Origin of the sequence: Haloplanus sp. C73, from assembly GCF_051195115.1 — an archaeon.
Taxonomy (GTDB): Archaea; Halobacteriota; Halobacteria; order Halobacteriales; family Haloferacaceae; genus Haloplanus.
This window is the reverse complement of the sequence record NZ_JBNTJZ010000006.1, coordinates 1-107,893: the sequence shown is the minus strand read 5'-3', so window position 1 is coordinate 107,893 and position 107,893 is coordinate 1. Positions and strand designations below refer to the sequence as shown.

Sequence of the window (107,893 nt, the reverse complement as noted above, 5' to 3'; positions counted from 1 at the left end):
CCACCTCGTAGCCAACGTCGTTGGCCGCCGACTGCGTGTGTTCGATGACGTCGCGACCGGTGGCGGTGACGGCGGCGCCCATCTCCCGGTCGTAGAGGCGGAAGCGGTCCCATCCCAAAACGCCGTAGAGAGAATTCATAATAACCTTGACAGCTTGCTGTTCCCGGTCGTACTGCTCGTACGTCTCGCTCCCCGGCTCGTGCTCGCTTCGCTCGGCCTTCTTCTGTTCGCGCTCCGCCAGCAACTCGTCGACCATCTCCCGGATGACGCCGTCGGGCTCCTTCCGGAAGTGGGTGCCATTCGGCGCGTGGTAGGTGTCGCCGTCGTAGTCGGCAGGGTCGACTTTCGTCTCCGGCGACGCGTTGATGGTCACCATACACATCGGGTACAGCGACTTCAGGTCGAGGACGCTCACGTTCTCCTTGATGCCCGTGATTGGGTCGAAGACGGCGCCGCCCTCGTAATCCTCGGCGTCGGCCCGACCCTTCGAGGGGAGCGCGAAGTCGCCGTGGACCTTGTGCAGGACGTAGACGTCGACGGCGTCGCCGGGCGTCGGGGCGTCCTCCAGTTTACAGCCGACGAACGTTCGCACCTCGTCCCAGAAGGAGATGATGTCGCGCTTGCGGTCGAGTTCGACACAGAGTTCGACGTCCCGAAGGTTGTACTCCAGCAGTCGCTGGGGGTCGTCCTCCCACAGGTCGCCGATATCGCCCGTGTACCGCTCCTTGCCCGCGCCGAGTTCCTGTTCGCCGACCGCGTCGAGGCGATAGGACTCCAGTTCGGTGAACTGCGTCCGCTTGTACGCGTAAAGCAGGTCGAAGACCACCCGGCCCTTGATTGTCGGGCCGCCCCAGTCGCTCCGCCAGACTTCCCCCACCCGCGAGAGACGGTCGGAGTTCAGATTCCGGTCCACGTCCGGACGCTTGCCGACCACCTGCAGGCGGTCGATGAAATACGGCGCGTCGAAGTCCTCGAAGTTCCAGCCCGTGAGCACGTCCGGGTCCGTCTTCTCGATGTACGTGAGGAATGCGTCGAGCATCGCCGCCTCGGAGTCGAAGACGCGCACGTCGGCATCGACCGCTCCCGAGAGTCCCTCGTAGTCGTCGAGGCGGTCCGGCGGGGTGGCGTCGCCCTCCGGCGCGTCGTAGAGCCACGTGATGTACTCGTCGCGATAGGAGTCGTGGCTGGTGAGACAGACGATTGCCTCCTCGCCCTCCTCGGGGAACCCCGAGCGGTCGTCGACCTCGATGTCGAAGGTGTTCACTCTGAGGTCGGCAGTCGCTTCGACCGCCCGAATCTCGTCGTGTGGAATCTGGATGGACCCACTCTCCAGTCGTCGCACAGGGACGCGAACGCCGCTCCCGATGTCCTTGTCGATGAGCAGGCGATTGGGAAAGAGGATGTCGGCCTCGAAGTGGTCGTACTCGTCGCGAATCTGGCCCACGTCACGCGGCGTCTGCGTGCAGATTTTCGTCAGTTCCTCGCCGCGGATACTCTCGTAGCCCGTCTCGGTGCGCGTAATCACGTCGCGGTCGAGGTCCTCGTCGTCGAGACTGGCCGTCGGCGCGTAGAAGTAGGGCTCGAACCCGAGGACGCGGACGTGTTCGGCGTCGCCGTCGTCGGTCCGGCCGAACAGGTGGACGACGGGGTACTCCTCGGCGCCCTGTCCCTCGACGGTGTAGTCGACTTGCGTGACTGCGAGGTCGACCGTCCCGTCGGGGTCGGGAAACTTCAGTTCCGAGGCGTCTATCACCTCACCGACCGCCTGCGAGGCGTCGCCCGCGACGGCGACCGCCTCCGCCTCGGGCCGTCCATCGTCCGTCCCCGAGAACTGGGAGAGGTCCGCCTGAGTCATGGCACCTCCTTCGGCACTCCCCGGTAAAAACCCAGCCACTCGCCCCCGGAAACCCTGCCACGACGACAAGACATATACCATGTCACCTTCTACCACGTTTCGTGACGATGTCCGACCACGTCGATGCAGGCCGGTGGGACAGCACGGACACGCAGCGTCCGGAGCACGACGGTATCGACACCGTCGAAGCGTACGAAATCGAGGATGGGACGGTACTGTATGACGCGGAGAACCCGCTCGCGTGGGTGGAGTCGTCGGCCGCCGTGTCGGTGTTCGACTTCGCCTGACAGCCCAAGACAACCCTTTTGCCGCCGCACTCGCTTGTCCAGAGCGTGCTTGGACCGGGGCCTGACGACCTCGAAGAACCGAATTCGGGGTCTCGCTGGGGTGACCCCGAACACGACCTGCCGCCACAGGCCCCGAGTATCGACGAGGCCGACGTCGACGACGAAATCCGCATGACGTTCTGGCGGAGCGTCCTCCTCGCCAACGTCGCCCTCTTTGCACTCACCGTCGGCCCCATGCTCGCGTACTTCCGCGGCCGGTGGACCGTCGGCGCCGTCGCCGTCGCCCTCGGCGTGGTCATGGTCCTCCGCATCTACCAGCATTACCGCGCCTTCGAGCGACGGCACGACGACGAACGGAACGCCTAACCGACCGGCGCGCCTCCGCTCAGTCATGCGAACCGTCCGCGACGAGGCAGGAGAGCGATACCTGCTCGTGAAACGCTCCTCGGAGTCGAGTCTCGTCCGCGACCCCGACACTGGAACCGAGCGCTACCTGCCGAACGCCGACCTCACCGTCGACGACGAGGCGGCGGCGCTCGAAACGTCGGCCAGCGCCGTCCCCGCGTCGGTCCGGCGCGTCCTCACGGCGACGCCGAACGACCGGGCGCTCGGCCTCCTCGTGGAACTCGTCGACCGCGGCCCGCTCGCCGTGCGGACCCTCCTCGACGCGTACGACCTCTGTGAGAGCGACCTCCACGGCCTGCTCGCGGAGTTCCGGGCCGCAGGCCTCATCGACGAGGCGCGGGTCGCCGGCGAGCGTGGGTACGAGGCGACGGCGACGACGCGGGACGCCGTCTCACATCTGCGGGCAGCGGACTAATCCCCGGCCTCGGCGCCGGGTTCGAGGGCGTCGAGCGCCGCGGACTCCGAGCGCGACACCGTCGAGCGGTTCGTCCGCGGATTCTTCTCGACGCGCACGAGGTCGTCCGCCGCGCCGACGAGTTCCTCGTCGTGACTGACGATGACTATCTGTGCCACGCCGAGTTCGCGCATCTCCGTGACCAAATCGACCAGCCGGGAGACGTGTCCCGAATCGAGGAAGACGGTCGGCTCGTCGAGGATGAGCGGCGGCATGGGGGCGGCGCCGTCGATACCCTCGGCCAGCAGGCGGTAGATGGCACACCGCAGACTCAGGTTGAACAGGGCACGCTCCCCGCCGGAGAGCTGTGTGGGGTCGAGTTCGCTCCCGTCTTTCTGCACGACCGAGAGTTCGTAGTCGCCGTTCAGCCGCAGGTGCGCGTAGGCGTCGTTGCCGTAGACGAGGTCGAACGTCTGGTTCAGCAGGCGTTCGAGCGTCTCGACGTTGCGCTGGCGGAGGTCGGCGCGCAGGTCGCCGTACATGGCCTCCAGTCGCGTCGCCTCGTCGTGAAGCGCGTCGAGCGCGTCCACCCGCTCTTCGAGGGCCTCGCGCTCCTCGCGGAGCGATTCGAGCGTGTCGATGTCGCTCCTGATACCTCCCAGCCGCGTCTGAATCTCGTCCCGTTTCTCGGCCAACGAGTCGAGTTTATCGCGGACGTTCGACAGGTACTCCTCGGCGTTTGCCTTGTTCTCTCTCGCCTGCTCGATGGCCTCCTCGTCGACTGCCGACGCGAGTTCGTCGCGCCGCGCCCGCTTCTCGGAGAGCCGCTCGCGGCGCTCGTCGTTCGTCTCCTCGATTCGCGACGCCCGCTCCGAGAGGCGCTCGATATCGTCCTCGCAGTCGTCGATGCGCTCTAACCGCTCCTCGACGGCGTCGACGCGCTCTCGCGTCGCCTCGATGGCGTCTAACTCCTCGGTCACGTCCTCGACCCGCGTCTCGGCCTCCGCAGCCTCGTCGCGTTTCGCCGCCGCGACGTCCCGTGTCTCGGCCGCCTGCTCGCGGTAGTCGTCCGCCTCGGTCTCGCAGTCCTCGGCCTCCTCGCGTTTCGACGACGCCTCGGCGCGTTTCTCCTCGGCGCGCTCCGCGAGACGTTCGCGCTCGGCGTCGAGTTCGTCCAGCCGGCGTTCGGCCTCCACGAGCGCGTCGAGCGCCTCGACCTGTTCGTCCAGTTCGCTCGCGCGCTCTCGGGCCGACGACAGTTCGGCGTTCAACTCGGCCACCCGCTCGCGGGCGTCCTCGGGGTCGGCGTGGGGGGCGTCGTCGACCGGCTGCCCGCACTCGGGGCAGTTCCCGGCTTCGAGGAGTTCCTCCGCCTCCGCGACTCGCTCCCGCGTCGCCTCCAGTCGCGTTTCGAGTTCCGTCACCCGCTCGCGCGCCTCGGCGCGACGCTCTCGGTAGTCGTCTCGGCGCGCCGCCGCCTCGCCGCGCTCGATGGGGGCGTCCTCGAAGCGAGCGGCGAGGTCGGCAATCTCCGCGTCCACCTCGTCGAGTCGCTCCTCGCATTCGGCGACGACGTCGTCCGCCGCGTCCGCCTCGTCGCGAAGGTCGGCGGCCCGGGATTCGGCCTCGTCGGCCCGGTCGGCCAAGTCCTCGGCCTTCTCCGCGAGGTTCTCAGCCTGATTCCGGAGCGCCTTCGCCGACGCCTTCGCGTCGGAGCGCTCCTCTCGGAGGCGTTCCTCGCGGGTGTCGAGGTCGGTACGCCGCGTGTCGATGGCCGCCGCCGTCGCGTCGTCCAGCCCCGCCGCGTCGAGGTAGTCGTCGAGTTCGGCCCGAATCTCGTCGATTCGGTCGCGCGTCTCGCCTATCTGCTCTCGAACCTCCTCACGTTCCGACTCGGCCTCGCGGATGGCCGCCTCCAACTCCTCGATGTCGGACTCGATTTCGTCGAGGTCGGCGCGTTTCTGTTCGTACTCCTCCAGCACCGACTCGGCCTCGGCCTTCGTCTGCTCGGCCGTCTCGCGCTGGTCCTCGTAATGGTCTATCTGCTCGTCGACCTCGGTCAGCGACGATTCGAGGTCGTCGAGGGTGGCATAGAGGTTCTGTTCCGCTTTCTGCTCGACCTGTGACGTCACCCGCTGGAGTTCGCCCTGCACCGTGGAGCGGACGTCCTCGATGCCGAGTCGGGCCTCGCCGGCCCGGTCGCGGTACTCCTCCAGCCGGCCGAGTTGCAGCAGGTCATCGATGACGTCCTGTCGCTGGCTCGGCGAGGCGTTGATGAGCTGGTTCACCTCGCCCTGCCGGACGTACGCGCAGTTGACGAACGCCTCGGCGTCCATCCGGAGCAGGTCGACGACGAAAGCCCGCACGTCGCGAGCGCCCTCGACCGTCACCTCCGGCCCCTCCAGCACGCAGTCGACCGTCGTCGTCCGCTCGCCCGTGGCACGGAGTCGGCGGTGGATGTGATACGACGTGCCCGCGTGGGTGAAGTCGAGGTCGATTTCTGTCTCCTCCTCGCCGTTGGTGACGATATCGTCCAGCGTGCCGTCGAGTGCCTTCGAACCGTACAGGGCGAAGAAACACGCCTCCAGCAGCGACGACTTCCCGCTCCCGTTGAGGCCGTGAATGACTGTCACGCCGTCTCGGAGGTCGAGGTCCGCGTCGGCGTAGGGCCGGAAGTTCCGCAGGCGGATACGGTCGAACTTCACAGAAAGTCCTCCATGGACACTTGGTCCTGCGCCGCATCGGCGTCGTCTCGCTCGGCATCCGAGGTGTCGTCCCGGTCGTCCGAGGCGTCGTCCGACGCGTCGACCGACAGGTCGTCGACCGCGTCACCGACCGCCGAGGCGACGCGGTCGCGGACGTTCGAGTCGGGAACGGCATCGTCGCGAACCGTCTCGTCGATGCGCCGCCCGAGCGAGGAGAGACCCATCTCCGCGACGCGTTCGCGAACGGCGGCGTCAGGGTCGGCGAAGTCGACGTCGGTGACGGGCGCGGCCGCGTCGCCGCCGACGGCCCGGTGGTCGGTGACGCGCGCGAGCAACGCTCCCGCGTCGAGCGCGGCGTCCTCTATCGCGGCGGGCGTGACGGGGTCGCCGTCGCCCGTAATCGACACCACCGCGACGGCGTCGGTCAGGTCGTGTTCGCGAACCCGGTCGAGAACCCGGTCGAGGCCCTCGCCCTCGGCAAGTTCCACGTCGACGAAGGCGAAGGGGCGCGTGTCGAGCGAGCGGCGCCTGATGTCGACGGCGTCGGTCTGGAACTCGACGATATTGTAGCCGCGGGGGTCGCGCTCGTCGGCGCTCGCCCGCTCGGTCGACCCGCAGTACGTGACCCACGTACCGTCGACCGTCGTCCTGTCGGGGACGTGGTTGTCGCCGAGCAACACGGCGTCGAAGTCGACGGTCGCGGCGTCGAGCATCGCCTCGGTGTCCCAGTCGGCGTGCGCGAAGGGCGTGAACAGCCCGTGACCGACGAGCGCGGTCGATTCGACGCCCTCCGGCGGGGCCGTGAAGTCGTAGTCGAGGTCGTCGCGACGCGACTTGGGGACGTGGTCCAGTCCGTAGAAGGCGGTGTCGCCGACTACGGTCGGGTCGGCATCGAGGCGCGTCGCCAGTCCGAGGTCCGAAAAGAGGTCGAGCCACTGACTGCCGCGGGTCGCCTCGTGATTGCCGACGATGGCGAGGAAGGGAACGTCGGCGGCGTCGAGGCGACGGAGCGCAGAGAGTACGCCGAGCAGGTCCGGAAGGTCGGGCCGCCGGTCGTGAAAGAGGTCGCCGGCGTGAACGACGGCGTCGACGTCGTCGTCGACAGCGTCGTCGACGACCGACTCGAAGGCGTCGAGGAAGTCCTGTCGGCGCTCCGGCGAGTGGTACTGTCGATACCCGACGTGGGTGTCGCCGGTGTGTATCACCCGTGTCATCGTGTCGACCGTAGCGCGTCACCACTCAAAACCGTTCCGCGAGCGGGGCGAAAGTGGTCTCGGGCGGCGTCGCGCCCGCGTTCGAGGGTGGCGAGCGCCCGTCGGCCGCGGCGAGCGAGGGCGTCGTCGCCGCGGCGCTCCGCCGCCTCGATGGCTCGGCGGAGGCGAGTGAGGCCGTCGTCGTCGACGAAGGCCGCGGCGTCTCGAACGTCGCGCGTGGCGGCCGTCGCGTCGGCGACGACGTCGCTGGGGTCGGTGGCGTCGGGCGTCGCGAGCGTACGGAGTACCTGTCGAACGTCGACGTCGTCGGTCACGGGACCGGGTGGCCGCGCCCTCTGATTTAAACTTTCAGCGAGTAGAGGCGCTTGCGCGCGTCCGAAAAGGAGAATCGTGATTCGACCACGCCAACCTCCTCCAGACGGGTCAGCGCGTAGCGGACCGTCCGCGGCGGGAGCAGCGTCTCCTCGGCCAACTGGCTCTGACTCAACGTGTCGTTGTAGTCGAGCACTTTCGCGACGAGTTTCGCACTCGGCGGCAGGTCACGCACGTCTGCCCACCGGTCCGATTCCTCGTCGTGCGGACGCACCTCAGTCGTACTCATCGTACCATACACTCGTGCATACAGGATAATAATATTTGTCATCGAATCTAATGTCCATTAGTAATACGAAAGGGCGAAGAGACGGCGAAGACCGCGCTCACCCGAAGCCTCTTATGAATCAGCGGCTTAAGTGGGCCAATGACCGACACTGTGGACGAGGTCGACCTCCCCTACGACGAGGAGGCGGCGTCGCAGCAGGAAAAAATCGAAGCCCTCCGCGAGCGCCTCGACGTGCTCGAGGGGCAGAACGACGAGATGCGCGACGAGTTGCTGGACGCTAACGCCGAGAACAACAAGTACCAGCAGAAGCTGGAGCGTCTCACTCACGAGAACAAGAAGCTCAAACAGTCGCCGCTGTTCGTCGCGACGGTACAGGAGATAACCGACGAGGGCGTCGTCATCAAACAGCACGGCAACAATCAGGAGGCCCTGACCGAGGTCACGGAAGAGATGCGCACGGACCTCGAACCCGACGCCCGAGTCGCGGTGAACAACTCCCTCTCGGTTGTCAAACGCCTCGACAAAGAGACGGACGTGCGGGCTCGCGTGATGCAGGTCGACCACAGCCCGGACGTGACCTACGAGGACATCGGCGGCCTCGAATCCCAGATGCAGGAGGTCCGCGAGACGGTCGAGATGCCGCTCGACCGCCCGGAGATGTTCGAACAGGTCGGCATCAGCCCGCCGTCGGGCGTGCTACTCCACGGCCCGCCGGGGACGGGGAAGACGATGCTCGCGAAGGCCGTCGCCAACCAGACCGACGCGACCTTCATCAAGATGGCCGGCTCCGAACTCGTTCACAAGTTCATCGGCGAGGGCGCGAAACTCGTCCGTGACCTGTTCGAGGTGGCCCGCGAGAACGAGCCCGCCGTCCTCTTCATCGACGAAATCGACGCCATCGCGTCGAAGCGGACGGACTCGAAGACGTCCGGCGACGCCGAGGTCCAGCGGACGATGATGCAACTGCTCTCGGAGATGGACGGCTTCGAGGAGCGCGGTGACATCCGCATCATCGCGGCGACGAACCGCTTCGACATGCTCGACCCGGCCATCCTGCGCCCCGGCCGGTTCGACCGCCTCATCGAGGTGCCCAAGCCCGACGAAGCGGGCCGCGAGATTATCTTCAAAATCCACACGCGCGACATGAACGTCGCCGACGACGTGGACTTCGACGAACTCGCTGAGATGGCCGACACCGCCTCCGGTGCCGACATCAAGGCTATCTGCACCGAAGCGGGGATGTTCGCCATCCGCGACGACCGCACCGAAATCTACATGCAGGACTTCGTCGAGGCGTGGGAGAAGATTACGTCCGAAACGACCGACACTACCGCCTCGCCAGCGTTCGCGTAAGGCGATACGCGGCTTTTTACAGGAGCAACGGACCGACAAACAGCAGCGCGAACAGCGCACCGAGCGCAACGAGATACGCGAGCCCCGTCACCGCGGCGGCGCGCCAAGTGGGCTGAGAGACGGACACGACCCACTAGAGACACGACGGGACCATAACGATATCCATCCGCACCGCGTGACGCGACGTTTTTGCCGTGGCGGACGCTACATCGAGTATGAGCATTCGTAGCGACGTGGCGCCGAGCACGCTTCCGGTCGAGTTACTCGAAGAAGGGGTACAGGTCGAGTATCTCGACGGCCGGACGACGCTGTATCGCGGCGTCCCCCGAAAAGCCGAGGAGACGCTCACCACCGGCCCGGGCAAGGAGGTGCACGTCCTCGTCACCGACCCCGACGGCACCGAGGGCGTGATGATGTACGTCAACGACCGCAAGACCCACGACGACATTCTGGAGTCGACGGGCGTGGGTCGAATCGTCCTCGACGAGGGCGAAGCCGAGGAAGTCTTCCCGGGCGTGACCGTCGCGACGCCCGACGGGATGCGGTGTCGCGTCGACGCCGACCTGTCGGTCGCCCGCGGGCGGGTGTTCGTGTTCGTCGAGGACGATTGGGGCGAGCAGTCGTACGAACTGGTCGACGAGGAGTAACGCTTACTGGAGATACGACGGGTCGGCGCTGTCGTCGTCGCAGTTGTCCTCGTGTTGTCCCGCGTCGTCGCGGTCATCGAACAACATGCCGCAGGTCTCGCACTCGTACCACGTCATGCCGTCTCGCTCGGTCGTGGTCACCATACGTGTATGTCCACGAGCAGAGACTAAAAGAGTACCCCGGCGATGGGCGGGGTCGTCAGTCGTCGGTAACCGGCGACACGTCCGCGACGGTCACAGCCATACCGAACAGGTACAGGCCGAGTCCGGTCACGCCGACCGGAACGGAAACCTGTAACAGCGTCGACCCCGCGAAGGCGCCGACGCCGCCCCCGAGCGCGCCGACTTTCCGCGACGAGGCCGACCGACTCGACAGGGTAGCCCAGTCGTCCCAGTGGGCGAGCACGAGAGTAGTTATGGCGCTGTAGACGAGGGCGATGGAGAGCAACGGAAGGAGGGACCCATCGGAGACGGTGGCGACGACGGCGGCGAGGCCGACGCCGACGAGGAGGGCAAGGGCGTAGCGGAGGGAGCGTCGCATATCGGGTGCTGTGTCTCGGACGGTCAAAAAACATCCCGCGTCGTCTCCGGGCAGGCTACGCGGTCCGCTCGAAGGGGTCGGCGAGTTCGATGGTTTCGGCGCGGTCGGGACCGACGCCGACGGCGTAGATGGGCGCGCCGACCTCGTCGCTCACGTAGTCGAGGTAGGTCTGTGCGCCGTCGGGGAGAGCGTCGTAGCCGTCGTCGGCGACGGCGGCCCAGTCGACTTCCGGCCACGGGTCGAACGACTTGAGAATCGGCTCACACTCGGCCCAGCGCTCGGTCGTCGCCGGCATCGTCTCCAGTCGCTCGCCGTCGAGTTCGTAGGCGTCGCCGACCTTCACCTCGTCCAGTCCGGCGAGGACGTCAAGGTGATTGACAGCGATGCCGGTGAAGCCGCTGACGCGGGCCGCGTGCCGGAGCATCGGAACGTCGAGCCAACCGATGCGGCGCGGGCGACCCGTGACGGTCCCGAACTCGCCACCTTTCTCGCGGATGTAGTCGGCGAGGTCCTCGTCCGCCCCGTCGAGTTCGGTCGGGAGCGGGCCGGTGCCGACCCGCGAGAGGTAGGCCTTCACGATGCCGACGACTTCGCCCTGCCCGACGACCGTCGGACCGACGCCGGTCCCCGTCGACGCGCCGCCGGCGGTCGGGTTCGAGGAAGTGACGTAGGGGTAGATACCGTGGTCGATGTCGATGGAGGTGCCCTGTGCACCCTCGAACAGCAGGTTCGACCCGTCGTCGAGTTCGTTTCCGAGGAAATCGCCCGCGTTCACGGTCATGTTCTCCTCCGCGAGGCGGCGCCCGACGGCGGCGAACTCCTCGTGGAGGGCGTCGATGTCGAACTCCTCACCGGCTTCGAGTCCGAAGACGTCCTCGACGATGGCGCGTTTCTGCGGGACGACGTACTCGAGTCGGTCGCGAAGCACGTCGGGATCGAGGAGGTCGCCGACGCGGATGCCGCGGCGACCGACCTTGTCCTCGTAGGTGGGACCGATGCCGCGGCCGGTCGTGCCGGCTTCGAGGTCGTCGTCGCTCTTGGCCTCCTCCTCGATGCCGTCGAGGACGCGGTGGTACGGCATGATGACGTGGGCGCGTCGAGCGACGCGTACGTCGGGGTCGAGACCACGCTCGCGGAGCGTGTCGAGTTCGTCGAACAGCGTACGCGGGTTGACGACACAGCCGTTGCCGAGAATCCCGACTTTCCCTCTGACGGCGCCGCTGGGCACCAGAGACAGCTTGTACTCTTCGCCTCCCTCGACGACGGTGTGGCCGGCGTTGTCCCCGCCCTGATACCGGACCACGATGTCGGCGTTCCCACCCCACAGGTCGACGAGGGCACCCTTGCCCTCGTCGCCGAGCTGGGACCCGACGATGGTGACAGTCATATCCGAACGGGGATTTCGGCCCACTCGCTAAACCGATTACGATACCGTCACGCACCCAACCCGAATCGAGAACGGGCCGAAAGTCGACGGCGTCGGCCGCTCGACCCCGCTGAAGCCGCCGCGACCCGAAGCGTTAACTACTCCCACCCCTCAGAAGCGGGTAGCGCGGGGCGGCACAGCAACTTTTAAAACCCGCAAAGACAAGTTAACAAGTGTCATGATAGACCGGCTCGAGAAAGAAGTCGATATGCTCGAACGACACCTTCAGGTGTTGAAGATGGTCATCGGTAACGAACCTATCGGAATCGTGAAGATGTCCAACGAGACGGGGTACCCGCATCACAAGGTCCGCTACTCGCTCCGTGTTCTGGAGGAGGAGAACCTCATCGAACCGTCGAGTCAGGGCGCAATCACCACCGAAGACACTGCAGATTTCGTCGACGAACTCGACGAGAAAATCGACTCCATCGTCGAGAAGCTCGACTCGATGAAAATCGAAGAGACCGCAGAGATTGAGAGCTAGAGCTCCGGAACGCTGAGGAAGAAGTCCCCATCTCGTGCCTCGACGAGACAGAGGTGAAAGCCCGCCTTCCGTGAGAGTTTGACGTAGCTTTTCCGCGAACTGCGACTGAACAGCCCGCCGCGAGTGGCGTCGACAGCCGTCTCCATCGCGTCGGCCTCGAAGAAACTCGTCGTCACCGCAAACGCCGCGGCGAAGGACGGCAGGGCGTCGCTCACCGACCGCGCACCCTCGACCAGCGACCGAATCGGCGCGGCCCGCGTGGGGTCCCGCGAGTCGTCGAAGGTGGCGACGAAAAGCGGGTCACCCATCTTGTCCCGGAACACGACGTCGAACGCCTCGGTCGTCGCCTCGCCACCTCCCTCGCCCTCGTCGTCGACGGTCACGTCGACTGCCCCGCGAAGGTCGATGCGGTCGACTCGCTCGATGGCGTCGTAGAGCTTGGTCATCTCGGGTTTGGCGTTGGCCTGCCGAATCTCGGTCGTGAGCGAGAGCAGGAGCCACGTCGCGAAGCGATGCTCCGGCGTCTCTCGGAGGAACGTTTCGAACGGCTGGTCGTCTACGTACACGCCCTCGTCCTCGAACTCCGTATGGTAGTCCAGCCGGAGGTTCTCCCGGAGTTCGTCCGGCGAGAGTCGCCCCTCTGCGGCACCTTCGAGCGTCCCGGCGGCCTTGTCCTCGTAGCGGACGAACAGGTTGGTTCCAGCGAGTGCCTCCTCGGGGTCGAGAGTGCGTTCCGGCTGGTCGCCGGCCTCCAACCGCTCGATTTCCGATTCGAGCCGCCCCACGCGCTCGCGGAGGCTTTCGACCTCCGCCTGCAACTCGTCGCGCTCGCTCGCGAGGCGGTCACGCTCCGCTTCGAGTTCCGCCTTCGCCTCGCGGGCGGTGTCGAGTTCGCGTCGGAGGTTGTCGATATCGGGGCTCTCGACCGCCGCTCCGCCCGGTTCGGATTCGGCGGCCGCGTCGTCGGCCGATTCGGAACCCGTCTCGTCGGCGGCCTCGGCGTCCGATTCGGCGGCCGCGTCTCCGGCTGTCGAGTCCGCGTCCCCGAAAGCGACATCAGGCGTCGACGCCGGAGCCGTCTCGTCTTCGGCCGCATCGCCCGTCTCGTCGTCCGCCTCGGCGTCCGCGGCCGCCTCCGACTCCATTTCGGCTTCCTCGGTCGCCGTCTCGGTGTCTCCGGCCTCGGTATCCGCCGATGAGTCGGCGTCGACGCCGCTCATCTCGCCCAGCGCCTCGAACTCGGAGTCCGTCGAATCGGGCGTCTCCTCGTCGGTCACGCCCTCCGCTTCCGAGTCCGCGTCGTCACTCGCCGAGTCGGTCGATTCCTCCCCGTCCGTCGCCTCCTCGTCCGCATCGACCGAGCCAGCGTCGCCCTCGGACGCGACGGCGACGGCGGTGTCCATCTCCGCCGGCCGCTCGGGCAGGTCGACCACCTCGATGTCGGCGTCGACGACGCTGTAGATGCCGACTTCGTCCGCGGCGAGGTCGAAGGCCTCGTCACCCGTGACCAGTCGGCGACTGTTGCCCACGTACGCCACGGGGAGCGACCGGCTACCGTAGTAGACGATGTAGTAATCCCCGGAGAGGACGTTCTCGGAGAGTTCGACGTAGCCGACGAAGTTGCCGGTCGAGAGCGTCTCGTGAATCTCGGAAAGCGGCGTGTCGTTCGAGTAGTACTGCCCGCGAACCTCGCCGCCGCGGGCCTGCATGGCATAGAGCAAGGGAAGGGAGACGTCAGGTGCGGCGTACGCCGTCAGCGACGCGTCCTCGAAGTCGTGAACGTCGCCGTCGAACACCCCGACGACGCGCCCGTTGAGGACGAACGCCCACGCCGTGCCGTCGGTGACGGCGCCGGAGAACTCGTCGTCCACCAGCTCGTACAGCCCGGCGACACCGTCCGAGACGGAGCGGGTGCTCCACTCGGTCACGACGTCGAGAATCTCGCCATCCATTTGTGCAGGTATGCACGAAACCGAGCCAAATACTTTCCGGCGGCTACTCCTCGACGGTTATCGATATCCGGCGTCGCTCGCCGTCGACGTACTTGTACAGTTCGTCGGGGTCCTCGTCTTCGGCCCGTTGGTGCGAGCCGTCACAGAACGGGTACGTCTCGCTCAGTCCACAGAGACAGACGGCGATATCGCCTTTCTCCTCGTCGATATCCTCGGGCGTGATAATCTTCGGCCCGGTCGCGGTGTGCGTGACTTCGCGCGCCATACCGTGGCGTCAGTGCGGAGCCTCTTACGTGCTGGGGGGTCAGTGCTTGTGCGTGAACAGAAGCGGGCTGTCGTCGTGGACGGTGACACAGATGTCGAGCGGCTCTATCTGTTCGAGGCTCGTCTCTTGGTTCTTACACACGACGAGGTCGTCGAACGGCTCCTCACAGACCGGACACGCGACGGAGACGGTGTTCTGGTAGAGTTTGATTTCGTCGTTCTCTTCGCGAGGCGTCAGCGACGACACGAGTTGTTCGAGGTCGTCCATACAACTCTCTGTCGCTGGAGGCCATATAAATCCACGGCGCAGTCGACGCGTGACGGGTGCGTACCGTCGTCAGGCGCCGACTTCCGCGCCGGCATAGAGGATGACGACGAGGAAAATCCAGACCACGTCGACGAAGTGCCAGTACATCGAGACGGTGGTCACCGAGACGTGTCGGTCGGCGGAGTACTGGCCGGCGAGCGCCCGAATGGTGACAATGGCGAGCAACACGCCACCGAGCGAGACGTGAAGTCCGTGCAGGCCGGTGAGGCCGTAGAAGGCCGAGCCGAAGAACCCGGATTCGAACGTGAAGTTCGAGTGGATGATGAACTCGTAGTACTCGTAAATCTGCCCACCGATGAACACCACACCGAGCAGGAGCGTCACGAGCAGTCCGAGGATGAACTTCCGGCGGTTGTTGTTCCGGATGGCGACGTGGGCCCAGTGAAGCGTCAGGCTGGACGCCACCAAGATGGCGGTGTTGATGAGGACGAGCGAACCCAGCAGGTGCGGAAGCTCACCCGGCGGCCACGTGCCCGCTCGGATGAAGAAGTAGTAGCCGAACCCGGCGCCGAAAGTGGCGAGTTCGGACCCGAGGAACGACACCATCCCCCAGCGAAGCGCCTTCGCGCTCGTCTCGTTACTGCCGCGCGACCAGAACGTCGAGACGAAGGCGTGATACAGCCAGCCGTAGAGGCCGAAGAGGAACGTCCCGACGCTCGCCGCCCCGAGCAGCGGCGCGAACAGCGGGTTAATAGTCGACTCGTCGCCGCCCGAGACGATGTACAGGCCGGCGGCGATGTACAGGCCACCGGCGCCCAGTGCCGTGATGAACGGCCACCAACTCGCCTCGCCGAGCCCTCGCGGCCAGTCTTCGACTGCCGGGAGGTGATGTCCGTGGTCGTCACCGTGATCGGTACTCATACCCCCCCGTTGCGATTCAACTACCAAAAATCCTCCCAACCATCGCGACGAGTCGCTTCCGGAAGCTACTCCACCGGCCCAATCCAACCCCCGATACGATGGTCACGACGCCGCGCTGGCGCCACGCCGGTCGAGTCGCACTCGCCGTCACGCTCTCACTGGGGGCCAGCGCGGGCGTCGCCACCGCCCACAGCGGCGGACTCGGCGGCACGGGACGCGACCCAATCGCCGTCCCCATGTGGCTCTTCCTTCTCACAGGCGGCGGCGTCGTCGGCGTCTCCTTCCTGCTCGCCAGTTTCGTCACCGACCGACGGCTCATCGACGCCATCCACGACTGGCGCCGACCGCTCCCGACGCCCGGACGCCTCCTGCGCGCCGCGGCGCGTCTCGGTGCGCTCGCTCTCCTCGTCGCCGCCGTCGTCGTCGGCTACGTCGGCCCGGGAACCGGCGTTCGGAGCCTCACCATCCTCGTCGTCTGGGTGGGCTGGTGGGGTGGCTACGTCGCCACGACGTATCTCGTCGGGAATACGTGGCCGACGCTCAACCCCTTCCGAACGCTCGCGGCGCCGCTCCCGTCGCTGAATCGCCCGTACCCCGACCGACTCGGCGCGTGGCCGAGCGTCGCCGGTCTCCTCCTCCTCGTCTGGATAGAAGTGATGACGCCGCTCGCCGACGACCCGCGGCTTCTCGCGACGGTGCTCGTGGCGTACACCGGCGTCACACTCGCCGGCACCGTCGTCGTCGGCGAAGAAGCGTGGTTCGACCGCGTCGACCCGCTTGCGCGGGCGTTCCGACTCTACGGATATCTCGCGCCCCTGACCGTCGAGTCGGGGCGGCTCCGCCTGCGCCTCCCCGGTGCCGACCTCCCCGAGACGGCGTTCGAGGGACAAGACGACGTGGCGTTCGTCGTCACGCTCCTTTTCGTCACGACGTACGACGGCTTCGTCGCGACGGGGCTGTGGGCCGGCGTCGCGCGCGCCGTCGTCGGCGTCGGCGCCCCCCCGACCGCACTCTATCTCGGCGCGTATCTCGCCGGCGCCGCCCTGTTCTATCTGGCCTACCGAGCCTCGGCCCGGTTCAGTCGACGCGGGGCCGACACCCACCTCACGGCGACGTATCTCGCGCGGCGGTTCGCGCCCGCGCTCCTGCCCATCGCCGCGGGCTACCACCTCGCGCACAACTTCAGTTCGGTGCTGGTGCTGGCGCCGACACTCAGCGTCGTCGCCGCCGCGCCCCTGTCGCCGCCGCCGTCGCCGCCCCAACTCGCCGGGTTGCCGACGTGGTTCGGCGGCCTCGAACTCGCCTGTGTCCTGCTGGGCCACCTCGTCGCCGTCTGGGTCGCCCACGCCACCGCCTACGACGTCTTCCCCTCGCGACTGCAAGCGGTGCGGAGTCAGTACGGCGTCACCGCCGTCATGGTCGGCTACACCATGCTCAGCCTCTGGATAGTCGCCGAACCGTACGTCGCCCCACCCTTTATCGCAACATGATAAATCCCGACCGCGACACCGACGTGCCGCCCGACGCGACGGCCCACGTCTGCGAGCGGTGTGGCCGCCCGTTCACTCGCGAGCAACACCTCGCGCTCCACCGCGGGCTGAACCACCCGGAGACGCTCTCGGATGCCGAACGCGAGGCGTTCGAGACGGCCCGAGACGAGGAGACAGAGGAGTTGCGGCGGTTCAGGTTACTGGCGCTCGCGGCGCTGGTCGGGCTCTACTTCGGCTTCCTGATGACGTACGCAGTCGTGACCTAACAAGAACAGTCAGTCCGCCTGTCCGCTCGCCCGATGGAACGGCTCGCCGGCGATGTCCTCCCGGAGGTCGCCGAGCGAATCCGACGGCGACCCGGTCATCTCCGTGACGACGGCGAACACTTCCTGCCGCGAAATCTTTACGCCGGTCGAAGAGAGCGCGTCCTCGGGCCGTTCGAGCAGTTCGCGGAGCGTGCCAACGGCGAGGAGGAAGGGGATGGCCCACGCCGCGACGGTGTTGCCGTCGGTGGTGGGCACCGCCTCCAGATAGGTCTGGGCGTCGTCGAGGAACGAACGCGCGTGGGTGGCCGTCCGCTTGACGACGGCCGCCGCCCCAGACTCGTGTTCGGGGGCGATGACCTCGTCCTGCGGGACGCCCTCCGCGGCCAGCCACTCCGCGGGCAGGTAGACGTTGTCCTCCTCGGTGTAGTCGTCGTAGACGTCCTTGGCGACGTTGACCAACTGGAGCAGGAGGCCGAACTCCTCGGCGGTGTCGTAGAGTCGGGCGCGGCGGTCGCCGCTCAGGTCGCCGCGAGCGAGCAGGTTGGTAACGAGGTTGCCGACGGTGCCGGCGGCGTAGTAACAGTACTCTTCGAGTTCCTCGCGCGACTCGATGCGGAGGCCACCCTCGTCGGCGTAGCGCTCGACGAACATGGCCATCCCCTGCACGAGTTCGCGCGCCGGCGGCGTGACTGCCTCGCACACGTCGTCCGGCAACCCACGGAAGGTGTCGACGATTCGTGGGGTGCTCGCGACGACCTCCCAGTCGTCGGTTCGGTCGGCGGCGTCCGGAAGCCACTCGTCGACGGAGTCGCGAAAGGCCTCGGGGTCGGTGTCGTCGTCCGGGTCGAGTACGCTGTCGTACTCGCGCAGAAGCCGGGTCTGTTCGGCCGGCGGGATGTGGTCTGCGTCCTCGACGGTGTCGGGCACGCGACAGAGGAGGTAGCCGATACAGATGTACGACGCCATCGGTTCGTCAAGCACGTCGACGGTCAACGCAAACGTTCGAGAGACGCCCTGTACCGCCTCGTGACACCACTCGAGGTCGGCCGAATCACCGGGAGGTCTGGCTGCGTGTCGAGACATTCGGAGCGCTTTCGCGTTACGACCGAGGGGATAAAAAGGCTCGTGGGCGATTTCGGCTCGTTCGAGAGCCGCAAGTAGTATCACCGCGGCGGTCCGTCGACTCGATATGTTTGCTCGGCTCCGCCGAACCCTGTCGACGACGCGCCGACTCGTCGCCGTCGCCGTCGTCGCCGTCGTCGTACTGGCCGGCGTCGCGTTTTTCGTGTTCAGCCAGCCGTCGGTGGCCGGCGTCGACAATCGCTTCGGAAACGTCACCGACGAGACGACGACCATCGAGAGCGAACTAATCGTCGAGAACCCGAACCCCATCGGCGCCCAACTCGGCGGCGTCACGGTCGATTACGCCATCGACATGAACGGCATTCGGATGGCCAACGGGACGAAAAACGGCGTCTCGATACCAAAGGGACAGTCGACCGTCCCCATGACGACCCGGCTCGACAACGAGCGCATCCCCGCGTGGTGGGTGAGCCACATCCGCAACGACGAGCAGACGACACTCGCCGTCAACGCCGACGTCCACTCCTCGGCGCTCGGCGCCTCATTCGGGGCACCGAAAGTCACTCGCTCCATCGAGACGGACATCATCTCCGCGTTCAACTCCACCGAATCCCGACCCGTCGGTGAGTCGCCGAGCGGCGGCCCCATCCTCGTCATCCGCGAAACCAGCGCGCAGTGGGGCGGCGTCGACACCGACGCGACCCGCATCGACATGGAGTTCGTCGTCCACAACCCCAACAGCTACCCCGTGCCCATCTCCGAACTCAGCTACGAGGCGACGATGAACGGGGTGGCGATGGGAAGCGGCGCCACCGAGGGACACGGCGTGATTGCGCCGGGCGAAACCCGAACCATCGAGGCGACGACGACGCTCAACAACGGCCGAATCGACGAGTGGTGGGTGAGCCACCTGCAGAACAACCAGACGACAGACCTCCGAATCGACTTCGCCGCGCGCGTCGAACTGCCGACGGGGACGATGGAGATACCGCTCGACCCGCTCACTTATACCCGAACCATCGAGACGGACATCTTCGGCAACAAGGCAGACGAGACGGCGAGCGAATCGGAGGAAAACACCACCGCGACGCCAACGCCAGACGGCGAATCGACCGCGACGCCGACCCCCACGCCGGACGGCGAGTCGACACCGACGCCCACGCCAACTCCGACCGACGACGGCCTCCTCGACGACGGGTCGACGACATCGACAGCGACCCCGACGCCGACCGCGGAGCCGACAGCGACCCCGACGCCGACCGCGGAGCCGACAGCGACCCCGACGCCGACCCCAACGCCCACCGACGACGGGGGCCTACTCTCTATCCAGCCAGTCCGATAATCACTCGATAGTGACGTGTTCGGACTCCTCGTTGAGCGCGAGGTTGGCCGCGATTTCGGCGTTTCGCATGGCGTACTGCGCGGTCTGTTGGAGGCTGACAAGCACCTCACGGGTTCGGAGGAGTTCGACTTTCGGCATATCCGGGAGGCTCCGGATGAGTTCCATCTCGCGGTCCGTAATCTCCTCGTACATCCGCCCGACGGCGATGGCCTTGTCGTAGTCGCGTTCGACGACGGCCTCGACGGCGGTGGCGGTGATTTCGTCCACTTGGTCGGTGAACTCGCGGATGCGTCGCATGGTCGAGCCGTCGACGTCGAGCGTGTTGTCCGTCGCGTCGAGGGCGATGTTGCCGATGTCCTCGGCGTTGTCCGCGGTCAGTTCGAGATTTTTCGCCACCGAGCGGTAGCCGATGAGCGGGAAGCCAGACTCCAAGCCGACCGCTCGCGCGAGGTTCGGGTTCTGGTACGCCATGAAGATGAGGCGAAGCAGAAGGACGAAAATCTTGTTCGCCTGTCGCTCCCGGTTCAGCGCCCGTTCGGCCAAGTCGGCGTTCCCGTGGGCGATGGCCTTGATTGACTCGCCGCGCATCGTACTCCCCGTGTTCTCCAGTCGTTCGAGGAGGTTGTCGAGCGTGAAGTCCTCGGGGTCGACTGAACACCGGATGGCGATGCGCTCGGGCGTCTCCTCGATGACGCCGAGGCCCATCAACTGCGTCTCGGCGCGGTAGACGGCGTTGATGTGCTCGCTGTCGAGGGCACCCTCCGATTTCTGGATGTGGATGACGCGCCGGCCGAGAACGTACTGCGCGACGATGGCGCGTTCGAGCGCCCGCGAATCGAGGTTGTCGGCGTGAATCGTCGCCATCGACCCCTCCGTACTGGCCGACTCCGGCAGAACCGTGAGCGTCCCCTTGCCGCCCATCCGCAGCGACACCTCGTCCCCCTTCTCCACGTTGTTCTCCTTGGCCCACTCCGCCGGGAGCGTCATCGCGAGCGTCGATGGCCCCAGACGCTGTACCTTGCGTGTTTCCATATCACAGGTATGTCTGCCAGAGACCTTAATCTTCACTATGCACCATTATACCTCATGAATGGTGTTGAAGTCGGGCGGTTTTAGCGGACTTCCATGAGTCGGGACTCGAAACGTCCCACGCGGACGCGGGTCCACCCCCGCAGTTCAGCGTCGAGTTCCGGGTCGTCGGTGTCGACCCGAAGCGTTCCGATGTCGTCGAGTTTCGCCCGCGAGGCGACCACCGCCACGTCACACCGCCGAATCACTGCCGGCGAGAGTTGCGGGTTCCCCCGGCCGAAGATGAACCCCTGTCCCCCGATGGGCGAGACGACGACGACGTTTCGCTCCCCCAGTGCGTCGAGAATCGCCGACTCGCTCGCGTCTTCGACCAACACCTCGCCGTCGCGCCACACGTCGACGCCGAGCGGCGACCCCTCGAACCCGAGTGCGTCCTTTATTGCACCGACCGTACTCCCCGGCCCGAGGACGTAGGTGACGCCGGACGACACCTCCTCGACGAACCCCTCGGCCACCGCCTCGACGTTCCCGCTCCCCGTCTGTTTCGACGACTGCAGGTCCTCGCCGACCGGGACGCGAGCGACGGCGCGGAGGTCCGGGTCGACCGACCCCTCGCGGTAGGCGTCCTCGTCGATATCCAGTATCTCGCGGCGCTCGGTCCGTTCGAACGACGCGAGGACGTCCGCGGCGTCCTCCGGCGAGACGGCAAAGACCGAGGAGTAGACTTTCACGCCGCCGGGAATCCCGAGCATCGGCACGTCCGTTCCGTCGAGGGCGTCGGCGACGTCCGCGGCGGTGCCGTCGCCGCCGACGAAACAAACCAAGTCCACGTCGGCGTCGAGAAACGCCGCCACGGCGGCGCGGGTGTCTTCCGCCGTCGTCTCCGCCGATTCCGGCGCGCCGACCACCTCGGGGTCGAACCCCACCTCGCGGGCGAGCGCCGCCCCCATCGGCTCCCCCCACGTCACCAGCGTCGCGTCCGGCAGTCGCTCGCGGATGGCGGTGAGGGCACGCCGCGCACGCTCGGGGGACCGTGGCTCGGCACCGCGGGCGCGGGCCTCCTCGACCTTGTCGTCCGTCCCTTTCAGACCGACGCGCCCCCCCATGCCGGCGATGGGGTTGACCACGAACCCGAGTCGCATTGGCGTACTCTACGGCGGCGACGGCAAAAGGGTCGCGACTCGCACTACTGTTCAGACTAGTTCGTTCGGACTGAAGACACCTCGAAAGCCCCGACTCGCTGGAGTCGGAGGGCTCGCTGCGCTCCTCGGCCTTCGGCCTGCGGTGCTTACGTCGCCCGCCTTCCTCCAGCGAGTCGCCCCTTTCAGTCCCATCCAACGGCGGCCGGTTGGCCAGCCGATGCGGGTGGGACTGAAAGGGGCCGGCGTCTCGGCGTACCCGGACGTTCACGAGAGCGGAGCTCTCGTGAGCCAACCAGAACGCTTTGCGTTCTGGTGACGGTCGTCAGACCGGAGGTCTGACGAGCCAGACGGATCGCAGAGCGATCCGTCGACGACGCAAGCACCGCAACGGAGTGAGGAGCGCAGCGAGTCCCGAGAGCCGAGACGCCGGGGGCTTTCGAGGTGCTCCCAACTCCACCTGCGTATCTGAACACGACCTACTCGCGGGACGAACACTTAAGCGACTGCCGTCGGAAGCCGTTGGCATGTTCCTCCTCCAGTCCGGGGAACCGCTCCCTATCGCCGCGACGGCCGCGGCCGTGTTGCTCGCCAGCCTACTCCTCACCGGACTCTGGCTCCGATATCTGACGCGTTAGTCCTCGACTCGGTCGCGGAGCCACGCCGCCGCGGCCGCCGCCGTCTCCGGGTCCGACGCCGTCACTTTCAACCGCACGTCGTCGCCGGGGTAGCTCCCGACTGTCACGTCGAACTCCTCGCGGACGGCGCGAAGCCGGTCGAGGAGCGCGCTCTCCGGTTCGCTCGTCCGCACCACTTCGACGTGTCGCGGCGTTCCCTCGAACTCCGCCGCGACGGACTCGAACATGGCCTCCATCTCCGCCGGCACGCCCGGAAACACGTAAACGCCGTCGACGACGGCGCCGGGCGCGACACCCTCGGGATTCGGGAGGTGGCGCGCACCTTCGGGGAGGTGGGTCGTCCCCTCCGTGAGGTCGGCGGCGGCGTAGTCCCCGTGGTCGTCCAGCCACGCCGCCGCGTCCGCGTTCGGGACGACCGACCGACCGAGCGCCGCCGCGACGCCGTCCATCGTCACGTCGTCGTGGGTCGGGCCGACGCCGCCGGTGACGATGACCGCGTCGTACGCCGCGCGATACTCGTTGACGACGCGGGCGATGTCGGCGATTCGGTCCGGGACGGTCGTGACGCGGTCGACCGAGACGCCACGCTCGTCGAGGCGGTCACACAGCCACGAGGCGTTCGTGTTGACCGTATCCCCAGACAGCAGTTCGTCGCCGACGGTGACGACCGCAACTCGCATGAATACGGGTAGGCGGCCGGGGTTGAAAACAGCCGTGACCCGAGGTTAGCCCATCCCCGGCGGCGGGTCGTCGCGGAACTCGTCGTCCTCGGTGTCGACGTCGAGGCCGAGTTCCTCGCGGCGCTTCCGAAGCGCCTCGATGCGGCGCTTGTAGTAGAACGCCCCGCCCAGCCCGACGGCCACGAGCACCGCCGCCGCGCCGCCGAAGATAGTCAGGTCACGTTGCAGGTAGAACTGGACCGAGATTGCGTCGGCCTCGACGCTCTCCCACCGGATGATTCGCTGGTCGCCCTCGCTAATAACCTCGTAGCCGCCGGGGTCGACCGTCCCGAACGGGAACACCTCGACGCGTCGGTTCGGCGGCAGGACGACGGCGTACGACCCGTTCACGAACGCCGGGAGCGCGAAGCGCTTGGGCGTGCTCGACGACGTAAAGGCGAGTTGGCCGCCGTCGGTGCCGTTGGGCGTCGTGACCGATACGCGCGAGCGCGAGCGGTCGATTTCGCCCCCGCGCTCTCGAATCTCAGTACCCGTAATCACCGTCCCGTTGGAGTAGCGATAGCGGACCGCCGAGACGGGGATGGCGTTGCGCCCGCCGAAGCCGTCGCGTCGGAACAGTTCCATCGACCCGTCGTCGAGTCGATACACCGCCTGAAAGCGGGCGTTCTCCGTAATCGTGATGTGGGCGTCGACGTCGTTGTCCCAGACGTAGGGCGACGGCGGCTCCTCGTCCAGCCGCTCGTCAGAGATGGGCTGGGAGCCGAGCAACCCCGCACAGCCGGCGGTGAGCGCAAGCGCCGCGAGCGCCAGCGGAATCAGATACCGACGATTCATCGGTCAGGGGATGACGCATTTCAGCTCCGCCGGCAGGTACTCGCCGACGGAAGCAAGGAGGCCCGGCGGGTCAGTGCCCGGCGTACAGATGACGCTCTGTTCGAGCAGTCCCAACCGCTCAACGGTGACGATGTCGCGGGCGTGGCCAGCGCGATTCAGCGTCGCGCGCACCTCGCCCCGCGTCGCGCTGTTGACGTTGAGACGACCGTTCTCACCACGCGTCCAGTCGTAGAGCCGGTCGCGCTCTTCGTCGGCCAGTCGCGGCGGGTCGCCCGCCACGAACCGAAGCGGGAGATGCTGGACGAGGCCGAACCGGTCTCGAATCTGAGACGGTGACCCTCTGCCGAGGCCCAACTCGTCGGCGGGAATGCGCACCCGCTCGCCCGCGTCGAGGACGAACCCGTCCTCGTCCCACGATTCGAGGGTGCCGACGTACGTCTCGCCGTCTTCGAAGCCGGTGCCGATTTCGCCCCACTCCTCGCGGAGCGCGTTCCGTGCCGCCACCTCGTCGTCGCCGCTGACCGTCACCGAGACGAAGTCGTCGTGACGGACGCCGGTCGTCCACGTCACGTCCAAGTCTCCGATGGCGTTCTCGACGAGCGAGTTCATACCGTCGAGCGCTCGTTCGCGTGCCGACCCTTCGACGTAGCACTTGGTTGCGAGAACGACCATCAGCGAGTGATTTCCACGTTAAGCTCGTTTCGGAGCGCTTCGATTCGGCGTTCGGTCGCCTCAATCATGTCGTCGTTGTCCATCGGTTCGAGCGGGGCGCCCGTCTCCGGACACTGGAAGTCGAACTCCATCGCCTCGCTGAACTCGAAGCGGATACCTGCGGGCTCGGAGAGATAGAACTCGTGGGTTCGCTCGTACTCCAGTCGCTCCTCCAGCGCCTCGAGCAACCGGTACATCTCCTCCTCCAAATTCTCCGGGATGTTCTCGTACTCGAACGTCCAAAGATACGTGAGCCACCCGGAGTCCTCGTCGCGGACGCGGCGGTAGCTGGCGAGGTCGTTCTCGTAGAGGATAAAGAGCGCTCGGCGAACGTCGTTGAGTTCGAGTCCGAGCTCCTCGGCGAGTTCCTCGTCCGTCACCTCCCCGTCCGGCGGCGCGGCGGCGACCGGCATCCCCGTCGGCCCGACGAGTTCGTGGAGGTACTTCTGAATTACCGGGTCGCTCAGCAGCTCCTCAAAAGCCATTATGTCCCGTTCGGAGCGGTGGCGATTTAAACGCCACGGTGCCAGCGCCGCCACCCTCGTCTCAGGCGCGTTCGGGTTCGCCCTCGCGGTCGTCGTCCTCGGACTCCGTCTCCGCGCGTGCCCGCGCAAGTTCGGCGTCGATGTCGTCTTCCATCTCTTCCATCGACGCGACCGTGAGGACGTTCCCGCCACCGGGGTCGACCACCAACACCTCGGTACCGACCGGTATCTCGCCGTCCATCGAGCGGGCGGCGTAGTTCGGGTTGAAGCCGCCGCGGTCGAGTTTGACCGTCCCCTCGCGGGGCGTGACGCGCTCGGTCACGGTTCCGGTCCGCCCGCGGAGCGAGTCGGAGTCGCTCGTCTGCCCGATGCTCCCGTCCCCGTAGAGGTCGAACTGCCGGTAGCCGACGAGCGCCAACCCGCCGAACACGAGAATCAGCACCGAGAGGACGAAGGGACCGGCCACCGGGCCGAGGAGCAGGCCGACGATGCCGGCGGCGAGCAGCGCCACGCCGAGGACCGCGAAGTGTGCCCCCGGCGCCATCGCCTCCGCTATCGAGAGGCCCAACCCGGCGACTATCAGTAGCAACGGGAGCGTCTCCGGCCCGAGTTCGAGCCCGAACTGGAGCGCGACCGTGGGTGTGACCATACCGACCGTTTGGCCTGCGGGTGTTTATACTACCGGCCAGTTAGAGACTGCCGAACGCGGCGACGAAGACGCCGACCGACAGCGCCACACCGAGCAACACGAACACGACGTTCTCCAGTTCGGGCGATTCGGGGGTGATGGCCGCGGTGTCCTCGGCCTCCTCACCGACATCGTCGAGGGCGAAACGCCACGGCGACTCGTCGTCGTCGCGGTCGTCGTCCGGAAGCGCGCTCATACCCTCACTACCGGGGTCAGCGTGAAATGGATACCGCTATCGCGGGCGCGGCGTCACGTCGCCCTCGTAGACGACGCCGCGGTCGGCGTGCAGCGTGACCGTCGTCCCCTCCGCCACGTCGTCGGGGAGGGGCGCGCCGCTTATCATCGGGATGCCGTGCTCGCGGGCGACCAGCGCCGCGTAACTCGTCATCCCCGGCCGGGCGTCGACGATGCCACCGATTTTTCCGGTGTCACCGCGGAACTCGCCGTCGAAGGTCGACGGGAGCGCGATGATGGCTCCCGCAGGTGCGTCCGAGAGGTCGCCGTCCGGACACCGGAACACCGGGCCGGCGACGCGGCCGCGGGCGACGCTCCGACCCGTCGCCACCGTCTCCGACGCGACGTGGACCTTCAGCGTGTTGGTGGTGTTCGTTCCCTCCAGTTCCGTCATCATCCCCGTGAGGACGACGACGGTGTCACCGCTCTCGGCGGCGCCGGCCTCGATGGCGGCGTCGACGGCGGCGTCGACCATCCCATCGATATCCTCCCGGTAGGGGGCGTACTGCGCGTCGACGCCCCACGAGAGCGCGAGTTGGCGGCGCACCTTGTCTTGGGGCGTCGTCGCGACGACGGGAACGCCCGGTCGGAACTTCGCCGTCGCACGCGCCGTGTAGCCCGACTCCGAGACGGCGACGATGGCCGCCGCACCGAGGTCACGAGCCAGATAGCGGGCGGCGCGAGCGAGCGCCTCCGTCTGTGACTCTTGGGCGGCCTTCGGGACACGCCCCTCGCGCGTCTCGACATACTCGTCGCTCCCCTCTACCTCGCGGACGATTCGGTTCATGGTCTCGACGACGCGAACGGGGTGGTCGCCGATGGCCGTCTCACCGGAGAGCATCACCGCGTCCGTGCCGTCGAGGACGGCGTTGGCCACGTCGGACGCCTCCGCTCGCGTCGGGCGCCGGGAGTGAACCATCGAGTCCAGCATCTCCGTCGCCGTGATGACGGGCACGCCCGCGTCCTGCGCGCTGTGGATAATCTCTTTTTGCACCATCGGGACGTGTTCGAGCGGGCACTCCACCCCGAGGTCACCGCGCGCGACCATCACGCCGTAGGACGCCTCGACGATTTCGTCGATGTTGTCGACCGCGCCCGCTCGCTCTATCTTCGAGATGACGGGAATGTCGCCGCCCGCACTCTCGATGGCGTCGGTGACCTCGTACACGTCGTCGGCGTCGCGGACGAAACTCGCCGCGACGAAGTCCGCATCGCCCTCGACCGCCACCTCGATGTCCCGGCGGTCGCTCTCGGTCACGACGTCGAGGTCGAGGTCGACGCCCGGGATGTTCACCCCCTTTCGACTCCCCAACTCGCCGCCGGAGACGACGCGGGCGGTCACCACCTCCCCGTCGATACCCTCGACTTCCGTCTCGATGCGTCCGTCGTCGAGGAGGACCCGGTCGCCGGGTTCGACCTCCGTGATGGCGTAGGAGAGACCGATTTCCTCGGGCGTCGCGGTGTCGCCCTCGACGAACCGGACCGTCGCGTCGCTCGGAACCTCGATGGGGTCGTCGATGGCGGCCGTCCTGATTTCCGGTCCCTGCAGGTCGAGCATCGACGCGAGAGGGTCGTCGATGGCGGCGTCGACGTCGCGGATGCGCTCGATGAGTTCCGCGCGGTCCTCGTGAGAGCCGTGACTCGCGTTGAGTCGAGCCACGGCCATGCCAGCGTCCGCGAGTTCGCGGATGGTCTGGCGGTCGTCGGACGCAGGACCAAGGGTACAGACGATTTTCGCTCGTCGCATACCGGCCCTTCTCCGGGGACGGTGAAAAATAACGGCCCTGTTTTCGGCGACCGCTACCGAACCCGCTCGCCCGGCACCGCGTCACCGAGCGTCGTCAGCAGGTCGGCCTCCTCGCCCGCGGCCAGCACCATGCCGTTCGACTCGACGCCGAACAGCTCCGCCGGTTCGAGGTTCGCGAGAACGACGACGCGGGTCCCCGGCAGCGAATCGAGGTCGTGAAGCTGTTTGATGCCCGCGACAATCTGGCGCTCCTCGACGCCGATGTCGACGACGAGACGGGCGAGGTCGTCCGCGCCCTCGATACCCTCGGCCTCCAGAATCTCGCCGACGCGGATGTCGAGGTCCTGAAACGTTTCGAAGTCGATGCGGTCGGATTCGATGGGGTCGAAGTCGATGTCCATGTCTTCGTCCTCGGTGTCTTCGCTCTCGGCCACGCGCTCGGCCAGTTTTTCGTTCAGTTCCTCGACGCGCTCTTCCGGAATCTTCTCGTAGAGTTCGGTCGGCTCCGGCAGGTCCGCCGCCGGCGGTTCGAGCGCGGCGTCGATGTCGGCGTCGTGGACCGAACCCTCGCCGCCGACTTGGTCCCACAGTCGGTCGCAGGTGCCGGGCGCGACGGGGGCAAAGAGGACGGCGACGGCCTTCGCAATCTGGACGCAGTCGCGAATCACCTGCGCCGCGCGCTCGGGGTCGTCGTCGACGAGGTTCCACGGCTCGTTGCGCTGGATGTACTCGTTGCCGAAGCCGGCGAGGGCAACGGCGGCGTCGCCCGCCTCGCGCACGGAGTAGTCGTTGACGGCGGCGGCGAAGTCGTCCATCGCCGTCTCGATGCGCTCGCGAACCTCGTCGGAGAGCGGCGCGTCCGGCGTCCCGCCGAACTCCCGATGGGCAAAGAGCAGGGCGCGGTAGGCGAAGTTGCCGACCGTGCCGACGAGTTCGTTGTTGACGCGTTCGCGGAAGCGCTCCCACGAGAAGTCGACGTCCTGCTGGAAGCCGCCGTTGGTGGCGAGATAGTACCGCAACAGGTCGGGGTGGAACCCTTCGTCGAGATACTCGTCGGCCCACACGGCCCGATTCCGGGAGGTGGAAAAGCCCTTGCCGTTGAGCGTGATGAACCCGCTCGCCATCACCGCGCGGGGCTCGGTGTAGTCGACGCCGTGGAGCATCGCGGGCCAGAACACCGTGTGGTGCTGGATGATGTCGCGGCCGATGACGTGGACGATGTCGCCCGATTCCTGCCACGCCTCCGCCCAGTCGAAGGTGTCGGGGCCGACGCGCTCGGTGTACTGCTTCGTCGAGGAGATGTACTCGATGGGGGCGTCGACCCAGACGTAGAGAACGAGGTCGTCGTCGCCCTCCTCGCTCTCCGGATAGTCGATACCCCAATCCATGTCGCGGGTGATACACCAGTCCCGAAGTTCGCCCTCAATCCACTCGCGGGGCTGGTTGCGGGCGTTCGAGGTTCCTTCGAGGCGGTCGAGGAAGTCCGAGAGGTAGTCCTGAAACGCCGAGACGCGGAAGAACTTGTGTGTCTGCTCGCGGTACTCGGCGGGGTTGCCCGTGATGGTGCTCTCGGGGTCCTCGATTTCGCCGGGTTCGAGGTGGCGACCACAGCCCTCGTCGCACTCGTCGCCGCGGGCGCGTTCGCCGCAGTAGGGACACGTGCCCTCGACGTAGCGGTCGGGGAGCGACTGCTCCTCCGTGGGGTCGTAGGCCACCATTATCTCTTTTTCGTAGACGTGGCCGTTTTCCTCCAGCGTGCGGACGATGTCGGTCGTCAGTTCGGTGTTCGTCTCGTCGTGCGTGTGGCCGTAGTTGTCAAAGTCGACGTCGAACTTCGGGAACGTCGACTCGTAGGTTTCGTGCCAGTCGAGGGCGAACGACTCGGGGGAGACACCCTCCTGTTCGGCGTTGACCGCGACGGGCGTCCCGTGCATGTCGGACCCCGAGACGAAGGCCGTGTCCTGACCGAGCGTGCGGAGCGCGCGGGCGTACACGTCGCCGCCGACGTACGTTCGGAGGTGGCCGATGTGCAGGTCGCCGTTGGCGTAGGGCAACCCGCAGGTCACCACCGCCGGACGGTCCGTGGGGAACTCCTCGTGGCTCATACGTGTTCACTGGTGGATGCGACCCTAAAGCCCGCCGATTCGGGCGGAGTCGTCGGAGACCGACTCCCGCTCAGGCCGTCGGCGTCGCCGCGATGGCGACGTACGGCTCGTCAGCGAAGCCTGCGCGCTCGACGCTCGTCACGCGCTCGACCGACAAGCCAGCATCCGCCAGACACCGCCGCCAGTACGCCTCGTGGTCGCTCACCCCCGCCGGCGTGACCGGCAGTTCGAGCAGTCCGACGGTGCCGTCCTCGGCACACACCCGCCGGAGTTCGTCGAAGACGGCGTCCCGACGCGCCTCGGGCACGTCGTGGGCGACCCGGCAGGCGGTGACGACGTCGAAGGCGTCATCCGAAAACGGAAGCCGAGAGGCGTCGCCCGCGACGGGCGAAACGTCGATACTCGCGCGAGCGCCGTTCTTCCGCGCCAACTGCGGCCCGTTGCCGAGGATGACGCGGTCGTCGAACACGTCGAGGCCGACGACGTGGGCCGACGACGGCAGATGCGGCGCGAGACCGACCAGCGAGCGCCCGGAACCACACCCCACGTCGAGCGCGCGGTCAACGTCGTCGAGTGGCAGGAGCGACGCGAGCGCGTCGTATTTTCCACGGTCGAGCGCCCACGGTAGGGGCGACAGGAGGCGCCGAGCCGTCTCGCCGGCACGAGCGAGCGCCGCGACGCCGACGAGGGCGGCGAGCAGTCGTCGCAGTCGCCCGCCGCGTCGGCCACCGACGACCGCCGCACCGAGCAGACAGAGCGAGATGCCGATTCGTCGCAGTCGCTCGCGCCAGTGATAGACGCCGAAGAAGTACGTCGGGCGCCGGTCGAACGGACTCATACCCACCGCGTCGATGCCCGAGAGTATGTAGATACCGCCGCCTACGACAGGTCGCCCGACCGAATCGCTCGCTCGGCGTCCGCGAGCGCCTCGGCGGCGTCGAAGTCGTCGACGATTCGCCGGAGCGTCTCCCGGTCCGCGTCGGCCAGTTCGCGAGCGTGGGCGGTGACGGTCGGAATCGCGCGCAGGATGTTGTCGACGATGGGCACGTCAGCGACCTGTGCCGACCGCGAGAGAGGATTCAGGTCGACGACGAGTTCCACCTTGCCGAGGTCGGCGAGCGCCGCGGCGCGGTCACCGTCCTCCAGCGGCACGAGCACCACGTCCGCGTCGGCGATGCCGTCGGCGTCCACCTTCGCGCGTTCGTGGTCGAGGCCGGGGATGCGCGCGTCGGCGTCCAGCCCCTTCACCTCGCTCGCACCGTGTTCGCGGAGGTGGTCGGCGATGGCCCGCATCCGCTCGTCGGTCCGGTTGAACAGATTCACCTCCAAGTCGGCGCCCACCGCGCCCGCGAGTTCGACGAGTTCGTCGGGGACCAGCGCCGCCGCGTTGCCGTTGACGGAGATGACGGGGTGGCGCGCGAGCAACAGGTGCGCGGCGGCGGTGCGGGCCGCCGCGTCCGCCGAGGGGAGCGTCCGCTCGCCGAGCAGGTAGTCGAAAGCCTCGCCCCGCCCCTCGGCGATGAGGCCCTGTTTGCTGGTGATGCCGGCGTCGACGCCGGCCTCGATTCGATGCCGCGTCACCAGCGAGTCGTGGCGGGGGTGGTCCGCCGGAATGTCGTCGCCCTCGGCCATGCACGTCGCTGGCGCCGTCGGAGTAAAAACGCCGCGATGAGCGGTCCGGTCAGTCGACGAGATGGGCGCCCGGCGCACACGTTCGACACGCACGGGCGTCGTAGCCGGCGTCGCTGAGTCCCCGGTCGAGCGCGAACACCGTCTCGCCGAGCATCACCATCGACGCCTCGCCGCCGGCGGCAGTAACGGCGTCGATGGCCGCCGCGACCCGCTCGGTGCGCAGGCCAACCTCGCGGGAGAACCGCCGCGACGCCGTGACCAGATTCGACAGCGTGGGCCGGTCGAGCAGGGTATCGAGCGCCGCGTCGCCCGCGCTGACCAGCGGGTCGATGTCGTCCGCGAGCACGTCCGCCGTCGAGAGGTCGCCGAAGGAGAGATACTCGATTCGGCGCGTCGCGGGCACGCCGTCGAGCCGTCCGTAGGCTGGGGCACCGGGGTCGAGCCGAATCGGGACGCCGCCCCGCGCCTGCGCCACCACGTCGCCGAGGCCGGTCCCCGCCTCGACCTCCGCGCGGTGGGCGAGCGTCACGAGGTCGTTCGCCGAGCGCTCGCGGTCGAAACGGGCGTTCGCGGCCAGCGCCGTCCCGAGCGCCATCGCCCCCGAGACGCCGAATCCAGTTCCGAGCGGAAGGTCGCTCTCCGCGACGACGCGGGCGCGGTCACGAACCCCAAGCCCGTCGAGGACCGTCTCGACCGGCGGCATCGACAGCGGGTTGCCGTCGAGCGTGAGCGTCGGGTCCGCAGTCGACTCGGCGGCGCGGACCGTCACCCGGACGCCGTCGGTGAGCGTCAGGCCGGCGCCGCGCGAACCGGCACGCTCCGGGTCGTCGTCCGGACACGGGCTGAAAAATCCCGTCACGTGACCGGGGACGAACGCGGTCGGCGGTCCGTCCCGCGACTCCTCGCGCATATCTCGACGAGGGGCGGGGAGTCGTTAAGCCCTGTCGGAACGCAGTCGGTGGCTACGGGCTCAGTCGCTGTCGGTCCCGCGAAACGCGAGCGTCTCGCTAGCTCACAGAGACTTCGTCCTACGGACTCAGTCGCTGTCTATCCCGCGGGAAGAGCACGGCCTCGCGGATGTTGCCGAGGTCGAGCATCGTCATCACGAGGCGCTCGACGCCGTAGGCCCACCCGGCGTGGGGGGGCATCCCGTACTTGAACATCCGGGTGTAGTAGTCGAACTGCGCGGGGTCGAGCCCCTGCTGTTCGAAGCCCTCGACGAGCGCGTCGTAGCGGTGTTCGCGCTGCCCGCCCGAGACGAGTTCCATCCGCGGGTGCATCAGGTCGAAGCCCTTGGAGAGCTGGGGGTCGTCGTCGTAGTCCTGAATGTAGAACGGCTTGATTTCCGACGGCCAGTCGGTGATGAAGTAGTGCCCGCCCACGTCGTCGCCGAGCGCCTTCTCGGCCTCCGTCGGCAGGTCGTCGCCCCACACCAACTGCTCGTCAAGTTCGCCGGTGGCGTTGATGCGCTCGATGGCCTCCTCGTAGGTGAGCCGCGGGAAGTCGGCCTCCGGCACCTCGAAGTCGTCGTAGCCGAGGAGTTCGAGTTCCTCGGCGCAGTTCTCCGCGACACCCTCGTAGGCGGCCTTGAGCGTCCCCTCACAGACGTCCATCGCCTCGTGGTGGTCGACGAAGGCCGACTCGAAGTCAATCATCGTCGCCTCGTTGAGGTGGCGGGGCGTGTTGTGCTCCTCAGCGCGGAAGATGGGGCCAATCTCGAAGACACGCTCCAGCCCGCTCCCGACCATCAGCTGTTTGAACAGCTGTGGCGACTGGTTCATGAACGCCTCCTGTCCGAAGTAGGTTATCGGGAACAGCTCAGTGCCGCCTTCCGTCCCCGTGGCGACGATTTTCGGCGTGTTGATTTCCGTGCTGCCGACCGAGCGGAAGTACTCCCGAACCGAGCGCAGAATCTCGCTCCGAATCTCGAAGATGGCCTTCACTTCGGGCTTGCGGAGGTCGAGGGTTCGGTTGTTCAGGCGGGTGGGGAGTTCGGCGTCGACCTTCCCCGAGGGGTCGAGGGGGAGTTCGGGGTCGGCCTCGGCCAGCACCTCGATGGAGTCGGGGACGAGTTCGAGTCCCGTCGGCGCGCGTGGCTCCTCCTCGACGGGGCCGGTGACGGCGACGACGCTCTCGCGGTGGACGCCCAGCCCCGTCTCGACGAGGTCGTCGTCCATCTCGTCTTTCTCGAATTTGACCTGTAGCTTGCCGGTCTTGTCCCGGATGATGAGGAAGGCGATGCCACCGAGGTCCCGAATCTCGTGGACCCAGCCGGCGACCGTCGCCGTCTCGCCGGCGTCGACGTCGGCTGCGTGGGTTCGGTTATCCATATCAGCCTGTATCGGACCGCGCGCCTTAAACGCGACCGTTTCCGGTCGGGTGAGGCCCGGTACTCGTCCAAGGTGTCGTCGAGCGTGACCCACCAGTCCGACACCCTCCCGAAGCACTGGGGCGAACAGACCGCGTTCGACGAGGGTTTATATCCGATACCGCGGCCACCCCGTCGCAGACGTGACACCAGACATCGACACGTTGGCACGCTGGCCGTTCGACACCGACGCGTGGCCACGGACCGGTCTCGTCGGCGCACTACTCGTCGCGACGCTCCCGCTCGTCGTCCCCGGCGTCCTCCTCGCGGGGTACGCCGTCCGCGTCCTGCGAATAGACGCCGGCAACGACCCGCTCCCGCGATTCGCCGACCTCCGGGCGCTGGCCCGAACGGGCGTGCGCGCCACCGGAATCATCGCCGCGTACCACCTCCCGGCGGTGGCGCTCGTCGTCGTCGGCACGCACGGTGCGGCGTCGGCGTCGATGCTCCTCCGGTGGGAGACGCTCCTGCGTTTCGGCCCGAGCGCGGTCGGTCGCCTCCCCGGTCTCACCGCCCTCGCGGGCGCCGTCGGCATCGGCCTCCTCGGCGCGGCGCTTCTCCCGCTCTGTGGATACGTCTCGACCGTCGCGGTGACCGCCTACGCCGACTCCGACGACGTGGCCGACGCGTTCGCAGTCGGTCGGCTACGCCAACGAGCGTGCTCGCTCGCGACGCTCCGGGCGTGGCTCCTCGCGTCGCTCGCCGTACTCGGAACGGGCGTCGTCGCCTCCCTCGTGACCATCGCCACGGCACCGGTGCCGGGCGTGGGGCGTGTCGTCACCGCGGCAATCCGGTTCTACGGTCTCGTCGTCGGACTCGCCGTCTGGAACGAGGCGCGACCGACCGAGAGGGGTAGCGACGAGGACGTGACCGATGTCGGAAGTGGCGAGAAAGCGGGGGTACGGTCGGCGTCGACCTGACTACTCGTGGGCGTCGGCGACGCCCTCGACTGTCTCGCGGACGGCGTCACACCCCTCGTCGTGGAGGAGGTCACCGACGACCACCACGTCGGCGTGTTGCCCCATCTGATGAGCGGTGTCGTAGTCGTGGACGCCGCCACCGTAGAACAGCGTCGCGTCGTCCAGCGCGTCCGCCGCGGCCTGCACCGTCTCCGTGTCGCCGAGGGTGCCCGAATACTCGATGTAGACGATGTCCTGCCCGAACAGTTTCTCGGCGACAGAGGCGTAGGCGGCCACGTCGTCCGGCGACTGGTCGCAGTCGGCGTCGGTGTACTCCGCGACCGACGAGTCGGGGTTGAGGACGATGTAGGCCTCGGTGTGGGTTCGGTCCCAGTCGAGGCCGTTCTCGATACGAACCCACTCCTTGTGCGCGCCCGTCACCCAGAAACTGTCGCCGGCGTTGAACACCGTCGGAATCAGGTAGCCGTCGAGAGCGTCGTCGTCGATGACGACCGCCGGATTCGACGGCTCCTGATACAAGGGGACGCCGTACTTGCTACAGGCCTCGACCACCGTCTCCATCTTCTCTTTGGTCATGCCCGTCGTCCCGCCAATCTCGATGGCGTCGGTCCCGGTGGCACAGACGTCCTCGAACGTCTCCCCCGCGACGAGGTCCTTGTCGGGGTCCACCTTCAGGACGTGACTCCACTCGTCCCACGGCGTACTCATGAAGACAGTCTACTCCGGGGAAGTATGAAAAAGGGTCCGAATTAGTCGGCGTCGGCCTGCCAGTTCCGCACCGTGTCGACGCCGACGCCGTCTATCTGGTCTGCTAGCGCGTCCGGCTCGGCGTCTTTCAGGCTGGACACGTCCTCGACGCCCGCGTCTTTCAGCTTCTCGGCCGTCTTCTCGCCGATGCCGTCGACCGTCTCCAGTTCCGTCCCCGCCTGCCGGGCCTGATACTCGCGGTAGTTGCAGATGGGACAGCCGAGGTCCCACGGCTCGCGATCCGCGTCCTCGTACGTGATGCGGATGCCGGGCAGGTCGTGTTCCTCACACGTCTCGTCGGTGAGTTCGGCGTCGCCGCGGCGGGGCATCGGCAGGGAGTAGTCGCAGTCGGGGTAGCGCGTACACCCGACGAGTCGGCCGCCCGAGCGGAGGCGCTTGATGGCGAGTTCGCCGCCCTCCTCGTCGCCACACTCGGGGCAGGGGCCGACGACGAGGTCGGGTTCTTCGTCCGCCGCCTCCGCCGCACACAGCGGACAGCCGTGAACGAACGTTTTGCGCCCGGCGAGCATCTTCACGTCGCTGAGGCCGTGGTCGGGACACGTCTCGTCGAGCAGGATGGGCTTGCCCGTCGAGGGAAGCGGGAGCGTGTACTCGCAGTCGGGGTAGCCGTCACAGCCGACGAAGTAGGACCCGTTCCGACTGCGCCGGATGACGAGGTCCTCGCCACATTCGGGGCAGGGGCCGACGGTCTTGTCGGCTTTCAGCGACTCGCGGAGGTGGTCTCCGAGCGCCTCGCGCGACTCCATGAGACCCTCGAAGACGCGTTCGAGCATCTCGCGGGACTCGTCGGTGACCTCCTCCAGTGTCGCTTCGCCGCGAGCGATAGCGGCCATGTCCGACTCCAACTGGGCGGTCATCTCCTCGCTGACGATGCGGTCGGCGAACTCCTCGGACGCCTCGACGACGCCACGGGCGAGCCGCGTTGGTCGGGGCGGGTCGCCCTCGATGTAGCCCCGGTCGTACAGTTTCTGAATCACGTCGTGCCGGGTCGCCTTCGTCCCGATGCCCATGTCCTCCATCGTCTCGATGAGGCGGGACTGGCCGTAGCGCCGAGGGGGCTGGGTCTGTTTGGCCTCCAAGCGCGCGTCGGTCAGCGCGAGCGACTCACCCTCCGTCACGTCGGGGACGTAGTTCTCGCTGGTCGAACGGTAGGGGTAGACCGCGTGGTAGCCGGGGTCGACCAGTCGCTTGCCGTTTGCCTTCAGCGAGGGGTCCATGTCGTCGCCGTGGACCGTCGCCACCACGCGCAGATGCTCCCACGTCGCCGCGTCGGCGACGGTGGCGAGGAAGCGTCGAACGACGAGTTCGTACACCTCCCACTCGTCCTCCGAGAGGTCGGAGGGCGAGGGGAGTTCGTCGGTCGGGTGAATCGGCGGGTGGTCGGTCGTCTCCTCGTCGCCGGCGGTCGGCTCTATCTCGTCGGCCTCCAGCAGCGACGCCGCGTCGTCGCCGAAGCGCGGTCCCGAGGAGAGGGCATCGAGCAAGTCTCGCGGTTCCAAGTCCTCCGGATATACCGTGTTGTCCGTCCGCGGGTACGTGATGTAGCCCGCGGTGTAGAGGTCCTCGGCGATGCTCATCGCGCGCTGGGCGGAGTAGCCGACGCCGCTGGCGGCGCGGATGAACTGCGTCGTGTTGAACGGGGCGGGCGGGTCGTCGGTCCGGGTGCGGCGGCGCACCTCGTCGACCGTTGCCTCGCCGGCGGCGTCAAGGACGTCGTGGACGGCCTCGGCGCGGTCCTCGTCCCAGACGCGGTTCGCTTCGGTGTCGTCTTCGTCCAGATAGAAGTACTGCGACTCGAACGTCTCGTCGTCCTTGGTCAGGTCGGCGAACAGTTCCCAGTAGTCCTCGGGGTCGAAGGCGTCGATTTCGCGCTCCCGGTCGACGATGAGTTTGAGCGTCGGCCCCTGAACTCGCCCGACGGAGATGAAGTCCTCACCGAGTTGGCGCGCGGAGAGCGAGAGAAACCGTGTGAGCGACGCGCCCCACATCAGGTCGACGATTTGGCGCGCCTCGCCCGCGGCCGCGAGGTCGAAATCCAGGTCGTCGGGGTCGGCGAAGGCGTCGGTCACCTCGCGTTCGGTAATCGAGGAGAAGCGAACCCGGTCGACCGGCGCCTCGTCGTTCACCTCGCGAACGAGTTCGTAGGCTTCCTTCCCGATGAGTTCGCCCTCGCGGTCGTAGTCCGTCGCGATGACGACGCGAGAGGCGTTGCGGGCGAGACGGCGCAGTGCCGCGACGATGTTCTCCTGCGTCGGCTGTTTCTCGATGTCGGCGCTGATGAGTTCGACGGGTTCGACGTCGCGCCAGTCGCTGTACTCGGGCGGGAAGTCGACGCCCACGACGTGGCCCGAGAGGCCGATACACCGCTTCCCACCCCACTTGTAGACGTTGACCCCGTTGATGCGCTCGGCGTCCGCGCTCCCGCCGCTCAGAATGTCGGCGATGCGGCGAGCCGCGTTGTCCTTCTCCGTGATGATAAGTTCGGGGCCGCGTTTCATCGCGGTGTCGTACGCCGACCACCCGCCTAAACCTTTCGCGGCCCCAATCGCACGACGTGAGTGGTGTGAACGGGACCCACGGAGAGACACTCCGGCACGACTGACGGGAACGATACCGCTTATGTTCTCGGAAAGACTGCCGACGGTATGGCGTCCGGAATCCACGTCCAACTCGAACTACGTGGGGTGGCCGACTGCCCGGCGGCGTCGCTGAGCGAGGACGTCACCATCGACTCGGTGACGGTCGACCGACACGGGTCGTCGCCGAGCGTCGTCGGCGAAGTGACCGTCGACCACGAGGGCGAAACGCCGTCTATCGACAACGCCGAGGCGGTGTTCGAAGACGAGTCGCAGTCGGTGTATCGCTACGACCACGACCACGACTGCCCGTGTACGCGCGTCCCGGAACAGGGGTGTCCCGTCCGCGACGTGCGCGCGGAGGACGGCCGCCTCGAACTCACGTTCGTCGTCCCGGACCTCGAAACGCTCCGGGGCATCGCGAGCGAACTCGACGCCTGCTGTGACGACGTGACGGTGCAACGACTGGTCCGGTCGGGCGCCACCGACGGCGACCGGTCGCTACTCGTCGCCGACCGCAACGCGTTCACCGACCGGCAGTACGAAGTGCTCAAGACGGCCCACAAGATGGGCTATTTCGACTCGCCGAAGGAGGCAAACTCCCGCACCGTCGCCGAGGAACTCGGCGTCTCCGTCTCCACCTTCGTCGAACACCTCTCCGTCGCCCAGACCAAACTGTTCGACCAGATAATCACCAGCTGAACCCTTGGTATCACACCACACGGGCTTAAATAAACCCGAACAGGCTAGAGACAGGGGGTATCCGGGTAGCGCGTTCAGGAAGACACGACGCAATGTCGCAGACGATATATAACGAAATCGGTGGCCGAGACGCAGTCGAAGCAGTCGTCGACGACTTCTACGACCAGGTGCTCGACGACGAACAGTTGCTGCCTTACTTCGAAGACACGGACATGAGCGAACTCCGCGCCCACCAGGTGCAGTTCATCAGCGCCGTCACGGGCGGGCCGGTGGAGTACACGGGCGAGGAGATGCGCGCGGCCCACGACCACCTCGACATCGCGGAGGAGGACTTCGACACCGTCGGCCGCTACCTTCAGACGGCGTTGGAAGAAAACGGCGTCGACGAGGAGGACGTCGAGGCCATCATGGCCGAAGTCGTCGCCCTCAAGGAACCGGTTCTCGGTCGGTAATCAGTCTTCGAGACGCTCGCGAAGCAGTCCGTTGACGGTGCCGGGGTCGGCGCTCCCGCCCGTCTTGCTCATCACCTGCCCGACGAGGAAGTTGAGCGCCCCGCCCTCGCCGGCGTGGTAATCCTCGACGGCGTCGGGGTTCTCCTCGATGGCTTCCTCGACGGCGGCGACGACAGCCTCGTCGCCCGCCTTGCCGAGTCCCTCGCGGTCGACCACGGTATCGGGGTCGACCCCCTCGTCGAGCATCGTCCGCAGCACCACCTCGCGGGCGTTTTTCTCGGTTATCTCGTCGCTGTCGACGAGTTCTATCAGGCGGGCGAACTCGTCGAGTCGGTCCTCGACGTCCGCAATCGCCATATCGCGGTAGTTGAGTTCGCCGAGGAGGTCGTCGGCCACCCACGTCGCCGCGAGGTCGGCGTCGAAGCGGTCGGCGACATCCTCGAAGAAGTCGGCCACCTCCTTCGTGGAGGTGAGTTTCGACGCCGCCTCCGCGTCGAGACCGTACTCCTCGCGGAACCGCTCGCGGCGCGCGTCCGGGAGTTCGGGGATGGATATCTCGTCTTTCCAGTCGGCGACCTGTAGCGGCGGGAGGTCGGCCTCGCGGAAGTAGCGGTAGTCTTTCTCCTCTTCCTTCGAGCGCATCGAGACGGTGATGCCACGGCTCTCGTCCCAGTGGCGCGTCTCCTGTGCGATTTCGCGCCCGCGCTTGACGGCGTTTTTCTGGCGGGTCACTTCGTAGGCCAGTGCCTGCTCGGCCCCCTTGTGACTCGAGATGTTTTTCACCTCGGTCCGATTGGCGTCGGCGAGCGTTGCCTCGTCGATGGCGCCGTCCTCGCCCACCTCGTCGGCGGGGACGAGCGAGATGTTGGCGTCGATGCGGAGACTGCCGTCCCGCGACGCGTCGAAGACGCCGAGATATTCGAGGACCTCCTCGAGTTTGGCGAGGAAGGCTCGCACCTCGCCCGGCCCGCGGAAGTCCGGTTCGGTGACGATTTCCATCAGCGGCGTTCCCGCGCGGTTGTAGTTGACGAGCGAGTAGTCGGCCGTCTCGATGTTCCCGCCCTCGTGCTGGAGGCTTCCCGGGTCCTCTTCGAGGTGGGCGCGGCCGATGCCGACGACGCGGCGCTCACCCTCGACGCTCACTTCGAGGGCGCCGTCGGCACAGATGGGAGCGTCGTACTGCGTAATCTGGAAGTTCTTCGGGAGGTCGGGGTAGTAGTAGTTCTTGCGGTGGAAACGCGTCTCCTCGGCCACGTCGGCGTCGAGGGCCTTCCCTATCTTCACCGCGGCCTCGACAGCCCCCTCGTTGAGGACGGGCAGGGCACCCGGCAGCCCGAGACAGACGGGGCAGGTCCGGGTGTTCGGTTCCTCATCTTCGGCCGCTTCGGTCGAGCAACTACAGAATATCTTCGTGTCGGTTTCGAGCTGAACGTGAACCTCCAGCCCGATGACGACCGCAAGATCACGCTGGAGCGCCTGCGCAGTCATTGCGCGGGCTTACACCGCCGGTGGCTAAAGGCTAACGGGACTCGTCGTCCCGCCACGACACCTCCGCCACCTGCTCCGTCTCTCGGAGGATGAAGGGGCCGATGGAGAGGGTGTGTTTCGTCACCGTCGCAATCCGGAGGATGTAGGCGAGCAAGACCAGAAACGGCAGGAGCGCTATCGTGGCCGCGACGGCGACGATGGGCACCAGAGCGACGTAGCGACTCGGGTCGAAGAACGCGACCATGCCGATGGAGACGAGCAGCGCCGGGAGCGCAGCGGTGAGAATCGCCCGCGAGAGCTCGATAAGCTCCCACTGGAAGTAGAGCGTCTTGAAGTGTTCGCGCGCGGGCCCGAACAGTTCGAGCGTGTCGACGAGGTCGGAAAGCGCCGCAGCCGCGTTCGGCGGCAAGTCGTGTCGCTCGCCGATGCGCCGGGCGGCGAAAATCTTCCACGAGTAGTTGAAGTTGAGCGCCGCCGACAGCACGTCGAAATCGCCGAACTGGGCGCCGTCGAGGTCGGAAGTAACCCGGTCGGCGTTCTCGGTCAGGCTCTCGGTAAGGTCGACGACTGCGTCGTAGCTCTCGTCGGCCTCGTCGACGGCCTCGCGAAGCTGTGTCGCCCGCTGGCCGGCCACCTGCACCAGCGCCCGGAGGAACTGCGAGGGGCGCGCGGGACTGACCGAAGCGCCGATGGCGTCGGCGGCGTCCTCGCGAAACTCCATCGCGCCGGCCATGCGTTCGCGCTGGTCGCCGACGGCGCCGAGTTCCTGCGAGAGGACGAGCTGGTTGAGCGTCAGGACGAGCGTCACGCCGGTAATGGTGGCGGTGAGCAACCCCTGAAACAGGGTGTCGACCGAGTCGCTCTGCCGTAGCGTCTCGGCGGCCGCCGGGAGCAACAGCCCGGCCGCGAGCAACGCGAGGCCGACGACGGCCACCAGCCCCGCGACGACGAATCGCCGGTCCGCTTCGAGGAGGAGCCAGAGCTTCACTCGGCTCTCGGCGGCGCGGGCGCGCAACTGGTCGCTCGGACGCCCGTCAGTCTCCTCGGCCATGTAGCAGCCGAGACCGGCGAGCATGAAAAGTGCGGGGGCGACTCGGCAGTTAGGCTGGCCGCTCTTGCCCCGTCGTGACGACGTATTAGTATGGACGAGCGGGCCATCTCTCCCGTCATCGGCGTGACGCTCATGGTCGTCGTCACGCTCCTCTTGGCGTCGATGTTCGCCGTCGGCGCAGTCAACCTTGCCGACTTCGGTATGGAGCGCGAGATGGTGGGCGACCTCACCGACGAGTCGGCTGACGGGGCGGAAGACGTCCCCGACGCACACGCCTCGGCCCTCATCTGGGCCGTCGATGACGGGGCCGGTGCGACCACCACGCACGTCGTCAACTACACCATCGCCTCGGACTCGGACACCGCCGGCAACTCCCTGAACTCGATTACGATAGCATACGCGGACGGCTCGGCGGACATGAGCGGCGTCGACGAGCGCTCCGACGTGGTTCTGGCCGGGGTCGACAGCGACCGTGACGGGACAATCGAGGCCGACGCGACGAGCGACGTCGAGTGCTGCCCGCCCGGCGACGGGGTCATCGTCTCCGACGGCGGCAACACCCTCCGCATCGAGTTCTCGGGGAACTACAATCTGGAGGCCGGCGACGCCCTCGTGGTGAAATACCAGTCGGCCACGAACCCCAGCGCCGGCGACTACGGCGTCACCGTCACCGTCAACGGCGACGTCGACGACACGGGAACGCTCGAAATCGAGGCCTGAGTGGCGCGAAGCGGCACGCTCTTGCGGCCGCGCGACGAACGCCCGACGACTCGATGGCCGGACGAACGTCGGGCGCCATTGGCTGGCAGTCGCCGAGCAACGCGCTCTGGGTGCTGATTGCGTCGGGCACGCTGACCGTGATGGCCGGGGCAGTCCTCGGCCCCGTCGTCAATCAAGTGGGGACGAGTCTGGGCGTCTCCCAGTCGCTCGCCGGCCTCGTCATCACCACTCACGGTCTGTTTATCGTCCTCACCAGCCCCGTCGCGGGCGCGCTCGTCGACCGCTACGGACCGCGGCGGCCGTACGTCCTCGGCCTCGGACTCTACGGCGTCGCGGGCGGGGCCGGCCTCGTCGTGGAGACGTTTCCGGCGCTCCTCGTCACGCGGGCCGTCCTCGGCGTCGCCGTCGCCTTTGTCTACACCTCGATTACGGTCCTCATCTACTCGCTGTACGAGGGCGAGCGCAAGAACCGCGTGATGGGACTCCGGGGCAGCGCCAATAGCCTCGGCGCGGCGGTGTGGCCGCTGGTCGGCGGCGCCCTCGGGACGCTCTCGTGGCACGGCCCCTTCGGCGTCTACCTCCTCGCACTCCCCCTCGGCGTCGTGGCGGCGGTGACGGTGCCGGACCTCGCCCGCTCCGACGGGGATTCGGGCGAGAGCGGCGTCGCCGTCCTTCGACGGACCCTCCGTGCGCGCCCGCTACTCGCGCTCGTGTACGGCCTCTTTTTCGCGGCGAACCTGCTTCTCTACGGCATCGTCGTCTACTATCCGCGGGTTCTCGCGACGGTGGGCGTCGACTCGTCGCTCGCCATCAGCCTCTATCTGGCGGCGATGGGCGCGGCCGGCGCCGTCAGCGCGTACCACTACGACCGAATCAAGCGCCGCTTCGACTACCGCCGACTCGTCCTCGCCGCCCTCTCGCTGTGGACGATAGGGTTCGGCGTGGCGACGGTGGCCGCCTCCCGCGTCGTCGCCCTCGTCCCCGTCGTGCTGTTCGGCCTCGGACAGGGACTCGTCTTTCCGACTGTCCTCCTCTGGGTGGAGGAATTGGTGCCCGCGGACAGGCAGGGACAGTTCAGTTCCTACGTCGCGATGGTCGGCTACGTCGGGCAGTTCCTCGCCCCCGTAGCCTTCGGCCCCGTCGCGGGCGCGTTCGGCGTCCGCGCCGTCTTCGCCACCGCCGCCGTCGGCGCGGGCGCGGCCCTCGTCGGCGTCGGGTGGCGTCGCTATATAGCCAATCGTTGACGTGGGGGCCGATTCCGAGGCTATCGTCGGCCCCGTACCCCACATAGCAGGCACTAAACGTCTCGGTACCCGAGTCGACGATGGGTCATGTCGAACACCTCCACGCCCGACGACGCCCCGGCCAGTTCCGACGTGGACACGGACGACGGCGGTGACGCCAACCGCCTTCACTCCGTCGTGGTCACGTACGAGGGAACGCCGAATCGGCAGACGCTGTACCCTTCCGACGCGGGCGAAATCGAGCGTCTCACTCACTGGCTGACCGCCGACGCCGACGCCTTCGAGCGCCTCGACGAGAGGCGCTAACGCCATCCCCGCTTTCGTCCGAACGTGCGTTGCCACCTCCGGTAGTCACAACCCCCCGGCGATACAGGGACCCGTATGGCCGACGACTTCGAGTACGAGACGGAGTTACAGGTTCGATTCCGCGACATCGACGCGATGGGTCACGTCAACAACGCCGTCTACGCCACCTATCTCGAACAGGCGCGGGTCGACTACTACGCCGACGTCATCGGCGTCGGCCTCGACGACATCGACACCGTCCTCGTGAACCTGCAGATAGACTACCGTCACGAGATTACGCTCGACGACGAGACGGTGACCGTGGCGATGGGCGTCCGCGACATCGGCGAGTCGAGTGTCACCGTCGCCTACGAACTCCGGGTCGGTGACCGCGTGGCGGCGACGGCGGAGACGACGCAGGTGTACGTCGACCCCGAGGACGGCGGGTCGCGACCGCTTCCCGAGGCGTGGGTCGAACGGATGGAGACGCGGCGCTAACCCTCTTCGTCCCGGAGTTCGAGTTCCGCCACGAGGTCGTAGGGGTCTAACCCCCGCCGGATGCAGTCGAGGATGGCGAAGGCGTCGTCGGGCGCGAGGAAGTGTCGGGTCACGGCGCGGCCGAGCGGCGTCGGCTCAAGTCCGTCGATGAAGTCCCACTCGAGGAGTTTGCCGATGGCCTGTGTCGTCGGCACGTCGCCGAGCATCCGGTCGTTGAGGCGCTTTGCGGACTTGCCCGCGACGGTGATGTTCGCGAGCGTCTCCTCCGCCGCCGCCGAGAGGTCGTAGAGGGTGCGAACGTCCTCCATCTCCCCCTTCAGCAGTTTAAAGGCCACCTCGTCTTCGGTCATCTCCATGCTGTTGTGGTAGGCACAATCCGGTTCGACCAGCAGGTACACCGTCCCTTGGTCGTGGTAGTCTGGGCGGCCGGCCCGGCCGAGCATCTGCTCGAACTCCTGCACCGAGAGCCACTCGATGCCCATGGCGAGCGTGTCGAAGACGACCTGTGAGGCGGGGAAGTCGACGCCGGCGGCGAGGGCGGCGGTGGTGACGACGGCGGCGAGGTCCTGATTCCCGAACTGGCGCTCGACCCGCTTGCGTCGCCCGTAGTCCAACCCGGCGTGATAGGGTGCGGAGTCGTACTCCAGTTTCCGAGAGATTTCGTGACAGCGTCGCCGGGAGTTGGTGAAGATGATGGTCTGGCCGCGATACCCCTTCGAGGACTTGCTGTCGAACTCCCGGCGGACGAGGCGGTTCTCGATGCGCGTCTTCTCTTGGGCGTCCGCGAAGGTGAGATGTCGCTCGATAGGTATCGGGCGCTCCTCGAACTCGATGAGCGTCGCGCGCAGGCGCTTGGCCAACCACTCGGGGTTGCCGACGGTGGCCGAGAGATATATCCACTGGGCGCCGTCGTAGCTTCCGGACTCCTCGGCCCGGTGCTCGCAGTAGTGTTTGAGCCGGGAAATCATGCCGTCGAGGCGGTGGCCGCGCTCCCCCTCTTTCAGCGTGTGCACCTCGTCGATGACGACGGTCCCCACGTCGCCGAGGTCCTTGCCCGTCCGGAGCGCGTGGTCGATGCCCTCGTAGGTGCCGACGACGACGTCGGCGGAGGGGTCGAATCGGGCGCCGCTGTCGCTGACGCGGCTCCCGCCGACGCGGATAGTTACGTCGACGAGGTCACCGTAGCGCTCCTCGAAGTTCTCCTGTTTCTGGTTGGCCAGCGCGACCAAGGGGACGAGAAAGAGGAGCTTTCCTTTCCCTTTCAGCGCACGGTCGACGCCCGCGAGTTCGCCCACGAGCGTCTTCCCCGTCGCCGTCGCGCTCACGACGAGTTGGTCGTCGCCGTCTAGCAGTCCGTTGCGGACGGAGAGACTCTGGACGGGGAGGAGGCTGTCGAACCGGCCGGTGAGTTGGCGTTTCAGGTCGGGGTGGAGATCGAGTTCGTCGGTCGGCACGGGGTCGACGTCGTCGACGGTCGCCCCGATTTCGTCGAACTTCGTGAGGTCGGGGTCGAGTTCGCCCTGCAGGAGGTTGGTGATGCGGTCGAGGTCCTGAACCTCCAGCAGGAGGTCTTCGAGGCGGTCCTCGGCGGCGCCGGTCAGCCCGCCGGCGTACGCGAGTTCGGAGTCGAGTTCGCGGCGCGCACAGTCCGGGCAGATGTAGTCGCGGTCTGACTTGATGGCCGTATCTTCCGTGATGGGCGAGTAGCGCCCTTCGGCGGCGCAGTAGCGGCAGGTTCGGACGGTGAGCGCGTCGAGTTGGTAGCCGTCGAGCATCTCGGTGAGTCGCTCGCGGCCGTCGGTCGACGTCTGCTGAGAGATGCGGATGCGCTCGGCGCGACGCGCGAGTTCGACGAACTGACTCGGGTCGCGTGGCTCCTCGCTGGACCCGCGCTGGACCCGAAAGCGGGCGGGCCGCGGGCCGGCATCTGTCTCCTTCAGTTCGAGGACGGCCGTAAACACTCGGTCACCGTCGCGAACGACGGTCGCGAGGAAGTCGTCGTCGCGTTCGTGAAGGAAGAGCGTCTCGACCCGTCCGACCTGCCGTGACACGATTCCCGATACGGGAACCGAGTATTTCAGCCGTTCGACTCGGGCGCAATCAGTCCACGAGTTCGATGGTGTCGTCGCCGTTGGGCACGGCACAGATGAACGCCCCCGGCCGCTCGCTCTCGTTGCGGTACCAGTGGACGACCCCCGCCGGAATGAGCAGGGAGTCGCCAGCCGAGACGACGTGTTCCTCGTCGCCGACGCCGACGACGTACTCCCCCTCCAGTACGTACTGCTGGTGTTCGACTGCGTTGGTGTGACGCGGCACCTCGGCGCCGGCGTCGAGCGTGAATCGTCGCATTGCGAAGGTTGGTGCACCGTCCGACTCGTCCAGCAACACGCCCTTCGACAACCCGGCGGCGGCGTCGACGGACTCGTACTCGATGTCGGTGTCGCGTTTGAGAACCGTCGGAGACTGCTCGCTCATGCAAGCCGAAAAGAAGTCGGGCGCCAAAGCGTTTGCGTCGCCGCTCAGCCCTGCGTGTGGAATCGGGTGTTGGCGTCGGAGATGATGCTCTGGGCCGCCTCGCTATCGTCGAACCCGTCGACGACGATGTTGCCGCCGGGTTCGAGGTTCTTGTACGTCTCGAAGAACTCCGAGACTTCCTCTCTGGTCTGTTCCGGGAGGTCGTTCACACCCGAAATGTGGTCGAATCGGGGGTCGTCGGCAGGGACGCCGAGGATTTTGTCGTCGTTCTCGCCCTCGTCGGTCATCCGGAGAACACCGACCGGACGGACATCGAGGACACAGCCGGGGAACAGCGACGATTCGAGCATGACCAGCACGTCCAGCGGGTCGCCGTCGCCCATCGCCGTCTGCGGGATGAACCCGTAGTCACCGGGGTAGCGGACCTCGCTGTGGAGCATCCGGTCGAGGATGATTCGCGGTGGGTTCTGTCGGTACTCGTACTTTTCGCGGGAGTTCATCTGTGCGACCGAAACGCCGGCGATTCGGCTGGGGAAGTCGTCGGGCTGGTCGATGTCTGTGACGTAGTTCATGGATGGTGAGGTCGAATCTGTATCGAGTTGTGACGTTCGCTGCTCGTCGTCGCTGGTCGCTCGGGCCGAGCCAGTGACCGACAGTCCGGCGATGGCACCGGTTCCGGCCAGAAACGAGCGACGCGACGCCGACGGAGGCAGTTCGTCCATATCGTCGAACATCGAGTACACACGAGCGCCGTCGTTGAATTAGAGTTTATATTATTGATATATACAGGACGGAGCGACGGAACGAGTATGGTACTCATGGTGAGCGCTCGGCGTCGATACACAGCGGTCGGCACGCCGATGACGGGGGCGTCGCTTACAAGAGTTAAGTCGGCGCCGCCGCAAGGTCCGGTATGCGCGGCATTCGCATTGGAAGCGCGTTTGGCATTCCAATCAAACTCGACCTGACTTTCTTGCTCGTTCTTCCCCTCTTCGCGTGGCTCATCGGGGCGGACGTTGGAAACCTCGTATCCGTCCTCAACGGGACGTTCAACGTCTCGATGCCGGTCGAAACGCTCACCGCGGGGTCGACGCCATGGCTACTCGGCGCGGCGGCCGCGACCGGACTCTTCGTCTGTGTCCTCATCCACGAGTTCGGCCACTCGCTCGTCGCGATGCATTTCGGCTACGAAATCGACTCCATCACCCTCTGGCTGTTCGGCGGCGTCGCCCGCTTCACCGAGATGCCGGAGGACTGGAAACAGGAGTTCACCATCGCCGTCGCCGGGCCTATCGTCAGCATCGCCCTCGGTATCCTCTCGTATCTCGGCTTCCTCGCTCTCGGGGGTGGCAGCCTCCCGACGGTGCAGTTCGTCCTCGCCTACCTCGCCATGACGAACATCGTCCTCGCGGTGTTCAACATGCTTCCGGGCTTCCCGATGGACGGCGGGCGCGTCCTCCGGGCGCTGCTGGCACGACGGCGACCCCACGCCCGAGCGACCCAGATTGCCGCGGAGGTGGGCAAGGCCTTTGCCGTCCTCCTCGCCATCGTCGGCCTCTTTGCCAACCTGTTTCTGGTGGCGCTCGCCTTCTTCATCTACATCGGCGCGTCGAGCGAGGCCCAGCAGACGGTGCTGAAGGCGGCGTTCCAAGACGTCACCGTCAGCGACGTCATGACGCCGGTTACGGACCTGAAAACCGTCACCGCCGATACGTCGCTCACGACGCTCACGGACCGGATGTTCCGCGAGCGCCACACGGGCTATCCCGTTCTCCGACAGGGCAGCCTCGTCGGGATGGTGACCCTCGACGACACCCGCGAAGTGCGCGACGTGGAGCGCGACGCCTACCGCGTCGAAGACGTGATGGAGACGGACTTGGTGACGATTTCGCCGGGTGCGGACGCGATGGACGCCATCTCGCTGATGCAACAGGAGAACGTGGGACGGCTCCCCGTCGTCGACGAGACGGGTGACCTCGTCGGCCTCATCTCACGGTCCGACCTGGTTACGGCGTTCAACATCATCCAGACGCGGGGGGCGAAAGCGGGTTCCGACGCCGGCTTCGACCGCCTCGCGTCCGACCCCGACATCGCCCGGCGCTGAGGCGGTTCGCGTACCGAGGCTTCTTTTATCAGCCGTGGTTCAGGTAGCGTATGCGTATCGACGACCCGGCAGACGTGCCAGCCACCGCTCGTAGCCGGGGGTCGATTACCGTGCTTCACGTCGACGACGACGTCGATTTGGCCGACCTGGTCTCGACCTTTCTCGAACGGGTGAACGAGCGGCTGGTCGTCGAGACGGTGACGGACGCGGACGCCGCGCTGAACCGACTCGACGACGGCGGCGTCGACTGTGTCGTCAGCGACTACGATATGCCCGGCCGAAACGGGCTGGAACTCCTGCGGGCTGTCCGCGAGCGATACCCCGACCTGCCGTTCATCCTCTTTACCGGCAAGGGAAGCGAGGAGATAGCGAGCGAGGCCATCTCGGCCGGCGTCACCGACTACCTCCAGAAGGGGTCGGGGACGGACCAGTACACCCTCCTCGCCAACCGCATCGAGAACGCGGTGACGAAACACGACGCGGAGCGGATGGTCGTCCGCGCGTATCAGGCGATGGACACCGCGCGCGAGGGTATCGCCCTTATCGACGAGAGCGGCCAGTTCCGATACGTCAATCAGGCGTACGCGAACGTGACGGGCTACGAGCGGTCGGAACTCGTGGGCGAACACTGGGAACTGCTCTACCCGGAGTCACACGTCGACCGGGTGTACGACGAAATCCTGCCCTCGGTGCCCAAAGAGGGTCGCTGGACGGGACGGACCGTGTACGAACGCGCGGACGGCGAGCAGTTCGTCGCCAATCACGCCCTCGCGTACACGGACGACGAGACGCTCATCTGCCTGATACAGGAACTCGACGGCGACGCCGACCCAGTCGCGGGCACCACGCCGGACGAACTACTCGTCGACGCACTCGACGCACTCGAGGACGTGTTCTACATCCTCGACGACGAGGGGACCATCCAGTACGTGAACCGGTCGGTGATTGGCGGTGTCGAGCGGTCGAATCTCGACTCGATGGCGACGCCAGCACTCTTTCACCCCGACGACCGCGACGACGTCGAAGCGAGCATCGACCGAGCGCTCGCGACGGGCAACGACCGTCGCGAACTCCGGCTTCGAGTCGGCGAGGACGAGTACTGTCCCTACGAGTTCCGCAGTTGGACGCTCGACGACGCGACGGGCGAGCCACGGCACGTCGTCGGCATCGGTCGCGACGTCTCCGAGCAGAAAGACCGCGAACTGGCGCTGAACGAACTCCATCAGACGACGCGGGACCTGATGCGCGCCGAGTCCGTCGACGAAATCGCGGAGGTGACCGTGGCGGCGCTCGGAGACATCCTGACGCTCACGCACGCCGGCATCCACCGCAAGGTGGGGTCGGAGGCGGCGCTCGAACCCGTCGCGTGGACCAGCGAGATGGAAGACGTCATCGGCTCGCCGCCGACGCTGGGGCCGGACACGCTCGCTTGGCGCGTCTTCGAGAGCGGCGAACTCGAACACCACGACGACCTGCAGACGGCAGACCGGCTCCACAACGACTCGACGTCGCTCCGGAGCGAACTCATCGTCCCGCTCGGCGAGTACGGCGTCGCGCTGGTCGCGTCGACGGAGCCGGGCGCGTTCGACTCGAACGACTGCCAGTTGGTCCAGTTGCTCTGTGAGAACGTCACCGCCGCCATCGAACGCGTCGAGCGCGAGGCCATGCTCCGGCAGCGCGAGGCCGAACTCCAGCGCGAAAACGAGCGCCTCGACGAGTTCGCGAGTCTCGTCAGTCACGACCTCAGAAACCCGCTCAACGTCGCAAGCGGCCACCTCGAACTCGCGAGCAAGGGCGAGGAGACCGTCCACATCGAGCACGCGAAACAGGCGATAGACCGCATGGAGACGCTCATCGAGGACGTGCTCACGCTCGCCCGCGAGGGTGAGTGCGTCGACGACACGGAGCCGGTCGCACTGTCGGCCATCGTCGGGCAAAGCTGGGCCAACGTCGAGACGAACACCGCCGAGTACCGCCTCGTCGACGACGCCGTCATCGTCGCCGACCGGAGTCGACTCGGACAGGTATTCGAGAATCTGTTTCGGAATAGTGTGGAGCATGGCTCCACAGACAATCGGCGCGCTGAACGCGCCGATGATAGCGTCGAACATGGCTCCACGAACAGCCAGCGCGACGACACGCTCACCGTCACTATCGGCACCATCACGAACGCCGAGGGCGACCCCCACGGGTTCTACGTCGAGGACGACGGCGTCGGGATTCCGGCCGACGTGCGCGACCGGGTGTTCGAGGCCGGCTACTCCACCGACGGGTCCGGCACCGGCTTCGGACTCCGCATCGTGCGGGACATCGTCGAGGCTCACGGCTGGAGCGTCTCGTGTACGGCCGGCGAGTCGGGGGGCGCCCGCTTCGAAATCACGGGCGTCGAGGTCCGGTGACGCCGGTCAGAACTCGTCGAGTCGCCGCTGGTCCGGGGCGATTCCCGCGTCGGTGTCGACGCTCTCAGCGCCGAGCAGCCGCGGCAGGGCCGTGTGCGCGAACGTGATACCCAGCGCGAGGACGATGGGCGCGAAAAACAGCCCGTAGAAACCGAAGACGACCGGGCCGAAGATATAGGCCAGCATCAACAGGCCGACGTGCGTCCGCTCACCGCTGAGGTAGGGTCGGAGGACGATGTCCGGAATCGTGTCGACGACGACCACCGCGACCAACAGGAAGAGCACGAGGTAGCCGACCAGCGAGGTGTCACCGCTGACCGCGATGGGCGCCGCCATCGCCGCGGCGACGGGGAGGTAGACGATTTTCATCCCCACGACGGGGACGAGGCTCGCGACGCCCGTCAGGACGCCGGCGAGAGCGGGGTACGGGACTTCGACTGCCGCGGGCGCGACGGCGTTGTACCCCTTGAACGCGCCGACGCCGATGAGCGCGATGGCGATGACGTTCAGAAGGTTGCCAAAGAGGATGGCCTCGAGTTCGTCGTCGGCTGCCTCCAAGTATTCGCGGACGATGGCGTCGTCGTCGAATCGGAGGAGCCACTCGTGGAACCGGTGGCCGTCGATGAGGAGATAGTACGTGACGACGACGACGATGAAGAGGTTGAGGAAGAACCCGGTGATGGCGCTCGTCAGCACCGCCGCGTTCTCGACGAGGAAATCGATTATCGCGTCGAACTGCCCGGCCTGATACGCCTCGATGACCCCCTCGAAGGTTAGCTGGGGGAGTTCGTCGACACCTTGCAACCACGGCACGTTCGTCGCCGCCGTCTCGAGGACTGGATACGTCTCCAAGAACTCCTGTGTCTCCGTCACCAGCAACACGAGCGTGTAGCTGAGCAACAGAAGCAACGGGATAGCGAGGAGCAGCAACACCGTCGCGGCGCGAACGCGCTTCGGGAGTTTGAGGCGTCCCAGCGCCTTGTAAAACCGCCGCGTCGAGTAGTAGAGGAAGATAGCGACGGTGAGGGCGGCGATGAAGCGGTACGCGATGTACCCGGTTATCAGGGCGACGACCAATCCGAAGAGGGCGACGACTGCACGGCGTTCGTCCATTGCGAGCGAGTGTGCTCGGTGGAGGGTGAAAAAACCGGGTGCGAGAATCGAACCACGGTCGTTCCGCTCGCTACGCTCGCGTCACTCCCTGATTCGATTCTCGGGAGACGTTCGTCTACTCACGTTCGTTCGCAGACAGAAAGTCCGGGTGCGAGAATCGAACCCGCGTCTCAGCCTCCACAAGGCTGAAGGATAACCACTACCCTAACCCGGACACACGCTACGATACTGTGCTGTGAGTCAAGTAGGTTACGACTCACGGTCGGCGTGTGCCGCCGCCGCATGGCGAAGCCGAGGGGCTTTAGTTGAGCCGTCGCCTACGGGGCGCCAGTGGCCATCACCGACAAAATCTATCTGAAGAACCACCGCCAAATCGTCTCCCAGTTAGACACGTCCATCCCCAAGGGCGCGTTCAAGGGGGCGACGATGGAGGTGCTCTACAGCGGCGACGGCCTCTCCAAACTCGACGACGCCACCAGAGACCGCCTGCTGGATTTCGCGACCGACTTTCTGGACTGTGAGGACCCCGACGACCTCTACACCGGCTACCCCGAACGGCAGTTCGTCCGCTATCTCTTGGAGCTACGGGCCGAAGGCCTCGGCCCCGACGCCATCGTCGACGTGATGACCGACGACTACATGCTGTATGCCTACCCCGGCGACGTGCTCTCGTTCCTCGACCAAGCGGTGCGGCGGCTGGAGGCGGTGGAGTCGCTTGCGGCAGTAGAAGGCGATAGCGAGATGGAGCGTCGGGCCGCCGAAGCGCGGCGCGCCCTCTCAGCCTAGGTGGTACGGCTCCTCGCGTTCGCCGTCCAACTCTTCGAGGTTGATGACCTCCTCGTCCTGCGACAGTTGCTCGCGAAGCTGGTCGACGTAGCGTTTGTGCTCGTCGAGTTGCTCGCGCAGATGTTCGGCTTCGAGTTCGAGGCGTTCGTGTTCGCGGACGAAGCTCTTGGGCACTTCGACGGTCGGCGGGAAACTGGGGTCGTCGTCCGACTCCTCGGGGAGTTCGTGTTCGGGGACGACCGCTACCTGACCGTCGTGGGCAACGAGCATATCGACGTAGTCGCGAAACACCGCCGAGAGCGACAGGTCGCGCTCCTCGGCGATTTCTCGGAGCGTCTCGAAGGCGTCCTCATTGACGCGAAACGAGACGGTCTTGTTCTTGTTGCCCATGTCGGTCCGCCAATCGGTGCTCGATTCACTTAACGGTTCGTCAGACGCCGACTACTCCGCGGGCGCGTCGAGGTCCGGTTCGGCGTCTAACTCGTCCGTCTCGTCGAGGCCTTCGAGCGCCGAGAGCGCCGTCTGTCGGTACTCGTCGACCGACAGGTCGGGGTATTCCTCGCGGGCCATGCGGGCGTACTCGTTGCTCTCGTCCTCGAACGCGGCGACGCGTTCGAGCGTTCGGTTGGCCGCCTCGACGACCCAGCGGTCGCGGGTCGCGCTGTCGACGGCGGTAATCGACTCCGGACGGACCGAGACGTTGACCGAGCCGTCGTCGGTTTCGTAGGTCCGGGGCTTGCCGACGACGGCGACGTAGGCCGGGGGTTCGAGGTCCCGGAGCGTCGACGCGGCGTCGGGCTGGTACTGGCCGGCGTAGACGAAAAACGTCCCCGTCGGGTCGACGATGCGGCCGCGCCAGTACTCGTCGTCCTCGCCGACGTCCTCCTTCTCGGTGAGGGTGCCGACGAGGAACACGCGGTTCGCGCGCTCGCCCGTCGGGAGGAGGAGATACACCGGAGCGCGTTCGTCCTCCGACTCTTTGAACGTGTGACTCGCGTCGTTGAACTCGCGGGCGAAGACGCGGCGGGCGACTTCGCGGGTGGGTGCCTGACTCATGTTAAATCGACCTCGCTTCGATGAGGGCCGCCTCGGCATCGACCGGGTCGGAGAGCTGTTCGAACTCGTCGACCAGCACGTACCGGCCGAACTGCGGGCCACTCACCCGGTAGTACCGGCCGAGCGTCCCCGTCTGCATCTCGTCGGCGACGACGGTGGTGTCCAGCGCGTCCATCGCCATGTCCTTCGCCTCTTCGAGAGACATTCCGGTGAGCGCCTCCGTCTGCTCCCGGTCGAAGATGACTTCGTGAACCGCTTCGCCGTCGTCGAGGACGGCCTTGATTCGGAGGTCGAACTCGCCTTCGACGCTCCCGTGTTCGGAACACCGGCCGTTCTGGAGGACACGCGTGCAGTCCTCTTCGGGACAGCGCTTGATGAGGCCGCTCCCGCTCTGGATGTCGACCAGCGCGCCTTCGACGGTTTCGGCGTCGTCACCGACCTCTATCTCCTCGTCCACCTCGGTGATGGTCGTCGTCCGGTTGAGCTTCACCGAGAAGTTGCCCTGATACTCGTCGGTGACGAGGTTCTCCAGCCGGTACACCGCCCCTTCTTCGAGTTCGGGGAGTTCGGAGCTCTCGAAGGCGACGAACTTGGTCGTGCCCGACTCGTCGCCGAGGAGGCCCACCTGTGCGACGGAGTCGCTTCGGGCCTCCCAGAGTTCGACGACTTTCGCAGTCACGTCCAGCCACTGTTCGTCCTGTTCGATTTCGGCGAGGCCGACGGAGGCGTTGCCGCCGCTCCCGAGGGCTTCGCGCTCCAGTCCGGCCTCGTCGAGATAGCTGTTCACGACGCTCCGCCGCGCCTCGTCCACCGGCACCCGGTACTCGTTGACGAGGTTGTCGAGTCGCTCCTCCACCTCGTCGACGGTCAGGTCCAGATGGTCGGAAAACTGCTCGACGATATCCTCCGCGTGGGTATGCAAATCTGTCATGGTCTCAATCGCCTCCGTGTTGTTCTCGTGGGGAGGCACACGACGGTTGGGGCGCGATAGTATAAAAGCTTCCGCGACCGGGGTGGAAGTGTAATCGGCCGGCTGAGCCGGAATAGGCGTCGGTCGGGTCGCGGGCCGACGAACCTTTGAGCCTGCCGGACCGAGTGGGCGTATGGACCGACTGGAACAGTTCGTGCGGACGACGTTCCGGACGGCCGGCCGGCGCTACGCCGAGGCGCAACGAGCGTACCGCGAGGGAGAGGCGACTGCCGACGCGTCCGGCGACGAAGTCCGCATCGTCTGCCGGCGCTACGCCGAGCGTCGCACCGTCGAACTCGACGACGCCGGCCGACCCGAGTGTTTCGAGGCCGGCCACCCCGACTGCGAGGGCTGTGCCGAAGACGTCCGCGAGGGCGTCGTCGAGACGTGGTAGCCCGTGTGTTTTTGACCGGTCGCCGCGCACTCGGGGCATGGACCGCCCACTCGTCGCGACGGTGCTCGCGGGCGGCGTCGGCTCCCGTCTCTACCCCGCGAGCCGTCGCCACCGCCCGAAGCAGTTGCTCTCGCTCGGTGGCACGGACACCCTGCTCGAACGCACCGTCGCCCGCGTCGACTTCGCCGACGAGGTAGTCGTCTCGACGCGACCCGACTTCGCCGACGCCGTCCGCGAGACGGTGCCCGAGGCGTCGGTACTCGTCGAACCCGCGGGCAAGGACACCGGCCCGGCCCTCGCCTACGCCACGCACTACGCCGCCGACGCCTTCGACGACCCCGTCGTCCTCGCGCTCCCCAGCGACCACCACGTCGCCGGCGACTTCGAGTCGGCCGCACGCCGCGGCGCCCGCGTCGCGAGCGAGACAGAGGCCCTCGTCACGTTCGGCGTCGAACCGACCCGCCCCGACACGGGCTACGGGTACATCGAACCGGGCGCCGACCACGGCGACTACGCGGACGTGGCCGCGTTCCACGAGAAACCCGACGCCGAGACGGCCGAATCCTACGTCGAGACGGGCCACTACTGGAACGCCGGCATCTTCGCGTGGACGCCGACGGCGTTCCGGCGGGCGGCGCGGGCGACGCCGCTCGGCCCGCTACTCGACGCCCTCGATGCGGGCGAGCCGAGCGCGGCCTTCGACGCCGTCGACCCCGTGAGCATCGACCGCGCGGTGTTCGAACGCGCCGACGACGTGGTGACCGTCCCGCTCGATATCGAGTGGGACGACATCGGGTCGTGGGACGCCCTCCAACGGCTCCTGCCGGCGAACGAGAACGGAACGGTCGTCGCGGGCGACGCCGAGGTGGTGAGTCTCGACGCAGAAGACAACGTCGTCGCCGGCGACGGCGTCCACGTGTCGCTGGTGGGCGTCGACGGACTTGCAGTCGTCGCGTGGGAGGACCGCGTGCTGGTGGTGCCGACGGCGGCGGCCCAGCGAGTCAAGGAACTGGTCGCGCGACTGGAGCAACGGGGCGAGTTCTGACTCAGTCGGCGCCGGTGCGGGGCTCGGCGGACTGCCGAACGCGAACGGTGCCGTCGGTGGTGACGCCAATCAGGAGCGGTGCCTGAATCTCGCGCCCTCGCACCGCGTCACCGGCCTCGTCGCTGACGAGTTTCATCAGGTCCGGCGCGGTGTGGTTCACCTTCACGCCCGCGGAGTCGCAGGCGTCGTAGACGAGTTTCGGGACGTTGTAGAGGTCGGTGTCCTCGTCGACTTCGATACGAACCGGCGCCGTCAGCGCCTCCGCGAAGGCGACGGTTTCGCGAGCCTTCGAGACGTTGTCCCGGGCGCTCGATTCGATACTCGATACGTTCGCGCGAGACGTCCCGAGAATGTCGGCGATGGTCGACTGGCGGACGTCTCGCTCACGAAGTGCGAGCACCTCGGCCTGTCGACGCGTCAGGACGCTCTTCTCGGGGTCGAAGCCGGCGCGTTCGAGCAGTGCCTGCGCGTCCAGGTCGTCTTCCATACCGTGGGGATACGCTCTCGGCCCCTAAAAACTACACTTCGTCTGCGTCGAACTGTCCACGTTCGGTGGGACTACCCGCCCCAGAAGTTGTCGCGACTGCCCAGTTGCTCCGGGCGCCCCGACCCGGAGTCCGAGTCGTGGTCGTCGGATTCGTCTTCCTCGTCGGCCGCCGCGTCCTCTTCCTCGTCCGTGTCCTCCTCCTCCATCGGCAGCCGCTCGACTTCGCCCGCAGTCGCGTGATTCGCCTTCACGCGGTCGATGCGGACGCGCGCTCGGGCCGGGGGGAGCGTGCCGTCGACGAGGACGATGAAGCCGTCCTCGGTGCGCCCGACGCCGGCGCCGCTCTCGTGGATGTCGGTCACTTCGACGACGAGTTCCTCGCCGGGTTTCACCGGCTGCTGTTTCAGGTCGGAGATGGGCATGTCGTAGTGGTTGCACCACTCGGCACCCCCGCGGTCGCCGTAATGTTGACACCCCATTCCCTGAATGCGCTCGGAGAAGCTGGGGCAGTCGTCGGCGAGTGGACAGTCCGCCATAGCTTCGACTACTCAACCACACGTCTAAACGCTTGCGTTGTGGGAGGGTGACGCGACGGATACTCGCAAGCGTTATGCCCGTCGACCGGGAATCGGGTCGTATGGCTACCTTCGAGGAAGCGGCAAAGCGGATGCTCGACAAACAGATTTGCATGCGATGCAACGCGCGCAACTCCCCACGGGCCGAGAGCTGTCGCAAGTGCGGCTACAAGAAGCTCCGCCCGAAGGCCAAAGAGCGCCGGAGCGCCTAGTATTTCGGTTCGCGCCGTTCCGCCCGCGACAGCGCGCGCTCGATGACGTCGCGAACACTCTCCTCGTCCGCGTAGAACGGGTCACCGTGACCCGCGTACATCGCCTCGACCGACGCCGGGAGCCGCGCCAACAGCGTCTCCAGACTCTCGATGAGTCGCTCGCGTGACTGCCCGGGCATGTCGGTCCGCCCGAAACTCCCGTCCTCGAACGCGCCGTCGTTGTAGACGACCACGTCGCCGCTGAAGAGCGTGGTGTCGCTCACGAACGAGACGTGGTCGTCCGCGTGCCCGGGCGTGTAGACGACGTCGAACGCCTCGTCGCCCATCGTGACCGTGTCGCCATCGGCGAGTTCGTGTGTCCGGTCGGGATGGTCGGCATAGGCGTACAGGTCGGCGTCGAACGCGTCCAACACGGCGTCGAGTTCGCCGACGTGGTCGCTGTGCTGGTGGGTGAGCACCACTCGCTCCACGTCGTCGACGAACTCTGACACGACCGTTTCGACGCCGGGCATCGCCCCGGCGTCGACCAGCGTCGGCGACTCGCCCGTGACCAGATAGGCGTTGCACGTGAACCCCTCGGCGTCCGCAGTGATGTTGTGTACGGCCATACCCGATTCTGGGGTGCCCGGGAGATATAGGCGGCGGACACCCCCCTGAAACCTTTTTTGGCCTGCACCTGCAATATTATCCTGTATGGGCTTTGGGAGCTACGACGAATCCGAACAGGAGAACCAGGAGTTAAACGCCGACCTCGACGACAACGAGGGCGTCGAAACGTCCGAAAACGACCACCGGGGGTCGGTCGAATTCGAGATCGGCGCGTCGAACGACGAGTTGCTCGACCGCCTCGAAGACATCAAAGAGGACTGAGCGTCTCGCGATGAAAGCGGGCGCTCGGGCGCTCGGCGTCGCCGAATCGTTCGCCGACGCCGACGACCGGAGCGTCCTCTGTGGGGCCGTCGTCCGGGCCGACCGGACCGCCGACGGGTTCGTCTTTGGCTCGTGTGCGGTCGGTGGCACCGACGCCACCGACGCCATCGAGTCGCTGTACGCCGACTTGGGTCGCGAAGACGTCCAGCACCTGCTTCTCGCCGGTATCGCGCCCGCGTGGTTCAACGTCGTCGACCTCCGAAGCCTCGCGACTGCCGTCGGCCGCCCCGTCCTCTCGGTGTCCTTCGAATCGAGCCCCGGACTCGAACCGGCGCTTCGCGAGCAGTTCTCGGGCGCGGCTCTCGACCGACGACTCCGAACCTACCGCGCACAGCCACCGCGTCGCCGCCTCTCGGTCGGCGGCGACGACGTGTTCGTCCGCGCCGTCGGCGTCGACGACGAGCGTGCCGAGTCTATCGTCCGGGCGCACACGGCCGAGGGCGGACGCCCCGAACCGGTTCGGGTGGCACGACTGGCCGCGCGGGCGGCGCGCCGGTTCCGGGCCGACGCGGGCTTTTAAGCCGTCGGCAGTCGGCCTTCGGGCATGGTCGAAACCGACGGCCCGGACGTCTGTGCCTGCGAGCGGTGTCCGGCCCTCGTGGAGTCGCGAAGCCGCATCGTCAACGGCGTCGGCCCCGACGACGCCGCCCTCGTCTTCGTGGGCGAGGCGCCCGGCGCCAACGAGGACGCGGAGGGCGAACCCTTCGTCGGGCGGTCGGGGTCGGTGCTGGACGACGCCCTCCGCGACGCCGGGCTGGCGCGGGCGGACGTCCGCATCACCAACTGCGTCCGCTGTCGCCCGCCGGAGAACCGCGACCCGAGCGCCGACGAACTGGACAACTGCGCCGACTTTCTGGACCGCGAACTCGACTACGTCGACCCCGACCTAGTCGTCACGCTGGGGAAGGTACCGGGCCAGCGAGTGCTGGACCGCGACGTGGCAGTTACGAAGGAAGTCGGGTCGGTCGTCGACGCCCGCCTCGGCGGCGAGAGCCGGCGCGTCCTCGTCTGTCTCCATCCGGCGGCGACGCTGTACGACCGGAGCCAGCGCGAGGCGTTCGAGGACGCGATTCAGCAGGCCGCGGCGCTCGTCGGCGCCGGCGAGAGCGACCAGTCCCGACTCGGGGATTACTGAAGCCCGATGGCCGCAACGGAAAGTAACTTGCACCCCGCCGCCCGAGTGGGAGTATGAGCCTGTCCGAACCGCCGGCGGAGGCACTCGCGGACGTGGTCATCGTCGACTACGGCCTCGGCAACCTCCGGTCGGCCACGCGTGGGCTGGAGCGTGCCGGCGCCGCCGTGACTATCACCGACGACCCCGACGACTTCGCCGACGCCGACGGCATCGTCCTGCCCGGTGTCGGCGCGTTCCGCGAGGGAATGGAGAACGCCGGCCCGTATCGCGACGCGCTCGCCGACGCCGTCGCCCGCGGCCAGCCCGTCTTCGGCATCTGTCTCGGGATGCAGATGCTACTCACGTCGAGCGAGGAGGCAGACCACGCGGGCGAGGGCGAGGTGGTCGGCCTCGATTTCATCCCCGGACGGAACGTCCGCTTCGACGAGGGGCAGAAGGTCCCGCACATGGGCTGGAACGAACTCTCCATCGAGCGCGACCACCCCATCGTCTCGGGTATCGACGAGGCAGTCGCCCCCGACCGCGACGGGCCGACCGGTGGCTCCGTCGACGGCGAGTACGCCTACTTCGTCCACTCGTACTACGCGGTCCCGGACGACGAGGAAGCGGTCATCGCGACGACGGACCACGGGCGCACCTTCCCCGCCGTCGTCGCGAACGAGGAGGGAACGGTGTTCGGGACGCAGTTCCACCCGGAGAAAAGCGGCGAGACGGGCCTGACGATTCTGCGCAACTTCGTCGACATCTGTTCAACGCGGTGAGGTGCTGCGGCGGGGACGACGGCCGGACCCGACGCGTTTTTCCGCCGCTCCCCACAATCGAGACGCATGGAAGCCATCACGCTCGGCCCCGCGGGGACGTACTCGCACCGCGCGGCGCGGGCCGTCGCCGACGACGTGACCTTCAGCGAGTCCGTGACCAGCATCGTCGAGGCTGTCGCGGACGGCACGTACCACCGTGGCGTCGTCCCCATCGAGAACAGCATCGAGGGGAGCGTCACGGAGACGCTGGACGCCCTCTCGAACTACGACGTGGGCGTCGTCGAGGAAGTCGTCACCCCGATTCGCCACGCCCTCATCGCGCAGTCGGAGACGTTCGACGTGGTCGCCAGCCACTCCCAAGCCCTCGCCCAGTGTCGCTCCTTCCTCGAAGCCGAGTACCCCGATGTGACGCTCGAAGCCGTCGCCAGCACGGCCCGCGGCGTCGAACACGCCCGCGAGGACGCCTCCGTCGCCGCCATCGCCCACCCCGACAACGCCGGCGACGACCTGCAGGTGCTCGCGGAGGACATTCAGGACCGCGATTCGAACGCCACCCGGTTTTTCGTCATCGCGCCCGCCGAGGAGTGTTCCGATGCCGGCGGCAAGTCGACGATAATCGTCAACCCGAACGCGAACTACCCCGGCCTCCTGCTGGAACTGCTGGAGGCGTTTGCGGACCGCGACATCAACCTCTCGCGGGTCGAGTCCCGGCCCACGGGCGACCGACTGGGCGACTACCTGTTCCACATCGACTTCGAGGCCGGGCTCTACGAGCGCCACGCCCGCGAAGCCGTCGAGGACGTCGAAGGCATCGCGGAGAAGGGCTGGGTCCGACGCCTCGGCTCCTACGACACGCGCCACGTCGTCTGACGGGTGCTATCGCTGGTCCAGCGTGCTTTATCTCCTCAGCGCACCTCTCTATGGACGAGTACCGATGCAGCCAAACAACTACTTCAGCGACTTCGACGACTTGTTCGAGCGGATGACCCACGCCGGCGCGCTCGGCCGACGCGATGACGTCGACTTCGCCGTCGACATCGCCCACCACGACGACGAACTCGTCGTGACGGCTGACGTCCCCGGCTTCGAGAAGGCCGACTTCGATATCGCCGTGGACGGCGACCGGCTGACCATCCACGCCGAGTCGGAGGCCGAAACCGGCGTCGACGAGGAGACGTACGTCCGGCGCGAACGCCACCACCACGCGATGCGCCGCACCGTCCATCTCCCCGTAGCGGCCGACTGCGAGGGCGCGAGCGCCACCTACCGCAACGGCGTCCTGACGGTGACGATTCCCGTCAAATCCGACGCCGACGTGCGCCACATCGACATCGAATAGGCGCGGTCGGCGCTACCCCGAGGCCAACGGGAGTTCGACGACGGCGACTGCTCCGCGCGGGTCGTTGTCCTCGAACCACACGTCGCCGCCGTACTGCTCGACCAGCGCCCCCACGAGATACAGTCCGAGTCCGGTCCCGTCGCTGTCGAGCCCCCGTTTCCCTTTTCCGAACACCGCGCGGTCGGCGTCGATGCCCGGCCCGTCGTCGGCGATACGGACGATAGCCGTGTCGTCGGTCACGTCGACGGACACCGCGACGGTCGGGGCGTCGCGGTCGTTGTGCTGGACGGCGTTGTTCAGCAGGTTGCGAAACACGGAGGACAGGAGGTCGTTCGCGCGGACGGTCACGTGGGGAACGTCGCCGTCGAGCGAGATGGTCGCGTGCGGGAACGCCTGCCGCCGGCGGTCGAGTTCCGACCGCAGGACTGCCGGGAGCGACACGGGGTCGACCGGGAGTTCGTCGTCGCCGGCGACGGTCCGAGCGAGGTGGCGCGACCGCCGAGTGAGTTCGACGACGTGCTTCCCGGTGTCGAGGATGGTCTGGAGGCGCGTCGCCCCCGCGTCGTCGACGTGAGTTTCGAGGGCTTGCGCCTGTCCGAGAACTATCTGCATGTCGTTTCTGATGTCGTGTCTGAGAACGCGATTGAGCGCTCGAAGCTGGTCGCGCTTGCGGGCCACCTCGCGCTCGGACGCGCGGCGGCGACTGACGTCGCGAGCGACCGAGAGCACCGCCGGCGACCCGGCGTAGCGGACGACGCTGGCGCTCACCTCGACCGGGAGACAGTCGCCGTCGGCGGTCGTGTGTATCGCCTCGTAGACGAGGCGCTCGTCCGGGTCGGGTCGGTCGGCGGCCGCGTCGTCCTCGACGACGTCGATGCGATGGCCGACGAGGCGGCTGTGGTCGTACCCCAACTGGTCGAGCGCGGTATCGTTGGCGGCGATGATGCGCCCGCGAGTATCGTGGACGAGAACGGTGTCGCCGATGCCGTCGAAGAGGTCGAGATACTCGTCGCGAGACTGTCGAAGGTCGGCTTCGCGAGCGCGTAGCGTTCGGATGGTCGTCGCCTGCTGGGCGGCAAAGAGACCGACGAGGACGCCGACGGCGCTCCCGGCGCTGACGAAGTGCAACACGACGAGCGTCGCCTGACTGCCGGCCATCGACAGGAAATCCACCGCGACGACGACGCCGAACGAGCCGAATCCGAGCATCCCGACGCCAGTCGTGAGCGGGACGCGGAGCGCAACCCCATCGTCGAGGTCACAGCGGAGGAGCCACCCGCCCACGAGAAGGAGGAGAGCGGCCGCGACGCCGATCGGTGCGACGGCGGCGGTCGGCCACCGCCACCCACCGAGAGAGACACAGCCGACGGTGAGGACGACGGCGAACGCGACTACGAGCGCGGCACTGGCGGCGCGGTCGAACGAGGGGACCGTCACGATGTGTTCACCGAGACCCCTCGCTGCGGGGACGGTTAGATAATGGCGCCTTACCGGGTTCGGCGCGGTCTTCAATGACTCGTTACGGTCGGTGACTGGCGCTATCGGCGGTGATATCGTGGCGCCGTCCGGGAGCCGTCGGGATAGGAGTTATTTTAGGCCGTGGGACCTTGAGCCGGGATATGGACTACGACCCGCAGGAAATCGAGGAGCGCTGGCGGGAGCGCTGGGCCGAGACGGGCCGGTACGAGGCCGACCCCGACGGCGATGGCGACGCGGAGGACGCGACGTTCATCACCGTCCCCTACCCCTACCCGAGCGGTGGGATGCACATCGGCCACGCCCGGACGTACACCGTCCCGGACGTCTACGCTCGCTATCGACGCCAGCAGGGCGACAACGTGCTCTTTCCCATCGCGTGGCACGTCACCGGCACGCCGATTATCGGCGCCGTCGAGCGCCTGAAAAAAGGCGAGGAAGAACAGCTGTCGGTCCTTCGCGACACGTACGACGTGCCGGAAGACACCCTGCAGGACCTCGAAACGCCGATGGGCTACGCCCGCTACTTCATCGAGGAACACTACAAGCGGGGGATGAAGTCGCTGGGGCTGTCGGTCGACTGGCGCCGCGAGTTCACCACCAACGACGAGCGCTACTCGAAGTTCATCACGTGGCAGTACGAGACGCTTCGTGACCGCGACCGGCTGGAGAAGGGTCTCCACCCGGTGAAATACTGCACGAACGAGGAGCAGCCGGTCACGACACACGACCTGCTCGAAGGCGAGGACGCGGAGTATCAGGAGTACACGCTGGTTCGCTTCGGCCTCGACGACGCGGTGGTGCCGATGGCGACGCTCCGCCCCGAGACGGTTCGGGGCGTGACGAACGCCTACGTGAACCCAGAGGCCACCTACGCCCGCGCCACCGTCGACGGCGAGACGTGGCTGGTCTCGGAGCCGGCGACGGAGAAACTCCGCCTGCAGGCCCACGACGTGACCGTCGAGGAGACGTTCCCCGGCGCCGACTTGGTCGGCGACTCCGTCACCAACCCCGTCACCGGTGACGAGGTGCCGATTCTGCCCGCGACGTTCGTCGACGCCCACAACGCGACGGGTGTCGTCATGTCCGTGCCCGCCCACTCTCCGGACGACTACCTCGCGCTGCAGGAGGCAAAGGCCGACGACGAGCGCATGGCGCGCTACGGCGTCGACCCCGCCGTCGTCGACGCAATCGAGCCCGTCCCCATCCTCGACGTGGAGGGGTACGGAGACGTGCCCGCCCGCGACGCCGTCGACTCGGCAGGGGTTGAGTCCTCGAACGACCCCGAACTCGAAGCGGTGACACAGGACCTGTACAACAGCGAGTTCCACACTGGCCGGCTTCACGACGAGTACGGCGAGTTCGCGGGCGAGGTCATCGAGGAGGTCCGTGACCGCTACCGGGACGAAGGGGTCGAGGCCGGCCACTTCGGGACGATGTACGAGTTCTCGGAGGAAGTCGTCTGTCGGTGCGGCGGCGACGTCGAGGTGGCCGAACAGGACACGTGGTTCCTCAGTTACAACGACGAGGACTGGAAGGAGACGACCCGACGGGTCGTCGAGAACATGGAGTGTATCCCCGAAAACACCCGTGACGAGTACGACCACACCATCGGGTGGCTCAACGAGTGGCCCTGCATCCGCAACTACGGGCTGGGGACGCGCCTGCCGTGGGACGACGACTTCGTCATCGAACCCCTCTCGGACTCGACGATTTACATGGCGTACTACACGCTCGCGCCACGTCTGCGCGAGATTCCGGCCGAGGACCTCGACCGCGAGTTCTTCGACGCGCTGTTCTACGGCGCCGACGCGGTGGAAGACCCCGACCCGCGCGCCCTCGACCTGCGCGAGGAGTGGCTGTACTGGTACCCCGTCGACTACCGCTTCTCCGCGAACGACCTCATCTCGAATCACCTCACGTTCTACCTGTTCCACCACGCGGAACTGTTCGACGAGGCCCAGTGGCCCGAAGGCATCGTCATCATGGGCATGGGCCTGCTGGAGGGCGAGAAGATGTCCTCCTCGAAGGGCCACGTCGTCCTGCCGGGCGAGGCCATCGAGCGTTACGGCGCCGACACGGTGCGCTTTTTCCTGCTCAACTCCGCCGAGCCGTGGCAGGACTACGACTGGCGCGCCGGACAGGTCGAGAGCGTTCGCGACCAGTTAGACCGCTTCTGGAACCGCGCGACCCAACTCATCCCCGAGGAGCCAGCGTCGACGTTCGACGACGAGGTGCCGGCCCTCGAACCCGTCGACCAGTGGCTTCTCTCGAAACTGCAGACGACGGTCCGCGAGGTGACCGAGGCCATGGAGAACTCGGAGACGCGGGCGGCGAGTCAGACCGCCTTCTACGGCTTCGAGGAGTCGCTGCGGTGGTATCGCCGCCGGACCGACCGCGACCGACCCGGCGCGCAGTGGACGCTCCGACACGCGCTGGAGACGCGCCTGCGCCTCCTCGCGCCCTTCGTCCCCTTCCTCGCGAACGAACTCCACGAGCGGCTGACGGGCGAGGCGGCGGAGGACGTCCCGTGGCCGGAGGTCGACCCCGAACTGGAGCGCCCGGCAGTCGAGGTCCGGGAGCGACAGATAGAGCGCCTCACGGAGGACGTCAACGACATCGTCGACGTGACGGGGACCGACCCCGACCGAATCATGGTCTATGTCGCCGCGGACTGGAAGCGAGAGGTGTTCGACGCCGTCGTCGAGGCCGGTCCCGACGTGGGCGCCGCGATGAGCGAGGCGATGAGCAACCCCGACCTCCGGGAGCGTGGCGACGCGGTCAACGACATCGTCGGCGACCTTGTCGAACTCGTCCGTGACTTGGACGAGGAGACGGTCGAGCGACTGCAGGCCCTCGACGAGGGCGACGCCTACGCGGCGGCGGTCGACTTCCTCGAGCGCGAGTTCGACGCCGACGTGGACGTCTACGCCGAGGACGCCGACCCGCCGGACCCCGGTGACCGCGCGAGCAGCGCCGTCCCCTTCCGCCCCGCCATCTATCTGGAGTAAGGCGTTATCCGTCGAGGCGGACGGTGAACGATTGCGAATCGCCGGGCACGACCACCTCGAACTGCAGTCTATCGACGCCGAAATCTTCCTCGACGTGATAGTCGACAGTCTCCTCGTACGTCTCGGAGGCGCCGGAACCGAGCGAGAGCGAGAAGGTGTCACCGCCGTACATCGGCCCGGTGTGGTTGATGGCGCCACGGCAGACGCCGGCCCCCTCGCCCGCGTTGGTCACGTCAACCCGGACGGGAACGGGGTCGTCGCCCCCGACTGCCTCGGGCACGTCGTACGAGACTGAAAACTCCGGGGGTGGCGAGCGAAGGGTGTCGAGTCGCGACGCTGGAATCGCCCAGCGCGCCCGCAGGTCGGTGTCCCGACCCCAAATGACCCCGACCGACTCGGCGTCGAGGGGTGCGGGCACGCGAAAGAGCAGATACCCCTGCGGGTTCGCTTCGGTGTAGCGACTCTCGCCGACGGGGGCGAGGTCACGTTCGGGGACGCCGGCGCGGTCCACGGGTGAGATGGAGTCGTCGTCGACGCGGAGCGCGAAGGCGTCGACCGGCGGCGGTCGCTCGCCCTCCGCGGAGACGCCGACGAACAGAAACTGTCCGTCACCGGCAGATTCGACGCCGAACGCGTCGGGCGCGCTGAGATACTGATACGAGTGGACGGCCGCCGTCTCCGCGACGGTGACCGTCGTCCCGTCGACGTCGACGGACTGGCCGAGCGTCGTCTCGGCCGTTGGCGTCGCCGTGGGCGATTCGCTCGACGTATCGAGACAGCCGGCGAGTCCCACGGCGGCGCCGAGGCTAGCCAACAACGTTCGTCGGGAGGGCATACGTCGGGAGACTCGCGGCGAAAATAAGGGTCTTGTGTCGGTGCGAGCGGAGCGTGGTGGGGTGTGCGCCTAGCTTACATCGCGCCGCCCATGCCACCCATGCCGCCCATGCCGCCAGCGCCGCCGGGGCCGCCCTCGTCTCCGTCACCGGAGGTCGAGAGGTCGCCGGCCGCGATGATGTCGTCGATTTTCAGGACGAGGTTCGCCGCCTCGGTGGCGGAGGACAGCGCCTGCTCTTTCGAGTGTGCGGGTTCGACGACGCCGGCCTCGAAGGTGTCGACGACGTCGCCGGTGAAGACGTTGAGCCCGGCGTGGGGGTCGCCGTCCTCGTGGGCCGCGCGGAGCGAGACCAGCGTGTCGATGCTGTCCAGACCCGCGTTGTTGGCGAGGACGCGCGGGACGACTTCGAGCGCGTCGGCGAAGGCGTTGATGGCGAGCTGTTCGCGCCCGCTGATGTCGTCGGCGTAGTCGCGCAGACGGCTGGCGACTTCCACCTCGATGGCGCCGCCGCCGGCGAGAACGCGGCCGTCGGAGGCCGTGGAGGAGACGACGTCGAGCGCGTCCTGAATGCCGCGTTCGAGTTCGTCGACGACGTGGTCGGTCGAGCCGCGAAGCAGGATGGTCACGCCGTGGGAGTTGTCGCCCTCGACGTAGAACAGGCCGGCGTCGGCGTCACGGGTAATCGACCCGCGGCCGAGGTGGGCGTCGGTCGCGGAGTCGAGGTCCGAGACGATTTCGGCGCCGACGATTTCCTGCAGGAAGGCCATGTCGGACTTCTTCGTCCGTCGCACGGCGAGGATGCCCTCCTTCGCGAGGAGATACTGGGCGAGGTCGTCGATGCCCTTCTGGCAGAAGACGACGTCAGCGCCGGTGGCGACAATCTGGTCGACCTTCTCCCGAAGCTGGCGTTCCTCGCTGTCGAGGAACTGCTGGAGCTGTTCGGGGTTGTCGATGTTGACCTGCGTGTCGGCGTCGGCTTCCTCGACCTCGATGGGGTCGTTGAGGAGGAGCACGTCTGCCGAGTCGAAGTTGACCGGCATGTCGTCGTTGACGGGGTCCTTGTCGATGACCGCGCCGTTGAGGAGTTCGGACTGCGAGACGGACTGCCCGGTCTGGGTTTCGATTTCGACGAATTCGAGGTCGACGACGTGGGAGCCGTCCTCGGCCTCGATGGTGACTGCGCGAACCGCCTCGACGACGAGGTCGGCGAGGAGGTCCTTGTCGAGTTCCGAGCTCTTGCCCGTCATCGACGTCTCGGCGACGTTGCGGAGCAGGTCCTCGTCCGTCGGGTCGACGTCGGTGGCGATGTTGTCGATTTCCGACCGGGCCTGCTCGGAGGCCATGTGGAAGCCCTTGATGATGGCCGTGGGGTGGATGTCCTGACCGAGGAGGTCCTCGGCGTTCTTGAGGAGTTCGCCCGCGATGGCGACGGCCGTCGTCGTGCCGTCACCGGCTTCGTCCTCCTGTGTCTCGGCGACTTCGACAATCATCTCGGCCGTCGGGTTGTCGATGTCCATCTCCTGCAGGATGGTCACACCGTCGTTGGTGATGGTGACGGTGCCCATCGAGTCGACGAGCATCTTGTCCATCCCCTTCGGGCCGAGCGTCGAGCGTACCGACTCGGCGACCGCTTTGGCCGCCGAGATGTTGTACTCCTGAGCGTCCTGGTCCTTGACGCGCTGGGCGTCCTCGCCCATAATAATCATCGGCTGCCCCTGTTGCATTCGCTGACTCATAGTTCATCGAATGATTGTTTGTCCTTCTATATAAAAATGAGTGTTCGGAGGTGCAGTCGCGCCGGCCGCTCGAATCAACTTGCGCGCGAGAAATCGGGCGACGTGGGGCGGATTTCGAGAATCTTGAGACACGTTATCACGACTCTCGACACAGCACCCACGTCGCGCTGATTGGGGGTTTATTAGAGCCGGGCGGTCGGTGTCGGACCAGTCGTATCTCAGCTACCGCTAGAAGGTGAATCGCCGGCCGCCGGGGTCGGAGTCAGCGGTCCAGCTCCTCTGCCGCGTCTTCGCCGAACTCGGGGAGGTCGGCGTCGTCGTCGAGCGACGCCAGTTCCTCCTCGTACAGCTGATTCCGGAGTTGCTCGCGCTTGTTCTTGCCGTTTCGCTCACGACCACTTTTCGTGTCAGGCATTGTCAGTCACACCCACGCTGCCCGACTATATGAAGGTTACTCCGTTTCCGACCCGTCGGGACCATCACCGACCGTCTCGGGGTTCAAATTTTCACAGAAACCTCCGTATTCTACCGTATACCAACAACCAAAATCGCCAGTCTCAGCCCAAATATTAAGTGAGTGGCGTGTGATGAGTTACCATGTCGCTCAGAGAGGGTCGAACCGACTCCGGCCCAGTCGAACCGTCTCCCGTCCAAAAACACGTCGCCGAATGGGTCTGTACGGACTGCGACTACGACGAGTTCCGCACGACGACGGGCGTGGCTGGGTCGCTGGACCGCTGTCCCGCCTGTGGCGGTGACCTGATACTACCTCGTGACGCGATGTCGTAGAAAAACGCCGGGACAGGGATTTGAACCCTGGATCCCAGAGGGAACACGCTTTCCAGGCGTGCGCCTTACCACTCGGCCATCCCGGCTCGCAGTTACGAATACCCGTTCGACCCTTTAACTCCTTCCGTTTTCGTGTATCCGCGGTTCGAGAACGTGGGTCAGACCCGCCGCCGTCGCGCCGACGAGGAGCGCGATACCGCCAATCGTCAGGGCACTCACCGTCAGCGGCGCCACGAGGAGGCGATAGCCCTGCACCAACACGAGGAAGGTGAGTCCTCCCACCAGCCCCCAGAGGAGGCTGGATTTGCGTCGCGCGTTCATCGGCGGGTCACGGCTCGATTACTCGACGTCGGCGATGGCTTCGATTTCGAGTGCGGCGCCTTTCGGGACGTTCCCGACTTCCACCGCGCTCCGGGCCGGCGGCTCCGCGTCGAAGTAGGTGCCGTACGTCTCGTTCATCTCGTCGAAGTCGTCGATGTCGTCGAGGAAGATTGTTACTTTCATAATGTCGCTCGCGTCCGCGCCCTCCTCGGCGAGGATGGCCATGACGTTGTCGAGCGACTGCTCGGTCTGGGTGGCGACGCTCTCGTCGTCGAGGAGTTCGCCGTCCGTCGTAAGCGGGAGCTGGCCCGCGGTAAAGAGCAGCGAGCCGTTGGTCGTCGCCTGACTGTACGCGCCCACCGCCGCGGGGGCATCGTCGGTGCTGATAGTTCGTTTCACGAACGAGGCGTCACGGTCGACGTGGTTAAAAGTACACGTCTGCGCGGTTCCTGCCGTCGCCGTCAGACCGACATCTGGTAGCCGTTGACGATTTCGACGTCGTAGCCCTCCGCCCGCAGCGCCGAGAGGAGTTCGTCGACGTGGTCCGGGCCACGCGTCTCGATTTCGAGTTCGACGCGCGCGTCGTTCATCGCCACGTCCCGCGAGGTGCGGTCGTGGTGGAAGGCGGTGATGTTCGCGCGGTGGTCGGCGATGATGGTGCCGAGGTCGACGAGCGCCCCCGGCTGGTCTTTCAGGATGGTACGGAAGCGGAGATAGCGCCCCGTCGCCACCAGCCCCCGCATCACGACGGTCGTCAACACGTTGAGGTCGATGTTCCCCCCACAGATTGCGGGGACGATGACCTCGTCGTCCTCGTACTCGATGGCGCCCGAGAGCAACGCGGCGAGGGAGATGGCGCCGGCGCCCTCCGCCAGCGCCTTCTCGCGTTCGAGCAGGTAGGTCAGCGCGATGGCGATGGACTCGTCGTCGACGGTCACGATGTCGTCGACCCGCTCTTTGATGACCTCGAAGGTCCGGTCACCGATGCGGCGGGTGGCGATGCCGTCGGCGATGGTGTCGACGCTCTCGCGCTCGTAAATCTCGCCTTTCTGGAGCGACTCGGCGGCGCTCGACGCCCCCTCGGCCTGCACGCCGATGACGCGCACGTCGGGGTCGTAGGCCTTCACCGCCGTCGCGATGCCCGAGATGAGTCCGCCGCCGCCGATGGGGACGATGACCGTCTCCACGTCCGGACAGTCCTCGACGATTTCGAGGCCAATCGTCCCCTGCCCGGCCATCACCATCTCGTCGTCGAAGGCGTGGACGTACGTCTTGCCCTCCTCGCGCTCGATTCGGTGGGCCTCCGCCTGCGCCTCGTTGTAGTCCGCCCCGTGGAGGATGACCTCGCCGCCGTAGCGCTCGGTCGCTTTCACCTTCGACACCGGCGCGTGTTCCGGCATCACGATGGTCGAGTCGACGCCCGCGCGCGTCGCCGCCAGCGCCACGCCCTGTGCGTGGTTGCCGGCGCTCGCGGTGACGACCCCCGCCTCCTGCTGGTCGGCCGAGAGCGTCTCGATGCGGTTGATTGCCCCGCGAATCTTGAACGCGCCCGTGCGCTGGAAGTTCTCGAGTTTGAGATGGACGTTCGCGCCCGTCATCTCGGAGAAGGCGAACGAGTATTCGAGCGGCGTGTGCCGCGCGACGCCCGCAACCCGGTCGCGGGCGTCGAGTACGTCCTCGTGAGAGAGCATACCACCCCTACCCGTCGGTGGCTGTTAACGGTTTATACCGAGCGGCGGCTCGGGAGAATGTGAAGGGGGAATGCACGCGTGTGACGTGCATCTAACTCCAGGTCGTGGAGGGATATAAACGTCATGAAGGCACGGTGAAAGTGAAAGTGGATGACGGAGGCAGGACGTCGCGAGACGTGAAACCCATCCATCAAGAGTGTTCTGGTCGGACGCGGGCGTTCGCGTCCAGATACGCCCTGACACGGTCCGCGAACGACCCCGACCCCGGCCACGTGACAGGCTCCGAGACGTCGAGCGCGTCGGGGTCGCCGACGTAGACGGCGGCCTCCCCGCCGTCGGTTCGGGGGACGGACGCCCGGACGTACAGCCCCTCGTCGACGCCCTCGTAGTCGTCGAGCGCCGCCACGTCGTCGATGCGGAGGAGACGGCCCGCCGTCTCGCCGCCGGGCGCGAGCGTCGGATAGCGGCCGGCGACGGGGTGACAGCCCTCCAGCACGGCGGCGCCGACGAACACGAACGAGTCGAGGACGCTAGCGACGCGGTCGGGTTCCGTGAGCGTTCCGTAGACGAAGACGTCCATCGCCGCCCGACTACCGCTCGTCGAGAGGGACGAACTCGCGGCCCCGGTCACCGATGTAGCGGGCACGGGGACGGATGAGACGGTTGTCTTCGTACTGTTCGAGCATGTGCGCAATCCAGCCGCCGACCCGCGAGAGCGCGAAGATGGGCGTGTAGATGTCCATCGGGATGCCCATCTGGTAGTACATCGACGCCGAGTAGAAGTCGACGTTTGGCGAGAACCGCGTCACTTCGGACATGTGCTCCTCGACGGCGACGGAGTAGTCGTACCACTTGCGGTCGCCCGACTGCTCGCCGAGGCGCTCGGAGTAGGAGGCGAGGATGCCCGCCCGCGGGTCGCGAACGCTGTAGACGCGGTGGCCGAAGCCGGGGATGCGCCGGCCCTCCTCGACGGCCTGCTCTATCCACTCGCCGGGGTCCGCGTCGCTCTCGTCGATTTCCTTCAGCATCCGCATGACGTTCTGGTTGGCGCCGCCGTGGAGGCTGCCGGCAAGCGTGCCGATGGCGCTCGTGACGCCGCTGTGGAGGTCAGAGAGCGTCGAGGTGGTCACCATGGATGCGAAGGTGGAGGCGTTGAGGCCGTGGTCCGCGTGCAACACCAGCGCGGTGTCGAAGGCGTCGGCCGCCACGTCGTCCGGCACCTCGTCGTTCAGCATGTAGAGGAAGTTCTCGGCGTGGCCGAGGTCCTCGCGCGGTTCGACGGGGTCTTTCCCATCGCGAAGCCGCGTGAACGCCGCCAGCACCGTCGGGAGTTTCGCCGTGATGCGACAGCCCTTCGCGATGTTCGCCTCGCGGTCGTCGGGTTCGGCGTCGATATCCGGGTCGTACGCCGAGAGGGAGGACGTGACCGTCCGCAGCATCGCCATCGGGTTCTCGTCGCGGGCCGCGAGCTCCTCGATGAGGTCGTAGACCGGCGGTTCCAAGTCCCGTTGTGCGGCCAGTCGGGCAGCGAACTCCTCGTGCTCTTCGCGAGTCGGCCACGCGCCGTTCCAGAGCAACGACAACACCTCCTCGAAGCTCGCCTCCTGTGCGAAGTCCTCGATGGCGTAGCCGAGATACTCCAACTCGCCGGCGTCGCCGTCGATATAGCTCAGTTGGGACTCGAACACGACGACACCGTCGAGTCCCCGCTTGACCTCATCAGACATACGGTACTGGTTTCGGACCGTCTCAAAAAAGCGTTGCCGTTCCCCACATATCACGTGGCCGGTCGGTCGACGATGAACGAACAGCGACTCGACACCGCCTCGTCGGGGCCAGCCCTGCATCGGGGGGATTTTACTCCTCGGCACCGGGGTCGTAGGTATGATACTGTCGGACACCGACATCCTCGCCCGCCTCGGCGAGGGTGACCTCGTCATCGACCCCCTCGACGACGTGGACCAACAGGTCCAACCCGCGAGCGTCGACCTCCGTCTCGGCTCCGAGTTCCTCGAGTTCCAGCGCACCAACATCTCCTGTATCCACCCGACGCGCGAACAGGAGGTGAGCGAGTACATCAGCGAAACCGTCGTCGAGGAGGGCGACGAGTTCATCCTCCACCCCGGCGACTTCGTCCTCGGCACCACGAAAGAGCGGGTCGAGATGCCCGCGGACCTCGTCGCCAACGTCGAGGGGCGGTCCTCGCTCGGCCGTCTCGCCGTCGTCGTCCACGCCACCGCCGGGTTCGTCGACCCCGGCTACCGCGGGCAGGTGACGCTCGAACTCTCGAATCTCGGCACCGCGCCCGTCGCACTCACGCCCGATATGCGCGTCTCCCAACTCGTCTTCACCGAACTCTCCTCGCCCTCCGAGCGGCCGTACGGAAGCGAGCGCGGCTCGAAGTATCAGGACCAGGACGGCCCGCAGGCCTCCCGAATCGGCTCCGACCCCGAGTTCGAATCATGAAGTTCGTCGAGGAACTGGTGGTCGAGGAGTTTCTCCCCACCGTCCGGTCGATGCTCGCCGCCGACCTCCGGGAGCGAGATTTCACCCAGCGCGAGGTTGCCGACGCCCTCGGCATCTCCCAGTCCGCCGTCTCGAAGTACGCCCACGGCGACGTGGCGACCAGCGACCGATTCAGCGAGGACGAACGCGTGCAGGCGCTCGTCGAGCGAATCGGTGACGGGCTGGCGACGGGCGACATGAGCCGCGTGCAGGCGCTCATCGAAATCGAGGTGTTGATTCGGCGGCTGGAAAACGGCGACAGCCTCGCCGAGCGCCACCGCGAGGTCATGCCCGAACTCCGACAGTACGACGCCTCCTTCGACGTTCACGACCCAGAAAGTGGCGCGCGGACGACCGAGCAGGTCCGCTCGTCGGTCCGGCGCGGCCTGCGCATCCTCCGGAACACCTCCGGCTTCGCGGGACTCGTCCCCAACGTCGGCTCGAACCTCGTGGAGTGTCTGCCCGAGGCGACAGACATCGAGGACGTCGCCGGCGTGCCCGGCCGCATCTTCGACGTGCGCGGGACGGCGACGGTTCCCTCCGACCCCGAGTTCGGCGTCAGCGAACACGTCGCCGCCGTGCTGTTGTCGGCCCGCGAGGCCGGCGCGCCCGTCCGCGGCGCCGTGAACGTCCGATACGACCCGGAACTGGTCGACGACCTTCGAGACGCCGGCTATCCGACCGTCGAGTTCGACGCCGAGCGCGAGGGGTCGGGCGGCGACGCCACCCGCCAGACCATCGTCGACGCCGTGCGCGCGGCGGCCCCGGACGCCCCCTTCGTTCTCTATCAGACCGGCGGCTTCGGCATCGAGCCGATTACTTACGTCCTCGCCGACGACGCCCCGTCGGCGGCCCGAATCGTCCGCGACCGGGCCTAACCGTAGCGTTCGCCGTGCGCCTCGCAGAAGGCCGGGTCGCGCAACTGCGCCCGCACGACGCCCGGCTGGCGGTGGGCGTCGTGGAGGCGGCATCGCTCGTCGTCGCAGAAGGCCGACCCGGTGTCGAGGAAGTCCACCGCGGCGAGCAGATACCCCTTCAGCGCGTCGGTCGTTCGGGGGTCGTCCGCGACGAGGAAGTCGCCGTCGACGTCGGCTTCGAGTACCTCGCGCGGCGGCGTGTCGCCCGTCATCAGGGCGTGTTTGCTCTTGGCCTCGTAGTAGGCTTCGGGCTTCGCGGGCGCCTCGTACAGCCCCGGCACCGAGAGGAGAGTCGGCTGGCCGAGGACGGCCACTCGCTTGTGCCAGCGGCCGTCGTGGTCGCCCCACGTCCCGACGACGCGGTCGAGGAGCGGGACGTGCAGGTGGTCGAGCGACTGCTCGGAGAGGCGAGCGTTCAGCGCTCGCTGGACCGCGCGGCCGTCGTAGACGATACCGCCGGCGCGCTCGGGGGACGCGAGCGCTCGCTCCTCGTAGCGGACGATGCCGGTCATCGTGTTGCCCGTCGACTGCTCGTGGGGGTCCGTGACGCGAGCGGCGGCGAACTCCTCGGCGAGCGTGTCGTCAACGGCGCCGAGCAAGCGGTCGCGCACCCGCACCTCGGCGTCGATTCGGTCGCGGAGCCAGTCGGCAAGGGCGTCCGCGTCCGCGACGGTGGTCGGCGCGCGATAGAGCGTGACCGTCTCGACCATGGACTCAGTTAGTCGTCAGCCGGCGCTCGGGACGTGAGTTCGACGTCGGCCGCGTCGACGCCGAGTTCGTCGATGGCGGCCTGTGCGGCGCGCTTGCCCGAGACGAGCATGGCGCCGAAGGTCGGACCCATGCGCGGCAGGCCGTAGGTGGTGGCGACGGCCATCCCCGTCGCAATCAGGCCGTCGTGGACGACGCCCGTGTGCTCGACGATGGCGTCCTCGCTCTGGCCGACCCACATGGAGTCGTGACCGGGCGAGTCGTGACCGGGGGCGCCGTAGGTGTCGTCGCCGGTGTTGTCCATGCCGGTGTTGTGCTCCTCGGCGTGTTCGATGCCCGGCGCGTCGAGGACGTTGCGCTCGTTGAGTTTGTTGACCGCGACGGCCTCGTGGCCCGTGGCGTCGATGACGAGGTCGGCCTCGACGGCGATGGGGTCGACGCAGGTGATTTCGCGCGGGAGCGCGTGGACCGGCGTCCAGTTCATGACGATGCCGCCGACGCGGTGGTCCTCCCGAATCACGATGTCGGTGAACTCCGTCATGTTCTGCATCTTCGCGCCCGCGTCGCAGGCGGCCTTGATGAGTCCGGAACACGCCTCCGGCCCGTTGGCGACGTACAGGCCCTCCGTATCCTTCGCGGGCTTGTAGTCGACGTCGAGGTCCTCCAGTACGTCCTGCGCGGGGTCACGGACCGTCACCTTGTTCATGAGGAAGCCGCCGAGCCAGAACCCGCCGCCGAGATAGTTGTTCTTCTCGACGACCATCGTCTTCACGCCGCGCTCGGAGAGTTCCTTGGCCGCCATCAGCCCCGACGGCCCACCGCCGATGATGAGCACGTCCGAGTCCGAGAAGTCCATGAACTCCTCGGTCCACTCCTGCCCGATTGCGCGTGTTACGTCTGCTTCTCCAACCTGACTGAACTCGTCGAACGAAGACATACCACTCAGTAGTATTACTAAGTGGTTAATATAGCTTGCGCCACGTCGCCGAGATAGTGTTCAGATAAGCGGGTGAAACTGGGATCACCTCGAAAGCCCCCAGCCGTCTCCTTTTCATCGGACCAGTATCGCCGCCGAAGGCTTTTCGCCGTTCACCACCAGAAACGCGTATGACCATCGAGGTGAGCGACCAGTGAGCCGACTCGTCGACGGCGAGTGGGTCGCCGAGAAGAACATCGAGACGGACGAAGAGGGCAATTTCACCCGACAGGAGTCGGCCTTTCGCGACCGCATCGGCCCGGACGAGGCGTTCCCCGTCGAGTCGGGGCGCTATCACCTCTACATCTCGCGGGCGTGTCCATGGGCACATCGCGTCGCCATGACGCGCGCGCTCAAGGGCCTCGACGATGCCATCTCGCTCTCGCTCGTCGAACCCGTTCGCTACGACGACGGCTGGGAGTTCTCGGATACCTACCCTGACCCGCATCACGACGTGGACTTCCTGCGCGAACTGTACGTCCACGCGGACGACGGGTTCACCGGGCGCCCGACCGTACCCGTCCTCTGGGACCTGAAGCGAGAAACCATCGTCAACAACGAGTCCGAGGAAATCATGCGGATGCTCGACGTCGCCGGGCACGAGTTGGCGACGCGGGACGTCGACCTCTACCCCGAGGGCTACCGGGACGAGGTGGACCGACTCATCGACGACATCTACGACCCCATCAACAACGGCGTCTATCGCGCTGGCTTCGCGGACTCGCAGGCCGCCTACGACGACGCCGTCGCCGACCTGTTCGACGCCCTCGACCGGTACGACGACCGACTCGCCGACCAGCGCTATCTCGCCGGTAACCGCCTCACCGAGGCCGACCTCGCCATGTTCGCGACGCTGGTCCGGTTCGACCACGTCTACCACACCCACTTCAAGTGCAACCGCCGCGCCATCCACGAGTACGACAACCTCTGGGGGTACACGAAAGACATCTACACCACGCCGGGCATCGGGCGAACTGTCAACATGGACCACATCACTCGGCACTACTACGTGAGTCACGGCGACGTGAACCCGAAGCGACTCGTGCCGACCGGCCCGGACATCGACTTCACCGAAGGCCACGACCGGGACCGACTGCCCGGCGGGCCGCCCGAGGCGCTACAACACCGCTAGCACGCCCGCGCTCAGCGCGAGCGTGACGAGCAAGCGGCCCATGCTCCCGACGAACGTCGCCGCGGCAAAACGCACGTAATCTTCTTCGAGGACGGCGAAGGCGTATATCGAGAGCGTGTCGGGGAAGAAGGGAACCGAGAGCGCGAGCGCGAGACCGGCGTACCCCCAGCGCCGCGCGATTTCGACCGTACGTCGCTGGGACCACTCGATGACGTCGAACCGCGACCGTTCGAGCGCCCGAATCACCGGGCCGGCCTCCTTTGCTTCCTGCCCGATGTGGAAGGCGAAGACGCTTCCGGCGGCCTTGCCCGTCGCCGAGACGAGGATGATGATTGCGAGTCGCGCCCACTGTGGCAGTCCCAAATCCAGCGGCGCCAGCAGGACGATTTCGCTCACGCCGGGGAGCGCGAAGGCAATCAGAAACGAGTAGACGAAGATGACGAGGAGTCCGCCCCACCCCGTGGCGGTTCGGACGAGTCGGGTCAGCCACTCGAAGCCGAACAGGTCGGTGACGAGGAGGGGGACCAACGTGTCCACACCCCACACTCACGAGGGGGTAACCTAAGTCTTTCAGATTCGCGCCCGGCACGCGTCGAGGTCACGCAAAAACGCCGACAGCATCTCCCGCGTGACGTGGGGCATACAGACCAGACGGAGTTCGCCACGCTCGGTGCGGGCGAGTCGCCACTCCCGTTCCTGTACCGCGTCGAACAGGGGTTCGGGCAGGTCGACGGCGACCAGCGGTAACACGGGGTCGACGACGTCGAACCCGCGGTCGGCGAGCGCCTCGGCCACCCACTCCGCATTCGCCTGCATGCGCTCGTACGCCTCGCGATACCCGTCGGGCCAGAGCGCGTCGAACGCGGCCGCCGCACTCGCCACGCCCGCCCCGCTCCGGGTGCCGGTGAGCGTCGCCTGCGACGTCGACTCCAGATACGGCGTCTCGACGGCCAGCGCGTCCATCGTCGCCGCGTCCCGCGCCAAAAATCCGCCCGCGGGGACGGCCGCCTGCCCCAACTTGTGCGGGTCGATTGTCATCGTGTCCACGGCGGCGTGCCCGAAGTGCCAGTCGTGGTCCGTGAACGGGAGCGCGAACCCTCCCCACGCGGCGTCGACGTGGAGAAATGCCGACGCGTCGGCCGCCAACTCGGCGAGCGCCGGGATGGGGTCGACCCGGCCGTACTCCGTCGTCCCCGCGACGCCGACGACGAGCGCCGTCTCCTCGTCGACCAGCGACGCCATGGCGTCGAGGTCAGCCCGTCGGTCCGGGCCGACCGGGGCGACGCGAAGGTCGACGTCGAGCACTTCGGCCGCCTTCTGAAAGCTGAAGTGGACGCTCGACGGGACGACGGCGTTCGGGTCGGCGGCGCTCGACCGGTTGCGCGCCGCCCGCATCGCCTGAATGTTGGCTTCGGTCCCCCCGCTCGCGACGTAGCCGTGTGGCTGGTCGAGCCCCGTCATCGTCCCCAGCGTCTCGACGACACGCGACTCCAGGTCGGCGACCGTGCGATACGTCTCCGGGTCGCCGGGGTTCGTCGCGAGAAATCGCTCCGCCGCCTCGCGCGCCGCCGGATGCGGCCGCGTACACATACTGGAGAGAACGCGGTCGAAGGTTTGGGGGACCGCCTGCTCCATGACTACACACTGCCGGCGGCGCCGTTTAGCCGTTGCGCTCCGCGAGTCAGCGCACCGAATCGAGGATGAGCTGCTCCTCGACCGTGTCCACTTCCTCGAACACGTCCGCGACGGCGTCGATGTTGGCGCTTATCGACGTGATGCCCTTGCGGACGAGGAACTCGACCATCTCGGGCTCGGACGCCGCCTGTCCGCAGATGCTGGTGTCGACGCCAGCCTCACGACACTCGTCGATGGTGTCGCCTATCATGTCGAGGACGGCGGGGTGGAGTTCGTCGAAGCGGTCCGAGACGTGCTCGTTGTTGCGGTCGACCGCCAGCACGTACTGCGTGAGGTCGTTCGTCCCGAAGGAGACGAAGTCGACCCCCTCCGCGATGATGTCGTCGACGCCACGGGCGCTCGCCGGCGTCTCTATCATGACGCCCCACTCGCGCTCCTCGGGGTCGATACCGACCGATTCCATGTGCCCGCGGGCCGCGGCCACGTCGTCGCCGTCGGTGACGAGCGGGAACATGATTTCGAGGTTCTCGTAGCCCTGATCGTAGAGCCGTTTGAACGCCTCGAGTTCGTGCTCGAACACGTCGGGCCGGTCGAGGCTCCGTCGAATACCCCGATAGCCGAGCATCGGGTTGTGCTCGTGTGGCTCCTCGTCGCCGCCTTCGAGCTGGCGGAACTCGTCGGTCGGCGCGTCGAGGGTGCGCACCCGAACCGGTCGGGGGTAGAACTCCTCGGCGACCGTCTCGACGCCCTCCATGAGTTCCTCGATATACGCCTCGGCGCCCTCGTCGCGGATGAACCGCTCGGGCGTCTTGCCGAGCGAGAGGACGAGGTGTTCGAGTCGAAGCAGGCCGACACCGTCCGCGCCGGTCTTTGCGGCGCGACTCGCCGCGTCCGGAATCGAGACGTTCACCTTCACCTCAGTCGCGGTGACTGGCTTCGGCTTCGTGCCGACAGCCGTCTCGTCGTCGCCGCTCGGACCCGCGGCCGGCTTGCCGCTCACGGCGCCCTCGCGGACCGTCCCCATCTCGCCGTCGACGGTGACGACCTGCCCGTCTTCGAGCGTGTGGGTCGCGCCGCCGGAGCCGACGACGGCCGGCACGCCGAGTTCGCGCGACACGATGGCCGCGTGGGAGGTCATCCCCCCCTCGTCGGTGACGATGGCGGCGGCGCGTTTCATCGCCGGCACCATGTCGGGCATCGTCATCTCGGTGACGATGACGTCGCCCTGCTGTACCTCGTCAAGGTGGTCGAGTTTGGTCACGACGCGGACGGTGCCCGAGGCGACGCCCGGACTCGCGCCGAGACCGGAGAGAAGGTGTTCGTCGCCGTCTTCGCTCTCCTCGCTCTCGTCGGCGCCGCTCGCGTCGTCGTCGATGGTCGTAATCGGGCGCGACTGGAGCATGAAGACCTCGCCGTCGACGATGGCCCACTCGACGTCCTGTGGCTCGCCGTAGTGGTCTTCGACCATCCGGCCGAGTTCGATGAGACGGTCGATTTCCGACTGGACGAGGACACGCTCGTCGCGTTTCTCCTCGGGGACCTCCGTCTCGATGGTTTCGCCCGTCGCCTCGTCTTTGACGTGCATCACCTTCTTCGTCGCGACGGTCTCCTGTTCGACCTCGCCAGTTTCGCGGTCGACGACGTAGTTGTCGGGAGAGACGGCGCCGGAGACGACGGCCTCACCGAGTCCCCACGCCGCCTCGATGATGATGCGCGGGTCGCCGGTCGACGGGTGGCTGGTGAACATCACGCCGCTCTTTTCGGCGTCGACCATCGTCTGGACGACGACGGCGATGTCGACTTCCTCGTGGGGGAAGCCCTTCTGGTTCCGGTAGTAGATAGCTCGCTGAGAGAACAGCGACGCCCAGCACTCCTGTACGCGGTCGACCAAGTCGTCTTCGGTGACGTTCAGGAACGTCTCCTGCTGCCCGGCGAACGAGGCGTCCGGCAGGTCCTCCGCCGTCGCCGAGGAGCGAACGGCGACGAACTCCTCGCCGTTGCCCATCGAGCGGTAGGCCTCGACGATTTCGTCGCGTACCTTGTCGGGGACCTCCGTCTCGACTATGAGTTCGTGGGCGCGGTCGTGGGCCGCTTCGAGCGCCTCGGAGTCCTCGGAGTCGACGTCGACCGCCGAGAACAGTTCCTCGTCAATGCCAGCCTCTTCGATGAACGTCCGATAGGTGCCAGCCGTCACGACGAATCCCGGCGGAACAGGCAGTCCTGCCCCCGTGAGTTCGCCGAGCGACGCCCCTTTGCCACCGACCGTCCCCAGATCGGCGGATCGCACGTCCTCCAGCCAAGCTACAGCCATTTCGTACGCAGGAATCCCACCAGAACGATAAAGAAGGTTTCGAACCGTGCAACTACGGCCAAATTTGCGGGCCGGACGACGCCCGTCTCAGGCTTCGAGAATGTCGTCCTCGTCGGCCGGCGGGACCACGAGCGACCCGTCGAGCGCCGTGACCGCCCGCCCGCCTACCCGAACCGCGTCGCCGTCGACCTCGACCCGGACCAGCCCCGGCCGGTCGACGAAGTGGCCCTGCTCGAACCGCATCGACTGCGGTGGGTCGTCGAAGGCGTCGACCGCGTGGAGATACGCCCCACACGCCCCGCTCGCTGTCCCCGTCACGGGGTCTTCGGGCACGCCTGCGCCCGGCGCCCACATCCGCGCGTGGAGCGTCGACGCCGCGTCCAGCGCGTCGAACGTGAAGGCGTAGACGCCCGTCGCGTCGTAGTCGTCTGCGAGCGCCGCCACCGCCCCCATGTCCGGGTCGGCCTCGCCCAACCGTTCGAGGAAGTTCACCGGCACGACGAGGAAGGGCAACCCGACGGACGCGACGGCGGCGGGCAGGTCGGCGCCCACGTCCTGCATGGCCGCGGGGTCGATACCCAGCGCCGACCCCACGCGCTCGTAGTCGACATCGACCACCTCGACCGACGGCGTGTCCGTCGCCATCCACGCCACGCCGCCGTCGGTCACTTCGACGTCGAGGACGCCCGCGTTCGTCCGAAGTCGACCCTCGCCCGCGTCGAGCGCGCCCTCGTCGTGGAGGTGGACGAGACTCGCAATCGTCGCGTGACCACAGAGGTCGACCTCCTGCTTGGGTGTGAAATACCGGACGCGTCGGTCCGCGTCGTCGGCGTCGGTGAGGAAGGCCGTCTCGCTCGCGCCGAGTTCGCGAGCGATGGCTAGCATCTGCTCGGCGTCGAGACCCGTCGCGTCGGGGACGATGCCCGCCGCGTTGCCCGCGAGCGGTTCGTCCGCGAACGCGTCAATCAACAGCGTTCGGCGCGTCTCCATGCACCCGACGTGGACGGGCGGCGACAAGACGTTGGGGGTTCGAGCGAGACGGACCCGTAAGCCCTTACCCGCCGGCCGCCGCAGTCGCGGGTATGAGCGACCTCCCGGACGATTTCACCTGCACGATCACCAACTGGGAGTACATCTACGGTCTCTGTCGAGACGTCGCCGACGACGTTCGGGCCGCGGAGTTCGACCCCGACGTCATCGTCGCACTCGCCCGCGGCGGCTGGTTCGCCGGCCGCTGTTGCTGTGACTTCCTCGGCCTCGACGACCTCACCAGTCTGAAGATGGAACACTACGTCGGCACGGCGGCGAAAGGCGCCGACCCCGAGGTTCGCTACCCCATGCCCGAGGGAAGCGTCGAGGACAAGGACGTCCTCATCGTCGACGACATCGCCGACACGGGCGGGTCGCTCAGCCACGCCCACGAGTACGTCACCAGTCGCAACCCCAACGCCGTCCGCACCGCGACCCTCCAACTCCTCGACACCAGCGAGTTCGAACCCGACTTCGTCGGCGAGCGCCTCGACGAGTGGGCGTGGATAGTCTACCCGTGGAACTTCATCGAGGACATGATAGACATCGTCGCCGGTGCGATGGAGCGAGCCGACGCCGACACGTTCGACACCGAGGACATCCGACGCCTGCTCGCGACCGAACACGACATCCAGCGCATCGAGATGGAAATCGCCCAACCCGACCGCCTCGACGAAGTCCTCACCGAGATGGTGCGTCGCGACGTACTCGAACCGGCGGGGACCGATAGCTGGCGGCTCGCGTAACGTGCGCCGCACTGGGCAGACGGAGGCGACGCTGTGAGTTCGCTCCTCTCCATCTTCGCGACGGCCATCCTCCCCATCATCACCCTCGCGGGCGTCGGCGTCGTCCTCGGGCGGACCCGACAAATCGACATCGGCCCGCTCAACACCGTCACGGTGTACGTCCTCGTCCCCGCGCTCATCTTCCACAGCATCGTCACCGCCGAGTTCGGGGGGTCGACGCTCGCCCGCATCGGCGTCGCCACCGCCGTGTACATGGTCGGGATGCTCGTCGTCAGCGAGGTTATCGGCCGCCTCTTCGACCTGAAAGAGCCCATCCTGAGCGCGCTGGTTCTCGTCAGCGCCTTCCCCAACTCCGGGAACTACGGCATCCCGCTCTCGGAGTTCGCCTTCGGCGCCGACGGCCGAAGCACCGCCGTCGTCTACCTGACCGTGCAGACGGTCTTCGTCTACACGATTGGCATCTACATCGCCCAGCGGAGCGGCGGCACCCACGGCCTGAGCGGCATGAAACGCGGTCTCAAGATACCGCTGGTCTACGCCATCGTCGCCGCCGTCCTCGTGCGGTGGCTCGGTATCGCACCCCCCGCAGACGGCACCGCGATGGCGACGCTCGGACTCGTCGGCAACGCCTCCATCCCCCTCATGCTCCTGATTCTGGGCATCCAACTCGCCGACACCAACTACGGCGCCGCCCTCCCGCAGGTGGGGCTCGCCTCGGTGCTGAAGATGGTCGTCGCGCCCGCCGTCGCCGTCGGCGTCGCTATCGCCATCGGCTTCGAGAACCCGACCGTCGCGCGGACGTTCGTCCTCGAATCCGCGACGCCCGCGGCAATCACCCCGCTCTTGCTCGTCGTCGAGTTCGGGAGCGAGGAGGTCGGTGACGGCCTCTCCGTCGCCGAGTACGTCAGCACCACCGTCCTCGTCACGACACTGTTGAGCGTGCCGATACTGACGCTTCTCATCGCGGCGCTCGAATCCGGCCTGCTCGTCTGACCGGAATCAGCGCTGATACCGGGGCCGCGACGCTTAAGCCGCCGGGCAACCCAGCGGGGACGAATGCGACAGAGAGACGGCCTCGACTACCTGCTCGTACTCGTCGTCGCCGTGTTGGCGGCGGTCCACGTTCCACCCTACGCCGTGGCCAAGCGCGAGACGATACGCCTCGCTCACGAGACTGGCGTCGCCGCCGTCATCGATTTCTTCGTCGACATCCGCGTCGCTATCGTCCTGCTCGCGCTCCTCGGTCTGTTCATCATCCTCGTCGTGACCGATAGCGTGCCGACGCGGAATTAGATAGTTTCGTCGCCTACAACATCAATCTGCGATGGCTTCGTCGCCTTCGCCGAGAACCCATCCACCGCATCACCTACCCCATCAATCCGCGATGGCTTCGTCGCCGACCCTCGGCGCCGACGGGTCCCGAATCCACAGGTCGCCGAACAGGTCGTCCTGACGCAGCCGAATCTCGCCCCGATTCGCCAGAAAGAGCAGGGCGAGGAAGGTGTCGACCGGGGCGCCGCCCGCCGTCCGCACCTCCGCGAACAGCACTTCGGCGCGCCCGGCGTCGTAGTGGGCCGAGACGTCCTCCCGGACGGCGTCGATTGTCGTCTCGATGTCCTCCGTGTGCGTGGTGCCGGTCACGTCGTCTTCGGTTGGCTCACCACCGTCGCGGAAGTCGTCGGCGGAGCGGTAGTCGAGGGTCTGGGTCCCGCGGTCGTACCCCTCCGGCGAGCGCGAAGTGTCGTAGGACCGCGACTCCTTCCACCACGAGTCGCGCTCCGCCTCGCGGAGTTCGCGAACCAACTCGTCGAGCGTCTCCGGCGAGCCGCGAGCGTGTTTGCGCTCCAGCCGCCGGTCGAGTTCTTGGTCCAGCGCGTCGATTGGGTCGTGGCCGTCCGGCGGCGGCGCATCCCCACCTTCCATCGCCGCTTCCCACGGCTCCATCTCCGGCTCCGGCTCCTCCGGGCCGTCGTCCAGCAACGCGTCGCTTTTCATCCGCAGGAGGACGCTCGCGTAGAAGAGCGCGCGACCCGACGTTCGGAGGTCCGTCTCGTCGAGATGGTCGAGGAAGGCGTCGGTCACGTCGACGATGTCGATGTCCCACGGGTCGATGTCGCCCTCCTCGGCCAACTGCACCAGCACCTCGACGGGTTCCACCTCGTCGTCGTCGCTCGCCGGCAGGGTCACGTCGTCCGGGACGTGCTCAGTCATCCGCCGTCACCTCCGGGTCGGAGCCGTCCAACTGGATGCCCGTCACGGCGCTCACGTTGTCGCCCTGCATCGTGACGCCGATGGCCCGCTCCGAGCGGTCGAGCAGGGCCGAGCGATGGGAGACGACGACGAACTGCGCCTCACCCGCCAAGTCGTCGACCATCTCGCCCACCCGCTCGGCGTTGGCGGCGTCGAGGAAAGCGTCCACCTCGTCCAGCGCGTAGAAGGGCGCGGGGTTGTGACGCTGGATGGCGAAGATGAAAGCGAGCGCCGTCAGCGACTTCTCGCCGCCGCTCATGGCATCCAGCCGCTGGACGGGCTTGTCGCCCGGCTGTGCCTTCATCGTCAGCCCACCCTCGAAGGGGTCGTCCTCGTTCTCAAGATGCAGTTCACCTGTCCCCGCCGACAGGCGCTCGAAGATGTCCTGAAAGTGGGCGTCGATGGCGTCGAACGCCTCCATGAACGTCTCTTTTTTCATCGCCTCGTACCCCTCGATGCGCTCCTCGATGGCGTCGCGCTCCGAGACGAGGGTGTCGCGACGCTCCTGCAGGTCGTCGAGGGCGTCCTGCACCTCGTCGTACTCGTCGATGGCGAGCATGTTCACCGGCTCCAGCGCCTCCATCTCGGATTCGAGGCGCTCGACGTTCGCCTCCACCTCGTCGTGGTCCGGAATCTCGTCGGCGTCGTAGTCGCCGACCTCTGTCTCGAGTTCGTCTATCTCCCACGACAGGCGTTCGACGTCCTCCTCTAGGTCCTCGATAGCGGATTCGACGTCGGCGACCCGCTCGCGGGCGGTGTCGCGCTCCTCGCGGGCGTCCCGGAGGTCTTCCTGCAGGTCGCTGCGCTCGGCTTTCAGGTCCGCGAGTTCGTCCTCCAACTCCTCGATAGCCGCGCGCTTCTCGTCGAGCGTCGCCTCGTGGTCCTCGATTTCGGCCTCGGCCTCCTCGATGCGCGTTTCGGCCTCTGCCTTCCGGTTCTGGGCGGCCTCGATGGTCGCCTCAAGCTCCTCGATGGACTCTTCGGCGTACTCGACTTCGAGCTGTCGCTCGTTCAACTGGGCGTCGAGGTCGTCCATCCGGTCTTCGAGGTCGGCGATATCGGCCTCGATGTCCTCCTTCTCCGCCGTGAGTTCCGGCACGCGCGAGTCGGCGAGTTCGTCCTCTAGCTCCTCGATGTCGCTCTCGATATCCGCAATCTCGTCGTCGAGGGCGGAAATCTGGTCTTCCAACTCGCCCATCTCCGCGTCCACCTCGTCGCGCTCCGCCCGAAGGTCGTCGAGTTCCGCCTCCAGTTCCTCGATTTCTGCCTCCGCCACGTCGATGTCCTCCTCGACGTCCTCGATGTCGCTTTCGAGGTCCCGAACCCGGTCGGTCGCGTCGCTCTTTCGGTCGCGCGCGTCGTCCAGTCGGGACTCGACGTCGCGCATCTCCTCGCGAACGCGCCGGCGGTCGTCCTCCAGCGACTCGATTTCTTCCGCGAGGCGTTCGAGCCGCCCCTTGCCGCTCTTGGTGAAAGAGTAGCGGGAGCCGCCGCCCGAGCCACCGGTCATGGCGCCGCTTTTCTCCACCAAATCGCCGTCCAGCGTCACCATGCGGTAGTCGCCCATCAGGTCCCGCGCGGTGTCCATGTCCTCGACGACCAGCGTCGAGCCGAGGACATAAGAGAAGATGCCGGCGTAGCGGTCGTCGTAGTCGACGAGGTTGCGCGCGAAGTCGACGACGCCCGAATGCGACGGCTTGTGAGGAAGCCCACGCCGGTCCATCTCCGTCAGCGGGAGGAAGGTTGCCCGGCCCGCGTTGCGGGATTTCAGGTAGTCGATACACGTCGACCCGACGCCGTCGTCGTCGACGACGACGTTGGCCAAGCGACCGCCGGCGGCGGTTTCACACGCGGTGGCGTACTCGGCGTCGACACTGCCCAACTGCCCGACTGCGCCGTGGACGCCGTCGATGCCGCCGTTGAGGACCGTCGTGACAGACCGGGGCCACGAGTCGTCGCCGTCGCGACTCGCCCGCGCTTCGAGTTCCGCGTACTCGTTCTGTTTCGAGCGCAGGTCGTCCTCGATTTCGTCCAGTTCGTCCTGACAGTCGGCTTTCTCCGCCCGCAACTCCTCGATGGCCGACTGAATCTTCTCGCGGTTCGTCTCCGCCCGGTCGAGTTCGCCGTGTAAGTCGGACAGTTCGGCTTTCAGGTCCGGAATCCGCTCGTGGGCCGCTTCGAGTTCCGCTTGGGCCTCGCTGATGCGGTTCGAGCGTCGGCGCGCCTCGTCGAGCAAGCGGTCTTTCTCGCGCTGGGCGTCGTTGCGCTCGGTCTTTTTCTCCTCCAGCGTCTCCTTGCGCGCCGCGAGTTCGTCTTTGAGTTCGTCAAAGGCCGTGTCGACGTTCTCGATTTCCGCCTCGACGGCCGCGAGTTCCTCCTCCTTGTCCGCGATATCGCCTTTGACCGACGCCTTCTCGACCTTGATGGAGCGAATCTCGTCCTCCAACTCGTCGCGTTCCTCGGTCTTACGGTCGAGGGTGACGAAAGCCTCGCGGCGCTCCTGCTCGGCGTCCTCGATTTTCTCCTCCTGATTCTCGATGGTCGCCTCCAACCGACCGATGTCGCCTTTGATTTCCTCGATTTCGCTCTTGATTTGGAGCTGTTCGTCCTCACCTTTCCGCTCGATTTCGCGGGTGAGGTCGTCCAACTCGCTCTCTAACTCGTCGACCGTCGCTTCGGCGTCGTCGAGGGTTGCCTGCCGGTCGGCGAGTTCCTGCTCTTTGGCCTCGATGCGCTTCTCGGTGCGTTCGAGCGCCGCCCGCTTCTCCTCCAGTTCGGCGGCCTTCAGATAGCCTTCGTACTCCGCTTTCTCCTCGCGGAGCGACTGGTATTCGAGCGCCGTCTCGCGCTCGTCTTCGAGTTGGTCGAGGCGGTCCTCTTTCTCCTCGATGCGGAGGTTCGCCTCCTCGATGCGCTCCTCGACGGTTTCGAGTTCGCCGTAGGCGTCTTCCTTCTTCGCGTCGAACTCCGCGACGCCGGCGATTTCGTCGATTATCGTCCGGCGTTGCCCTGCCGACATGTTGATAATCTCGGTCACGTCGCCCTGCATGACGACGTTGTACCCCTCGGGCGTCACGCCCGCCTGCGCCAGCAGGTCGCGGATGTCCGAGAGGTTCACCGAGCGACCGTTGAGGTAGTAGTAGGAGTAGTAGTTGTCCTCGGTCTCTTTGACCCGGCGCTTGATGGCGATTTCGTCGACATCGCCCACGTCCTCGGTGCCGGCGGCGTTGACCACCTGCGAGCGGTCGAGCGTGCCGTCCGAGTTGTCGAGAACGACGGTCACGCTCGCCTCGCGCGGCCCCGAGCGCTCGTCGTCGTCCTCGTGACCGGGGTTGTAGATGAGGTCCGTCAGTTTCTCGGCGCGGATGCCCCGGGTCCGGGCGAGGCCGAGTGCGAAGAGGACGCCGTCGATGATGTTGCTCTTGCCCGAGCCGTTCGGCCCGGTGATGACGGTGAAGTCCTCGTAAAACGGGATGCGCGTCTTTCGGCCGAAGCTCTTGAAATCGTCGAGTACCAGCTCGTTGATATGCATGGGGGGCAGTAACCCCGTTCAGGCGACGATGATGTCGTTCCCGTCGGAGCCGTCGTCGTCTTCGGTGTCTGCTTCTGTCTCCGACTCGGCGTCCGCCTCGGGGGTAGGCTCCGGTTCGGGCTCGGGGTCGGCGTCCGTTTCGGTTTCCGGCTCCGAGTGCTCGACCTCGACGCCGGTGGCCGATTCGCGGCGCTCGGGCGTCCGCGTGTTGTCGACGCCCTCGTCCGATTCGAGCTGTCGGAGGCGCTCTCGCGTCTCGACGAGTTCCTCGGTGAGGCCATCGACGGCGGCCTGCAGTTCCGCGACCTGCGATTCGAGCTCCTCCACCCTGTTGCTCATGCCCGTATCAGGCGCCGCCGGACGTATAAATGTACGTCAGACATCCACTCGGTCGGGGCGCCGAACCGCCGAGCCTTAGTGCGCTCGGCGACGACGACCACCTATGCGCCACCTTGGACTGAAAGCCCGAATGGCGGTCGTCGGCTCGATTCTATTCGCGTTTTACGCGGTCGCGGCGGTCGTCGTGATGGCGATGTTCGGAACCGACATATGGCCACTGGTCATCGTCGGCAGCATCGCCTTCGTCGGCGTCCAGTACAAGGTCGGCAAGTGGATGGCACTTCGGAGCGTCGGCGCCGAAGACCTGTCCGAAGAGCGCGCGCCCGACCTCCATCGCCGCGTCGAATCGCTCTCGCGCGACATGGGCATCGAGAAACCCCGGCTCATGATAGCCCGGATGGGCGTCCCCAACGCCTTCGCCGTCGGGCGCAAGGGCGCGGGCACCGTCGTCGTCAGCGAGGAACTCCTGCGAACGCTCGACGACGCGGAAGTCGAGGGCGTCCTCGCTCACGAACTCGCGCACATCCGCAACCGCGACGTGGTGATGATGGTGCTCGGGCAGGGCGTCGCCTCCATCGTCGCCATCGTCGCCCAGTGGGCCGTTCTCCTCACGGGCGACAACGACATCGCCGACTTCTTCCTCGCCATCATCGTCGGCCAACTCACGCAGATGCTGGTGATGGTCTTTGTCTTCGCCATCTCCCGCTACCGGGAGTACGTCGCCGACGGCGACGCCGCCGACGCCATCGGCAGCGGCGAACCCCTCGCCCGAGCGCTGGAGAAGATTAGCTCCGGCGCCGAGCGACGCGACACCGAGACCGACTCGCAGGTGAACGCGCTCTGTATCTTCGACGACCGCGGCGGCCTCGCGAACCTCCTCTCGACGCACCCGCCGGTCGAGAAACGCATCGAACGCCTCCGCCGATAGATGGCCGACGTTCGGACGCTCTTGGCTGTCGTCCTCGGCGCCCTCCTCGGCCTCGTCTGCATCCTCGCCCCCGGCGCCGTCGTGCGCACCCAGACCGCCGGTCGGCGCCCCAACGGCTCCGGCGGCGAGTACGGCAGTGATTCGGTGGCGACGCGGTGGCGACGGCTGGTGCAGGCGCTCGGCGTTGCCTGCCTCCTCGTCGCCGCCTATCTCGGCTCCACGATGCTTTAGTCGCGCACGACCCGGTCGAACAGGGGTTCGAGGCTGGCGACCACGTCCTCGGTGTGAGCGTCCGCGTGGAGGTGGAAATGTCCCGAGACATCGAACCGGTCGAGATGCCCGACGAGCGTGTGGAGAAACCGGTAGATGGCGTCGGAGTCCGAATACTGTAAGAGAACCGTCAGCGACCGCACACAGAGCGTCGTCGGCGGGTCGTGTTCGCCGTGCGTTTCGAGCAGTTGCGTCAGCGTGACGCCGAGGTCCGTGAGGTTCCGGGGGGAGTCGACGAGTTCGACGCGGACATCCGTCTCGTCGGTCGCCACCGGGTCGAGGCGGTCACGGGGGTGGCCGGCGAGCCACGCCGCGGCGTCGCCGGTGACGACCGTCGCCCGGCTGGGCCGGGCAGCCTCGTCTTGCCAGTCGTCGAGCCATCGGGCTGGCGACCCGGCGAACGAGACGGTGATGACATCCGACCGGTCCGGCTGCGACGCGACTCGAACACACCGCGTGGCCCCAACGGTCGTCGCCGACTCAGTCAGATGAAGCGTGCTCACCGGTCGGGTATCTGATGAAATGAAATCACCCCGTCGTAGGTAGCGGAGCCGGACAATTAACGCCTGTGGCAGAGCCCCCTCAGCGTACCCGCGCGAGGACGATCAGACCGCCCACGACGAGTGTCACGGCCGGCAGTATCGGGATGTCGAACGGCCCGACCACGGGGACCGGAAGGCCGACCGACGCCCCGAGCACCGGCGGGAGCGTCACGCCGAGAAGCGGCACCGTCAGCCCGGAGGTATCGTTAGACGGGGCCGGAGAGGCAGTCGGTGCGGGTGTCGCCGTCGACGTGGCTGTCGGCGTGGCCGTCGGCGTGGATGTCGCCGTCGCCGTCGACGCTGGCGTCTCGGCTTCTAAGGTCCGATTGAGCGAGGTGACGTGTTCGGTCCCGGCGGAGTCGATGACCCGGAGCCGGACCGTGGCCTGCCGACCGGAGGGTGCATCGAGACGCTTCTCGACCGTGATGTCGGTCGTTATCGAGCCGCTGTGGACCGACGCGATGTCGACCACCTCGCCCGTCTCGGGGTCGACCGTCTCGACGGTCGCAGAGGCGATTTCGCCGCCAGCGGCGCGGCCCCGAACGGCGACGGTCCCCTCGTCGACGAAGCGCGTGCCGGCGGGGTTGAGACGGAGTTCGGGCGCGATGGTCCGGGAGACGGTCACCGTTCGCTCGACGGTGTTGCCCGCGGTGTCGGTCGCCTCGATGACGACGGCGGTGCTTCCCGGGTACAGCGTGCGATTCGTCTCGAACGACACGCGCTGGCGGTCCGGGTCGGGGCGACCGAGTCCGGGTTCGACGAGATACGCGGTGCCCGAACTGTCTTCGGGGTGGACGGCGACGTGCTGAATCTGCCCGTTGTCGGTCGCGACACCGCGAATCCGGAGTGTCGTCGGGGAAGTCCGAACCACCGAAACGTCTGACAGCGTCGGCGGCGCCGTGTCCTCGACGACGATTTCGAACTCGTGGGTGCGAACGTAGCCGACGCGGTCGTAGTACCGGGCGGTGATGTTGTTCCGCCCGACGCCGAGGAAGATGGGCTGTGAGAACGAGTCGTCGAACGTCGACGCGGTGTAGGTGTCGCGGTCGGTCCGCGTCTCCGACCCGACGTCGTACTCCGCCTGCCGGACGATGCGGAGGTGGTCGACCCCGGTCACGTCGGTGAAGTTACCGGCGAGATCGATACGCGACCGGTTTACCGTCACCGAGTCCGGCGGCGAGGCGAAGGTGTCGGTCTCGAACGGCGACGAGTACTGGACGTACGGCCGCGCGGTGTCTTTGGTCACCGTCACCGCGTGACTGGTGACGGCGTCCGTCTTGACGACGACCGTGAGCGTGTGCTCGCCGCTCGACATCTCGACGTCGAACGTGTCGTCGAACGTCGTGGCGTTCGGCGTGGCGCGGCGGACGGTGGTGCCGTCGACGCGAATCGAGACGAACTCGATTGACTGCTCGGCGTCGACGGACACGCCGACGGAGGGGGTTCCGTCGACGAGCGTCGAGTCACCGGGCGCGAGCGTCGTCCCGTCGACCGTGACGGTGGTCGTCGGCGACGCCGCGTCGACGACGGCGGTGGCCGGGGCGAACCCGGCAACCACCACGACGACCACCACGAGGACGGCACGGGAAACGGGCGGCATTGGCTACCCGTCCGTGGCCACGGGGTTTCAAGATGTGGGCTACCTTCTCAGGTCTGAGAATCGCGCCGCCGCTACGGGTCGATGCGTCGGTAAAAATGCAGTATCGTATCGAAAACGATCGCCGGTTTAGAGGCGAACGACGTTCGTCGCGCGCGGACCCTTCGGCGAGTCCTCGATTTCGAATTCGAGTTCCTGTCCTTCTTCGAGGTCCGGGCCGCCCACGTCTTCCATGTGGAAGAACACGTCGTCGTCCGCGTCCTCAGTTTCGATAAAGCCGTAACCGCCAGTGTCGTTGAAGAAATCAACCGTACCAGTTGCCATTGCAATTCAACAGAGACCCCGTCAACGGATAAGGCTTCCGTGATGAGAACACACACGGCAACGAGCCGACATCCCGACCGAAGGATTCGTTACGAGACGGGACAGTGATAGACCGTGTCACTGGAAGTGTCGTCCATCGCGGTGTACGCGCTGGTATTTGCGCTGGCCGGTGTCATCTGTCTCGGCGGAATCTATCGGGCCCGCCAAGTAGAGGACGCCGACACACGCCGGGGACTGGTCGCTCTGCTGGCAACGAGCGGTGGGTGGGCAGTCACTCACGCCGCGCTTCTCCTAATACCCGGCAGCGTCGCCAAGACGCAGATGTATCTCGTCGGCCTGATTCTGGGGTTCAGCACCGTCTTCGCGTGGCTCTACTTCTGCTCGGCGTACACCGGGCGGCCGTACCACCGACAGCCGTCGTACCGACAGGCGGCAGTCGTCCTCTACCTGTTCGTCGTCGGGATGAAAGTCACCAACCCGTACCACCACCTCTACTTCACGACGGCCGTCGTGAGCGAACCCTTCCAACATCTGGCGATTCAGCAGGGGCTCTTCCACTGGGTCGTCACCGGCCTCTCGTACGTCCTCGCCGCCATCGGCATGTTCGCGCTCTTCGAAACCTTCGCCGACTCCGAATACGACGCGACGCCGCTCGCGGGCCTCGTCGGACTGGCGGGGCTCCCAGTCGTCCTCGACATCGTCGGCTACGCGACGCCCTATCTGCTCGACATGATTCACGCGCCGCTGGGTGTGGGCCTGTTCACGCTCGGCGTCCTCTTCGTCTTCGAGGACCGCTTTTTCGCCGTCCAGCTTACCGAGGGCGTCGAGGGAGCGACGGTCTTTCTCGACCGTGAGGGACGGATTCGGGAGTACAACCGCGACGCACGGCGGCTGTTCCCGGCACTCGACGGAGCCGTCGGCGAATCGGTCGACGCCGTGCCAGCACTGGCCGACGCGCTCGATAGCGACGCGGGCACCGTCTCGCTCACCGTCGACGGCGAAACCCACCACTACGTGGTGAGCGAGAACTCCTTCGAGGTCGGGCAGGGGTCGCTCGGCCGAATCATCGTCCTCTCCGACGTGACGGCGCTCGAACGCCAGCGACAGGAACTCGAACGCCACAACCGGCAACTGGAGGACCTCGCCAGCGGGATGCGACACGAACTCCGCAACATGGTGACGGTCATCCGCGGGAACGTCCGCTGGGCGACCGAGCAGTTGGAGACGGGCGATATAGCCGACGCCCGAGCCGCCCTGCAGACGGCCACGAACACGACCGACCGAACCACGCGGCTGATGAACGACTTCGCGGCGCTGGCGCAGTACGGGCGGACGATAACCGACGCCAAACCGGTCGATATCGCGGAGACGGCACGGTCGGCATGGCCCGGCGGCGACGACGCCACCCTCACCGTCGACGTCGCGGGCACCGTCGAGGCCGACCCGGCTCGGTTCGAACTCCTCTTCGACCGTGCGTTCGAGTTCTTGCTCGACAACGGCGCCTCGACGGTGGCCGTCGAACCCCACGGCGACGGCATCACGATAACGGGCGACGGCGCGCCGCCACAGGGAGAGCTGGACCGCTACTTCGACTACGACGACGCCGTCTCGAACACGGCCATCGGTACTGCGCTGCCGATGGTGCGAACGCTCGCGCAGGTCCACGGGTGGGACGTGACCATCGACTCCGAGTACCGCTCGGGGGTGCGTCTCGTCCTCACGTGGGACTGACCGGGGACGGCTACTCCGACTCCAAGAGATAGCTGAATGCCCGCCCGGCGTTGCGGCCGGCCTCGGTCGCCCGAACCTGTCGGGTGGTGCCGACGGATTCGACGGTGACAAAGCCGCGGTCCACCAGCGGGTCGACGACGTGGCGCCGGAGCCGAGCGTACGACTGCTTGGTCGGCTTGCCCGACGCGTCGAACGGCCGGTCGCAGTCGCTGACGAAGCACAAATCCCGGTCGGCCCCGAAGCGAATGAGTTCCTTCTTCGAACACGGCCCCGACTCGACCAGTCGGTCGAGGACGGCAATCTGCTGGTAGTCGGGGCGGTCCATCGGGTACGCCGGGAGGTCGATGGCGAGTTCCATCCCGTAGCCGACCGGCTCCGTCCCGGACGCGTAGCGTTCGGCGCGGACGTAGTAGGGCTCGGCGTCGCCCGTGACCATGCAGGCTATCATGCCGCCGATGGCGGTTATCTTGCTCCCCGTCGCGAGGTTCACGTACACGTCGTTGGCGAACTCGTCGCCGTCGTTGGGGGTCGCCTCCTGTGTCACGATTTCGGCGATGACCGCGATTGAGTCGTACAGGTCGAACAGTTCGCACTCGCGGCACTCGGTGTCGATACCGGCCTCTGCGAGGTCCGAGAGCACGTCGTCGTGATACGGGGGGCGCTCGATGTCGTCCGCAATCCAGTCTAACAGAATCACGCGGTCGGCCCGGTACTCCCGCGCGGGTTCAACGATGCGGTCGTGTTCGAACCCGAGCGGCATCACGTGCACACGCTCGGCGACGTTCATGTCGTCCCGTCCCCCTATAGCCTCAATTAAGTTTCGATAGTAACGACGGTAACGTTTGTATCGTAAGTAGTGGATTAACACTCAATAACCGGTGGACCCTACCATTATGTGCGGGAAGCGCGGGTCAGGGGAGGCGGCGGCCGCACAGGGCGTCGTGACTCGGCGAGGGGGTGCCTCCGCCGCACAGCGGCGCCACCCGGGGGGCGTCGAGTCGCGTCGTCCACGGAATCCGTCGCAGCGAGATTCGGGAAACGATTATACCCGTCAGCGCGTGATTCGCTGGTATGTCACTCATCAGGCGGTGTCACGCCTGTGGCGACCACTTCCGGCCATCGCCGGACCGTCGCCACGGCCGGATTCAGTGTCGAGACACCGTAAACGCCGACGTGACGCTCCCCGACCAACGCTTCGTCTGTGCCGACTGCCGCGAGACGGTGGTCGAACTCACGCGCCACTGGAACCGACGCGACGCCACCGACGACCTCTGCAGTTTCTGTGATTCACCCGCCACCGAGACGGGACGGGTCGACCTCACGAGCATCGTCGACGAGCGGGTCGTCTCGCAGGGTCGCTACCGGCTCTGTAGCGAGTGCGAAGTCGTGTTCGAGACGTTCCTGACGGATCTGTACGTCGACATCGACCTACCGGACCCGTGGACACACCGACCCTCGCCGGACGGCGCCGTCTTCGAACGGGAGGGCGACCTGCGAGTCGAGACGACGCCGCTCGCCGCCGCCGAACCCCGCGTCCGACTGTTCATCGAATCGAATCCAGTCGTCGAGGCCGTCCCGACGGGACCACCGCGAGCGCGCGCCCGCGAGTTCGTCGCGGCGTTCGAGGCGTTCTACCCCGACGAGCCACGACCGCTCGGTGAAGACGTCGTCGCCGGCAACCCCGGACTTCGGGGCGTGCGCTGATTCGACGGGAAGTCAGCGCCACGAGGCGTACAGGTCCTCGGCGACGACACCCATGCCGAAGAAGCCGACGAACGTCGTAATCAGGTTGCCGAGGACGGGAATCGCACCGACGACGGCGAGGACGAACGCGCCGGCGACCACCGACAGCGCGTCGGGCGACTCCCGACCCCGAATGAGCGACCCCAGCCAGCAGATGGTGACCGCGTTGCCGACGAGGCCGACGACGAAAAGCACCAAGATGCCGGGGATGGTGACGACGAGGCCGATGATGGTTATCGCGAGCAACACCAGACAGATGGGGACGGCGATACCGGCGAGCAGTCCCCACAGGAAGGCCGCGCCGGCGTCGTCCCGCAACTCGTCGAGCATCCGCTGTGTGTACTCGGGCGCAAGCCCCAGCAACGCCCCGCCCAGAAGCAGGTTGAGGACGAAGACGACGCCGAACTGAAGCCCGAGGCGGACCGCAAGCTCTGATTCGGACCCCATCGGGGACTGTGCAACGGCGACACCCGCGAACGAACACGCGGCGACGGCGCTCGCTATCGAAGCGAGCAATCGAGTGGAGGGCATCGTTCTCGAATCGGACACGGGGGACTAACAGTTTTGCATTCCGAGCCGTCTCTGGAGCCGTCGCTCACAACTGTTGAGAGACGGAGTAGGCCAGCCAACGGAACCCACGTGTCGTTCACGCGGGCTGAAAGGGGTCGGCTGACCGTGCCGTCTGTATTTACTTGTCGGGAGCGACAGAAAACACCTCCGATATGTGGGTTGGGGAGAAGAGTTGAGATACGTGAGTGGTAGTTCGATAGCCAAGCCGCCACGGCTCTTTAGCGTTTCATCGCATAGGTGACAGACAATAGCGTTGGATACATCAATGGCTGATGAGAGACGACGATTGATGCGGACTCAGAGTATACGGCATAAGAAGCTTATCGATAACCAAGATCTTCTAACTGTGAGAGAGTTTCTGAATCAAGATCCATATCAGACTCAGCTCTGTTCCCCTCAGCATTGAAGACGTGTATATCTCTATCGAATGCCGGCTGAAATGCTTCTCTATCGAATTCGGCGTTAGGGAGTTTAGTTTGATAACATGCCCTGCCTGAAATATCATAAACATTTTCTCCACTTTCTGAATCTCTGACTAACTTTTTCCCATCAATATAGACCGCCTGTTGTGCCCGGTCCCAATACTCAGGATCTCTATCTGGGATTCCGCTTGCTGCACCCGCTATTTCTGCTGCAGGTTGCTGAAATTGTATGGATGTGACGGGTTCCCTGTCAATCAAATGAGAAACTATTGTGCCGAGATCAAGGAGTGAGGTCGGTTCTTCAATACTCGAACGTTCACCTGAAGTAATAATATCAAATGGAACATGAAGAACGCCCTCGGACAGACTGCTTGAGTGACCGAAAAGATTATTTTCATGGCCATATCCCAAGTTTTGTCCATGGTCTGCTGTTATTATCACAACCAGCTCCCGTTCTAATTCCGACTTGAGACGTTCGATCGATGAGGATACTATCCGATCCAAATAGTCCACTTCGGCAGCATACAGTCGGCGGATGGTTTCCACCCAAGACGGTGTCGAGGAAGAATCAATAATTGTCCATGGCTCTACATCTGGTGGCTGGAAAAACCACGAGCAGTCGAAGATATCCTTATCCAATCCCCTGTATGGTGGATGCGGTCCGTGAGCATCAACTACATTAACAAATGCGAACGTTGGCTTCTCGGCATTCAAAAGTTGCCGTTCCAGACTTCCCATGATCGCTTTTCCTCCATAATCATATGGCATCGGCCCAGGGAGATCTTGTATTATATGATGAAATTTATGGAAGGCTCCGTTAAGAAGCGTGTGGACCGGAGAATCATGAGAAAGGGCGTCTCTTAGAAAGCCTAGCATATTTTTTTCTTCCCGACTATTTATATGCTCTCGAATATCCATTCCCTGAGCGAATCTGCGTGAAGGAGAGATAGCTGTGGATTCGTCAAAGAATGTATCAAAACCAAATGCAGGACTTATATAGGTATTAGAGGATAGGAGAGCTTTATTCCACCCAGAAAGATCACTTAGCCACGTTTCCGAAGGGTCAAGTGTAGAGAAGTCTTCATCATACGTGTGAAGCCCTGTCTCGTGGGCTAATTTACCAGTCAGCATCCCCGCGTGACTCGGAACACTCCATGATGAGGCAGATCGCATCTCCTCAAACTCAATGGTAGCTAATTCGCTGAGTCGAGTAGCATACTCATCATAGAAATCTTTCCGTACCGTGTCTAAACAGCAAATTACAATGTGCGGCTGCTCGGCCATGTTCTCGTGGAATTGCTCAGAAGATATAACTCTACTCCTGCTTTCTCTATTCCAATATACATCCTAACTAACAGCCATTTTATTAAATATTATCTATAGTTAATTTTTGAGCAGATAATAATGTAATATATGGTTGGATACATTAGCAGAGCCATTCCTGATTGAAACATTATTATACCCTATGATAGGGATTATTGAAGGAGTGACCGATGGGCAATAGAGAAGCTAGTGATGTGAGTCTCGGAGGAGAGACCACCAAAGCGACATTAGCGAAGTTTACGATGGCAGCCGCTGGCTTCGTGGGGACGATAGTCTTTGCCCGACTTCTAGGTCCGTTCGGAATCGGCGGTTACTACCTTCTCATGACCGTCATCCAAGTGAGCAACACGCCGATCAACGGGCTCAGTGCTGCAGTCCAAAAACGCCTCTCAGAATCAAATTTTGAAGGCGCTGAGGCGATGACAATCGCAACTCTTGTAGCTCTTGTTTGGACAGGGATTGGTGTCGCTAGCGCCTATCTATTCCGTGAGAGGTTCGCAGCGTTTGTAGGATTTAGTGAGCCTGTCCTAGCCTTTGGCATACTAATGGGTGCCTTGAACTTGTTTTCTCTTTACCAAGGGGCACTTTCGGCAACGGGTCAGATTGGACGGACTCGCTGGATTGACGCATTCCGTTCTTATCTCACACTTCCGGCCCAACTCGTCTTAGTATGGATTGGACTTGGTGCTGCAGGGATGGCTTATGGCGAAGCAGTTGCGACTTTGCTACTTTTAGCTCCTCTTCTGAATTCTACTGCCAACTTTAGTCAACCGACTTGGGCAACAGCAAAATCACTCTGGGAATACGCTAAGTACAGTATTCCAAACCGATACTTGAGCCGAATGTACGATGAACTGGATATCCTCATTCTCGGTCTACTACTGACAGAGGGGGCAGCAGGCCACTATGGAGTCGCCTTCCGACTCTCGCTCCCAGGTATGTATATTGCAATGGTTGCTAGTTCTGGGCTCTTTTCGCGTGTCAGCAATTTATCGTCAAAGAATGAACCCATTACTGATGATATCCGTAATACACTGGCCTTTACCAGTCTATTTGCTATTCCAATGCTATTCGGCGGCACAATCCTCAACAAAGAAATAGTAACAACGCTGTACGGGTCGGAATTTAAGCCAGCGGCATTACTTCTAACTGGATTGCTCTTTTATCAACTGATTAGAACCCAGTCAACTCCATTGGAGAGAGTCGTCGGTGGACTTGACCGACCAGACGTAGTGACACGGGTATACTTGGTGTTGTTCGTCGTGAACGTCGTGGTTGGTGTCGGATTAACCTATTTGCTTGGTGCAATCGGCGTGGTTTTGGCTACAATCCTTGCGGAGACAATCCGATACGTAGCACTTCTTGTTCATCTCCATCAGGAAGGATTGGGAATCCCATTATTACAGCGACCAATTATAGAACAGATATTTAGTGGTCTCGTAATGGGTGCTGCCCTAATAGGTTTGAAATCCTTCGTTCCGATCAGTTCCTGGTTCGTCCTTGGATGTTTAGTTGCAACGGGCGCAATCACCTATTTCGGAGTCTTGTTCGTAGCGAGCGATCAATTCCGAAATACCGTGTTTGACTCCCTCGATGACATCTATCCGACGTGGCGCGACTTAATGTGACTCAAATACACACGTTATTGAAATCATCTCTATTCTTCTTGGAGTGGGGAGACATGGGTCGATAATGATACTAATCGTTCGGCGAGGGGGCAGCCTTCCTTCGTCCACATCGGAGCCATTCCTCCTCAAACTGCACGAACACATCGAGGATCGGAAGATCACCCATCTAGGGTACACTCGGGGCAGACGCACCGGCTGATACCACCGCGTGACGTGGTCGTGACGAGGCGGGTGCCGAAGGCAGGACAGAAGCGCCTCATGGGCGATACCTCCCGTCGTTCCGCGCTGGAAGCCCGGGCACCCGTCGCAGGGGATGAGTTCGCCGCAGTAGTGCAGACAGCGAGCGGGTAGTCGTCGGTAGGGCGATCGCTCTTACTCATGCCCGGTCATCCCTGACTTAAGCGGGTGCTCGCCGTCGATTGTTTCGCCGGGATAACGGTATGGGACCGCCCGGTTTTCATGTTCTTGCTGTTCGCCGAAGCTGTCTGCTGATTACTATTTATCATCTTCCTGACTATCGAAACCGAGTTTCGAGATATCTCCCTCCCGTCGCTTCCGGAACTCATCAAGCTGAGTCACCTTGTCGTAGTACCGGTCGATCACGTCCGTCGTTGCGTTCACGCGATCAGAGACGTGGTCCGCACGGAGGCCACGATTCAACTGCCACATTATCGATCCCGACCGCACCGGATGGGGCGACGTGCTTGAGGGGCAGCGGAACCCGTTCGTCCGCGAGTAGAATTCGCACGTCTCACGCTCACGGTCGTGCGGGCACGGCCCCCACCGACAGGGCAACGTCCCGAAATACACCGACTGCGTGAGCGTGGAGACGTGGCAACGGCCCTGTCGAGAGGCGAACAGAGGTTCACGGCCGTAGTCGTCAGTCACGGTCGGTCGGTTCTCGTCGATATATCCGCGCAGCGCGTCGACGACATCCTCGCTGATACCGACGATGCGTTCACCATCGGACCCATTCTTCAGCGGCGTCCCAGAATCCGGCCGGTGGTGGAAGTGAACGTAGCCCTCCTCGAGGTTGACGTCGTCCAGGTCGAGCGCACAGAGTCCGCCCTTCCGAGCACCAGTCCACCACACGAGTTCGAACACCGCGTGCTCGCGAGTGTATCGGTCATCACCCGAACGGTACGCATCCAGCAGTCGCCGGGCGTCGTCAGGCGCGAAGAACTCGTCGTCCGTCTCCTCGCCGCTATCCACGGTCGGCGGATCAATCGAGTCCGAGAGGTCCGCCTCCGTCAGTCCAACGCGTTCGCAGTAGTCCAAGAACAGCCGGAGCGTCGTCAACTCGTTGTTGAGGCTGATGGCCTTGATTCCCGTCTTCCTGCGATGCGTATCGTACTCGTCGAGGTCCCACGCAGTGAGTTCGTCGACGTGCTCGAAACCTTCGTCCTCGCACCACTCAACGAAGTGTTTCAGCCGCCGGCGATAGCTCGACACCGTCTGGTCCGAACGGTCCAGTCGGAGACGACCGAGCCAACGGTCAACGGCCTGTCGAACCGAGAGGTCAGGCGCGCCGCCATCCGGTCGCTGGCTCTTGCTCATCGCTCGTGCACCTGCTCGACGCGCTCGCGAGGGATCCAGTTCGGTATCGGGCCACCGAGCCGAATCCAGTCCGGATAGAGTTCGATTGCGCCCTCGTGGCGACACTTGATGTCGGCGTCCTCGCCTTCGAAATACCAACAGACGCCGCCCTCGATGCGCTTGAACGGGCTACTACTCGTCATCGAGCATCGCCTCCCGAGCCCGCTGGACACGCTCGAACTGCTCGCGAGAGCCGCCCTTGTCTGGATGAGCTTCCTGAACTCTCGCCCGATAGGCGTCGCGCACCACCGCATCGGGCGCATCTTCGGCGACTTCGAGGATCTCATGTGGTGGCGCCTCGGCAGCGACGGTGTCCCCGTCACCACTCGGCAGACGAGCGTTCGCGAACTCCGTCTCGCCGGTCGTCACCGGACGGTTGCTCATCTTCCGCTTCTCGCGGATGTAGAGCCCCGCCGTCCGCAGGTTATCCCGAACCCGCGAATAAGCGTCGCACGCGACGGCGTACTGCTCGCCGTCCATCGACCACCGAACCACGACGCCCGGATCGTTCGGCTCGGGCTGGTTCGCGTACGGGTAGTTCGGGTTCCGCGACTGGTGGTCCATCGCGGTCGAGAGGCGCCAGTCGTCGACGCCGAGACGGTCGAGTTCTGCCTCCAGGTCTTCGATAGCCTGCTGGAGTTCGACCTCGTAGTTCCGGTTCTTCGTTCGCTGTCGGGCCGGCGTCCGCTCCCAGCCGGCGGGCCAGTCTATCTGGCTCACGCTGAGTCACCTCGGTGGTCGACGACCGTTTGGACATCATCGGCGCGCTTGTGGGTCCCACAGAGGTCGTCGCTTCCGTACGTCCCGTTGGTACATCGCTCTCCGTCGTTCTTGATCGCGAGACACTGTCCGTCTCCAGCACCGTCGTAACCGCCGTCCGTCACCAGCGGCGCGTCCTCTTCCTCCTCGCAGTCGTGGTCGATCAACTCCTGGATGGTCTCGAACCCGGTCGAGCAGATATCACAGTAGTGCGCCGGGTCGCGGCCGCTCGGAATCCCCTCGCGAACGTCCTCGAGGACGACCTCCGGCTCGACGTCGGCGCGGTCGCACCACTCGACGAGCGAGTGCGCGGCCTGTCGGGCGCGGCGCTCGTGTTCCTCGACGTCGTGACCGCCGTCGGTCCGAATCTGCTCGTCACGAGCGTCGCGAAGCGCCTGCTGGAACGACCAGTCCGGGTCGGAGGTCTCGCACTCACCGGCACAGATGTCACAGTCCTCCAGGTCGTCGGCCTCGTCCGGGTCGGTCACGGCACGAGTCTGCTTCGCCTGCTGGAGCGCGCGACAGTTGCTCTCGGTGTGCAGCACGCGCTGACCGGTGGCGTGTGGATACCGACCGCGCGTCCAGCCAAGGACATCCTCGCCGCCATCGGTGACGAGGTCGCCGTCGACGCCAGCTTCCTCCGCGATGGCCTTCTGGTAGCTCCAGTCGTCGCTCTGGCTCTGGTTCCAGCTGCCGTCCTCATCGGCACAGCACGAACACAGCCGGTCGTCGTCGACCGTCTCGACGTCGACCTCGATAACGTGCCGGCCCTGGTCCAGCAGCGGGCAGTCCCGCTCCGTGTGGAGACTGCGATGGCCGCCGTAGCGACCCGTAGTGCGGTAGACCGTCCTCATGCCGAACCACCGCCGTCGACTCGCAGTTCGTCGGCGAAGCACCTCGAACATGGCTCGGCGAACTCCGCAGCGTCGGTCCGCTTGCGACGCTCGTAGTTGGTTGCCATCGGCCCGCAGAACGGGATGCCCGCGATGCGCTCGCGATGGAAGTGCAGCTCCGAGCGGTCGGCCGTCGGAACGAGGACGTCCTCGGTTCCGCCGTCGGTCATCGCTTATCACGCTCCTCAGCTGCGGCGGCCGCGCGAGCCAGCACGTCAGCGAGATAGGCGGCGTCGTCGGCGTCGAGAATCACTGCATACTCGCCTTCGGGGTCGTCCGAAGCCGAAACCAGCCAGACCTCGCCCGGCGCGATGTCCATTTCGATGTCGGTCTCGAAGCCGTCCACGTCCATGTGGGCGTGGTCGGTGTGGAGACCAAACGTCCCGAAGCCAGTCAGGCCGTCGAGCAGTTCGTTGATTCGTCCGTTGGTCAGCTGCTCCGAGTCGCCACCGTCGGTTCGTAGCCGGTTCGCCGTCTGTCGGTCGGGGGTTTCTTGCCCCCGCGTAGCGTCGTCGTACATGGCTTTCGTGCCTGATTCACGAAGGCCCGCGCGGACCCGCTGGCCCAACAGCGGGGTCCGCTTCAGTTTTCGCGGGTGGACCCATCGGCGAGCGACGGATCCGCGAGTAGCCTTCGTTACTTCACCTCGATGAACGGTAGATACAAATAATTTGCCCCATACTGGATAATTATGTCTGGTAGCAGTCGAAGTTATCCAATAAGTCAGGATCGTGATAGCATCGGTGGTAGTATTTGTCCGGCTACCGATGGAGGTGATATGGGCAAACAGGAGCGGAAACAGCGCGCCCTCGCCTTCCTCGTTGACTCGCGCTTGGCGCTCCCTCGAGCACCGATTTTCCGGAATCTGTCGTATCAGGGAGCCGATTTCAGCGACAGTTCTCTGAAGAACTATCTCGCTGAATTGCGGGATGAAGGCTACGTTGAGCGGATTGACGCCGAGAAATTCGCAGAGGGTGAAGTCGTCGTTTCTGATTCTGATCCTGGGTACTGGGTCGCGACTTCCGAGGGCCGAGAATACATCGAGCGCATCCGCGAGGACCAGCGGAAAGATATCGATATCAGCCATCTTTGACTGGTTCCGGACACTTTTCATCACTGCTCACCCCGAACACCGGTCCGAATCCCTCGCACGCCGAAATCAGCGAGCAGGCTTTCCATCCACGGCGGGTGTGAGCGGTTGTCCCCGCTCGGGTAAGCCCACTCGTCCTCGCCGATCTCCAGTTCCCAGCGCTGCTCACCGTCGACGATGATTCGGGAGTCGTTTTTCGCGTCGACGATGAGGACCGTCACCTGCTGGTCGTCGACCTCGCGCTCGATACGCTGTACGTCGCTCGGGTCTGCGTCCACGGAGTCTACACGACTCATATCCGAGGCGACGGAAGGGGTGACAAAAGAGGACCCGCGCGGATGGACAGAAGTCTTTCTTAAACGCCGATATCGGTGCCGAAGACACGACGAGCATCCGCAAAACCGCATTTGGACAGAAGTGGACAGAAGACCGCCCTCTGTCGATTAGGAGTGGACAGTTCTCAGGGTTCGGCGAACACGTACCGCGTTCCTCGTCCCTGTCCGTTCACGTATATCAGCTCGTACCGCTGGAGCGACTGGAGGTAGTTGCGACGGGTACTCCGGGGCTTCGGGTCACTCACTCGCTGCTCGTACCGGCCATGGAGGTCCGACGCACTGATCTCGCCGACGTCCTTGATTATCTCGTAGAGGTGGCGCTGGTGGGTCCCGAGTGTCTCAACGTGGTGGTCGTGGATACGCTGGCGGGCTTCGTGACGGGCCGACTCGACGTGGTCGAAAGACAGCTGGCCGGCGTCCTCTTGGAGCGCTTCGCTGACGCTCCGGCGCAGTAGCGTAATCCCGTGCCGGGCGTCACCGGCGGCGAGGTCGGCGATACGGTCGACGACACCTTTTTCGACGACTCCGGCCCGCAGTCCCGCGTTGATTCGACCGTCGAGGATGTCACAGAGTTCGTCGTGGTGGTACTTACTGAGTGATATCGTCGCACAGCCACGGAGACGGGAGACTACCCGCGTATCGAGGTCGGCGAAGAGTTCGTCCTCGGAGACGGCGATGAGGATGAGCGTGACGTTCCGGAGGTCGTGTAGCGCGTGCAGGAGCGTGTCGTCCTCGAGGACGTCAACCTCGTCGAGGATGGCGACGAACTCCTGGTCAAGCTCGCGAAGCCGGTTGAGGTAAATCGAGGCGGAGGTACCCTCGGGTCGGAGGTCGTTCGCTCGCCCGGCGTCCTGGAGGAGCGCGTGACAGGCGTTGACCTTCGTGGAGTTCGAGAGGCAGTTCACGTAGCCCGAGCGCACGTCGAGCGCCTGCTGGTTCAGCTTCTGGACGACGTACTTCGCGATGGTCGTCTTCCCGGTGCCAGATGGTCCGGTCACGAGGACGTTCTCGGAGCTAAGTCCGTGAGTGAGCGGCTGGAGTTGAGAGGAAAGTGACTGTATCTGTCCTTCGCGATGATGGAGTTCGCGCGGGACCCAGCCCTCTTCGAGAACGCGGGCGTCTTTGAGCATGGCTGACCTATCAGAGATGAGGGTAATAATCGAAAGCCATCCGGAGTGGAAGTGAAACTGGTAATGAGAATAGTGACGACTTCTCGTACAAGTCGGAAGTCTGTGGAAGGTGGTTCTGGCGCGACCACGTGGGATTTCACAGCGAGAATCTCGCAAGTCCGGTTTTGCACACATCCGAGCCGGGCGAGGCGGGTAAGCGTGTGCAAGATCGACCGGATTCTGAGGATCCGGTTGGCCGGACTTGGGTCGGTCGGAGTGGAGTATATAAAAAACTCCGAGTCAGAAACCTCAGCGAAACACTCTAGGAAACGCCGTGTGCAACATCAGCGTATGCGTATAAGAATGTCTGAGGAACGGGAGGACCGGCTCCGTCGACTGATGCAAGCAACTGGCGAGTCGACGAAGGCTGGCGCTCTCGACGTCGCTGTGAAACACTACCTCGCCGACCTCCAGAACAAAGAGCAGGTCGCCGACGACCTTCCAACCGACTTCCTCAAGGAACTCCACACACCGTGGGTTCCGATGGAGCGCGAGACGACCGTCGGCATCGACGTCGAGGATTAGTGTCCGACCTATCGGAGAACCGGGCATGCTACCCCTCTTGTCACTTGACGCGTCCCTCGATGCTGGACATATCGAGTAGTCAGACGAGTAAGGTACAGTCGCGACTACCTGCGTAGCACGTCGATAAAAGAATTCGTGGTGAGACCGCTTGCGGCGGTCAGTCGTTAGTTGTTGCGTCGGACTGCCAGCAGTGCAGCCGCGATGAGCGCGATGACAGCGACGATGGCACCGAAGCC

At 65.9% G+C, this 107,893-nt stretch carries 117 protein-coding genes and 2 tRNA genes (1 of these 119 cut by a window edge); 43 read left to right on the top strand and 76 right to left on the bottom strand.

Translation table 11 applies throughout. From position 1 onward, the window contains the following. A protein-coding gene (locus ACQUSQ_RS11720; protein ID WP_435069385.1) for a DNA-directed DNA polymerase crosses the window boundary here: on the bottom strand, window positions 1-1,855 show its 5' portion. The gene continues 899 nt to the left of window position 1, outside the view; only the first 1,855 of its 2,754 coding nucleotides appear in the window; the start codon lies at window positions 1,853-1,855; the stop codon falls past the left edge of the window. A 107-nt stretch (window positions 1,856-1,962) separates the two neighbouring features. On the opposite strand from ACQUSQ_RS11720, the gene ACQUSQ_RS11715 reads away from it, so the two are divergent. Genes ACQUSQ_RS11715 through ACQUSQ_RS11705 form a run of 3 tightly spaced genes read left to right on the top strand, consistent with a single transcriptional unit; the run spans window position 1,963 to window position 2,962 of the window. Beyond that, window positions 1,963-2,142, top strand: a complete 180-nt coding sequence (locus tag ACQUSQ_RS11715; RefSeq protein ID WP_435069647.1) for a DUF7331 family protein — start codon at window positions 1,963-1,965, stop codon at window positions 2,140-2,142. Between the two features lie 45 nt (window positions 2,143-2,187). Further along, window positions 2,188-2,508 carry a DUF7322 domain-containing protein gene (locus ACQUSQ_RS11710; protein WP_435069383.1) on the top strand — a complete coding sequence of 107 codons (321 nt, stop codon included), beginning with the start codon at window positions 2,188-2,190 and terminating at the stop codon, window positions 2,506-2,508. Window positions 2,509-2,533: 25 nt separating this feature from the next. Continuing rightward, complete coding sequence (locus tag ACQUSQ_RS11705; RefSeq protein WP_435069382.1) at window positions 2,534-2,962, top strand: DUF7346 family protein; 429 nt, start codon at window positions 2,534-2,536, stop codon at window positions 2,960-2,962. Here the strand turns inward: ACQUSQ_RS11705 and rad50 are convergent. From rad50 to ACQUSQ_RS11685, 4 genes are read right to left on the bottom strand one after another with little or no spacing between them, the layout of a single operon-like run. Continuing rightward, complete coding sequence (rad50, locus tag ACQUSQ_RS11700; RefSeq protein WP_435069380.1) at window positions 2,959-5,646, bottom strand: DNA double-strand break repair ATPase Rad50; 2,688 nt, start codon at window positions 5,644-5,646, stop codon at window positions 2,959-2,961. The genes ACQUSQ_RS11705 and rad50 overlap by 4 nt on opposite strands. Continuing rightward, a complete protein-coding gene (mre11, locus tag ACQUSQ_RS11695) occupies window positions 5,643-6,860 on the bottom strand; it encodes a DNA double-strand break repair protein Mre11 (RefSeq protein ID WP_435069379.1) in 1,218 nt (405 codons plus the stop codon). Before mre11 ends, rad50 begins: the two co-directional genes overlap by 4 nt. Next, complete coding sequence (locus tag ACQUSQ_RS11690; protein ID WP_435069377.1) at window positions 6,857-7,174, bottom strand: hypothetical protein; 318 nt, start codon at window positions 7,172-7,174, stop codon at window positions 6,857-6,859. Before ACQUSQ_RS11690 ends, mre11 begins: the two co-directional genes overlap by 4 nt. Before the next feature lie 26 nt (window positions 7,175-7,200). Next, window positions 7,201-7,461, bottom strand: coding sequence for a MarR family transcriptional regulator (locus tag ACQUSQ_RS11685; RefSeq protein WP_435069375.1), 261 nt, complete (start codon window positions 7,459-7,461; stop codon window positions 7,201-7,203). A gap of 138 nt (window positions 7,462-7,599) precedes the next feature. Here ACQUSQ_RS11685 and pan1 point away from each other — a divergent pair, with 138 nt between their 5' ends. Together pan1 and ACQUSQ_RS11675 are read left to right on the top strand one after the other, a co-directional pair. Further along, entirely contained in the window at window positions 7,600-8,814 is a 1,215-nt protein-coding gene (gene pan1, locus ACQUSQ_RS11680) for a proteasome-activating nucleotidase Pan1 (RefSeq protein WP_435069373.1), read from the top strand. A 215-nt stretch (window positions 8,815-9,029) separates the two neighbouring features. Then, window positions 9,030-9,461: a DUF5796 family protein gene (locus ACQUSQ_RS11675; RefSeq protein WP_435069371.1), complete on the top strand. Its 432-nt coding sequence runs from the start codon at window positions 9,030-9,032 to the stop codon at window positions 9,459-9,461. A 3-nt stretch (window positions 9,462-9,464) separates the two neighbouring features. Here ACQUSQ_RS11675 and ACQUSQ_RS11670 read toward each other — a convergent pair whose 3' ends face one another. The 3 genes from ACQUSQ_RS11670 to ACQUSQ_RS11660 are packed head-to-tail and all read right to left on the bottom strand — an operon-like array spanning window position 9,465 to window position 11,389. After that, window positions 9,465-9,605, bottom strand: coding sequence for a DUF7128 family protein (locus ACQUSQ_RS11670; RefSeq protein WP_435069370.1), 141 nt, complete (start codon window positions 9,603-9,605; stop codon window positions 9,465-9,467). Window positions 9,606-9,660: 55 nt separating this feature from the next. Further along, window positions 9,661-10,002, bottom strand: a complete 342-nt coding sequence (locus ACQUSQ_RS11665) for a hypothetical protein (protein ID WP_435069368.1) — start codon at window positions 10,000-10,002, stop codon at window positions 9,661-9,663. A gap of 55 nt (window positions 10,003-10,057) precedes the next feature. Continuing rightward, on the bottom strand, window positions 10,058-11,389 hold the full coding sequence (locus ACQUSQ_RS11660) for an adenylosuccinate synthase (RefSeq protein ID WP_435069366.1): 1,332 nt from the start codon (window positions 11,387-11,389) through the stop codon (window positions 10,058-10,060). Between the two features lie 217 nt (window positions 11,390-11,606). Here ACQUSQ_RS11660 and ACQUSQ_RS11655 point away from each other — a divergent pair, with 217 nt between their 5' ends. After that, a complete protein-coding gene (locus ACQUSQ_RS11655; protein ID WP_435069364.1) occupies window positions 11,607-11,912 on the top strand; it encodes a hypothetical protein in 306 nt (101 codons plus the stop codon). On the opposite strand, the gene ACQUSQ_RS11650 is transcribed toward ACQUSQ_RS11655, so the two are convergent. The 4 genes from ACQUSQ_RS11650 to ACQUSQ_RS11635 form a co-directional block, all read right to left on the bottom strand. Further along, a complete protein-coding gene (locus tag ACQUSQ_RS11650) occupies window positions 11,909-13,864 on the bottom strand; it encodes a DUF7527 domain-containing protein (protein WP_435069362.1) in 1,956 nt (651 codons plus the stop codon). The two genes, ACQUSQ_RS11655 and ACQUSQ_RS11650, sit on opposite strands and share 4 nt — an antisense overlap. Window positions 13,865-13,907: 43 nt before the next feature. Then, complete coding sequence (locus ACQUSQ_RS11645) at window positions 13,908-14,129, bottom strand: CDGSH iron-sulfur domain-containing protein (RefSeq protein ID WP_435069360.1); 222 nt, start codon at window positions 14,127-14,129, stop codon at window positions 13,908-13,910. 39 nt (window positions 14,130-14,168) lie between these two features. Then, a complete protein-coding gene (locus ACQUSQ_RS11640) occupies window positions 14,169-14,396 on the bottom strand; it encodes a DUF7385 family protein (RefSeq protein ID WP_435069359.1) in 228 nt (75 codons plus the stop codon). Window positions 14,397-14,465: 69 nt separating this feature from the next. Beyond that, a complete protein-coding gene (locus ACQUSQ_RS11635; RefSeq protein WP_435069358.1) occupies window positions 14,466-15,317 on the bottom strand; it encodes a cytochrome c oxidase subunit 3 in 852 nt (283 codons plus the stop codon). A gap of 98 nt (window positions 15,318-15,415) precedes the next feature. Between ACQUSQ_RS11635 and ACQUSQ_RS11630 the strand changes: the two genes are divergently transcribed. Beyond that, window positions 15,416-16,807 (top strand): hypothetical protein, encoded by a 1,392-nt coding sequence (locus ACQUSQ_RS11630; RefSeq protein WP_435069356.1) that lies wholly within the window; start codon window positions 15,416-15,418, stop codon window positions 16,805-16,807. Next, window positions 16,804-17,073, top strand: a complete 270-nt coding sequence (locus ACQUSQ_RS11625; RefSeq protein ID WP_435069354.1) for a C2H2-type zinc finger protein — start codon at window positions 16,804-16,806, stop codon at window positions 17,071-17,073. The genes ACQUSQ_RS11630 and ACQUSQ_RS11625 overlap by 4 nt, the downstream gene beginning before the upstream one ends. Before the next feature lie 9 nt (window positions 17,074-17,082). Here ACQUSQ_RS11625 and ACQUSQ_RS11620 read toward each other — a convergent pair whose 3' ends face one another. Next, window positions 17,083-18,156 carry a phytoene/squalene synthase family protein gene (locus ACQUSQ_RS11620; protein WP_435069352.1) on the bottom strand — a complete coding sequence of 358 codons (1,074 nt, stop codon included), beginning with the start codon at window positions 18,154-18,156 and terminating at the stop codon, window positions 17,083-17,085. 106 nt (window positions 18,157-18,262) lie between these two features. On the opposite strand from ACQUSQ_RS11620, the gene ACQUSQ_RS11615 reads away from it, so the two are divergent. Then, on the top strand, window positions 18,263-19,498 hold the full coding sequence (locus tag ACQUSQ_RS11615) for an LEA type 2 family protein (protein ID WP_435069350.1): 1,236 nt from the start codon (window positions 18,263-18,265) through the stop codon (window positions 19,496-19,498). Here the strand turns inward: ACQUSQ_RS11615 and ACQUSQ_RS11610 are convergent, their stop codons facing one another. From ACQUSQ_RS11610 to aspS, 14 genes are all read right to left on the bottom strand, one after another. Beyond that, window positions 19,499-20,530, bottom strand: a complete 1,032-nt coding sequence (locus ACQUSQ_RS11610) for a PhoU domain-containing protein (RefSeq protein ID WP_435069348.1) — start codon at window positions 20,528-20,530, stop codon at window positions 19,499-19,501. It abuts the gene before it with no gap. An 80-nt stretch (window positions 20,531-20,610) separates the two neighbouring features. After that, on the bottom strand, window positions 20,611-21,669 hold the full coding sequence (locus tag ACQUSQ_RS11605; protein ID WP_435069347.1) for an ATP-NAD kinase family protein: 1,059 nt from the start codon (window positions 21,667-21,669) through the stop codon (window positions 20,611-20,613). Between the two features lie 631 nt (window positions 21,670-22,300). Beyond that, entirely contained in the window at window positions 22,301-22,984 is a 684-nt protein-coding gene (locus tag ACQUSQ_RS11600) for a competence/damage-inducible protein A (protein WP_435069346.1), read from the bottom strand. Window positions 22,985-23,029: 45 nt separating this feature from the next. Continuing rightward, entirely contained in the window at window positions 23,030-23,818 is a 789-nt protein-coding gene (locus tag ACQUSQ_RS11595) for a DUF5803 family protein (protein ID WP_435069344.1), read from the bottom strand. 3 nt (window positions 23,819-23,821) lie between these two features. Next, window positions 23,822-24,490: a DUF2110 family protein gene (locus ACQUSQ_RS11590; protein WP_435069343.1), complete on the bottom strand. Its 669-nt coding sequence runs from the start codon at window positions 24,488-24,490 to the stop codon at window positions 23,822-23,824. Then, window positions 24,490-25,014, bottom strand: a complete 525-nt coding sequence (locus ACQUSQ_RS11585) for a transcription factor (RefSeq protein WP_435069342.1) — start codon at window positions 25,012-25,014, stop codon at window positions 24,490-24,492. Before ACQUSQ_RS11585 ends, ACQUSQ_RS11590 begins: the two co-directional genes overlap by 1 nt. Window positions 25,015-25,075: 61 nt before the next feature. Continuing rightward, window positions 25,076-25,663 carry an NfeD family protein gene (locus ACQUSQ_RS11580; RefSeq protein WP_435069340.1) on the bottom strand — a complete coding sequence of 196 codons (588 nt, stop codon included), beginning with the start codon at window positions 25,661-25,663 and terminating at the stop codon, window positions 25,076-25,078. Between the two features lie 40 nt (window positions 25,664-25,703). Then, a complete protein-coding gene (locus tag ACQUSQ_RS11575) occupies window positions 25,704-25,898 on the bottom strand; it encodes a DUF7312 domain-containing protein (protein ID WP_435069338.1) in 195 nt (64 codons plus the stop codon). A 36-nt stretch (window positions 25,899-25,934) separates the two neighbouring features. Further along, the gene (pyk, locus tag ACQUSQ_RS11570) at window positions 25,935-27,683 is read right to left on the bottom strand and encodes a pyruvate kinase (protein ID WP_435069337.1); all 1,749 of its coding nucleotides are present in this window, start codon (window positions 27,681-27,683) and stop codon (window positions 25,935-25,937) included. 53 nt (window positions 27,684-27,736) lie between these two features. Continuing rightward, complete coding sequence (gene metG / locus ACQUSQ_RS11565; RefSeq protein ID WP_435069336.1) at window positions 27,737-29,788, bottom strand: methionine--tRNA ligase; 2,052 nt, start codon at window positions 29,786-29,788, stop codon at window positions 27,737-27,739. A 70-nt stretch (window positions 29,789-29,858) separates the two neighbouring features. Next, window positions 29,859-30,626 carry a class I SAM-dependent methyltransferase gene (locus ACQUSQ_RS11560; RefSeq protein WP_435069335.1) on the bottom strand — a complete coding sequence of 256 codons (768 nt, stop codon included), beginning with the start codon at window positions 30,624-30,626 and terminating at the stop codon, window positions 29,859-29,861. Window positions 30,627-30,667: 41 nt separating this feature from the next. Further along, window positions 30,668-31,420, bottom strand: coding sequence for a 4-phosphopantoate--beta-alanine ligase (locus ACQUSQ_RS11555; RefSeq protein WP_435069333.1), 753 nt, complete (start codon window positions 31,418-31,420; stop codon window positions 30,668-30,670). 49 nt (window positions 31,421-31,469) lie between these two features. Beyond that, on the bottom strand, window positions 31,470-32,330 hold the full coding sequence (locus tag ACQUSQ_RS11550) for a pantoate kinase (protein ID WP_435069332.1): 861 nt from the start codon (window positions 32,328-32,330) through the stop codon (window positions 31,470-31,472). A gap of 118 nt (window positions 32,331-32,448) precedes the next feature. After that, the gene (gene aspS / locus ACQUSQ_RS11545) at window positions 32,449-33,750 is read right to left on the bottom strand and encodes an aspartate--tRNA(Asn) ligase (protein WP_435069330.1); all 1,302 of its coding nucleotides are present in this window, start codon (window positions 33,748-33,750) and stop codon (window positions 32,449-32,451) included. Between the two features lie 181 nt (window positions 33,751-33,931). Between aspS and ACQUSQ_RS11540 the strand changes: the two genes are divergently transcribed. Then, window positions 33,932-34,708 carry a DUF4013 domain-containing protein gene (locus ACQUSQ_RS11540; protein WP_435069328.1) on the top strand — a complete coding sequence of 259 codons (777 nt, stop codon included), beginning with the start codon at window positions 33,932-33,934 and terminating at the stop codon, window positions 34,706-34,708. On the opposite strand, the gene ACQUSQ_RS11535 is transcribed toward ACQUSQ_RS11540, so the two are convergent. Together ACQUSQ_RS11535 and ACQUSQ_RS11530 are read right to left on the bottom strand one after the other, a co-directional pair. Next, window positions 34,709-35,416, bottom strand: coding sequence for a phosphoglycerol geranylgeranyltransferase (locus ACQUSQ_RS11535; RefSeq protein ID WP_435069326.1), 708 nt, complete (start codon window positions 35,414-35,416; stop codon window positions 34,709-34,711). It lies immediately after the preceding gene. Window positions 35,417-35,457: 41 nt separating this feature from the next. Continuing rightward, window positions 35,458-37,974 carry a DNA topoisomerase I gene (locus ACQUSQ_RS11530; protein WP_435069324.1) on the bottom strand — a complete coding sequence of 839 codons (2,517 nt, stop codon included), beginning with the start codon at window positions 37,972-37,974 and terminating at the stop codon, window positions 35,458-35,460. 147 nt (window positions 37,975-38,121) lie between these two features. Between ACQUSQ_RS11530 and ACQUSQ_RS11525 the strand changes: the two genes are divergently transcribed. Both ACQUSQ_RS11525 and ACQUSQ_RS11520 read left to right on the top strand, forming a co-directional pair. Beyond that, window positions 38,122-38,754 (top strand): helix-turn-helix domain-containing protein, encoded by a 633-nt coding sequence (locus ACQUSQ_RS11525; RefSeq protein ID WP_435069321.1) that lies wholly within the window; start codon window positions 38,122-38,124, stop codon window positions 38,752-38,754. Between the two features lie 92 nt (window positions 38,755-38,846). Then, window positions 38,847-39,206: a group I truncated hemoglobin gene (locus ACQUSQ_RS11520; protein WP_435069319.1), complete on the top strand. Its 360-nt coding sequence runs from the start codon at window positions 38,847-38,849 to the stop codon at window positions 39,204-39,206. On the opposite strand, the gene gatB is transcribed toward ACQUSQ_RS11520, so the two are convergent. After that, on the bottom strand, window positions 39,207-40,694 hold the full coding sequence (gatB, locus tag ACQUSQ_RS11515) for an Asp-tRNA(Asn)/Glu-tRNA(Gln) amidotransferase subunit GatB (RefSeq protein ID WP_435069317.1): 1,488 nt from the start codon (window positions 40,692-40,694) through the stop codon (window positions 39,207-39,209). A gap of 31 nt (window positions 40,695-40,725) precedes the next feature. Next, complete coding sequence (locus ACQUSQ_RS11510) at window positions 40,726-41,745, bottom strand: hypothetical protein (RefSeq protein WP_435069316.1); 1,020 nt, start codon at window positions 41,743-41,745, stop codon at window positions 40,726-40,728. 90 nt (window positions 41,746-41,835) lie between these two features. On the opposite strand from ACQUSQ_RS11510, the gene ACQUSQ_RS11505 reads away from it, so the two are divergent. From ACQUSQ_RS11505 to ACQUSQ_RS11490, 4 genes are all read left to right on the top strand, one after another. Continuing rightward, window positions 41,836-42,465: a type IV pilin gene (locus ACQUSQ_RS11505; RefSeq protein ID WP_435069314.1), complete on the top strand. Its 630-nt coding sequence runs from the start codon at window positions 41,836-41,838 to the stop codon at window positions 42,463-42,465. A 53-nt stretch (window positions 42,466-42,518) separates the two neighbouring features. After that, window positions 42,519-43,709: an MFS transporter gene (locus ACQUSQ_RS11500; RefSeq protein ID WP_435069312.1), complete on the top strand. Its 1,191-nt coding sequence runs from the start codon at window positions 42,519-42,521 to the stop codon at window positions 43,707-43,709. 87 nt (window positions 43,710-43,796) lie between these two features. Continuing rightward, window positions 43,797-44,015, top strand: coding sequence for a DUF7511 domain-containing protein (locus tag ACQUSQ_RS11495; protein WP_435069310.1), 219 nt, complete (start codon window positions 43,797-43,799; stop codon window positions 44,013-44,015). Between the two features lie 75 nt (window positions 44,016-44,090). After that, window positions 44,091-44,492, top strand: coding sequence for an acyl-CoA thioesterase (locus tag ACQUSQ_RS11490; RefSeq protein ID WP_435069308.1), 402 nt, complete (start codon window positions 44,091-44,093; stop codon window positions 44,490-44,492). Here the strand turns inward: ACQUSQ_RS11490 and ACQUSQ_RS11485 are convergent. From ACQUSQ_RS11485 to ACQUSQ_RS11475, 3 genes are read right to left on the bottom strand one after another with little or no spacing between them, the layout of a single operon-like run. Beyond that, the gene (locus tag ACQUSQ_RS11485; RefSeq protein ID WP_435069307.1) at window positions 44,489-46,543 is read right to left on the bottom strand and encodes a DEAD/DEAH box helicase; all 2,055 of its coding nucleotides are present in this window, start codon (window positions 46,541-46,543) and stop codon (window positions 44,489-44,491) included. The genes ACQUSQ_RS11490 and ACQUSQ_RS11485 overlap by 4 nt on opposite strands. A 49-nt stretch (window positions 46,544-46,592) precedes the next feature. After that, entirely contained in the window at window positions 46,593-46,967 is a 375-nt protein-coding gene (locus tag ACQUSQ_RS11480) for a cupin domain-containing protein (RefSeq protein WP_435069305.1), read from the bottom strand. A 44-nt stretch (window positions 46,968-47,011) separates the two neighbouring features. Then, window positions 47,012-47,701, bottom strand: a complete 690-nt coding sequence (locus ACQUSQ_RS11475) for an inorganic diphosphatase (RefSeq protein ID WP_435069303.1) — start codon at window positions 47,699-47,701, stop codon at window positions 47,012-47,014. A gap of 179 nt (window positions 47,702-47,880) precedes the next feature. Between ACQUSQ_RS11475 and ACQUSQ_RS11470 the strand changes: the two genes are divergently transcribed. After that, complete coding sequence (locus ACQUSQ_RS11470) at window positions 47,881-49,071, top strand: CBS domain-containing protein (RefSeq protein ID WP_435069301.1); 1,191 nt, start codon at window positions 47,881-47,883, stop codon at window positions 49,069-49,071. A 50-nt stretch (window positions 49,072-49,121) separates the two neighbouring features. Then, window positions 49,122-51,470, top strand: coding sequence for a PAS domain S-box protein (locus ACQUSQ_RS11465; protein WP_435069299.1), 2,349 nt, complete (start codon window positions 49,122-49,124; stop codon window positions 51,468-51,470). Window positions 51,471-51,476: 6 nt separating this feature from the next. Here ACQUSQ_RS11465 and ACQUSQ_RS11460 read toward each other — a convergent pair whose 3' ends face one another. Further along, window positions 51,477-52,583 carry an AI-2E family transporter gene (locus ACQUSQ_RS11460; RefSeq protein ID WP_435069297.1) on the bottom strand — a complete coding sequence of 369 codons (1,107 nt, stop codon included), beginning with the start codon at window positions 52,581-52,583 and terminating at the stop codon, window positions 51,477-51,479. A gap of 142 nt (window positions 52,584-52,725) precedes the next feature. Beyond that, window positions 52,726-52,797, bottom strand: a tRNA-His gene (locus tag ACQUSQ_RS11455). A 116-nt stretch (window positions 52,798-52,913) separates the two neighbouring features. Here ACQUSQ_RS11455 and ACQUSQ_RS11450 point away from each other — a divergent pair. Continuing rightward, entirely contained in the window at window positions 52,914-53,369 is a 456-nt protein-coding gene (locus ACQUSQ_RS11450; protein ID WP_435069295.1) for a DUF5814 domain-containing protein, read from the top strand. Here ACQUSQ_RS11450 and ACQUSQ_RS11445 read toward each other — a convergent pair. Genes ACQUSQ_RS11445 through ACQUSQ_RS11435 form a run of 3 tightly spaced genes read right to left on the bottom strand, consistent with a single transcriptional unit; the run spans window position 53,361 to window position 55,356 of the window. Further along, window positions 53,361-53,759, bottom strand: coding sequence for a ribbon-helix-helix protein, CopG family (locus tag ACQUSQ_RS11445; RefSeq protein ID WP_435069293.1), 399 nt, complete (start codon window positions 53,757-53,759; stop codon window positions 53,361-53,363). The two genes, ACQUSQ_RS11450 and ACQUSQ_RS11445, sit on opposite strands and share 9 nt — an antisense overlap. A 51-nt stretch (window positions 53,760-53,810) precedes the next feature. Next, window positions 53,811-54,425, bottom strand: coding sequence for an RPA family protein (locus ACQUSQ_RS11440; protein WP_435069291.1), 615 nt, complete (start codon window positions 54,423-54,425; stop codon window positions 53,811-53,813). Window position 54,426: 1 nt separating this feature from the next. Continuing rightward, the gene (locus ACQUSQ_RS11435) at window positions 54,427-55,356 is read right to left on the bottom strand and encodes a replication factor A (RefSeq protein WP_435069289.1); all 930 of its coding nucleotides are present in this window, start codon (window positions 55,354-55,356) and stop codon (window positions 54,427-54,429) included. 172 nt (window positions 55,357-55,528) lie between these two features. Here ACQUSQ_RS11435 and ACQUSQ_RS11430 point away from each other — a divergent pair, with 172 nt between their 5' ends. Both ACQUSQ_RS11430 and ACQUSQ_RS11425 read left to right on the top strand, forming a co-directional pair. Beyond that, on the top strand, window positions 55,529-55,789 hold the full coding sequence (locus ACQUSQ_RS11430) for a DUF7091 family protein (RefSeq protein ID WP_435069287.1): 261 nt from the start codon (window positions 55,529-55,531) through the stop codon (window positions 55,787-55,789). A 37-nt stretch (window positions 55,790-55,826) separates the two neighbouring features. Next, the gene (locus ACQUSQ_RS11425) at window positions 55,827-56,834 is read left to right on the top strand and encodes a mannose-1-phosphate guanylyltransferase (protein WP_435069285.1); all 1,008 of its coding nucleotides are present in this window, start codon (window positions 55,827-55,829) and stop codon (window positions 56,832-56,834) included. A gap of 1 nt (window position 56,835) precedes the next feature. Here ACQUSQ_RS11425 and ACQUSQ_RS11420 read toward each other — a convergent pair whose 3' ends face one another. Next, on the bottom strand, window positions 56,836-57,321 hold the full coding sequence (locus ACQUSQ_RS11420; RefSeq protein ID WP_435069284.1) for a Tfx family DNA-binding protein: 486 nt from the start codon (window positions 57,319-57,321) through the stop codon (window positions 56,836-56,838). A 71-nt stretch (window positions 57,322-57,392) separates the two neighbouring features. Then, the gene (locus ACQUSQ_RS11415; protein ID WP_435069281.1) at window positions 57,393-57,857 is read right to left on the bottom strand and encodes a TRAM domain-containing protein; all 465 of its coding nucleotides are present in this window, start codon (window positions 57,855-57,857) and stop codon (window positions 57,393-57,395) included. Window positions 57,858-57,958: 101 nt separating this feature from the next. Between ACQUSQ_RS11415 and ACQUSQ_RS11410 the strand changes: the two genes are divergently transcribed. Continuing rightward, entirely contained in the window at window positions 57,959-58,108 is a 150-nt protein-coding gene (locus ACQUSQ_RS11410) for a 50S ribosomal protein L40e (RefSeq protein ID WP_435069280.1), read from the top strand. On the opposite strand, the gene ACQUSQ_RS11405 is transcribed toward ACQUSQ_RS11410, so the two are convergent. Beyond that, entirely contained in the window at window positions 58,105-58,716 is a 612-nt protein-coding gene (locus ACQUSQ_RS11405; protein WP_435069278.1) for an MBL fold metallo-hydrolase, read from the bottom strand. The genes ACQUSQ_RS11410 and ACQUSQ_RS11405 overlap by 4 nt on opposite strands. Window positions 58,717-58,801: 85 nt before the next feature. Here ACQUSQ_RS11405 and ACQUSQ_RS11400 point away from each other — a divergent pair, with 85 nt between their 5' ends. From ACQUSQ_RS11400 to ACQUSQ_RS11375, 6 genes are all read left to right on the top strand, one after another. Then, window positions 58,802-58,978 (top strand): DUF5786 family protein, encoded by a 177-nt coding sequence (locus ACQUSQ_RS11400; RefSeq protein ID WP_435069276.1) that lies wholly within the window; start codon window positions 58,802-58,804, stop codon window positions 58,976-58,978. A 10-nt stretch (window positions 58,979-58,988) separates the two neighbouring features. Continuing rightward, entirely contained in the window at window positions 58,989-59,558 is a 570-nt protein-coding gene (locus tag ACQUSQ_RS11395) for a DUF99 family protein (protein WP_435069274.1), read from the top strand. A 24-nt stretch (window positions 59,559-59,582) separates the two neighbouring features. Beyond that, window positions 59,583-60,173: a uracil-DNA glycosylase gene (locus ACQUSQ_RS11390; protein WP_435069272.1), complete on the top strand. Its 591-nt coding sequence runs from the start codon at window positions 59,583-59,585 to the stop codon at window positions 60,171-60,173. 53 nt (window positions 60,174-60,226) lie between these two features. Then, window positions 60,227-60,934, top strand: a complete 708-nt coding sequence (hisH, locus tag ACQUSQ_RS11385; protein WP_435069270.1) for an imidazole glycerol phosphate synthase subunit HisH — start codon at window positions 60,227-60,229, stop codon at window positions 60,932-60,934. Between the two features lie 66 nt (window positions 60,935-61,000). Beyond that, window positions 61,001-61,804, top strand: a complete 804-nt coding sequence (gene pheA / locus ACQUSQ_RS11380; protein WP_435069268.1) for a prephenate dehydratase — start codon at window positions 61,001-61,003, stop codon at window positions 61,802-61,804. Window positions 61,805-61,868: 64 nt separating this feature from the next. Next, a complete protein-coding gene (locus ACQUSQ_RS11375; RefSeq protein ID WP_435069266.1) occupies window positions 61,869-62,273 on the top strand; it encodes an Hsp20/alpha crystallin family protein in 405 nt (134 codons plus the stop codon). A gap of 12 nt (window positions 62,274-62,285) precedes the next feature. Here the strand turns inward: ACQUSQ_RS11375 and ACQUSQ_RS11370 are convergent, their stop codons facing one another. Continuing rightward, window positions 62,286-63,710, bottom strand: a complete 1,425-nt coding sequence (locus ACQUSQ_RS11370; RefSeq protein ID WP_435069264.1) for a sensor histidine kinase — start codon at window positions 63,708-63,710, stop codon at window positions 62,286-62,288. Between the two features lie 182 nt (window positions 63,711-63,892). Between ACQUSQ_RS11370 and leuS the strand changes: the two genes are divergently transcribed. After that, window positions 63,893-66,760 carry a leucine--tRNA ligase gene (leuS, locus tag ACQUSQ_RS11365; protein WP_435069262.1) on the top strand — a complete coding sequence of 956 codons (2,868 nt, stop codon included), beginning with the start codon at window positions 63,893-63,895 and terminating at the stop codon, window positions 66,758-66,760. 4 nt (window positions 66,761-66,764) lie between these two features. Here leuS and ACQUSQ_RS11360 read toward each other — a convergent pair whose 3' ends face one another. The 3 genes from ACQUSQ_RS11360 to ACQUSQ_RS11350 form a co-directional block, all read right to left on the bottom strand. Continuing rightward, entirely contained in the window at window positions 66,765-67,595 is an 831-nt protein-coding gene (locus ACQUSQ_RS11360; RefSeq protein ID WP_435069260.1) for a hypothetical protein, read from the bottom strand. 74 nt (window positions 67,596-67,669) lie between these two features. After that, window positions 67,670-69,301, bottom strand: coding sequence for a thermosome subunit beta (gene thsB, locus ACQUSQ_RS11355; protein ID WP_435069645.1), 1,632 nt, complete (start codon window positions 69,299-69,301; stop codon window positions 67,670-67,672). 292 nt (window positions 69,302-69,593) lie between these two features. Next, window positions 69,594-69,746, bottom strand: a complete 153-nt coding sequence (locus ACQUSQ_RS11350; protein WP_435069259.1) for a hypothetical protein — start codon at window positions 69,744-69,746, stop codon at window positions 69,594-69,596. A 182-nt stretch (window positions 69,747-69,928) separates the two neighbouring features. On the opposite strand from ACQUSQ_RS11350, the gene ACQUSQ_RS11345 reads away from it, so the two are divergent. Beyond that, a complete protein-coding gene (locus tag ACQUSQ_RS11345) occupies window positions 69,929-70,120 on the top strand; it encodes a hypothetical protein (RefSeq protein ID WP_435069258.1) in 192 nt (63 codons plus the stop codon). Between the two features lie 5 nt (window positions 70,121-70,125). Here ACQUSQ_RS11345 and ACQUSQ_RS11340 read toward each other — a convergent pair. From ACQUSQ_RS11340 to citZ, 6 genes are all read right to left on the bottom strand, one after another. Continuing rightward, a tRNA-Ser gene (locus tag ACQUSQ_RS11340) sits at window positions 70,126-70,206 on the bottom strand. 28 nt (window positions 70,207-70,234) lie between these two features. Continuing rightward, entirely contained in the window at window positions 70,235-70,441 is a 207-nt protein-coding gene (locus tag ACQUSQ_RS11335) for a hypothetical protein (protein WP_435069256.1), read from the bottom strand. Between the two features lie 18 nt (window positions 70,442-70,459). Beyond that, on the bottom strand, window positions 70,460-70,840 hold the full coding sequence (locus ACQUSQ_RS11330; protein WP_435069254.1) for a Rid family detoxifying hydrolase: 381 nt from the start codon (window positions 70,838-70,840) through the stop codon (window positions 70,460-70,462). 62 nt (window positions 70,841-70,902) lie between these two features. Then, window positions 70,903-72,132: a threonine ammonia-lyase gene (gene ilvA / locus ACQUSQ_RS11325; RefSeq protein WP_435069252.1), complete on the bottom strand. Its 1,230-nt coding sequence runs from the start codon at window positions 72,130-72,132 to the stop codon at window positions 70,903-70,905. 190 nt (window positions 72,133-72,322) lie between these two features. Continuing rightward, window positions 72,323-72,712 carry a gamma-glutamylcyclotransferase family protein gene (locus ACQUSQ_RS11320; RefSeq protein ID WP_435069643.1) on the bottom strand — a complete coding sequence of 130 codons (390 nt, stop codon included), beginning with the start codon at window positions 72,710-72,712 and terminating at the stop codon, window positions 72,323-72,325. A 10-nt stretch (window positions 72,713-72,722) separates the two neighbouring features. Continuing rightward, complete coding sequence (citZ, locus tag ACQUSQ_RS11315) at window positions 72,723-73,859, bottom strand: citrate synthase (RefSeq protein WP_435069250.1); 1,137 nt, start codon at window positions 73,857-73,859, stop codon at window positions 72,723-72,725. Between the two features lie 157 nt (window positions 73,860-74,016). On the opposite strand from citZ, the gene dcd reads away from it, so the two are divergent. Then, a complete protein-coding gene (gene dcd / locus ACQUSQ_RS11310) occupies window positions 74,017-74,598 on the top strand; it encodes a dCTP deaminase (RefSeq protein ID WP_435069248.1) in 582 nt (193 codons plus the stop codon). After that, window positions 74,595-75,515: a thiamine-phosphate synthase family protein gene (locus ACQUSQ_RS11305; RefSeq protein WP_435069246.1), complete on the top strand. Its 921-nt coding sequence runs from the start codon at window positions 74,595-74,597 to the stop codon at window positions 75,513-75,515. Before dcd ends, ACQUSQ_RS11305 begins: the two co-directional genes overlap by 4 nt. Here the strand turns inward: ACQUSQ_RS11305 and ACQUSQ_RS11300 are convergent. Next, window positions 75,512-76,264, bottom strand: a complete 753-nt coding sequence (locus ACQUSQ_RS11300; protein ID WP_435069244.1) for a DUF7001 family protein — start codon at window positions 76,262-76,264, stop codon at window positions 75,512-75,514. The genes ACQUSQ_RS11305 and ACQUSQ_RS11300 overlap by 4 nt on opposite strands. Before the next feature lie 8 nt (window positions 76,265-76,272). Next, window positions 76,273-77,199 (bottom strand): sulfide-dependent adenosine diphosphate thiazole synthase, encoded by a 927-nt coding sequence (locus ACQUSQ_RS11295; protein WP_092632771.1) that lies wholly within the window; start codon window positions 77,197-77,199, stop codon window positions 76,273-76,275. A 193-nt stretch (window positions 77,200-77,392) separates the two neighbouring features. Here ACQUSQ_RS11295 and ACQUSQ_RS11290 point away from each other — a divergent pair, with 193 nt between their 5' ends. Then, complete coding sequence (locus ACQUSQ_RS11290; RefSeq protein ID WP_435069241.1) at window positions 77,393-78,370, top strand: glutathione S-transferase family protein; 978 nt, start codon at window positions 77,393-77,395, stop codon at window positions 78,368-78,370. Here ACQUSQ_RS11290 and ACQUSQ_RS11285 read toward each other — a convergent pair. From ACQUSQ_RS11285 to ACQUSQ_RS11270, 4 genes are all read right to left on the bottom strand, one after another. Beyond that, window positions 78,356-78,907, bottom strand: coding sequence for a YqaA family protein (locus ACQUSQ_RS11285; protein ID WP_435069239.1), 552 nt, complete (start codon window positions 78,905-78,907; stop codon window positions 78,356-78,358). The two genes, ACQUSQ_RS11290 and ACQUSQ_RS11285, sit on opposite strands and share 15 nt — an antisense overlap. A gap of 33 nt (window positions 78,908-78,940) precedes the next feature. Continuing rightward, complete coding sequence (gene mfnA, locus ACQUSQ_RS11280; protein WP_435069237.1) at window positions 78,941-80,005, bottom strand: tyrosine decarboxylase MfnA; 1,065 nt, start codon at window positions 80,003-80,005, stop codon at window positions 78,941-78,943. Between the two features lie 46 nt (window positions 80,006-80,051). Continuing rightward, window positions 80,052-82,316 carry a phosphoenolpyruvate synthase gene (gene ppsA, locus ACQUSQ_RS11275; protein ID WP_435069235.1) on the bottom strand — a complete coding sequence of 755 codons (2,265 nt, stop codon included), beginning with the start codon at window positions 82,314-82,316 and terminating at the stop codon, window positions 80,052-80,054. An 87-nt stretch (window positions 82,317-82,403) separates the two neighbouring features. Next, window positions 82,404-83,306: a PhzF family phenazine biosynthesis protein gene (locus tag ACQUSQ_RS11270; protein ID WP_435069233.1), complete on the bottom strand. Its 903-nt coding sequence runs from the start codon at window positions 83,304-83,306 to the stop codon at window positions 82,404-82,406. A 92-nt stretch (window positions 83,307-83,398) separates the two neighbouring features. Between ACQUSQ_RS11270 and ACQUSQ_RS11265 the strand changes: the two genes are divergently transcribed. The 3 genes from ACQUSQ_RS11265 (at window position 83,399) to ACQUSQ_RS11255 (ending at window position 85,384) form a co-directional block, all read left to right on the top strand. Next, entirely contained in the window at window positions 83,399-84,091 is a 693-nt protein-coding gene (locus ACQUSQ_RS11265) for a phosphoribosyltransferase (protein ID WP_435069231.1), read from the top strand. 33 nt (window positions 84,092-84,124) lie between these two features. After that, complete coding sequence (locus ACQUSQ_RS11260) at window positions 84,125-85,084, top strand: AEC family transporter (RefSeq protein WP_435069229.1); 960 nt, start codon at window positions 84,125-84,127, stop codon at window positions 85,082-85,084. 63 nt (window positions 85,085-85,147) lie between these two features. Next, a complete protein-coding gene (locus ACQUSQ_RS11255) occupies window positions 85,148-85,384 on the top strand; it encodes a hypothetical protein (protein WP_435069227.1) in 237 nt (78 codons plus the stop codon). 81 nt (window positions 85,385-85,465) lie between these two features. Here ACQUSQ_RS11255 and ACQUSQ_RS11250 read toward each other — a convergent pair whose 3' ends face one another. The 3 genes from ACQUSQ_RS11250 to ACQUSQ_RS11240 are packed head-to-tail and all read right to left on the bottom strand — an operon-like array spanning window position 85,466 to window position 90,212. Next, on the bottom strand, window positions 85,466-86,302 hold the full coding sequence (locus tag ACQUSQ_RS11250; RefSeq protein WP_435069225.1) for a segregation/condensation protein A: 837 nt from the start codon (window positions 86,300-86,302) through the stop codon (window positions 85,466-85,468). Next, window positions 86,295-89,873: a chromosome segregation protein SMC gene (gene smc / locus ACQUSQ_RS11245; protein ID WP_435069222.1), complete on the bottom strand. Its 3,579-nt coding sequence runs from the start codon at window positions 89,871-89,873 to the stop codon at window positions 86,295-86,297. The genes ACQUSQ_RS11250 and smc overlap by 8 nt, the downstream gene beginning before the upstream one ends. 18 nt (window positions 89,874-89,891) lie before the next feature. Then, on the bottom strand, window positions 89,892-90,212 hold the full coding sequence (locus ACQUSQ_RS11240) for a DUF7518 family protein (protein WP_435069220.1): 321 nt from the start codon (window positions 90,210-90,212) through the stop codon (window positions 89,892-89,894). Between the two features lie 130 nt (window positions 90,213-90,342). On the opposite strand from ACQUSQ_RS11240, the gene ACQUSQ_RS11235 reads away from it, so the two are divergent. After that, window positions 90,343-91,140, top strand: a complete 798-nt coding sequence (locus tag ACQUSQ_RS11235) for a M48 family metallopeptidase (protein ID WP_435069218.1) — start codon at window positions 90,343-90,345, stop codon at window positions 91,138-91,140. Next, window positions 91,141-91,371, top strand: a complete 231-nt coding sequence (locus tag ACQUSQ_RS11230) for a hypothetical protein (protein WP_435069216.1) — start codon at window positions 91,141-91,143, stop codon at window positions 91,369-91,371. Here ACQUSQ_RS11230 and ACQUSQ_RS11225 read toward each other — a convergent pair. From ACQUSQ_RS11225 to ACQUSQ_RS11215, 3 genes are all read right to left on the bottom strand, one after another. Beyond that, entirely contained in the window at window positions 91,368-91,913 is a 546-nt protein-coding gene (locus tag ACQUSQ_RS11225; protein ID WP_435069214.1) for a DUF7504 family protein, read from the bottom strand. The two genes, ACQUSQ_RS11230 and ACQUSQ_RS11225, sit on opposite strands and share 4 nt — an antisense overlap. Before the next feature lie 79 nt (window positions 91,914-91,992). Then, complete coding sequence (locus ACQUSQ_RS11220) at window positions 91,993-93,552, bottom strand: hypothetical protein (RefSeq protein WP_435069212.1); 1,560 nt, start codon at window positions 93,550-93,552, stop codon at window positions 91,993-91,995. A gap of 126 nt (window positions 93,553-93,678) precedes the next feature. After that, window positions 93,679-93,873, bottom strand: a complete 195-nt coding sequence (locus ACQUSQ_RS11215) for a cold-shock protein (RefSeq protein WP_049935367.1) — start codon at window positions 93,871-93,873, stop codon at window positions 93,679-93,681. Between the two features lie 114 nt (window positions 93,874-93,987). On the opposite strand from ACQUSQ_RS11215, the gene ACQUSQ_RS11210 reads away from it, so the two are divergent. Beyond that, window positions 93,988-95,604 (top strand): sensor histidine kinase, encoded by a 1,617-nt coding sequence (locus ACQUSQ_RS11210; protein ID WP_435069210.1) that lies wholly within the window; start codon window positions 93,988-93,990, stop codon window positions 95,602-95,604. A gap of 10 nt (window positions 95,605-95,614) precedes the next feature. Here ACQUSQ_RS11210 and ACQUSQ_RS11205 read toward each other — a convergent pair whose 3' ends face one another. After that, on the bottom strand, window positions 95,615-96,391 hold the full coding sequence (locus tag ACQUSQ_RS11205) for an HFX_2341 family transcriptional regulator domain-containing protein (RefSeq protein WP_435069208.1): 777 nt from the start codon (window positions 96,389-96,391) through the stop codon (window positions 95,615-95,617). 284 nt (window positions 96,392-96,675) lie between these two features. Here ACQUSQ_RS11205 and ACQUSQ_RS11200 point away from each other — a divergent pair, with 284 nt between their 5' ends. Next, entirely contained in the window at window positions 96,676-97,308 is a 633-nt protein-coding gene (locus tag ACQUSQ_RS11200; RefSeq protein ID WP_435069206.1) for a hypothetical protein, read from the top strand. 12 nt (window positions 97,309-97,320) lie between these two features. Here the strand turns inward: ACQUSQ_RS11200 and ACQUSQ_RS11195 are convergent, their stop codons facing one another. Further along, window positions 97,321-97,878 carry a hypothetical protein gene (locus tag ACQUSQ_RS11195; RefSeq protein WP_435069204.1) on the bottom strand — a complete coding sequence of 186 codons (558 nt, stop codon included), beginning with the start codon at window positions 97,876-97,878 and terminating at the stop codon, window positions 97,321-97,323. Window positions 97,879-98,237: 359 nt separating this feature from the next. Further along, on the bottom strand, window positions 98,238-99,623 hold the full coding sequence (locus ACQUSQ_RS11190; RefSeq protein WP_435069202.1) for a sulfatase-like hydrolase/transferase: 1,386 nt from the start codon (window positions 99,621-99,623) through the stop codon (window positions 98,238-98,240). 209 nt (window positions 99,624-99,832) lie between these two features. Here ACQUSQ_RS11190 and ACQUSQ_RS11185 point away from each other — a divergent pair, with 209 nt between their 5' ends. Continuing rightward, complete coding sequence (locus ACQUSQ_RS11185; RefSeq protein ID WP_435069200.1) at window positions 99,833-101,290, top strand: oligosaccharide flippase family protein; 1,458 nt, start codon at window positions 99,833-99,835, stop codon at window positions 101,288-101,290. Between the two features lie 495 nt (window positions 101,291-101,785). Here the strand turns inward: ACQUSQ_RS11185 and ACQUSQ_RS11180 are convergent, their stop codons facing one another. From ACQUSQ_RS11180 to ACQUSQ_RS11155, 6 genes are read right to left on the bottom strand one after another with little or no spacing between them, the layout of a single operon-like run. Next, window positions 101,786-102,847, bottom strand: coding sequence for a tyrosine-type recombinase/integrase (locus tag ACQUSQ_RS11180; RefSeq protein WP_435069198.1), 1,062 nt, complete (start codon window positions 102,845-102,847; stop codon window positions 101,786-101,788). Then, window positions 102,844-103,029 carry a hypothetical protein gene (locus ACQUSQ_RS11175; protein WP_435069196.1) on the bottom strand — a complete coding sequence of 62 codons (186 nt, stop codon included), beginning with the start codon at window positions 103,027-103,029 and terminating at the stop codon, window positions 102,844-102,846. Before ACQUSQ_RS11175 ends, ACQUSQ_RS11180 begins: the two co-directional genes overlap by 4 nt. Beyond that, window positions 103,019-103,606, bottom strand: a complete 588-nt coding sequence (locus tag ACQUSQ_RS11170; protein WP_435069194.1) for a J domain-containing protein — start codon at window positions 103,604-103,606, stop codon at window positions 103,019-103,021. Before ACQUSQ_RS11170 ends, ACQUSQ_RS11175 begins: the two co-directional genes overlap by 11 nt. After that, a complete protein-coding gene (locus tag ACQUSQ_RS11165) occupies window positions 103,603-104,499 on the bottom strand; it encodes a hypothetical protein (RefSeq protein ID WP_435069193.1) in 897 nt (298 codons plus the stop codon). Before ACQUSQ_RS11165 ends, ACQUSQ_RS11170 begins: the two co-directional genes overlap by 4 nt. Then, window positions 104,496-104,708, bottom strand: coding sequence for a hypothetical protein (locus ACQUSQ_RS11160; protein ID WP_435069191.1), 213 nt, complete (start codon window positions 104,706-104,708; stop codon window positions 104,496-104,498). Before ACQUSQ_RS11160 ends, ACQUSQ_RS11165 begins: the two co-directional genes overlap by 4 nt. Next, a complete protein-coding gene (locus ACQUSQ_RS11155) occupies window positions 104,705-105,058 on the bottom strand; it encodes a hypothetical protein (protein WP_435069189.1) in 354 nt (117 codons plus the stop codon). Before ACQUSQ_RS11155 ends, ACQUSQ_RS11160 begins: the two co-directional genes overlap by 4 nt. Window positions 105,059-105,316: 258 nt before the next feature. Here ACQUSQ_RS11155 and ACQUSQ_RS11150 point away from each other — a divergent pair, with 258 nt between their 5' ends. Beyond that, the gene (locus ACQUSQ_RS11150) at window positions 105,317-105,631 is read left to right on the top strand and encodes a hypothetical protein (protein ID WP_435069187.1); all 315 of its coding nucleotides are present in this window, start codon (window positions 105,317-105,319) and stop codon (window positions 105,629-105,631) included. A gap of 20 nt (window positions 105,632-105,651) precedes the next feature. On the opposite strand, the gene ACQUSQ_RS11145 is transcribed toward ACQUSQ_RS11150, so the two are convergent. Beyond that, window positions 105,652-105,924 (bottom strand): hypothetical protein, encoded by a 273-nt coding sequence (locus ACQUSQ_RS11145; RefSeq protein ID WP_435069185.1) that lies wholly within the window; start codon window positions 105,922-105,924, stop codon window positions 105,652-105,654. A 164-nt stretch (window positions 105,925-106,088) separates the two neighbouring features. Then, window positions 106,089-107,093, bottom strand: a complete 1,005-nt coding sequence (locus tag ACQUSQ_RS11140; RefSeq protein WP_435069183.1) for a Cdc6/Cdc18 family protein — start codon at window positions 107,091-107,093, stop codon at window positions 106,089-106,091. Window positions 107,094-107,435: 342 nt separating this feature from the next. Between ACQUSQ_RS11140 and ACQUSQ_RS11135 the strand changes: the two genes are divergently transcribed. Further along, window positions 107,436-107,657, top strand: a complete 222-nt coding sequence (locus ACQUSQ_RS11135) for a hypothetical protein (protein WP_435069182.1) — start codon at window positions 107,436-107,438, stop codon at window positions 107,655-107,657. A gap of 164 nt (window positions 107,658-107,821) precedes the next feature. Here ACQUSQ_RS11135 and ACQUSQ_RS11130 read toward each other — a convergent pair. Next, the coding region (locus ACQUSQ_RS11130; protein ID WP_435069178.1) for a PGF-CTERM sorting domain-containing protein at window positions 107,822-107,893 on the bottom strand (72 nt) is incomplete at its 5' end.

What these genes read in the sequence shown, in the direction of transcription:
- ACQUSQ_RS11715 (WP_435069647.1), top strand. Translation starts at nt 1,963, where the DNA reads ATGTCCGACCACGTCGATGCAGGCCGGTGGGACAGCACGGACACGCAG.
- ACQUSQ_RS11705 (WP_435069382.1), top strand. Translation starts at nt 2,534, where the DNA reads ATGCGAACCGTCCGCGACGAGGCAGGAGAGCGATACCTGCTCGTGAAA.
- mre11 (WP_435069379.1), bottom strand. Translation starts at nt 6,860, where the DNA reads ATGACACGGGTGATACACACCGGCGACACCCACGTCGGGTATCGACAG.
- ACQUSQ_RS11685 (WP_435069375.1), bottom strand. Translation starts at nt 7,461, where the DNA reads ATGAGTACGACTGAGGTGCGTCCGCACGACGAGGAATCGGACCGGTGG.
- pan1 (WP_435069373.1), top strand. Translation starts at nt 7,600, where the DNA reads ATGACCGACACTGTGGACGAGGTCGACCTCCCCTACGACGAGGAGGCG.
- ACQUSQ_RS11675 (WP_435069371.1), top strand. Translation starts at nt 9,030, where the DNA reads ATGAGCATTCGTAGCGACGTGGCGCCGAGCACGCTTCCGGTCGAGTTA.
- ACQUSQ_RS11670 (WP_435069370.1), bottom strand. Translation starts at nt 9,605, where the DNA reads ATGGTGACCACGACCGAGCGAGACGGCATGACGTGGTACGAGTGCGAG.
- ACQUSQ_RS11665 (WP_435069368.1), bottom strand. Translation starts at nt 10,002, where the DNA reads ATGCGACGCTCCCTCCGCTACGCCCTTGCCCTCCTCGTCGGCGTCGGC.
- ACQUSQ_RS11660 (WP_435069366.1), bottom strand. Translation starts at nt 11,389, where the DNA reads ATGACTGTCACCATCGTCGGGTCCCAGCTCGGCGACGAGGGCAAGGGT.
- ACQUSQ_RS11655 (WP_435069364.1), top strand. Translation starts at nt 11,607, where the DNA reads ATGATAGACCGGCTCGAGAAAGAAGTCGATATGCTCGAACGACACCTT.
- ACQUSQ_RS11650 (WP_435069362.1), bottom strand. Translation starts at nt 13,864, where the DNA reads ATGGATGGCGAGATTCTCGACGTCGTGACCGAGTGGAGCACCCGCTCC.
- ACQUSQ_RS11645 (WP_435069360.1), bottom strand. Translation starts at nt 14,129, where the DNA reads ATGGCGCGCGAAGTCACGCACACCGCGACCGGGCCGAAGATTATCACG.
- ACQUSQ_RS11640 (WP_435069359.1), bottom strand. Translation starts at nt 14,396, where the DNA reads ATGGACGACCTCGAACAACTCGTGTCGTCGCTGACGCCTCGCGAAGAG.
- ACQUSQ_RS11635 (WP_435069358.1), bottom strand. Translation starts at nt 15,317, where the DNA reads ATGAGTACCGATCACGGTGACGACCACGGACATCACCTCCCGGCAGTC.
- ACQUSQ_RS11630 (WP_435069356.1), top strand. Translation starts at nt 15,416, where the DNA reads ATGGTCACGACGCCGCGCTGGCGCCACGCCGGTCGAGTCGCACTCGCC.
- ACQUSQ_RS11625 (WP_435069354.1), top strand. Translation starts at nt 16,804, where the DNA reads ATGATAAATCCCGACCGCGACACCGACGTGCCGCCCGACGCGACGGCC.
- ACQUSQ_RS11620 (WP_435069352.1), bottom strand. Translation starts at nt 18,156, where the DNA reads ATGTCTCGACACGCAGCCAGACCTCCCGGTGATTCGGCCGACCTCGAG.
- ACQUSQ_RS11615 (WP_435069350.1), top strand. Translation starts at nt 18,263, where the DNA reads ATGTTTGCTCGGCTCCGCCGAACCCTGTCGACGACGCGCCGACTCGTC.
- ACQUSQ_RS11610 (WP_435069348.1), bottom strand. Translation starts at nt 20,530, where the DNA reads ATGGAAACACGCAAGGTACAGCGTCTGGGGCCATCGACGCTCGCGATG.
- ACQUSQ_RS11605 (WP_435069347.1), bottom strand. Translation starts at nt 21,669, where the DNA reads ATGCGACTCGGGTTCGTGGTCAACCCCATCGCCGGCATGGGGGGGCGC.
- ACQUSQ_RS11600 (WP_435069346.1), bottom strand. Translation starts at nt 22,984, where the DNA reads ATGCGAGTTGCGGTCGTCACCGTCGGCGACGAACTGCTGTCTGGGGAT.
- ACQUSQ_RS11595 (WP_435069344.1), bottom strand. Translation starts at nt 23,818, where the DNA reads ATGAATCGTCGGTATCTGATTCCGCTGGCGCTCGCGGCGCTTGCGCTC.
- ACQUSQ_RS11590 (WP_435069343.1), bottom strand. Translation starts at nt 24,490, where the DNA reads ATGGTCGTTCTCGCAACCAAGTGCTACGTCGAAGGGTCGGCACGCGAA.
- ACQUSQ_RS11585 (WP_435069342.1), bottom strand. Translation starts at nt 25,014, where the DNA reads ATGGCTTTTGAGGAGCTGCTGAGCGACCCGGTAATTCAGAAGTACCTC.
- ACQUSQ_RS11580 (WP_435069340.1), bottom strand. Translation starts at nt 25,663, where the DNA reads ATGGTCACACCCACGGTCGCGCTCCAGTTCGGGCTCGAACTCGGGCCG.
- ACQUSQ_RS11575 (WP_435069338.1), bottom strand. Translation starts at nt 25,898, where the DNA reads ATGAGCGCGCTTCCGGACGACGACCGCGACGACGACGAGTCGCCGTGG.
- pyk (WP_435069337.1), bottom strand. Translation starts at nt 27,683, where the DNA reads ATGCGACGAGCGAAAATCGTCTGTACCCTTGGTCCTGCGTCCGACGAC.
- metG (WP_435069336.1), bottom strand. Translation starts at nt 29,788, where the DNA reads ATGAGCCACGAGGAGTTCCCCACGGACCGTCCGGCGGTGGTGACCTGC.
- ACQUSQ_RS11560 (WP_435069335.1), bottom strand. Translation starts at nt 30,626, where the DNA reads ATGAGTCCGTTCGACCGGCGCCCGACGTACTTCTTCGGCGTCTATCAC.
- ACQUSQ_RS11555 (WP_435069333.1), bottom strand. Translation starts at nt 31,420, where the DNA reads ATGGCCGAGGGCGACGACATTCCGGCGGACCACCCCCGCCACGACTCG.
- ACQUSQ_RS11550 (WP_435069332.1), bottom strand. Translation starts at nt 32,330, where the DNA reads ATGCGCGAGGAGTCGCGGGACGGACCGCCGACCGCGTTCGTCCCCGGT.
- aspS (WP_435069330.1), bottom strand. Translation starts at nt 33,750, where the DNA reads ATGGATAACCGAACCCACGCAGCCGACGTCGACGCCGGCGAGACGGCG.
- ACQUSQ_RS11535 (WP_435069326.1), bottom strand. Translation starts at nt 35,416, where the DNA reads ATGAGTACGCCGTGGGACGAGTGGAGTCACGTCCTGAAGGTGGACCCC.
- ACQUSQ_RS11530 (WP_435069324.1), bottom strand. Translation starts at nt 37,974, where the DNA reads ATGAAACGCGGCCCCGAACTTATCATCACGGAGAAGGACAACGCGGCT.
- ACQUSQ_RS11525 (WP_435069321.1), top strand. Translation starts at nt 38,122, where the DNA reads ATGGCGTCCGGAATCCACGTCCAACTCGAACTACGTGGGGTGGCCGAC.
- ACQUSQ_RS11520 (WP_435069319.1), top strand. Translation starts at nt 38,847, where the DNA reads ATGTCGCAGACGATATATAACGAAATCGGTGGCCGAGACGCAGTCGAA.
- gatB (WP_435069317.1), bottom strand. Translation starts at nt 40,694, where the DNA reads ATGACTGCGCAGGCGCTCCAGCGTGATCTTGCGGTCGTCATCGGGCTG.
- ACQUSQ_RS11510 (WP_435069316.1), bottom strand. Translation starts at nt 41,745, where the DNA reads ATGGCCGAGGAGACTGACGGGCGTCCGAGCGACCAGTTGCGCGCCCGC.
- ACQUSQ_RS11505 (WP_435069314.1), top strand. Translation starts at nt 41,836, where the DNA reads ATGGACGAGCGGGCCATCTCTCCCGTCATCGGCGTGACGCTCATGGTC.
- ACQUSQ_RS11500 (WP_435069312.1), top strand. Translation starts at nt 42,519, where the DNA reads ATGGCCGGACGAACGTCGGGCGCCATTGGCTGGCAGTCGCCGAGCAAC.
- ACQUSQ_RS11495 (WP_435069310.1), top strand. Translation starts at nt 43,797, where the DNA reads ATGTCGAACACCTCCACGCCCGACGACGCCCCGGCCAGTTCCGACGTG.
- ACQUSQ_RS11490 (WP_435069308.1), top strand. Translation starts at nt 44,091, where the DNA reads ATGGCCGACGACTTCGAGTACGAGACGGAGTTACAGGTTCGATTCCGC.
- ACQUSQ_RS11480 (WP_435069305.1), bottom strand. Translation starts at nt 46,967, where the DNA reads ATGAGCGAGCAGTCTCCGACGGTTCTCAAACGCGACACCGACATCGAG.
- ACQUSQ_RS11475 (WP_435069303.1), bottom strand. Translation starts at nt 47,701, where the DNA reads ATGTTCGACGATATGGACGAACTGCCTCCGTCGGCGTCGCGTCGCTCG.
- ACQUSQ_RS11470 (WP_435069301.1), top strand. Translation starts at nt 47,881, where the DNA reads ATGCGCGGCATTCGCATTGGAAGCGCGTTTGGCATTCCAATCAAACTC.
- ACQUSQ_RS11465 (WP_435069299.1), top strand. Translation starts at nt 49,122, where the DNA reads ATGCGTATCGACGACCCGGCAGACGTGCCAGCCACCGCTCGTAGCCGG.
- ACQUSQ_RS11460 (WP_435069297.1), bottom strand. Translation starts at nt 52,583, where the DNA reads ATGGACGAACGCCGTGCAGTCGTCGCCCTCTTCGGATTGGTCGTCGCC.
- ACQUSQ_RS11445 (WP_435069293.1), bottom strand. Translation starts at nt 53,759, where the DNA reads ATGGGCAACAAGAACAAGACCGTCTCGTTTCGCGTCAATGAGGACGCC.
- ACQUSQ_RS11440 (WP_435069291.1), bottom strand. Translation starts at nt 54,425, where the DNA reads ATGAGTCAGGCACCCACCCGCGAAGTCGCCCGCCGCGTCTTCGCCCGC.
- ACQUSQ_RS11435 (WP_435069289.1), bottom strand. Translation starts at nt 55,356, where the DNA reads ATGACAGATTTGCATACCCACGCGGAGGATATCGTCGAGCAGTTTTCC.
- ACQUSQ_RS11430 (WP_435069287.1), top strand. Translation starts at nt 55,529, where the DNA reads ATGGACCGACTGGAACAGTTCGTGCGGACGACGTTCCGGACGGCCGGC.
- ACQUSQ_RS11425 (WP_435069285.1), top strand. Translation starts at nt 55,827, where the DNA reads ATGGACCGCCCACTCGTCGCGACGGTGCTCGCGGGCGGCGTCGGCTCC.
- ACQUSQ_RS11420 (WP_435069284.1), bottom strand. Translation starts at nt 57,321, where the DNA reads ATGGAAGACGACCTGGACGCGCAGGCACTGCTCGAACGCGCCGGCTTC.
- ACQUSQ_RS11415 (WP_435069281.1), bottom strand. Translation starts at nt 57,857, where the DNA reads ATGGCGGACTGTCCACTCGCCGACGACTGCCCCAGCTTCTCCGAGCGC.
- ACQUSQ_RS11410 (WP_435069280.1), top strand. Translation starts at nt 57,959, where the DNA reads ATGGCTACCTTCGAGGAAGCGGCAAAGCGGATGCTCGACAAACAGATT.
- ACQUSQ_RS11405 (WP_435069278.1), bottom strand. Translation starts at nt 58,716, where the DNA reads ATGGCCGTACACAACATCACTGCGGACGCCGAGGGGTTCACGTGCAAC.
- ACQUSQ_RS11400 (WP_435069276.1), top strand. Translation starts at nt 58,802, where the DNA reads ATGGGCTTTGGGAGCTACGACGAATCCGAACAGGAGAACCAGGAGTTA.
- ACQUSQ_RS11395 (WP_435069274.1), top strand. Translation starts at nt 58,989, where the DNA reads ATGAAAGCGGGCGCTCGGGCGCTCGGCGTCGCCGAATCGTTCGCCGAC.
- ACQUSQ_RS11390 (WP_435069272.1), top strand. Translation starts at nt 59,583, where the DNA reads ATGGTCGAAACCGACGGCCCGGACGTCTGTGCCTGCGAGCGGTGTCCG.
- hisH (WP_435069270.1), top strand. Translation starts at nt 60,227, where the DNA reads ATGAGCCTGTCCGAACCGCCGGCGGAGGCACTCGCGGACGTGGTCATC.
- pheA (WP_435069268.1), top strand. Translation starts at nt 61,001, where the DNA reads ATGGAAGCCATCACGCTCGGCCCCGCGGGGACGTACTCGCACCGCGCG.
- ACQUSQ_RS11375 (WP_435069266.1), top strand. Translation starts at nt 61,869, where the DNA reads ATGCAGCCAAACAACTACTTCAGCGACTTCGACGACTTGTTCGAGCGG.
- leuS (WP_435069262.1), top strand. Translation starts at nt 63,893, where the DNA reads ATGGACTACGACCCGCAGGAAATCGAGGAGCGCTGGCGGGAGCGCTGG.
- ACQUSQ_RS11360 (WP_435069260.1), bottom strand. Translation starts at nt 67,595, where the DNA reads ATGCCCTCCCGACGAACGTTGTTGGCTAGCCTCGGCGCCGCCGTGGGA.
- thsB (WP_435069645.1), bottom strand. Translation starts at nt 69,301, where the DNA reads ATGATTATTATGGGCGAGGACGCCCAGCGCGTCAAGGACCAGGACGCT.
- ACQUSQ_RS11350 (WP_435069259.1), bottom strand. Translation starts at nt 69,746, where the DNA reads ATGCCTGACACGAAAAGTGGTCGTGAGCGAAACGGCAAGAACAAGCGC.
- ACQUSQ_RS11345 (WP_435069258.1), top strand. Translation starts at nt 69,929, where the DNA reads ATGTCGCTCAGAGAGGGTCGAACCGACTCCGGCCCAGTCGAACCGTCT.
- ACQUSQ_RS11335 (WP_435069256.1), bottom strand. Translation starts at nt 70,441, where the DNA reads ATGAACGCGCGACGCAAATCCAGCCTCCTCTGGGGGCTGGTGGGAGGA.
- ilvA (WP_435069252.1), bottom strand. Translation starts at nt 72,132, where the DNA reads ATGCTCTCTCACGAGGACGTACTCGACGCCCGCGACCGGGTTGCGGGC.
- ACQUSQ_RS11320 (WP_435069643.1), bottom strand. Translation starts at nt 72,712, where the DNA reads ATGGACGTCTTCGTCTACGGAACGCTCACGGAACCCGACCGCGTCGCT.
- citZ (WP_435069250.1), bottom strand. Translation starts at nt 73,859, where the DNA reads ATGTCTGATGAGGTCAAGCGGGGACTCGACGGTGTCGTCGTGTTCGAG.
- dcd (WP_435069248.1), top strand. Translation starts at nt 74,017, where the DNA reads ATGATACTGTCGGACACCGACATCCTCGCCCGCCTCGGCGAGGGTGAC.
- ACQUSQ_RS11305 (WP_435069246.1), top strand. Translation starts at nt 74,595, where the DNA reads ATGAAGTTCGTCGAGGAACTGGTGGTCGAGGAGTTTCTCCCCACCGTC.
- ACQUSQ_RS11300 (WP_435069244.1), bottom strand. Translation starts at nt 76,264, where the DNA reads ATGGTCGAGACGGTCACGCTCTATCGCGCGCCGACCACCGTCGCGGAC.
- ACQUSQ_RS11295 (WP_092632771.1), bottom strand. Translation starts at nt 77,199, where the DNA reads ATGTCTTCGTTCGACGAGTTCAGTCAGGTTGGAGAAGCAGACGTAACA.
- mfnA (WP_435069237.1), bottom strand. Translation starts at nt 80,005, where the DNA reads ATGGAGCAGGCGGTCCCCCAAACCTTCGACCGCGTTCTCTCCAGTATG.
- ppsA (WP_435069235.1), bottom strand. Translation starts at nt 82,316, where the DNA reads ATGGCTGTAGCTTGGCTGGAGGACGTGCGATCCGCCGATCTGGGGACG.
- ACQUSQ_RS11270 (WP_435069233.1), bottom strand. Translation starts at nt 83,306, where the DNA reads ATGGAGACGCGCCGAACGCTGTTGATTGACGCGTTCGCGGACGAACCG.
- ACQUSQ_RS11265 (WP_435069231.1), top strand. Translation starts at nt 83,399, where the DNA reads ATGAGCGACCTCCCGGACGATTTCACCTGCACGATCACCAACTGGGAG.
- ACQUSQ_RS11255 (WP_435069227.1), top strand. Translation starts at nt 85,148, where the DNA reads ATGCGACAGAGAGACGGCCTCGACTACCTGCTCGTACTCGTCGTCGCC.
- ACQUSQ_RS11250 (WP_435069225.1), bottom strand. Translation starts at nt 86,302, where the DNA reads ATGACTGAGCACGTCCCGGACGACGTGACCCTGCCGGCGAGCGACGAC.
- smc (WP_435069222.1), bottom strand. Translation starts at nt 89,873, where the DNA reads ATGCATATCAACGAGCTGGTACTCGACGATTTCAAGAGCTTCGGCCGA.
- ACQUSQ_RS11240 (WP_435069220.1), bottom strand. Translation starts at nt 90,212, where the DNA reads ATGAGCAACAGGGTGGAGGAGCTCGAATCGCAGGTCGCGGAACTGCAG.
- ACQUSQ_RS11235 (WP_435069218.1), top strand. Translation starts at nt 90,343, where the DNA reads ATGGCGGTCGTCGGCTCGATTCTATTCGCGTTTTACGCGGTCGCGGCG.
- ACQUSQ_RS11230 (WP_435069216.1), top strand. Translation starts at nt 91,141, where the DNA reads ATGGCCGACGTTCGGACGCTCTTGGCTGTCGTCCTCGGCGCCCTCCTC.
- ACQUSQ_RS11220 (WP_435069212.1), bottom strand. Translation starts at nt 93,552, where the DNA reads ATGCCGCCCGTTTCCCGTGCCGTCCTCGTGGTGGTCGTCGTGGTGGTT.
- ACQUSQ_RS11215 (WP_049935367.1), bottom strand. Translation starts at nt 93,873, where the DNA reads ATGGCAACTGGTACGGTTGATTTCTTCAACGACACTGGCGGTTACGGC.
- ACQUSQ_RS11205 (WP_435069208.1), bottom strand. Translation starts at nt 96,391, where the DNA reads ATGAACGTCGCCGAGCGTGTGCACGTGATGCCGCTCGGGTTCGAACAC.
- ACQUSQ_RS11200 (WP_435069206.1), top strand. Translation starts at nt 96,676, where the DNA reads ATGTCACTCATCAGGCGGTGTCACGCCTGTGGCGACCACTTCCGGCCA.
- ACQUSQ_RS11195 (WP_435069204.1), bottom strand. Translation starts at nt 97,878, where the DNA reads ATGCCCTCCACTCGATTGCTCGCTTCGATAGCGAGCGCCGTCGCCGCG.
- ACQUSQ_RS11190 (WP_435069202.1), bottom strand. Translation starts at nt 99,623, where the DNA reads ATGGCCGAGCAGCCGCACATTGTAATTTGCTGTTTAGACACGGTACGG.
- ACQUSQ_RS11185 (WP_435069200.1), top strand. Translation starts at nt 99,833, where the DNA reads ATGGGCAATAGAGAAGCTAGTGATGTGAGTCTCGGAGGAGAGACCACC.
- ACQUSQ_RS11180 (WP_435069198.1), bottom strand. Translation starts at nt 102,847, where the DNA reads ATGAGCAAGAGCCAGCGACCGGATGGCGGCGCGCCTGACCTCTCGGTT.
- ACQUSQ_RS11175 (WP_435069196.1), bottom strand. Translation starts at nt 103,029, where the DNA reads ATGACGAGTAGTAGCCCGTTCAAGCGCATCGAGGGCGGCGTCTGTTGG.
- ACQUSQ_RS11165 (WP_435069193.1), bottom strand. Translation starts at nt 104,499, where the DNA reads ATGAGGACGGTCTACCGCACTACGGGTCGCTACGGCGGCCATCGCAGT.
- ACQUSQ_RS11160 (WP_435069191.1), bottom strand. Translation starts at nt 104,708, where the DNA reads ATGACCGACGGCGGAACCGAGGACGTCCTCGTTCCGACGGCCGACCGC.
- ACQUSQ_RS11155 (WP_435069189.1), bottom strand. Translation starts at nt 105,058, where the DNA reads ATGTACGACGACGCTACGCGGGGGCAAGAAACCCCCGACCGACAGACG.
- ACQUSQ_RS11150 (WP_435069187.1), top strand. Translation starts at nt 105,317, where the DNA reads ATGGGCAAACAGGAGCGGAAACAGCGCGCCCTCGCCTTCCTCGTTGAC.
- ACQUSQ_RS11145 (WP_435069185.1), bottom strand. Translation starts at nt 105,924, where the DNA reads ATGAGTCGTGTAGACTCCGTGGACGCAGACCCGAGCGACGTACAGCGT.
- ACQUSQ_RS11140 (WP_435069183.1), bottom strand. Translation starts at nt 107,093, where the DNA reads ATGCTCAAAGACGCCCGCGTTCTCGAAGAGGGCTGGGTCCCGCGCGAA.
- ACQUSQ_RS11135 (WP_435069182.1), top strand. Translation starts at nt 107,436, where the DNA reads ATGTCTGAGGAACGGGAGGACCGGCTCCGTCGACTGATGCAAGCAACT.